This is a genomic window from Kribbella endophytica, from assembly GCF_054781295.1.
Window position 1 is genome coordinate 1,571,013 of the sequence record NZ_BAAGUR010000001.1, and the last position, 115,343, is coordinate 1,686,355.

Annotated in this window: 97 protein-coding genes and 2 tRNA genes (1 of these 99 only partly in view); 42 read left to right on the top strand and 57 right to left on the bottom strand. The window is 69.1% G+C overall.

The annotated features are described in order from the left end of the window. Nucleotides 1–9: 9 nt before the first annotated feature. A complete protein-coding gene (locus tag ACYVIO_RS07600; protein ID WP_460649937.1) occupies nt 10–651 on the top strand; it encodes a hypothetical protein in 642 nt (213 codons plus the stop codon). 1,023 nt (nt 652–1,674) lie between these two features. Here ACYVIO_RS07600 and ACYVIO_RS07605 read toward each other — a convergent pair. The 4 genes from ACYVIO_RS07605 to ilvA form a co-directional block, all read right to left on the bottom strand. Then, nucleotides 1,675–2,343, bottom strand: a complete 669-nt coding sequence (locus ACYVIO_RS07605; RefSeq protein WP_460649938.1) for a response regulator transcription factor — start codon at nt 2,341–2,343, stop codon at nt 1,675–1,677. Continuing rightward, a complete protein-coding gene (locus tag ACYVIO_RS07610; protein WP_460649939.1) occupies nt 2,340–3,989 on the bottom strand; it encodes a sensor histidine kinase in 1,650 nt (549 codons plus the stop codon). The genes ACYVIO_RS07605 and ACYVIO_RS07610 overlap by 4 nt, the downstream gene beginning before the upstream one ends. A gap of 90 nt (nt 3,990–4,079) precedes the next feature. Next, nucleotides 4,080–4,367, bottom strand: coding sequence for a hypothetical protein (locus ACYVIO_RS07615; protein ID WP_460649940.1), 288 nt, complete (start codon nt 4,365–4,367; stop codon nt 4,080–4,082). A gap of 71 nt (nt 4,368–4,438) precedes the next feature. Next, on the bottom strand, nt 4,439–5,713 hold the full coding sequence (ilvA, locus tag ACYVIO_RS07620; protein ID WP_460649941.1) for a threonine ammonia-lyase IlvA: 1,275 nt from the start codon (nt 5,711–5,713) through the stop codon (nt 4,439–4,441). 231 nt (nt 5,714–5,944) lie between these two features. On the opposite strand from ilvA, the gene ACYVIO_RS07625 reads away from it, so the two are divergent. Continuing rightward, a complete protein-coding gene (locus tag ACYVIO_RS07625; protein ID WP_460649942.1) occupies nt 5,945–6,811 on the top strand; it encodes an HIRAN domain-containing protein in 867 nt (288 codons plus the stop codon). 64 nt (nt 6,812–6,875) lie between these two features. Here ACYVIO_RS07625 and ACYVIO_RS07630 read toward each other — a convergent pair whose 3' ends face one another. The 4 genes from ACYVIO_RS07630 to ACYVIO_RS07645 all read right to left on the bottom strand — a co-directional run bounded on the left by ACYVIO_RS07630 (nt 6,876) and on the right by ACYVIO_RS07645 (nt 10,742). After that, nucleotides 6,876–7,622, bottom strand: a complete 747-nt coding sequence (locus ACYVIO_RS07630) for an MBL fold metallo-hydrolase (RefSeq protein ID WP_460649943.1) — start codon at nt 7,620–7,622, stop codon at nt 6,876–6,878. Nucleotides 7,623–7,683: 61 nt separating this feature from the next. Next, a complete protein-coding gene (locus ACYVIO_RS07635; protein ID WP_460649944.1) occupies nt 7,684–8,643 on the bottom strand; it encodes an acetylxylan esterase in 960 nt (319 codons plus the stop codon). Between the two features lie 42 nt (nt 8,644–8,685). Continuing rightward, entirely contained in the window at nt 8,686–9,144 is a 459-nt protein-coding gene (locus tag ACYVIO_RS07640; protein ID WP_460649945.1) for a hypothetical protein, read from the bottom strand. Nucleotides 9,145–9,191: 47 nt separating this feature from the next. Beyond that, nucleotides 9,192–10,742 (bottom strand): LCP family protein, encoded by a 1,551-nt coding sequence (locus ACYVIO_RS07645; RefSeq protein ID WP_460649946.1) that lies wholly within the window; start codon nt 10,740–10,742, stop codon nt 9,192–9,194. Nucleotides 10,743–11,029: 287 nt separating this feature from the next. Between ACYVIO_RS07645 and ACYVIO_RS07650 the strand changes: the two genes are divergently transcribed. Continuing rightward, nucleotides 11,030–11,119 (top strand) — tRNA-Ser (locus ACYVIO_RS07650). 74 nt (nt 11,120–11,193) lie between these two features. Here the strand turns inward: ACYVIO_RS07650 and ACYVIO_RS07655 are convergent. Next, a complete protein-coding gene (locus ACYVIO_RS07655; RefSeq protein ID WP_460649947.1) occupies nt 11,194–12,081 on the bottom strand; it encodes an LLM class flavin-dependent oxidoreductase in 888 nt (295 codons plus the stop codon). Between the two features lie 147 nt (nt 12,082–12,228). On the opposite strand from ACYVIO_RS07655, the gene ACYVIO_RS07660 reads away from it, so the two are divergent. Continuing rightward, nucleotides 12,229–12,462, top strand: a complete 234-nt coding sequence (locus tag ACYVIO_RS07660) for a hypothetical protein (protein WP_460649948.1) — start codon at nt 12,229–12,231, stop codon at nt 12,460–12,462. A gap of 141 nt (nt 12,463–12,603) precedes the next feature. Here the strand turns inward: ACYVIO_RS07660 and ACYVIO_RS07665 are convergent, their stop codons facing one another. From ACYVIO_RS07665 to ACYVIO_RS07675, 3 genes are all read right to left on the bottom strand, one after another. Further along, on the bottom strand, nt 12,604–14,481 hold the full coding sequence (locus ACYVIO_RS07665) for a phosphoenolpyruvate carboxykinase (GTP) (RefSeq protein ID WP_460649949.1): 1,878 nt from the start codon (nt 14,479–14,481) through the stop codon (nt 12,604–12,606). A gap of 254 nt (nt 14,482–14,735) precedes the next feature. Next, nucleotides 14,736–15,296, bottom strand: coding sequence for a YciI family protein (locus ACYVIO_RS07670; RefSeq protein WP_460649950.1), 561 nt, complete (start codon nt 15,294–15,296; stop codon nt 14,736–14,738). 101 nt (nt 15,297–15,397) lie between these two features. Continuing rightward, nucleotides 15,398–15,473, bottom strand: a tRNA-Arg gene (locus tag ACYVIO_RS07675). Between the two features lie 105 nt (nt 15,474–15,578). Here ACYVIO_RS07675 and ACYVIO_RS07680 point away from each other — a divergent pair. The 6 genes from ACYVIO_RS07680 (at nt 15,579) to ACYVIO_RS07705 (ending at nt 20,681) form a co-directional block, all read left to right on the top strand. Then, complete coding sequence (locus ACYVIO_RS07680) at nt 15,579–16,133, top strand: hypothetical protein (RefSeq protein WP_460649951.1); 555 nt, start codon at nt 15,579–15,581, stop codon at nt 16,131–16,133. Nucleotides 16,134–16,267: 134 nt separating this feature from the next. After that, nucleotides 16,268–16,846 carry a hypothetical protein gene (locus ACYVIO_RS07685; RefSeq protein WP_460649952.1) on the top strand — a complete coding sequence of 193 codons (579 nt, stop codon included), beginning with the start codon at nt 16,268–16,270 and terminating at the stop codon, nt 16,844–16,846. After that, nucleotides 16,843–18,000: a hypothetical protein gene (locus ACYVIO_RS07690; protein WP_460649953.1), complete on the top strand. Its 1,158-nt coding sequence runs from the start codon at nt 16,843–16,845 to the stop codon at nt 17,998–18,000. Before ACYVIO_RS07685 ends, ACYVIO_RS07690 begins: the two co-directional genes overlap by 4 nt. A 117-nt stretch (nt 18,001–18,117) precedes the next feature. Further along, nucleotides 18,118–19,122 carry a glucose-6-phosphate dehydrogenase (coenzyme-F420) gene (gene fgd, locus ACYVIO_RS07695; protein ID WP_460649954.1) on the top strand — a complete coding sequence of 335 codons (1,005 nt, stop codon included), beginning with the start codon at nt 18,118–18,120 and terminating at the stop codon, nt 19,120–19,122. Between the two features lie 13 nt (nt 19,123–19,135). Continuing rightward, nucleotides 19,136–20,023: a DUF72 domain-containing protein gene (locus ACYVIO_RS07700; protein ID WP_460649955.1), complete on the top strand. Its 888-nt coding sequence runs from the start codon at nt 19,136–19,138 to the stop codon at nt 20,021–20,023. Between the two features lie 70 nt (nt 20,024–20,093). Continuing rightward, nucleotides 20,094–20,681: a GNAT family protein gene (locus ACYVIO_RS07705; protein ID WP_460649956.1), complete on the top strand. Its 588-nt coding sequence runs from the start codon at nt 20,094–20,096 to the stop codon at nt 20,679–20,681. 1 nt (nt 20,682) lies between these two features. Here the strand turns inward: ACYVIO_RS07705 and ACYVIO_RS07710 are convergent, their stop codons facing one another. Both ACYVIO_RS07710 and ACYVIO_RS07715 read right to left on the bottom strand, forming a co-directional pair. Then, entirely contained in the window at nt 20,683–21,090 is a 408-nt protein-coding gene (locus tag ACYVIO_RS07710; RefSeq protein WP_460649957.1) for a hypothetical protein, read from the bottom strand. 25 nt (nt 21,091–21,115) lie between these two features. Next, nucleotides 21,116–21,490: a hypothetical protein gene (locus tag ACYVIO_RS07715; protein ID WP_184801330.1), complete on the bottom strand. Its 375-nt coding sequence runs from the start codon at nt 21,488–21,490 to the stop codon at nt 21,116–21,118. 88 nt (nt 21,491–21,578) lie between these two features. Here ACYVIO_RS07715 and ACYVIO_RS07720 point away from each other — a divergent pair, with 88 nt between their 5' ends. Beyond that, the gene (locus tag ACYVIO_RS07720) at nt 21,579–21,965 is read left to right on the top strand and encodes a hypothetical protein (RefSeq protein ID WP_460649958.1); all 387 of its coding nucleotides are present in this window, start codon (nt 21,579–21,581) and stop codon (nt 21,963–21,965) included. Nucleotides 21,966–21,989: 24 nt separating this feature from the next. Here ACYVIO_RS07720 and ACYVIO_RS07725 read toward each other — a convergent pair whose 3' ends face one another. Further along, nucleotides 21,990–22,529, bottom strand: a complete 540-nt coding sequence (locus ACYVIO_RS07725) for a GNAT family N-acetyltransferase (protein WP_460649959.1) — start codon at nt 22,527–22,529, stop codon at nt 21,990–21,992. Nucleotides 22,530–22,769: 240 nt separating this feature from the next. Here ACYVIO_RS07725 and ACYVIO_RS07730 point away from each other — a divergent pair, with 240 nt between their 5' ends. Continuing rightward, nucleotides 22,770–23,537, top strand: a complete 768-nt coding sequence (locus ACYVIO_RS07730) for an SDR family NAD(P)-dependent oxidoreductase (RefSeq protein ID WP_460649960.1) — start codon at nt 22,770–22,772, stop codon at nt 23,535–23,537. 47 nt (nt 23,538–23,584) lie between these two features. Here ACYVIO_RS07730 and ACYVIO_RS07735 read toward each other — a convergent pair whose 3' ends face one another. From ACYVIO_RS07735 to ACYVIO_RS07755, 5 genes are read right to left on the bottom strand one after another with little or no spacing between them, the layout of a single operon-like run. After that, the gene (locus ACYVIO_RS07735) at nt 23,585–24,946 is read right to left on the bottom strand and encodes a hypothetical protein (RefSeq protein WP_460649961.1); all 1,362 of its coding nucleotides are present in this window, start codon (nt 24,944–24,946) and stop codon (nt 23,585–23,587) included. Next, nucleotides 24,943–25,746, bottom strand: coding sequence for an amidohydrolase family protein (locus ACYVIO_RS07740; RefSeq protein WP_460649962.1), 804 nt, complete (start codon nt 25,744–25,746; stop codon nt 24,943–24,945). Before ACYVIO_RS07740 ends, ACYVIO_RS07735 begins: the two co-directional genes overlap by 4 nt. Continuing rightward, on the bottom strand, nt 25,743–26,516 hold the full coding sequence (locus ACYVIO_RS07745; protein WP_460649963.1) for an amidohydrolase family protein: 774 nt from the start codon (nt 26,514–26,516) through the stop codon (nt 25,743–25,745). Before ACYVIO_RS07745 ends, ACYVIO_RS07740 begins: the two co-directional genes overlap by 4 nt. Beyond that, on the bottom strand, nt 26,509–28,752 hold the full coding sequence (locus tag ACYVIO_RS07750; RefSeq protein ID WP_460649964.1) for a heparinase II/III family protein: 2,244 nt from the start codon (nt 28,750–28,752) through the stop codon (nt 26,509–26,511). The genes ACYVIO_RS07745 and ACYVIO_RS07750 overlap by 8 nt, the downstream gene beginning before the upstream one ends. Beyond that, entirely contained in the window at nt 28,749–29,810 is a 1,062-nt protein-coding gene (locus ACYVIO_RS07755) for a Gfo/Idh/MocA family protein (RefSeq protein ID WP_460652070.1), read from the bottom strand. Before ACYVIO_RS07755 ends, ACYVIO_RS07750 begins: the two co-directional genes overlap by 4 nt. Before the next feature lie 209 nt (nt 29,811–30,019). On the opposite strand from ACYVIO_RS07755, the gene ACYVIO_RS07760 reads away from it, so the two are divergent. Continuing rightward, nucleotides 30,020–31,579 carry a hypothetical protein gene (locus ACYVIO_RS07760; RefSeq protein ID WP_460649965.1) on the top strand — a complete coding sequence of 520 codons (1,560 nt, stop codon included), beginning with the start codon at nt 30,020–30,022 and terminating at the stop codon, nt 31,577–31,579. 37 nt (nt 31,580–31,616) lie between these two features. Here the strand turns inward: ACYVIO_RS07760 and ACYVIO_RS07765 are convergent, their stop codons facing one another. The 3 genes from ACYVIO_RS07765 to ACYVIO_RS07775 all read right to left on the bottom strand — a co-directional run bounded on the left by ACYVIO_RS07765 (nt 31,617) and on the right by ACYVIO_RS07775 (nt 33,826). Further along, nucleotides 31,617–31,991: a YciI family protein gene (locus ACYVIO_RS07765; protein ID WP_460649966.1), complete on the bottom strand. Its 375-nt coding sequence runs from the start codon at nt 31,989–31,991 to the stop codon at nt 31,617–31,619. 78 nt (nt 31,992–32,069) lie between these two features. Next, nucleotides 32,070–32,696: an FMN reductase gene (locus ACYVIO_RS07770; protein ID WP_460649967.1), complete on the bottom strand. Its 627-nt coding sequence runs from the start codon at nt 32,694–32,696 to the stop codon at nt 32,070–32,072. Continuing rightward, nucleotides 32,693–33,826, bottom strand: coding sequence for an LLM class flavin-dependent oxidoreductase (locus ACYVIO_RS07775; RefSeq protein WP_460649968.1), 1,134 nt, complete (start codon nt 33,824–33,826; stop codon nt 32,693–32,695). The genes ACYVIO_RS07770 and ACYVIO_RS07775 overlap by 4 nt, the downstream gene beginning before the upstream one ends. Nucleotides 33,827–33,944: 118 nt before the next feature. Here ACYVIO_RS07775 and ACYVIO_RS07780 point away from each other — a divergent pair, with 118 nt between their 5' ends. Beyond that, the gene (locus ACYVIO_RS07780) at nt 33,945–35,588 is read left to right on the top strand and encodes a glycosyl hydrolase family 28-related protein (RefSeq protein ID WP_460649969.1); all 1,644 of its coding nucleotides are present in this window, start codon (nt 33,945–33,947) and stop codon (nt 35,586–35,588) included. Here the strand turns inward: ACYVIO_RS07780 and ACYVIO_RS07785 are convergent. Together ACYVIO_RS07785 and ACYVIO_RS07790 are read right to left on the bottom strand one after the other, a co-directional pair. Further along, a complete protein-coding gene (locus ACYVIO_RS07785; RefSeq protein ID WP_460649970.1) occupies nt 35,581–35,925 on the bottom strand; it encodes a tetratricopeptide repeat protein in 345 nt (114 codons plus the stop codon). The two genes, ACYVIO_RS07780 and ACYVIO_RS07785, sit on opposite strands and share 8 nt — an antisense overlap. A gap of 57 nt (nt 35,926–35,982) precedes the next feature. Next, on the bottom strand, nt 35,983–36,855 hold the full coding sequence (locus ACYVIO_RS07790) for an aldo/keto reductase (RefSeq protein WP_460649971.1): 873 nt from the start codon (nt 36,853–36,855) through the stop codon (nt 35,983–35,985). Between the two features lie 150 nt (nt 36,856–37,005). Between ACYVIO_RS07790 and ACYVIO_RS07795 the strand changes: the two genes are divergently transcribed. Continuing rightward, nucleotides 37,006–38,553: an alkaline phosphatase D family protein gene (locus ACYVIO_RS07795; RefSeq protein WP_460649972.1), complete on the top strand. Its 1,548-nt coding sequence runs from the start codon at nt 37,006–37,008 to the stop codon at nt 38,551–38,553. Next, entirely contained in the window at nt 38,553–39,374 is an 822-nt protein-coding gene (locus ACYVIO_RS07800; protein WP_460649973.1) for a polysaccharide lyase family protein, read from the top strand. The genes ACYVIO_RS07795 and ACYVIO_RS07800 overlap by 1 nt, the downstream gene beginning before the upstream one ends. 6 nt (nt 39,375–39,380) lie before the next feature. Here ACYVIO_RS07800 and ACYVIO_RS07805 read toward each other — a convergent pair whose 3' ends face one another. Continuing rightward, complete coding sequence (locus tag ACYVIO_RS07805) at nt 39,381–40,961, bottom strand: alkaline phosphatase D family protein (protein WP_460649974.1); 1,581 nt, start codon at nt 40,959–40,961, stop codon at nt 39,381–39,383. 143 nt (nt 40,962–41,104) lie between these two features. Here ACYVIO_RS07805 and ACYVIO_RS07810 point away from each other — a divergent pair, with 143 nt between their 5' ends. From ACYVIO_RS07810 to ACYVIO_RS07825, 4 genes are read left to right on the top strand one after another with little or no spacing between them, the layout of a single operon-like run. Further along, nucleotides 41,105–41,350 (top strand): antitoxin VbhA family protein, encoded by a 246-nt coding sequence (locus ACYVIO_RS07810; protein ID WP_460649975.1) that lies wholly within the window; start codon nt 41,105–41,107, stop codon nt 41,348–41,350. Further along, complete coding sequence (locus ACYVIO_RS07815; protein WP_460649976.1) at nt 41,347–42,162, top strand: Fic/DOC family protein; 816 nt, start codon at nt 41,347–41,349, stop codon at nt 42,160–42,162. The genes ACYVIO_RS07810 and ACYVIO_RS07815 overlap by 4 nt, the downstream gene beginning before the upstream one ends. A gap of 21 nt (nt 42,163–42,183) precedes the next feature. Next, nucleotides 42,184–42,666: a GNAT family N-acetyltransferase gene (locus tag ACYVIO_RS07820; protein WP_460649977.1), complete on the top strand. Its 483-nt coding sequence runs from the start codon at nt 42,184–42,186 to the stop codon at nt 42,664–42,666. A gap of 22 nt (nt 42,667–42,688) precedes the next feature. After that, nucleotides 42,689–43,156, top strand: coding sequence for a hypothetical protein (locus ACYVIO_RS07825; RefSeq protein WP_460649978.1), 468 nt, complete (start codon nt 42,689–42,691; stop codon nt 43,154–43,156). 21 nt (nt 43,157–43,177) lie between these two features. On the opposite strand, the gene ACYVIO_RS07830 is transcribed toward ACYVIO_RS07825, so the two are convergent. From ACYVIO_RS07830 to ACYVIO_RS07850, 5 genes are all read right to left on the bottom strand, one after another. Then, the gene (locus ACYVIO_RS07830) at nt 43,178–44,632 is read right to left on the bottom strand and encodes a diguanylate cyclase domain-containing protein (RefSeq protein ID WP_460649979.1); all 1,455 of its coding nucleotides are present in this window, start codon (nt 44,630–44,632) and stop codon (nt 43,178–43,180) included. A gap of 184 nt (nt 44,633–44,816) precedes the next feature. After that, nucleotides 44,817–45,575, bottom strand: coding sequence for a sugar phosphate isomerase/epimerase family protein (locus ACYVIO_RS07835; RefSeq protein WP_460649980.1), 759 nt, complete (start codon nt 45,573–45,575; stop codon nt 44,817–44,819). A gap of 27 nt (nt 45,576–45,602) precedes the next feature. Next, nucleotides 45,603–46,418: a sugar phosphate isomerase/epimerase family protein gene (locus ACYVIO_RS07840; RefSeq protein ID WP_460649981.1), complete on the bottom strand. Its 816-nt coding sequence runs from the start codon at nt 46,416–46,418 to the stop codon at nt 45,603–45,605. After that, a complete protein-coding gene (locus tag ACYVIO_RS07845; RefSeq protein WP_460649982.1) occupies nt 46,415–47,557 on the bottom strand; it encodes a dihydrodipicolinate synthase family protein in 1,143 nt (380 codons plus the stop codon). Before ACYVIO_RS07845 ends, ACYVIO_RS07840 begins: the two co-directional genes overlap by 4 nt. Beyond that, a complete protein-coding gene (locus ACYVIO_RS07850; protein WP_460649983.1) occupies nt 47,554–48,711 on the bottom strand; it encodes a Gfo/Idh/MocA family protein in 1,158 nt (385 codons plus the stop codon). Before ACYVIO_RS07850 ends, ACYVIO_RS07845 begins: the two co-directional genes overlap by 4 nt. Before the next feature lie 610 nt (nt 48,712–49,321). On the opposite strand from ACYVIO_RS07850, the gene ACYVIO_RS07855 reads away from it, so the two are divergent. Then, nucleotides 49,322–50,923 carry a threonine/serine exporter family protein gene (locus tag ACYVIO_RS07855; protein WP_460649984.1) on the top strand — a complete coding sequence of 534 codons (1,602 nt, stop codon included), beginning with the start codon at nt 49,322–49,324 and terminating at the stop codon, nt 50,921–50,923. A gap of 205 nt (nt 50,924–51,128) precedes the next feature. On the opposite strand, the gene ACYVIO_RS07860 is transcribed toward ACYVIO_RS07855, so the two are convergent. From ACYVIO_RS07860 to ACYVIO_RS07870, 3 genes are all read right to left on the bottom strand, one after another. After that, the gene (locus tag ACYVIO_RS07860; protein ID WP_460649985.1) at nt 51,129–52,742 is read right to left on the bottom strand and encodes an RICIN domain-containing protein; all 1,614 of its coding nucleotides are present in this window, start codon (nt 52,740–52,742) and stop codon (nt 51,129–51,131) included. Further along, on the bottom strand, nt 52,739–54,265 hold the full coding sequence (locus ACYVIO_RS07865) for a DUF4185 domain-containing protein (protein ID WP_460649986.1): 1,527 nt from the start codon (nt 54,263–54,265) through the stop codon (nt 52,739–52,741). Before ACYVIO_RS07865 ends, ACYVIO_RS07860 begins: the two co-directional genes overlap by 4 nt. 153 nt (nt 54,266–54,418) lie before the next feature. Further along, nucleotides 54,419–55,678: a glycosyltransferase gene (locus ACYVIO_RS07870; RefSeq protein ID WP_460649987.1), complete on the bottom strand. Its 1,260-nt coding sequence runs from the start codon at nt 55,676–55,678 to the stop codon at nt 54,419–54,421. 223 nt (nt 55,679–55,901) lie between these two features. Here ACYVIO_RS07870 and ACYVIO_RS07875 point away from each other — a divergent pair, with 223 nt between their 5' ends. The 3 genes from ACYVIO_RS07875 to ACYVIO_RS07885 all read left to right on the top strand — a co-directional run bounded on the left by ACYVIO_RS07875 (nt 55,902) and on the right by ACYVIO_RS07885 (nt 58,783). Next, nucleotides 55,902–56,309 (top strand): cyclic nucleotide-binding domain-containing protein, encoded by a 408-nt coding sequence (locus ACYVIO_RS07875; RefSeq protein WP_460649988.1) that lies wholly within the window; start codon nt 55,902–55,904, stop codon nt 56,307–56,309. A gap of 16 nt (nt 56,310–56,325) precedes the next feature. Further along, the gene (locus ACYVIO_RS07880) at nt 56,326–57,513 is read left to right on the top strand and encodes an adenylate/guanylate cyclase domain-containing protein (protein ID WP_460649989.1); all 1,188 of its coding nucleotides are present in this window, start codon (nt 56,326–56,328) and stop codon (nt 57,511–57,513) included. 454 nt (nt 57,514–57,967) lie between these two features. After that, complete coding sequence (locus tag ACYVIO_RS07885) at nt 57,968–58,783, top strand: GNAT family N-acetyltransferase (protein WP_460649990.1); 816 nt, start codon at nt 57,968–57,970, stop codon at nt 58,781–58,783. 12 nt (nt 58,784–58,795) lie between these two features. Here the strand turns inward: ACYVIO_RS07885 and ACYVIO_RS07890 are convergent, their stop codons facing one another. Next, nucleotides 58,796–60,079 carry a DUF1700 domain-containing protein gene (locus ACYVIO_RS07890; protein WP_460649991.1) on the bottom strand — a complete coding sequence of 428 codons (1,284 nt, stop codon included), beginning with the start codon at nt 60,077–60,079 and terminating at the stop codon, nt 58,796–58,798. Further along, nucleotides 60,076–60,408: a PadR family transcriptional regulator gene (locus ACYVIO_RS07895; RefSeq protein WP_460649992.1), complete on the bottom strand. Its 333-nt coding sequence runs from the start codon at nt 60,406–60,408 to the stop codon at nt 60,076–60,078. The genes ACYVIO_RS07890 and ACYVIO_RS07895 overlap by 4 nt, the downstream gene beginning before the upstream one ends. 173 nt (nt 60,409–60,581) lie before the next feature. Here ACYVIO_RS07895 and ACYVIO_RS07900 point away from each other — a divergent pair, with 173 nt between their 5' ends. Further along, nucleotides 60,582–61,502: a helix-turn-helix domain-containing protein gene (locus tag ACYVIO_RS07900; RefSeq protein WP_460649993.1), complete on the top strand. Its 921-nt coding sequence runs from the start codon at nt 60,582–60,584 to the stop codon at nt 61,500–61,502. Here ACYVIO_RS07900 and ACYVIO_RS07905 read toward each other — a convergent pair. The 3 genes from ACYVIO_RS07905 to ACYVIO_RS07915 form a co-directional block, all read right to left on the bottom strand. Next, a complete protein-coding gene (locus ACYVIO_RS07905; RefSeq protein ID WP_460649994.1) occupies nt 61,499–62,035 on the bottom strand; it encodes a hypothetical protein in 537 nt (178 codons plus the stop codon). The two genes, ACYVIO_RS07900 and ACYVIO_RS07905, sit on opposite strands and share 4 nt — an antisense overlap. 17 nt (nt 62,036–62,052) lie before the next feature. Continuing rightward, the gene (locus tag ACYVIO_RS07910; RefSeq protein ID WP_460649995.1) at nt 62,053–64,362 is read right to left on the bottom strand and encodes a glycoside hydrolase family 95 protein; all 2,310 of its coding nucleotides are present in this window, start codon (nt 64,360–64,362) and stop codon (nt 62,053–62,055) included. 70 nt (nt 64,363–64,432) lie between these two features. Then, the gene (locus ACYVIO_RS07915; protein ID WP_460649996.1) at nt 64,433–64,999 is read right to left on the bottom strand and encodes a dihydrofolate reductase family protein; all 567 of its coding nucleotides are present in this window, start codon (nt 64,997–64,999) and stop codon (nt 64,433–64,435) included. Nucleotides 65,000–65,113: 114 nt separating this feature from the next. On the opposite strand from ACYVIO_RS07915, the gene ACYVIO_RS07920 reads away from it, so the two are divergent. Next, nucleotides 65,114–65,872 (top strand): SAM-dependent methyltransferase, encoded by a 759-nt coding sequence (locus tag ACYVIO_RS07920; protein WP_460649997.1) that lies wholly within the window; start codon nt 65,114–65,116, stop codon nt 65,870–65,872. Here the strand turns inward: ACYVIO_RS07920 and ACYVIO_RS07925 are convergent. Next, on the bottom strand, nt 65,864–67,153 hold the full coding sequence (locus tag ACYVIO_RS07925; RefSeq protein WP_460649998.1) for an MFS transporter: 1,290 nt from the start codon (nt 67,151–67,153) through the stop codon (nt 65,864–65,866). The genes ACYVIO_RS07920 and ACYVIO_RS07925 overlap by 9 nt on opposite strands. After that, complete coding sequence (locus tag ACYVIO_RS07930) at nt 67,141–68,589, bottom strand: FAD-dependent oxidoreductase (RefSeq protein ID WP_460649999.1); 1,449 nt, start codon at nt 68,587–68,589, stop codon at nt 67,141–67,143. The genes ACYVIO_RS07925 and ACYVIO_RS07930 overlap by 13 nt, the downstream gene beginning before the upstream one ends. A gap of 81 nt (nt 68,590–68,670) precedes the next feature. Between ACYVIO_RS07930 and ACYVIO_RS07935 the strand changes: the two genes are divergently transcribed. Together ACYVIO_RS07935 and ACYVIO_RS07940 are read left to right on the top strand one after the other, a co-directional pair. Continuing rightward, nucleotides 68,671–69,036: an ArsR/SmtB family transcription factor gene (locus ACYVIO_RS07935; RefSeq protein ID WP_460650000.1), complete on the top strand. Its 366-nt coding sequence runs from the start codon at nt 68,671–68,673 to the stop codon at nt 69,034–69,036. After that, complete coding sequence (locus ACYVIO_RS07940) at nt 69,033–69,434, top strand: arsenate reductase ArsC (protein ID WP_460650001.1); 402 nt, start codon at nt 69,033–69,035, stop codon at nt 69,432–69,434. Before ACYVIO_RS07935 ends, ACYVIO_RS07940 begins: the two co-directional genes overlap by 4 nt. 2 nt (nt 69,435–69,436) lie before the next feature. Here ACYVIO_RS07940 and ACYVIO_RS07945 read toward each other — a convergent pair whose 3' ends face one another. From ACYVIO_RS07945 to ACYVIO_RS07975, 7 genes are all read right to left on the bottom strand, one after another. Continuing rightward, the gene (locus ACYVIO_RS07945) at nt 69,437–69,772 is read right to left on the bottom strand and encodes a YnfA family protein (protein WP_460650002.1); all 336 of its coding nucleotides are present in this window, start codon (nt 69,770–69,772) and stop codon (nt 69,437–69,439) included. Nucleotides 69,773–69,809: 37 nt separating this feature from the next. Then, on the bottom strand, nt 69,810–70,109 hold the full coding sequence (locus tag ACYVIO_RS07950) for a hypothetical protein (protein WP_460650003.1): 300 nt from the start codon (nt 70,107–70,109) through the stop codon (nt 69,810–69,812). Then, nucleotides 70,096–70,572: a MerR family transcriptional regulator gene (locus tag ACYVIO_RS07955; protein ID WP_460650004.1), complete on the bottom strand. Its 477-nt coding sequence runs from the start codon at nt 70,570–70,572 to the stop codon at nt 70,096–70,098. Before ACYVIO_RS07955 ends, ACYVIO_RS07950 begins: the two co-directional genes overlap by 14 nt. A gap of 406 nt (nt 70,573–70,978) precedes the next feature. Further along, a complete protein-coding gene (locus tag ACYVIO_RS07960; RefSeq protein ID WP_460650005.1) occupies nt 70,979–71,419 on the bottom strand; it encodes a hypothetical protein in 441 nt (146 codons plus the stop codon). 62 nt (nt 71,420–71,481) lie between these two features. Next, the gene (locus ACYVIO_RS07965) at nt 71,482–72,330 is read right to left on the bottom strand and encodes a helix-turn-helix domain-containing protein (protein WP_460650006.1); all 849 of its coding nucleotides are present in this window, start codon (nt 72,328–72,330) and stop codon (nt 71,482–71,484) included. Nucleotides 72,331–72,340: 10 nt separating this feature from the next. Then, nucleotides 72,341–72,910 (bottom strand): DUF6879 family protein, encoded by a 570-nt coding sequence (locus ACYVIO_RS07970; RefSeq protein WP_460650007.1) that lies wholly within the window; start codon nt 72,908–72,910, stop codon nt 72,341–72,343. Beyond that, a complete protein-coding gene (locus ACYVIO_RS07975; protein ID WP_460650008.1) occupies nt 72,907–73,140 on the bottom strand; it encodes a hypothetical protein in 234 nt (77 codons plus the stop codon). The genes ACYVIO_RS07970 and ACYVIO_RS07975 overlap by 4 nt, the downstream gene beginning before the upstream one ends. A 406-nt stretch (nt 73,141–73,546) precedes the next feature. Between ACYVIO_RS07975 and ACYVIO_RS07980 the strand changes: the two genes are divergently transcribed. Continuing rightward, on the top strand, nt 73,547–73,771 hold the full coding sequence (locus ACYVIO_RS07980; RefSeq protein WP_460650009.1) for a hypothetical protein: 225 nt from the start codon (nt 73,547–73,549) through the stop codon (nt 73,769–73,771). Between the two features lies 1 nt (nt 73,772). Here ACYVIO_RS07980 and ACYVIO_RS07985 read toward each other — a convergent pair whose 3' ends face one another. The 4 genes from ACYVIO_RS07985 to ACYVIO_RS08000 all read right to left on the bottom strand — a co-directional run bounded on the left by ACYVIO_RS07985 (nt 73,773) and on the right by ACYVIO_RS08000 (nt 79,091). Then, complete coding sequence (locus ACYVIO_RS07985; protein WP_460650010.1) at nt 73,773–74,291, bottom strand: hypothetical protein; 519 nt, start codon at nt 74,289–74,291, stop codon at nt 73,773–73,775. An 86-nt stretch (nt 74,292–74,377) separates the two neighbouring features. Continuing rightward, the gene (locus tag ACYVIO_RS07990; protein ID WP_460650011.1) at nt 74,378–75,421 is read right to left on the bottom strand and encodes a ParA family protein; all 1,044 of its coding nucleotides are present in this window, start codon (nt 75,419–75,421) and stop codon (nt 74,378–74,380) included. Between the two features lie 295 nt (nt 75,422–75,716). Continuing rightward, on the bottom strand, nt 75,717–76,523 hold the full coding sequence (locus ACYVIO_RS07995) for an AbiTii domain-containing protein (protein WP_460650012.1): 807 nt from the start codon (nt 76,521–76,523) through the stop codon (nt 75,717–75,719). A gap of 606 nt (nt 76,524–77,129) precedes the next feature. Beyond that, the gene (locus tag ACYVIO_RS08000) at nt 77,130–79,091 is read right to left on the bottom strand and encodes a Xaa-Pro dipeptidyl-peptidase (protein WP_460650013.1); all 1,962 of its coding nucleotides are present in this window, start codon (nt 79,089–79,091) and stop codon (nt 77,130–77,132) included. A gap of 145 nt (nt 79,092–79,236) precedes the next feature. Between ACYVIO_RS08000 and ACYVIO_RS08005 the strand changes: the two genes are divergently transcribed. Both ACYVIO_RS08005 and ACYVIO_RS08010 read left to right on the top strand, forming a co-directional pair. Beyond that, entirely contained in the window at nt 79,237–80,250 is a 1,014-nt protein-coding gene (locus tag ACYVIO_RS08005) for a LacI family DNA-binding transcriptional regulator (protein WP_460650014.1), read from the top strand. A 56-nt stretch (nt 80,251–80,306) separates the two neighbouring features. Next, a complete protein-coding gene (locus tag ACYVIO_RS08010; RefSeq protein WP_460650015.1) occupies nt 80,307–81,221 on the top strand; it encodes a 1,4-dihydroxy-2-naphthoyl-CoA synthase in 915 nt (304 codons plus the stop codon). Nucleotides 81,222–81,243: 22 nt separating this feature from the next. Here ACYVIO_RS08010 and ACYVIO_RS08015 read toward each other — a convergent pair whose 3' ends face one another. After that, a complete protein-coding gene (locus ACYVIO_RS08015; RefSeq protein WP_460650016.1) occupies nt 81,244–82,218 on the bottom strand; it encodes a ricin-type beta-trefoil lectin domain protein in 975 nt (324 codons plus the stop codon). Nucleotides 82,219–82,450: 232 nt separating this feature from the next. Between ACYVIO_RS08015 and ACYVIO_RS08020 the strand changes: the two genes are divergently transcribed. The 3 genes from ACYVIO_RS08020 to ACYVIO_RS08030 are packed head-to-tail and all read left to right on the top strand — an operon-like array spanning nt 82,451 to nt 88,562. Next, a complete protein-coding gene (locus ACYVIO_RS08020; protein WP_460650017.1) occupies nt 82,451–82,996 on the top strand; it encodes a sigma-70 family RNA polymerase sigma factor in 546 nt (181 codons plus the stop codon). Beyond that, a complete protein-coding gene (locus ACYVIO_RS08025) occupies nt 82,993–84,078 on the top strand; it encodes a hypothetical protein (protein ID WP_460650018.1) in 1,086 nt (361 codons plus the stop codon). The genes ACYVIO_RS08020 and ACYVIO_RS08025 overlap by 4 nt, the downstream gene beginning before the upstream one ends. Continuing rightward, the gene (locus ACYVIO_RS08030) at nt 84,069–88,562 is read left to right on the top strand and encodes an FtsK/SpoIIIE domain-containing protein (RefSeq protein WP_460650019.1); all 4,494 of its coding nucleotides are present in this window, start codon (nt 84,069–84,071) and stop codon (nt 88,560–88,562) included. The genes ACYVIO_RS08025 and ACYVIO_RS08030 overlap by 10 nt, the downstream gene beginning before the upstream one ends. 85 nt (nt 88,563–88,647) lie before the next feature. On the opposite strand, the gene ACYVIO_RS08035 is transcribed toward ACYVIO_RS08030, so the two are convergent. The 3 genes from ACYVIO_RS08035 to ACYVIO_RS08045 are packed head-to-tail and all read right to left on the bottom strand — an operon-like array spanning nt 88,648 to nt 90,254. Next, nucleotides 88,648–88,956, bottom strand: a complete 309-nt coding sequence (locus tag ACYVIO_RS08035) for a hypothetical protein (protein ID WP_145805289.1) — start codon at nt 88,954–88,956, stop codon at nt 88,648–88,650. Nucleotides 88,957–89,001: 45 nt separating this feature from the next. Then, a complete protein-coding gene (locus tag ACYVIO_RS08040) occupies nt 89,002–89,304 on the bottom strand; it encodes a hypothetical protein (protein WP_344177025.1) in 303 nt (100 codons plus the stop codon). A 29-nt stretch (nt 89,305–89,333) separates the two neighbouring features. Then, nucleotides 89,334–90,254, bottom strand: a complete 921-nt coding sequence (locus tag ACYVIO_RS08045) for a hypothetical protein (RefSeq protein WP_460650020.1) — start codon at nt 90,252–90,254, stop codon at nt 89,334–89,336. 148 nt (nt 90,255–90,402) lie between these two features. Here ACYVIO_RS08045 and ACYVIO_RS08050 point away from each other — a divergent pair, with 148 nt between their 5' ends. The 3 genes from ACYVIO_RS08050 to ACYVIO_RS08060 all read left to right on the top strand — a co-directional run bounded on the left by ACYVIO_RS08050 (nt 90,403) and on the right by ACYVIO_RS08060 (nt 109,830). Further along, nucleotides 90,403–106,254, top strand: a complete 15,852-nt coding sequence (locus ACYVIO_RS08050) for an actin cross-linking domain-containing toxin (RefSeq protein ID WP_460650021.1) — start codon at nt 90,403–90,405, stop codon at nt 106,252–106,254. Then, nucleotides 106,251–108,773 carry a right-handed parallel beta-helix repeat-containing protein gene (locus ACYVIO_RS08055; RefSeq protein ID WP_460650022.1) on the top strand — a complete coding sequence of 841 codons (2,523 nt, stop codon included), beginning with the start codon at nt 106,251–106,253 and terminating at the stop codon, nt 108,771–108,773. Before ACYVIO_RS08050 ends, ACYVIO_RS08055 begins: the two co-directional genes overlap by 4 nt. A 79-nt stretch (nt 108,774–108,852) precedes the next feature. Continuing rightward, nucleotides 108,853–109,830, top strand: a complete 978-nt coding sequence (locus ACYVIO_RS08060) for a phage baseplate protein (protein ID WP_460650023.1) — start codon at nt 108,853–108,855, stop codon at nt 109,828–109,830. A 15-nt stretch (nt 109,831–109,845) separates the two neighbouring features. Here ACYVIO_RS08060 and upp read toward each other — a convergent pair whose 3' ends face one another. Further along, nucleotides 109,846–110,487: a uracil phosphoribosyltransferase gene (upp, locus tag ACYVIO_RS08065; protein ID WP_460650024.1), complete on the bottom strand. Its 642-nt coding sequence runs from the start codon at nt 110,485–110,487 to the stop codon at nt 109,846–109,848. 131 nt (nt 110,488–110,618) lie between these two features. On the opposite strand from upp, the gene ACYVIO_RS08070 reads away from it, so the two are divergent. The 5 genes in view from ACYVIO_RS08070 to ACYVIO_RS08090 are tightly spaced (at most 60 nt apart) and all read left to right on the top strand, a layout consistent with a single transcriptional unit that may run on beyond the window. Continuing rightward, nucleotides 110,619–110,789, top strand: a complete 171-nt coding sequence (locus tag ACYVIO_RS08070; RefSeq protein WP_344177013.1) for a hypothetical protein — start codon at nt 110,619–110,621, stop codon at nt 110,787–110,789. A 56-nt stretch (nt 110,790–110,845) separates the two neighbouring features. After that, entirely contained in the window at nt 110,846–111,832 is a 987-nt protein-coding gene (locus ACYVIO_RS08075; protein WP_460650025.1) for a hypothetical protein, read from the top strand. A 60-nt stretch (nt 111,833–111,892) separates the two neighbouring features. Continuing rightward, a complete protein-coding gene (locus ACYVIO_RS08080) occupies nt 111,893–112,888 on the top strand; it encodes a carboxypeptidase-like regulatory domain-containing protein (protein ID WP_460650026.1) in 996 nt (331 codons plus the stop codon). Continuing rightward, nucleotides 112,885–114,225 carry a hypothetical protein gene (locus ACYVIO_RS08085; RefSeq protein WP_460650027.1) on the top strand — a complete coding sequence of 447 codons (1,341 nt, stop codon included), beginning with the start codon at nt 112,885–112,887 and terminating at the stop codon, nt 114,223–114,225. The genes ACYVIO_RS08080 and ACYVIO_RS08085 overlap by 4 nt, the downstream gene beginning before the upstream one ends. A gap of 10 nt (nt 114,226–114,235) precedes the next feature. Beyond that, nucleotides 114,236–115,343: the 5' portion of a hypothetical protein gene (locus ACYVIO_RS08090; protein ID WP_460650028.1), read on the top strand. The gene runs 227 nt beyond the window's last position; the window shows 1,108 of its 1,335 coding nt (coding positions 1–1,108); its start codon is at nt 114,236–114,238; its stop codon lies beyond the right edge, outside the window.

Below are 115,343 nucleotides of genomic sequence, written 5' to 3' on the forward strand. Positions count from 1 at the left end.
GGAGGACAGATGGACGGAATGACCGTCCTGTGGATCGTCGTGGGCGTGGTCGTGGTGCTGATCCTGCTCGCGGTGTTCACTGGCGCCGCCAAGAAGTCGAACCAACGCAGTACCGAACAGGTCGCCAAGGAACACGAACTACAAACCCGAGCCACCACAGCCCAGCCACCCGAGCCCCACCCCGGGACGGCCCCCACGGACGAGCAGCAGGCCCAGCCTGGAACGGCCGCCACGGACGAGCAGCCGGCCCAAGCCGGAGTGCTCCCCGCGGACGAGCGGCCGGTCCCTGCGGACGAGCAGCCAGTCCAAGCCGGAGTGGTCCCCACGGACGAGTTGTCGGTCCCTGCGGTCGAGCAGCAGGGCCAGCCTGTGAAGCCGGATGCTGTACCGAGCGCTGAGCCGGGCCCTGCGACGACTCCTCACACGGCGACCTGGGGTGCCGACACGTCCGGCGGTCCAGGTCCGTCGGGTACGCCGAGTACGCCGAGTGCGCCGGTTGCGCCGGGTACGCCGGATACGCCGGGTGCTCAGACTCCGGCGCCGTCCGGCGATGTCGCGGCGGTTGTTGTCGACGAGGAAGGCGACGGTTGTCCTTCCGACATGGACTCCGAGCACTTCGGCGGCGTGCTGGACGGCCAGCGACCGCAATGAGCCAGGCGGAGCTATGGCGGATGAGAGTCCGAGGCCACCAGCTCCGCAGCGTTGAACTGCCTTCTGGCGGCAACTGACCAGAAGCGTGCCAGACATCGGTCCCGCCGGAGCAGGTCCACACGGGGTATCGACCGGAAGCGAACCCCACCTCCCGCGGGACCGATGCACGCCCGCCACAGCAACCCCGACGGCTGGGTCGACCCGGCCAAGGTCACTAGCGGCAGCAACCCTGACGGCTGGGTCGCCCCGGCCAAGGTCACCAGCCGGAGCTCGGTCCCAGCGGCTCCCACCGCCTGCCCCGCCCCGCCCACCTTCACCTGCTGCTCCAGGTTCCCCGCGCTTGTTCGGTCCCAGCCGTTCCCACCGCGCTGGCCCGTCCCCGGCCCACCTTCACCCGCTTGCTCTGGGTTCTCCGCGCTAGCTCGGTTCCAGGGCTCCCACCGCGCTGGCCCGTCCCCGTCCCACGTTCGCCCGCTGCTCTGGGTTCTCCGCGCTAGCTCGGTCCCAGCGGTTCCCACCGCCCTGCCCCGTCCCCGTCCCACGTTCGCCCGCTGCTCTGGGTTCTCCGCGCTAGCTCGGTCGCAGCGGTTCCCGCCGTCCTGCCCCGCTCCGCCCACCTTCACACCGGCTCACCTCATCCGTCCGCCGCTTGCTCGGCCGCTGCTCCCGGCTCCCCACGTTCGCCCGTTGCTCCAGGCTCCCCCACGCTTGCTTGGTCCCGGCGGCTCCACCGCCCTGGCCCGACCCCGCCCACCCTCGCCCGCTGCTCCAGGCTCCCCACGTTTATCGCCGCCGGCAGCGGCGGGAAGTTTCGGCAACGTCACCCGGCGGGACCGCGGCGACCAGCCATAAGCCGTGTGAGCAGGAGCGCGTGGGTGCAAGGTCTGCAGCGGCGCGGGGCGTGCGGAGGGGGTGGACGGTCGGCTGGGGTGCTGGGGTGCTGGGGTGCTGGGGTGCTGGGGTGCTGGGGTGCTGCGGGCGGCGGGACGCCGTCGGGCGGCTCGGGGATTTTTGGCAGATGGCTCAGTTGGTGCGGAGGCGGTAGCCCATGCCTCGGATGGTTTGGATTCGGTCTGGGCCTAGCTTTTTGCGGAGGTAGCGGATGTAGACGTCGACGACGTTGGAGCCTGGGTCGAAGTCGAAGCCCCAGACCTGCGACAGGAGCTGTTCGCGGGAGAGGACCTGGTCGGGGTGGCGGCAGAAGACCTCGGCGAGGAGGAACTCTCGGGCGGTGAGGTCGACGGTGGTTCCCTCGATGGAGGCTCGGCGGGTGCGGAGGTCGAGGCTGAGGTCGCCGACCTGGAGGATGGTCGCGTCCGCCGTACCGGAGCCGTCGCTGCGGAGGCGCAGGCGTACGCGGGCCAGGAGTTCCTCGAAGGCGAACGGTTTGGCGATGTAGTCGTCGGCGCCGCTCTCCAATCCGGCGACGGTGTCGCGGACGCTGTCGCGGGCGGTGAGGATGACGACCGGCATGCTCACCCGCGCCTCGCGGAGCCGGCGGAGGACGGTGAAACCGTCGACCTTCGGCAGGCCGATGTCGAGCAGGAGCAGGTCGTACGCGCCACTGACGGCTTCCTGGTACGCCGATTCGCCGTCGGCGACGACGGTGGTGATGAACCCGTTGCTGCGCAGCCCGCGTTCGACGAAGGAGGCGATCCGGTCCTCGTCCTCGGCGATCAGGATCCGGTTCATCGTGAACTCCCTTCAGTCGGTGTCAACGGCAGCACCAGCTCGAACCGCGCACCCCGGCGTACGGAGCCGTCGGTGCCGGATGCGCGGGACGGGACGTCGTCGGTCGTGGGTGCCGCACGATTGTCTTTGTCAGCAAGAAGGACGTCGCCGCCGTGGGCCTGGGCTATTGATCGGACGATGGCCAGGCCTAGCCCGGCACCGTCGGTGCGGACCTGGTCGTTGCCTCGGGCAAATCTTTCGAAGATCCGCTCGCGGTCCCCAGGCGCCACGCCCTCGCCGGAGTCGGCGACCCACAGGTGAACGTGAGTACCCGCAGGGCAGTCGCTGCGGGAGGAGTCGTCCGGGGCGTGCCCCGAGCGGGATGCCGAGACGGGCCTAGAGCGGGAGGTGGGCCCGGGCTCCGAGCGGGAAGCGGAGCCGGGCTCCGAGCGGGAGGCCGAGCCGGACCCGGAGCGGGAGGTCGAGCCCGCCCCGGAGCGCGAGCTGGACCCAGGGTCAGACATGTGGGGGCGCGCCGGCTCATGCACCCGGGAGCCCAGCGCGATGCGGTCGTCGGTTGTCGTGTGGCGGACGGCGTTGGAGACCAGTTGCATCAGGGCCTGGGTCAGGCGTTGGGGGTCGGCGATGATGGTGGTGTCGGTGGTTTCGTCGACGCGCCAGGTGCGGTCGGCCAGGGGGCGGGCCTTGGCGACGACCTCGATGACGAGTTCGGTGAGGTTGACCTCCTCCAGCTTGAGGAAGTCGGGGCGGTCGCTCTTGGCGAGGACCAGGAGGTCGTCGACCATGCGGTTCATGCGGGCCAGTTCGTCGAGGACCAGGGCGCGGGTCTCCTCGCGGTCGACGGGGTCGTCGCTCATCAGTTCGAGGTGTCCGCGAATGACCGTGATGGGGGTGCGCAGTTCGTGGCCGGCGTTGTCGACGAACTCGCGTTGGGCGACGAACGCGACCTCGAGGCGGTCGAGCATCGTGTTGAACGTGCGGGCCAGGTGCGAGACGTCATCGTTGCCTACGACATCGATTCTGCGGCGGAGGTCGGACTCGCCGATCTGCTCGGCGGTTGTCCGTACGGCGCGGATGGGCGCGAGGACGCGGCCGGTGACGATCCAGCACGCGCCGGCCGCCATCGCGAGCGTGACGAGGCCGATCAGGGCGAGCGCCTTCGTCGCGTCCTCGAGGGGTTGGGCGATCAGGTCGCGGAACTCGAGCATCACCAGCTGGCCACGCACCGGCTGCGAGCCGAACTGGACCGGGATGACGCCGTACCGGACTTTGCCGGCGGTGCTGTCCACCCACCCGTACTGCGGGGTGGTGCTGGACGCGATCCGTTGGACGAACGCGAGGTCGGTGTCGAGCCGCGCGGGTGGGGTGCCGAGGCTGCGGCGGGACGCGCGGCCGTCGATGATCGTGAAGAAGGCTTCGGAGGTGTCGGGGAGGTTGGTCTGCAGCCAGTGGTTGAGCAGCTTCTCCGGGGTGTTGAACGGAGCGGCGGTCGGCGAGCCGGCGTACGCGTGGAACTTGGCCGACTCGTGGGTCAGCTCGGCGTCGGCGGACGCGTCGGAGCGCGCCGACAGCAGCTGCCAGGTCAGAAAGACCACCGCGGCGACGGCGAGTGCGAGCACCGCCAGCATCCACCCGATGATCCGCACCCGAGCACTGACCCCACCCCGCCGCTGACGACGCCCGCGAGCTCCACCGGTCACATCACCCTCGCGCCGCCTCAGGAAGACCACCAGAGCTCAGTCATCGCCGTCCACGTCGTCGTCCAGATCGTCGTCGATGCCGTCGTCGTCCTGGTCGTCGTCATCGCCGGCGGTGCGCGGACTGCCCGGCGTCACCGGATCCGCACCGGGCTTCGACGGCGCGACAGTAGGCGTCCCAGACGGCGGCACGGACGAACCCGCAGGAACGACCACCGTGTCCCCGAGCCCAGGCGACGAACGCCCGCCCAGGTACTGGGTCAGCGCGAACCCGGCCACTGCCAGCACCACGGCAACAGCCAGGTAGATCAGGCGTGGAGATCGCATGTTCACAGCCTGCGATCCCTCCCGAAGAACCGCATGAGCCGAACATTACAGAACTCTCATCCAGCAGAGCCTCAGATCAGGAACCGGAACTCCGGCGATCCCGGATCGATCCGCTCGATCGTCAGCGGCGCCGCCTCCATCCGCTCCAGCAGCCCGGCCAGATCACCCGGCCGCCCGATCTCGATCCCGACCAGCGCGACCCCGGTTTCCCGGTTGTTCCGCTTCACGTACTCGAACAGCGTGATGTCGTCGTCCACCCCGAGCACCTGGTCGAGGAACTGCCGCAGCGCACCAGGCTCCTGCGGGAACGTCACGAGGAAGTAGTGCTTGAGCCCCTCGTGCACCAGCGACCGCTCGAGGATCTCGCCGTACCGGCTGACGTCGTTGTTCCCACCCGACAGCAGGCAAACAACCGTCTCGCCAGGCTGCACGACCACACCACCACGGCCCAGAGCAGCGGCCGACAAAGCCCCAGCAGGCTCGGCAATCAGGCCATCGGTCTGATACAGCTCGAGCATCTCCGAGCAGACCAGCCCCTCCGGCACCGACGTCATCTCAACCTGGGCAGCAGCCACCAGCGGCAGAGTGACAGCACCAACCCGCCGTACGGCGGCGCCGTCGACGAAGCTGTCCAGCTGCGCCAACGTCACCGGCTCACCCGCCGCCAACGCAGCAGCCATGCTCGCCGCACCCGCCGGCTCGACACCAACAATCCGTACGCCGGGATGCCGCTCGGCCAGGTACGTCGCAACACCCGCGATCAAACCGCCGCCACCAACAGGAACCACCAGTACGTCGGGCGCCTGACCGAGCTGCTCGACCAACTCAACAGCCACAGTCCCTTGCCCAGCAACGGTTCGCGGGTCGTCGAACGCCGGCACCAAGGTCGCTCCCGTGTCCGACGCCGACGCCAGCGCCGCGGCGGCCGCGTCGTCGTACGAGTCGCCGGTGATGATCACCTCGATCTGCGACCCACCGAGCGCGGCGATGCGATCGCGCTTCTGGCGCGGCGTCGTCCGCGGCACGTAGACGCGGCCGTGGACGCCGAGCGTGTGGCACGAGTACGCGAGCCCCTGGCCGTGGTTTCCCGCGGAGGCGCAGACGACGCCGGCCTTCTTCTCCGCGTCGGACAACTGGGCGATCAGGTTGTAGGCACCGCGCAGCTTGTACGACCGGCCGATCTGCAGGTCCTCGCGCTTCAGCCAGACGTCGGCGCCGGTGCGTGCGGAGAGTCGCGGGTTGCGTTGCAGGGGAGTGCGAATCGCGACGCCGTCGAGCCGGCCGACGGCCTGCTCCACAGTGGTTGCGTCGACGATCGATCGAGCGACTGTTTCACTGCCCTGCATGACGTTCCTTCCCGTGCATCTGCACGTGATTCTCCATTTTTCCCGCAGCACAAGACGGCCTGAGTCCACACTACGGACGAGCGGACACCGTTGAGTTTCAGGTCCGTTTTTCATGCGTGAAAAGGGGTTCGGCTGGGCAGTCTAGTTCTCATACGCTCACTCGGTGTAACGGCCAGGGGTCTGGACGGGATGAGCCGAGTAAACCGGTCAACGGGGACTGGAGGGCAACGCATGGAACTGAATCCGTTCAGTCTGTGGGGAGACGCCCTGTGGTGTGGTCAGGAAGTCGTGCGGGAAGCCCCGCACGAGCAGGCGATTCGTGGCCTGTTTCCCGATCCCATCCCAGCGCGAGGAGCAGACCTGGACACCGCCGCGGATCTCGTCCCGGAACCGCACAACCGCTTCGACCCGCGCTCGATCGCTGTTCGGGTGCAGGGCAAGGTGGTCGGCTACCTGCCGAGGGACGATGCGCACCGGTACCACCCGGTGCTGTCAGAACTGGTGGCGCAGGGCCTGCAACCGCAGGTCCCTTGCCACCTGTGGGTCAGTGAGTGGGAACCGGCGGACTGGGAAGGCAAGGGCGACCAGGGCACCGAGTTCCACGCCAGTGTGGCGGTCGCACTGGGCCAGCCGCACATGCTGGTCCCGGTCAACCTGCCACCGCCCGGGAGCTACCACGTGCTGCCGCCCGGCAGCGGGATCGTGGTCCCGGGCAGCGAGGTGCATCCGGACGTGCTGGCACCGTTCTTCCGGCCGGAAGGCGAGTGCTGGGCGTACGGCACGATGCATGCCGTCGAGGAGGACGACGGCATCAACGACCGGCACCGGATGGTGGTCGAGGTCCGGCTGGACGACGAAGCGGTGGGCCGGCTCAGTCCGCGGCTCAGTGCGGAGTACCTGCCGGCCATCCACTACCTCGCCGACATGCGGGCGGAGACGGCCGCCCGGGTCGCCGTACGCGGCGACCGATTCGCCTCGGAGGTGATCCTCTACGCGGCCCGGAGTCACGACCTGCCGGCCACCTGGCCGGACGGTCTGACCCGATCCCCAGTCGCTTCCCCTACCTGGCACTACTGGGCCGGCAAGGAGGCGAACTGACCGACGACCAACGGCGGACGCGCAGTACTCACCAATCAGTCAGGTGGTGGCGGGTGCTGCGGGTCTACCAGGGGTCCAAGGTCTGACCGACCTCCGCACACACTGTGGGGCCGCCGAAAACCTCGGCGGCCCTCGCAGTGGCGTCTGCTGGGCGCAGCGACGGACCGACGTGCGTCACGACCAGCCGCCGTACGCCGGTACGCCGGGCAAGCGCTCCGGCCTGCTCGGGTGTGTGGTGCACAACGGTCTCCTCGCCGGAGTCCGCCTCACACAGCAGCAGGTCCACACCGGTGGCCAAATCGTCCAGAGCTGGGCAGGGCGCGCAGTCCCCGGAGTACGCCAACGACCTGCCCTCAGCAGAGGCCCGCAGCCCGTAGGCGTCGCAGCCGTGCTCCACTGCCCGGCTCAAGAGATCCAACGAGCCCAGCTCCACAGAGAGCCCGTCGCTGAGCTCCCGCAGCTCCAGTACGTCGCTGACGAACCCGGCGTCCTCCTGCTCGAAGAACCCGGCCAGCCGCTTCCCCAACGCAGCAGGCGCGTAGACCGGCAACGGCCGAGCCAGCGGCGGCAACAGTCCGTACGCCAAGGCGTAGTAGGCGTTCAGCAGGTCGCCCACGTGATCCAGGTGCAGGTGCGAGATCCACACCGCGTCCAGCTGGTCCAGCGTGGTGTGCCGGAGCAGCTCGGCCAACGAGCCTGGGCCTGCGTCGACCCACACCTGGGCACCGCCGCCCGCCAGCAGGTAGCCCGAGCAGGGCCGGTCCGGCAGGGGATAAGGCGCAGCGGTGCCGAGAACGGTCAGGGCGGTCATCGTCGGCCGGCCGCGTTGGCGGCGGCCGAGGGGATGGCGGCCCGTCGCCAGGCCTTGGTGCTCAGAGCTTGGCGCCGATCAGCTGGTAGATGTCGTCGTGCGCACCCGGCAGGTCGTCGTGGCCGAGGTCCGGATAGGTCCGGATCTCCTTCGCGCCGGCCAGCTTGTTGTAGATCGCGTACTGCGTGGAGGGCGGGCAGACCTGGTCCTCGAGGCCGGTGAACAGCGTGACCTCGGCCTGGATCCGCGGCGCCAGGTTCTGGACGTCGATGTAGCCGAGGGTCGTGAAGACCTCCTGCTCGCGCAGGTGCCGCGGGTCGCGCTTCTTGAACCAGGTGGTGATCTCGTCGTACGGGCCGCGCTCCAGGTTGAGCTCCCAGGCGCGCTGGTAGTCGGTGAGGAACGGGTACACGCTGGCGGCGTACTTGATCTCCGGGGTGAGCGCGGCGCAGACGAGCGTCAGGCCGCCGCCCTGGCTCCAGCCCGTGGCCGCGACGCGTGAGGCGTCGACGTCGGGCAGCGCGCGGATGAGGTCGGCCAGCCGGCGGGTGTCGAGGAACACGTGCTTGTAGAGCAGGCTGTCCGGCCCGCCGTCGAGCCCGTGGACCAGGTGGTTCTGCAGGCTGAAGCTGTTCGGCTCCTGGGACTGGGTGCGGAAGCCGACCTGCTCACGCACGTCCAGCGCCGCGACGGTGAACCCACGCGCGGCGTACGGCAGCAGGTCGACCCAGCGCGGCTGCTCGCCGCCGTACCCGTGGAACATCAGTACGGCGGGTCCGGTCGGCTGCTGCGGCCGGATCACCTTGGCGTGCACGCGGTACCCGCCGGTGCCGTTGAAGTACAGGTGCTGGGCGGTCGCGGTGGTCAGCGGGAAGTCGGTCGCGTCGACGAACGACTCCTCGGCGTCGATCCCGGCCAGCTCGGCCAGGGACTTCTCCCAGAACTGGTCGAAGTCGTCCGGGCGCGGATTGGTGCCCTGGTAGACGCTCAGTTCCTCCGCAGACAGCTCGAACGACAGCACGGGCGACTCCTTCGCTCAGATCCGGACAAAATCCACCACGGATCATTCTGCGCGATCGGCGTCCTCACCGGCAGTGCCGTCCCAGATGGTGTAGCCGTGCGCCGCGTTCAGCCGCTCCCGGAGGTCGGTCGCCAGCTGCTCGTCGCTGCCCGGCGGCAGCCAGCGCACCGGGATCAGGATCGAGCTGTCCTTGTGCTTCGTCCGCAGTACGACGGCCTCGCCGTGCGTCGTCTCGACCCGGCCGACCTCGGTGACGTCGGTCCAGTCGGTCTTCACGCCACGCACCTGGATCTGGTCCTTGCCGAGCTTCAGCAGCACCGGCGGCCGGAGCAGGATCCAGAGCCCGGCCAGCGCGACCAGCCCACCGAGGACGAGGAACACGCCCACCACCGCGCCCGGCAGACCGACGGCCCACACGATCGCGGCCAGGCCGAGCAGGATCAAGCCGGCGGCCAGGACTCCGAGGAACCGTCCTGCCCGCATCCGGTACGTCGTACGCATCGAGCCAGGATCTCACCCGGTACGGCGCGGTCGGCGAAGCGGGTCGGTCAGGGGTTGGCCGGGTGGTACGCGCAGGCGTCGCTGAGGTCCTCGGTGCCACCGGCCGGCGGCTTGACCGGGGTGTTCGACTTGCCGCCCGACGGCTTCCGGGTCGGCGTACCGGTGGTGGAGGCGACCGGCGTCTTGCCCGCGATCGCGTTCTGGACGATCTGCGCCATCGCCTCGTAGTCCGGGTTCTGGCCGCTGGGGAAGTTCTTCTTCTTGTCCAGGTCGACGTTGGTGACCTTGGCGCCCTTGACCTTGAGGCCGAGCTCGATGAAGGCCGGCAGGATCTCCTGCGGGATGTCGGTCTGCAGCAGCTTCTTGCTGGCCGACGCGATCTGCTGGTACTTCGTGACCAGGGTCTTCGGGTTGGCGCTGCTGACGATCGCGTGGATCGTGCAGCGCTGCCGCTCCTGCCGCGACGCGTCGTCCAGGCCGTACCGGCCGCGGGCGAACCAGAGCGCGTCGTGGCCGTTCAGCTTCTGGTTGGCGCCGGGCTGCAGGTAGTCCTTCGGCAGGATGTCGTCGTTCGGGCTCGGGCCCTTGTAGTCGCCGCCGATCGGGACCTTGTAGTTGATGTTGACCGAGATCCCGCCGAGCGCGTCGACGATCGACTCGAAGCCCTTGAGGTTGACCTGCATGTAGTAGTCGATGTCCAGGCCGAGCGCCGCGCCGGCCGAGACCTTCAGCACGTCGGCGCCCTCGTTGTCGGACGGGCCGAGCGCCTGCTTGTGCGCGAGCGGGAGGTTCCGGTACATCGCGTCGAGGTAGAACTCGGGCTGCTCGGCCGGGCCGTCCGGGTCGTAGAAGCCGTCCGGGTAGAACTTGTGGAGCGGCGAGTCCTCCGGGAACGGCATGCGCATCCAGTTCCGGCTGAGCGAGATCAGCTTGGTGTCGCCGGTCTTGGTGTCGATGCTGGCGACCATCACGGTGTCGGTGCGGGTGCCCTCGCGGCCGGCGCCGTCGTCCGCGCCGAGCAGCAGCAGGTTCAGCCGGGGGGTGTCCGCCCAGGGGTCCTTCTTGTCCTCGACCTTCGGCCGGGTCGCGCTCTTGGAATTGCCCTCGGAGGCGAACACGCTGCCGACCAGGTCGCGCTGGGCCATCACCGACTGCGCGGCGACGGTGGTCGGCACGGCGATGCCGAAGCAGAGCAGACCGACGAACGCCGAACCGGCCAGCCGGCCGACCGCGGTCAGGCTGACCGGGCGGAGCAGCTTGTGGGACGCGACCACGATCCAGATCCAGAGCAGGCCGAGCACGACCAGCGCGGCGGTCGCGATCAGCAGCTGGCTCGGGTCGACGGCCAGCGTGAGGACGGCGTCACGCTTGGTCAGGCCGATGAACGCCGCCAGGCCGAGCAGGCCGACGCTGAGCGTCATCACGAAGGCGCCGAGCTTGGTCCGGCCGCCCATCAGGAAGCCGGAACCGGGGACCAGGGCGCTGACCAGCGTGAGGCCGATCGCCTTCGACACGGTCCGGGCCCGGTGCGCCTTGTGGCGCGACCGGTTGGCCTTGGGTGCAGACCTCCGACCGGCTGCGCGAGTGCTCCGCGACATGGCTCCGTTCCCTGGATCGACGACGGGTGGCGGCGATGCGAACCCGCGCCTGGCGGGCCCTGAGGGCAGGCTGATGACCTGGTGGGATCAGCTCCCCGGTAGTACAGACGCCGTCACGGCCTCCTCGGTTGACTTCAACGCTCGACCCCCGTCGATTCGGCCAGATTACAGGGGGCCTGGTCGACACTCCCAAGGCGTCCGGTCCCTGCCGTCCGGGGCCACTTTGCTCCGACGGCATCCGGCCGGATAGTCTTGGTCGTCGTCGTGTCCCGTACGGGGCCGTCGGAGGAGGCGTCGCCTAGTCCGGTCGATGGCGCCCGCCTGCTAAGCGGGTTGAGGGTAATCCCCTCTCGCGAGTTCAAATCTCGCCGCCTCCGCAGTACGCGAGAGCCGCCAGCACAAGCTGGCGGCTCTTGTCGTTCCCGGCTAGTTGCCGGCCAGTTCCTGCCGCTCAGCCGAAGGCCAGCGCCTTCGCCTCCGCCAGCCGCTCCACCGAGCGCGGCGTCATCGGCTCGAGCCCGACGATCAGGTGCTCGACGCCCAGTTCGGCGTACGCCGTGAAGACCGCGGCCAGCTCCTCGACGCTGCCGGTGAAACCACCCGGGTCGTCGGACGGCTTCTGCTCGAGGTCCCGGACGGTCAGGCCGACCGTCTTGCTCACCTCGCCGGCCGGCCGGTTGTTCCTGGTCAGGGCCTCGTCGAAGTCCGCCAGCCGCCCGCGGACCTTGTCGTCGACCGCACCGAACCAGGCCGTGTTCCACTGGTCGGCCCACTGCGCGGTCAGGTCGAGCATCCGCGGTTGCCGGGACGCGATCAGGATCGGGATCCGCCGGTCCGGCTGCGGGACGAGGGTGGCCTCGTTGACCTCGTAGTACGTGCCCTTCCGCGTGACCGTCTCGCCCCGGATCAGCCGCGCGACGATCTCGACCCACTCCGCGAACCGCGAGGCCCGGTGGTCGGTCGGCAGCCCGAACGCCTCGTACTCCGGGTCGTGCCAGCCCGCGCCGACGCCGAGGATCACTCGTCCGCCGGAGACCTCGTCGAGCGTCGTCGCCATCTGCGCGACCAGCCCCGGGTCGCGGAACGACGAGCACAGCACCATCGTCCCGAGCTCGACCCGCTCGGTCACCGCCGCCACCGCGCTCAGCAGCGTCCACGCCTCGTGGATCCCGTACGTCGTACCGCTCGGGTCGCGGTAGAAGAAGTGGTCCGCCAGCCAGACCGAGTCCAGCCCGGCCTCCTCGGTCGCGAGCGCCATCCGGCGCGTGTCGGCCCACCGCGGCATCTGTCCGTCCGGCCCGTCGTCCCCGCCCACGGGCAACATCACACCAAGTTTCATCTGGCCAACATATGTGCGGCGACCGCGTGCCCGCAGGTGTGATCGGGTTTCGGGGTGGGTAACTGGGGAGGTGCCCGGCGGGTGAGGCCGCGGTGAGGAGCGGGCGTTCGGCGAAGCCTTTTGACCTCACGAAAGGGTGTGGTGGCGGTGACGGATTCAGCCGTCAGACCGCAGGTGTACGACCTCCGTTTGTTCCTCCAGCTGTCCCTCCCGGCGCACGTCGCCTGCTGGGTGGACAGAGCCTGGCGGCCGGCCTGGCTGATCAGCCGGCTGCACTGCGGAGACGGCTGGGTCGGCCTGGTCCAGTACGACGGCCCGAACGGGCAGGAGCTCACCGCACGGGTTCCGCTCGACCGCATCGCTCCACCACCCCGCGTCTGACCCCCGGGCTGCGTGGCCGGCGATGCACCCGCCGGCCGAACAGCTCCGGGTACGGCGAAGCGCCTCGCCCCTGGTGAGGGACGAGGCGCTTCGCTCGTTCCGGCGTACTGGCTTCCGGTCAGCCGCCGGCGTACTGGTGGATCAGGCGCCCAGGCGGGTGCGCAGCGTGTCCAGCTCGAGCCGCAGCTCGGCCGGGACGGTGTCACCGAGCTTGGCGAACCACTCCTCGATCAGCGGCAGCTCGGCCTTCCACTCGTCGGCGTCGACGTTCAGCGCGACCTGCAGCGCCTCCGGGGTCAGCTCCAGCCCGCTCACGTCGAGCGCGTCGGCCGCCGGCACCGCACCGATCGGGGTCTCGACCGCGGCGGCCTGGCCCTCGATCCGGTCGATCATCCACTTGAGCACCCGGCTGTTCTCCGAGAAGCCCGGCCAGACGAACTTGCCCGCCTCGTCCTTGCGGAACCAGTTCACGTAGAAGACCTTCGGCAGCTTCTCGGCGTCGTGCTCCTTGCCGACGGTCAGCCAGTGGTTCAGGTAGTCGCCCGCGTTGTAGCCGAGGAACGGCAGCATCGCCATCGGGTCGCGCCGGACCACGCCGACCTCACCGACCGCGGCCGCGGTGGTCTCCGACGACAGCGTCGCGCCCATGAACACGCCGTGCTGCCAGTTCCGCGCCTCGGTCACCAGCGGGACCGTGGTCGCGCGGCGGCCGCCGAAGATGATCGCCGAGATCGGGACGCCGTTCGGGTCGTCGTACTCGTCGGCGATGATCGGGCACTGCAGGATCGGCGTGCAGAAGCGGCTGTTCGGGTGGCTCGACAGTTCGCCGTTGCCCGGCGTCCAGTCGCGGCCCTTCCAGTCGGTCAGGTGGTTCGGCGGGGTCTCGGAGTAGCCCTCCCACCAGACGTCGCCGTCGTCGGTCAGCGCGACGTTGGTGAAGACCGAGTTGCCCTTCTCGATCGTGCGCATCGCGTTCGGGTTGGTCTTCCAGCCGGTGCCCGGCGCGACGCCGAACAGGCCGAACTCCGGGTTCACCGCGTACAGGCGACCGTCCTCGCCGAACCGCATCCAGGCGATGTCGTCGCCGAGCGTCTCGACCTCCCAGCCGTCCAGCGTCGGGTCGAGCATCGCCAGGTTGGTCTTGCCGCAGGCGCTCGGGAACGCGGCCGCGACGTAGTGCACCTTCTTCTCCGGCGAGATCAGCTTCAGGATCAGCATGTGCTCGGCCAGCCAGCCCTCGTCGCGGGCCATCGCGCTCGCGATCCGCAGCGAGTAGCACTTCTTGCCGAGCAGCGAGTTGCCGCCGTACCCGGAGCCGTAGGACCAGATCGTCCGCTCCTCGGGGAACTGGACGATGTACTTCTCGTCGTTGCACGGCCAGGTGACGTCCTTCTGACCCGGCGCGAGCGGCGCACCGACCGAGTGCAGGCAGGGGACGTACGGCGCGTCCGTACCCATCTTCGCGAGCACCTCGGCGCCGGTGCGGGCCATGATCCGCATCGAGGCGACGACGTACGCCGAGTCGGTGATCTCGACGCCGAACATCGGCTTCTCGGCGCTCAGCGGACCCATGCAGAACGGGACGACGTACATCGTCCGGCCCTTCATGCTGCCGCGGTACAGGCCCGTCATCAGGGCCTTCATCTCGGCCGGGTCCATCCAGTTGTTGGTCGGACCGGCGTCGGCCTCGTCGACCGAGCAGATGAACGTGCGCTGCTCGACGCGGGCGACGTCCGACGGGTCGGTGCGGGCCCAGAAGGAGTTCGGCTTCTTCTCGTCGTTCAGGCGGACCAGCGTGCCGGCCGCGATCAGCTCGTCGGTGAGCTGGTTGTACTCCGCGTCGCTGCCGTCGACCCAGTGGATCCGGTCCGGCTGGGTGAGTGCGGCGACCTCGGCGACCCAGGCCCGCAAGCCCTCGTGCGCAGTCGGGGCGTCGGTCAGGTCGATGGTGTGCGGTGCAACGGAGCTCTCGACACTGAGCGCTTCCTCGGTCTGGGCAGGGCTGGCGGTGGTCGTCATCGGCGGCTCATTCCCCTGTTCGGCGGTGTGATCTGTCGCATACCAGTCAACGCAGTGGGCGTATACCAGTGTGCAAGTGGTACTAACGGTACGCGACCGGGTGGGGTGTTGAGAACCGCCAGTACGTGAGCCCGATCACAAACTTTTGCCGACAACCGCTTTCCGCCGGACGTTTCGTGGGACGGACCGGTCCGGAACGTGCTGAAGCCCCGCGCCGGGTGGTTTTGGCGCGGGGCTTCGGGGGTCGAGTGGTCTTATCTGCGCGGGGTCTGAGGTTCGGCGGGCTGGTCCTCGGTGGGCCGGCCGCCGAAGCGCCAGACGTGCACGGCGGCTCCGGGTCGGAGCTCGGCCGCTGCTTCCGGGGTCGGGGCTTCGACCAACGCGGCCTGGCCGACGAGGGTCGGGCCGTCGAGCAGGTCGCCGTACAGGATCACGTGCGGCGAGTCCGGCGGATCGTGGTCGACGCCGTCCGTGGCGAGTAGCAGGTAGCGGCCGTAGCCGGGGACGGCGTTGGCGAAGTCCCACATCGTCGTGCCAACGCGTTTGCGGAAGCCGCGGACCAGGACGTCGGCGAAGACACCGGCGAGGAAGTACGGCTCGTCGTACGCGAACCTCTCGGCGGCTTCGTCATCCGGTACGTCGAGGATGTGCAGGCTGCCGGTGGTCTCGGCGTCCTCGTCGTCATGGGTCAGCGTCGGCCCGCGCGCGATCAGCTCCTCGGCGTACCGGTCCATGAAGGACCAGTGCTGCTCGCTGAGCTCGACCTTCAGCGGGAAGGCGCCTGCGCGATCGCGCCCGTACACGAAGTACTCCATCTCACCCTCTCGTCGCGATCAGTTGCCGCAGGCCCACGACGAACCGATCGTCCGGGAACGACAAAGCCCCAAGTCGTCCACCTGATGACTTGGGGCTTTGCTGGCGCGCTCGGAGGGATTCGAACCCCCAACCTTCTGATCCGTAGTCAGATGCTCTATCCGTTGAGCTACGAGCGCAGGCAACGACGAAAACGATACAACGAGACCGGCTCTGGGTGGTAATCGGGGGTGAGCGGGCGCGGGACGGGGGCGCGGCGGGCGCGCGGGGGCTACATTCCGGGCATGGACATCGGTGATCTGCTCGGTGGGCGGGATCTCAACGACGTGAAGAAAGCCGTCGGGTTCGTGCTCGAGAACTCCGACGACTTCGAGAAGGTCCTCAAGCTGGTCAAGGACCTGCCGGACGGCGCGCTCGGGTTCATCGGCAAGCTGCCGGAGCTGCTGAAGACGATCGGCGGCGGGTTGGCCGAGGCCGGCGAGCAGGCGGCGAAGGCGGCCGGTGCGCTGGTCGGGGACGACGGTGAGGGCGGCGCGCGGAAGGCGCTCAGCGGCAGCGCGACCACGATGAACGCGGCCCGCGACCGGCTGAAGGACGCCGCCGGGATGCTGGCCGGGCTGGCCGGCGAGCTGGACAAGATTCCCGGCATCGGCGACGCGGCGGCCGAGCGGCTGAACGACGGCAGCGGGCAGGTCAGCGGCGTCGCGACCGAGATCGAGACCCTGGCCGGCAACCTGCAGGACCTGTCCGGCATCCTCGCGTCGGTCGGCGAGGCGCTGTCCGGGCTGGGCAGCAAGCTGAGTGAGTCCGGCGGACAGGTCAAGACCCTGCTGGGGTGAGCCTTTCAGTACGTCGTACAGGCTTCTGAAACTCGGCGGAACCGGATCGTCACGCTTGTCGTCTAAGACGCGTTGTCGGGCGACGGGAAACGTGATCGGTAAGGGAGAACTTCCGCGTGGCTAGGGTCTGGGGCATGGCTGGTGGAGTGGTGCGGGGCACGCTGGTCGCCTCCGGGGTCGCGCTGATCGCGGGGCTGGGGATCGGGTTCGCGGCCGGTGAGCCGGTGCGCGAGGACGACGTGGCCGCCGCGCGCAAGCTGCCGGCCGACCTGTGCGAGCGGCTCGGTGACATCTCCGGATTGTTGCCCAAGGCATCTTCTCCGGTGTTCGCGCAGACCGGCACCGGTGAGGTGCGCTGCCGCGCGGTCGCCGAGGAGTCGAGCCAGCAGAGCTTCACCGCCGCGACGGTCAACGTCCGGATCACGCCGTACGCCGGAAAGCTCGGCGGCGAGGGCGAGCCGCCGTTCCGGCCGGACCAGATCGCGCGCAAGGCGTTCGACCGCGAGAAGGGCGTGCTCACGCCCGGACGGGCTTACCCGACGAGGATCGACCGGTCCGGGCGGACCGGTGGTGAGGACTGGAAGGTGTCGGTGGTCGTGCTGCGCGACGACCTGGTCGTCCAGGTGGACTACGAGGCGCACCCGGTCGCGCCCGACAAGGCCGAGCAGGCCGCGCTCGTCCTGGCCGACCGGGCGATCTGGGAGGCGAAGTGAACAGCGCACCGGAGATCTCCGGGTACGAGCTCGACCAGCGGCTGCTGGACCACCCGCTCGCCGAGATCTGGCGCGGGCGGTCGTTCACCGGGATGGAGGTCGTCGTCCTGGTCCTGAGCCAGGCCGGCGCCGACGACCCCACAGTCCGCGACCGCCTCAGCCAGGCGAGCCGCAGTGCCGCGCTCGACCCGCAGCGCGAGGAACTGCCGCTGTGGGCAGCCAACCTGACAGCCACCAGGCCGTACGCCGTCACGCAGCTCGTCCCCGGCCAGTCCGGCGCCGAGCGCCTGCTCGACCCGCTCGACGGCCTGCTCGGCAACGACGAGGAATCCCTGGCTGCAGTCCGCCAGCAACTCGCGCCGTACGGCGCTGCGCCGATCCCCGGTGGTGCTGGCCGAGCTGGTGCTGTCGCACCCGCCTCGCCTGCCGGGACGACCGGCGCCGGCGAGCCCGCGGACGCGGCCCCCAAGAAGAAGTGGCCGTACGTCGTGGCAGTGGTCGCCGTACTCGCCGTCTTCAGCGTCACCTACTCCGTCGGCGCTGCGATCAGGAGTGCGACCTCCGACGTCGACCCGGTCGTCCCGCCGCCGGCCGCGGTCAGTCCTGCGGCGATGCCGACCGGCGTGCTCAGCCCGGGAATCGACAAGGTGACCTCCGTGCCGTGGTCCCGGTCCGGGCCGTTCGCGCCGGTGGTCGGCGCGATCTACCCGCTGGGCGCGGACCTCCAGGTCGCGCGGGAGCTCGGCCTGCCGTTCGAGTTCGGCTTCCCGGAGCCGCCCGCGCTCGACGAGAAGCTCGCCGCGGAGTCGTCGACGATGATCTACCGCCGGGTGCTCACCGGGACGAACCCGGCGAAGAGCGGCCTCGACGTACGGATCGCACTGCGGCCGTGCGCCAGTCAGGCGGCGTGCCTGGCCGGTCGCGCGGCCTTCGACAAGGAGTGGAGCACGACGTACAAGACCTCCGCGCCGACCACTCCGCGGGACAGCACCACCTGGTACGCGGTCAGCAGCAAGCCGTACACGCTGGTGATGAGCCACGCCTTCAGCTCCCAGGGCCGCTGGTGGCTGGTCGGTGTGGCCGCCGTCGCCGCACCGGGCGAGGAGCCGGCCGCCCAGAAGGTCGTCAACGACATCTGGCGCCAGACCAGCTGACCGCAGTCCCTCCGCCTCGCGGACGCTCGGCGCAGTACGGTGGCACCGGCGGCGGCATAGATCGCGCGGTGCGCGGGTTGTCACCCGGTGGACGGACTACGACGGAGGAGCGAGACGGTGGGCATTCGGATCGGTTACAAGGCGTCGGCGGAGCAGTTCGGACCGCGGGACCTGGTCGAGTACGCGGTACGCGCGGAGGAGCTCGGGCTGGACAGCGTCACGGTCTCCGACCACTTCCTGCCCTGGCGGCACGAGGGTGGGCACGCGCCGTTCGCGCTGGCCTGGATGGCCGCCGTCGGCGAGCGGACGAACCGGGTGCTGATCGGTACGTCGGTGCTCACCCCGACGTTCCGCTACAACCCGGCCGTGATCGCGCAGGCGTTCGCGACGCTCGGCGTGCTGTACCCGGGCCGCATCATGCTCGGCGTCGGCAGCGGCGAGGCGCTGAACGAGATCGCCGTGTCGGGGCGCGAGTGGCCCGAGTTCAAGGAGCGGTTCGCGCGGCTGCGTGAGTCGGTCGACCTGATCCGCGCGCTGTGGACGCAGGAGACGGTCAGCTCCGACGGGCCGTTCTACAAGACCGTCGAGGCGTCGATCTACGACCGCCCGGAGACGCCGCTGAAGATCTACGTGGCCGCGGGCGGACCGCTGGTCGCGAAGTACGCCGGCCGCGCGGGGGACGGGTTCATCGCGACCAGCGGCAAGGGCATGGAGCTGTACAACGACAAGCTGATGCCCGCCGTTCGTGAGGGCGCCGAGAAGGCCGGCAAGAAGTTCGAGGACGTCGACCGGATGCTCGAGGTCAAGCTGTCCTACGACCGCGACCCGGAGCACGCGCTGGAGAACACCCGCTTCTGGGCACCGCTGTCGCTGACGCCTGAGCAGAAACACAGCGTCGACAGCGCGACCGAGATGGAGCGGCTGGCCGACGAACTGCCGATCGAGCAGGTCGCCAAGCGCTGGATCGTTGCCTCCGACCCCGAAGAGGCCGTCAAGCAGTTCCAGCCCTACTTGGATGCCGGGTTCAACCACTTCGTTGTCCACGGCCCCGGTCACGACCAGGAACGCTTCCTGACCCAGTTCACCGAGGACGTCGTACCGCTGCTGCGCAAGCTCGGCTGATCCACTCGCGGAGATGGAACGCTGGGAGGACAGTCCCTATCGGGTAGGCATCTCGGGGTGGCGGTACGCGCCCTGGCGGAAGGTGTTCTACCCGGACGGGCTGCCGCAGCGGGCGGAGCTGGAGTACGCGTCGCGGCGGCTGAACTCGATCGAGCTGAACGGGTCGTTCTACTCGCTGCAGCAGGTCTCGTCGTACCGGCGCTGGTACGACGAGACGCCGCCGGGGTTCGTGTTCTCGGTCAAGGGGCCGCGGTTCATCACGCAGATGAAGAAGCTCGAGGACGTCGAGACGCCGCTGGCGAACTTCTTCGCCTCCGGGGTGCTCGCGCTCGGGGAGAAGTTCGGCCCGGTGCTGTGGCAGTTGCCGGGGACTCTGGGGTACGACGAGGAGCGGCTGGCGCGGTTCTTCGAGTTGTTGCCTCGGACAACTGCTGAGGCGGCGGTGCTGGCGCGCAAGCATGACGAGCGGATGAAGGACCGGTCGTTGCTGGAGGCATCGGTTGATCAGCCGGTGCGGCATGCGCTGGAGGTGCGGCATCCGTCGTACGAGCACGGTCGGTTCGTCGAGTTGCTCCGGGAGCACGACATCGGGCTGGTGTGTGCGGACACGGCGGGGAAGTGGCCGATGCTCGACGACGTGACGGCGTCGGACTTCGTTTATGTGCGGTTGCACGGGGCTGACGAGTTGTACGTGAGCGGGTACGACGACGCGGCGCTGGATCGGTGGGCCGGGCGGATCAAGACCTGGCACGGCGGGCGGACGCCGACCAACGGGCAGCGGGTCGGAACGCCCGCGCCGCGACGGCAGCGCGAGGTGTTCGTGTACTTCGACAACGACGTGAAGGTCCGCGCGCCGTACGACGCGCAAGCGCTGGCAGCGCGGCTGGGAATCTCGGGTTGAGTCGACGGCGGTTGCGCGTCCGGGGATATCCGGTTGAGACGCCGAGCCCACTGCGCGGACAATCACCGGGATGACATTCGAGGTGGTCCGCGCTGACGACCCGCGCTGCGCCGTACTGGAGGCCGCCGGGTACACCGTCGTCGGCGAGTCCTGGGGCGCGCGGCTGCGCGTCCCGGATCCGGCGAAGCTGGAGCAGGCCGTACGCCGGGCGGCCGCGGTCGTCGTACGGGAGTTGGATGCGTCGTACGCGACGGCTCTGCACGAACTGGAAACGGCGAACCAGGCCGACTACCCGTACACCCCGGCGACGGAGCGAGTGGTCGGCACGCTGGACGACGTCCGCGAACTGTGGACGAAGGGCCGGGTCTTCGGCGCCCTAGACGGCGACCGGCTGGTCGCGGCGACCACCATCAGCCTGACCGGCGCGGGAGAGCAGCAGCTCGCGGAGACCGGCTTCACCTCGGTGCTCGCCGGCTACCGCGGCCGTGGCCTGGGGCAAGCAGTCAAGGCAGCCTCGATCCTCGCACTGCTCGCCGAAGGCATCACCGCCTTCGGCACCGGCGGCGCCGCACTCAACGACGCCAGCCTGGGCGCCAACCTCGCCCTGGGATACGTCGTCACCGAACGCTGGCGCTCCTACGCCCCACCCAAGCCCTGACTCAGGTCGGAATCCACTCCGGCCACCAGGTCGGGGCGTTGGAGGGGCAGTCCGGGATGGAGGGGCCCGTCGATACGCCCATCCAGGCGTAGAGGATCGCGGCGAGGAGGATCGCGGTGAGCAGACCGGCCAGGCCCGCTCCGACGATGCGGAACGTCGAGCGGCTGCTTCCCGCGAGGAGCGTGAAGACGGTCGCGAAGACCGCCGTGTGGATGAGGAACAACGGCCAGCTGACGACGACCAGGCTGAAGCGGGCCGCGGGATCGCCGCCGATGTCGCACTCGTTCCAGGCCACCGACAGCAGCATCAGCAGCGCGAACGTGACCGGCAGGCAGAGCACGCCACCGACCACGCACGTGATGACGATCCGTTTTGTCCCCAGCGCAGCGATCCGCTGCTTCAACCCCACGCGCTCAAGGTAAGCCCAGCCGGTGTCAGGTCGGAATCCACTCCGGCCACCAGGCGGGGACGTTGCCGGGGCAGATGGGGGCGGCCATGCCGGCCGGTGTGCCGGCCCAGGAGAAGAGGGCCAGGTCGGCGATGGCGATCGCGACGAGGGCGCCGATCAGTGGCATCAGGAACTTGCCGCCGCCGCCCTTCTTCATCACCCGCCAGACCACGCTGAACAGCACGATGTTGACGACCATCGCCACCGGCAGCCCGACGAACAGCAGGGTCGGCCCGTTGCCGACGCCGTTGACCTTCACGCCGCAGTCGTCCCAGGCGCGGCGCGTGATCCACAGCAACCCGAACCCCGCCGCCCCACCGATCACCAACGAGAAGAACGACAACCGGTTGCCTTTACCCATACCCCCAACCGTATGGGCTCCCGCCCCACGCCGCCTCTCGCAACGCCTGTCACTACCCGCTAGCCCCTCGAGGACCTAGCATCCGGGGATGACGCCCAAGGTGTACTTCTTCGGAGTGCTCGGTCTGCTCGGGCTGGCTCCGATGGTGGCGGCGGTGGTCGAGCGGGAGTGGACCTCGGTGGCCGTCCGGGCGTTGCTGCCGGCGATGGTTGTCGTGCTGGTGGTCAAGCAGCTGCGGTCGCCGCAGCCGCCGAAGGCGATGACGAAGCGGCAGCTCGTGATGACGCTGGCGATCCTCGTGCCGGGGATGCTGCTGATCTTCGGGATGTTCGGGTGGCTGGCGGTGGTCACCGACGACACCGCGATCCGGATCGCCTGTGCCGGCGGGATCCTGCTGTTCGTGGGGCTGGTGGCCGCGGGGAGCTGGATCCTCTACAAGGACCACCTGCAGGCGCTCGCGGCAGCCGAGGCCTAGCTCGTACGGCGTACCCGGCCGCTGTCAGGTGCTGATGGTGACCGGGCGTTCCGGTGTCGTCAGTGGGTCCGAGACCAGGCGGGCGTGGCGCTCGACGTCGTACCGGGCGCCGTCGTAGGCGAGGCGTTCGCGTTCCAGGCCCTCGTACAGGAACCCGGCACCGGCGGCGACTCCGCAGGACGCCGGGTTGTTGGTGCGGTGGCCGAGCTCGAGCCGGTAGAGACCGGCGTCGTGGTGGGCCCAGTCGGCGAGTGCGCGCAGGGCGTCGCGCGCGATGCCCTGGCCGCGGACCTCGGCGATGGTCCAGTACCAGGTCCAGCCGACCTGGTGGCGGTCGATGTTGGTGACCGCGACGCAGCCGACCGGGTGGTCCTCACCGTCCGCGACGGCGTACACGTGCCCGTTGTCGAGGTCGGCGACCCGGCCGATCCAGTCGACCGCACTCGCGGTGTCGCGGATACCGCCCTGGTTGGCCATGTCCGGGTCCGCGTGCGCGGCCGTCAGGCGCAACGCGTCAGCCACTCGCCACCGCCGGAGCTCGAGCGTCGCCAGGTCGTAACCCATTCGTTGAGGCTACCTCCGGCGTCGTCACCTCAACCGCGTCATCGGCCTGTCACTGTGCTTTTGGCGTCGACTTCGTCGCCGCGGGTTTTGGGGCTGGGTCTCCCGCTCTTCCCTCGTCGGTCGGTCGCTGCGCTCCCTCCCTCCTCAGTCCAGAGCGGGAGGCCCCAAAACCTTCGGGGGCCCCTCGACCGACAGGCGGTCGGGCGGCAGCGGGCCGGGGAGCCGTGCAGGATAGGCACCATGCGATTTCTCGACTTCTCGGATCAGGTTGTGCTTGTCACCGGCGCCAGCAGTGGGATTGGGGCGGCTGCGGCCGTCGGGTTCGCGGAGGCCGGCGCGACGGTCGCGCTGCACTTCCACGCCAACGAGTCCGGCGCGCAGCACACGCTGAACGCCGTGAACACCGCCGGCGGCAGCGGATCGATCCACCAGGCCGACCTCGCCGACTCGGCCCAGGCCGCCGCCCTGATCGACGCCGTACTGGCCAAGCACGGCCGCATCGACGTCCTGGTGAACAACGCCGGCGACCTGGTGAAGCGCTCGCCGGTCACCGACGTACCGGACGAGGAGTTCCACCGGATCCTCGACGTCAACCTGACCTCGGTGTTCGCGATGAGCCGCCAGATCGTCCCGGTGTTCCGCGGCCAGGGCGGCGGCGCGATCGTCAACGTCACGTCGATCGCCGGCCGGCACGGCGGTGGCGGCGGCTCGGTCGTCTACGCGACCAGCAAGGGCGCGGTCAGCACGTTCACCCGCGGGCTGGCCAAGGAGCTCGCCCCCGACGGCATCCGCGTCAACGCGATCTCGCCCGGCGTCATCAGCACCCCGTTCCACGACCGGCACACCGGCGAGGAGCAGATGAAGGCCATGCTCACCACGATCCCGATGGGCCGCACCGGCACCCCGCACGAGTGCGTCGGCACGATCCTGTACCTCGCCTCCGACCCGATGGCCTCCTACGTCACCGGCCAGATCGTCGAGGTCAACGGCGGCCAACTGATGCCGTAGTCAGCGCGAGGCCAGTACGGCGTCCGCAATCGGCAACGGAGCTCGGACTACTCGAGCTTCTCGGTGAGCAGCCGGAACTGCTGACGCGGTCGCCCGCCACCGCTCGACCGGGCGGGCGGCAGCGGCCAGGCGAGCCCGGCGTCGACCAGTTCCTTGAGCATCCGGCGCCCGGTCCGCTGGGTGACGCGCATGACCTCGGCGACGGTTTCCACGTCGGCGATCACCTGGGGACCGGTGCCGGTCGCGGCGGCGATCGAGGTGACGATCTCGATCGCCCGCGGGTCGATCGGCGGGGCACCGTCCTGCGGCGCGGACTCGGTGATCGCGCGGCCGGTGCCGGGCGGGAGGTCGGTCCGCGCGTTCGCGTCGTCGAGGTAGACCGCGACCCGGCCCGCGCGGCCGACCGAGTCCTCGACCGCGATCAGCGCGTTGGCCTCGGCCGCCCGTGCGGTCTGGCCGGTGCCGGCTCCGACAGCCACCGGTACGCCGAGCTGGGCCGTCAGCACGCCCAGGAAGGGTGCGGTCGTGAACTGTTCGGTCAGCTGGACCAGGGCGCCGTGGGTGGTGGTGACCAGGAAGAGCGTGTCCGAACGCCGCGTCACGGTGGCCCCGACCTGACGCGCCTCCGACAGCAGCCGCTGGTGGGTCGACAGGGCGAGCTCCTGCTGCCAGTAGTCCCCGGACTCGGTGCGGGAGGTACCGGTCGGGATCAGCTGTACGGCGATCATCGCGATCTGGTGCGCGCCCATCCGGGTGCCCTGGCCGAGCAGCACCGCCGTCTCCAGGGCGTCGCGCACGCTCGACCGGGTCGGGGCGATCCGGAGCACCGGTACGCCGTGGGACCGCAGTTCGCGCTCGACCGCGAGGATCGTGGTCAGGGCGAGGGTCGCGCCCTGCTCCCGCTTGGCCCGGTGGAAGGCCGCGAAGCCCGCCACGGACTCCGGGCCGTCGTACGGGATGTCGTGCACGTTCGTGGTGGCGAGCCCGATCTCGGCGTACGCCTCCTCGACGTCGGCCGCGGCCAGGGAGTCGATGCTCACCCGGCTCAGGTCGACGTCGTCGATGGTCAGCGAGGCGCGCAGCAGCGCGGCGTACAGGGCCGCGCCGGTCAGCGGGAGGTGTGTGGACGGGACCGACAGCCAGTGCCCGTCCGCGGCCAGGTCGAACTGCCAGGGGCCGGGGAACACGGCGGAGTCGATGCGGTCGCGCAGCCGCCGGTACCGGTCCTCGGCCTCGGCCTGGTCGTCGTACCCGCCGGTGACGAACTTGACGCGGTTCGGGGCGTGCCGCTCGGCGATCTGCTGGCCGGCCTCGGCCATCGTCTTGACCAGCCGGCGCGGGCCGAACAGCCCGACCACCACCGGCGGCAGGCGTTCGCCGGCCGAGGAACTGTCGGTGTCGTCGTTCATCGAGGCTCCCCCGGATCACCCGGCAGCGGGCGCCACCGGAACAGACGGCGGGCGTTCCCACCGAGGACATCTTCGCGCTCGTCCTCGGTCATCGATGCGTAGACCACGCGACCGAGCGACATCCGCTGGTCGATGAAGGGGAAATCGGAGCCGAACAGCACGCGCCGGCTCCCGACCTGCTCGACCATGCCCGTGATCAGTTGGCCGGTCATCTGCGATCCGCACACCTCAAGCCAAAGCGAGGGATGGTGGGTGGCGGCGGCGACTGCCTCGTCGACGCCGGCCGGACTGATGCCCGCGTGGCCGAGGATCACCGGAGCGTCGGGGTACTTGGTGGCGACCGTCTCGAACAGCGCCGGCGCGTCGTAGGCGGAGCCGTGCTGGGAGTGGCTGAGCACCGGGCAGCCGGTCTCCGCGGCGAACGCCCACACGGCGGCGTACCGCGCGCCGGTCACGGGGTACTGGTGCAGCGTCGGATGCACCTTGATCCCGACGAAGCGGTCGTCGGCCGCGAGCCGTTCGAGCTCGCGCTCCGGGTCCTGCCACGGATTGATCACCGCGTACGCCGCGATCCGGCCCGGGTGGGCGTCCACCGCGGCCAGTGTCTCCGAGTTGCCGAGGTGGGCGTCCTGCTGGATGGCGCGGTTCGCCGCGACCACGGCGACCTGGGTCCCGGTCCGGTCCATCACGTCGACCATCTGCTGGGCGCCGGGTTCCGGAATGTGGAACAGCGAGTACGGGCCGAGGTGCGCGTGTACGTCGATCACCAGCCGCTCGGCCGGCGGTCGGCGGCCGATCATGCGAGCCCCCCGACAGGCAGCGCGAACAGTCTGCCCGCGTTGCCGGAGCCGATCTGGCGGACCGTGGCGTCGTCCACGCCCGACCAGGCGAGCCGGACGACGCTCTCGGCAGGATCGCGCAGGCCGAGCCCGGTGGCGAACAGCAACCGGTCGGCCAGGCCGTTGGCGGCCAGCCACTCCACGGCCTGGTGGGCCGCGAAGTTGACCAGGTCGACGGACAGGTTGTCGTGGTCGCGCAGCGCCGCCGAGAGGTTGCGCAGCTCCCGGTACCCGACCTGGGAGACGACGATCCGCAGGGTGGGGAAGCGGGCGGCGATCACCGCGAGCTGGGACCAGTCGAGCTCAGCGGCGTCCGCGCAAAGCGGCAGCCCGACGGCCGCGAGGGCGGAGTAGAACTCGTCCATCGCGGCGGACACCGGCGCGTACCCGTGCGATCGGGGATAGAGGCGGAACGCTCCGACGCCCTCGTCCGCGGCCCGGCTGACCAACCCGCCGAGGGTGTGCGACTCGCCGTGGACCGGTGGCACCGCTGTCCAGCAGGCCAGGACGCCCTGGTCGGCCAGGTCGGTCGCGACGGCGCTCGCCTCGGCGTTGCCGGTCAGGGGATCGTGCAGCCACGAGGCCATCGCGCCGACCAGAGCTCCGGACAGCGCGTACGTGTCGAGGTGGGCCGCGATCGCGTCCCGGTCGGTCGGCTGCAGCAGCGCCGCCGGGTGCGCGCCGGTCACGATGTGCGCGTCGAACCAGCCGCTGGTGACGTCGTCAGGCATGAGTCGCTCCCTCGATGGTCCAGCGCCCGGCGTACGGAAGAGTGAGATCCGCCCAGCCCGCCTCGTCGCTGACGGTCGTGACCGGTACGGCGTTCAGCCGGACCTCGCCGTCCTGGCCCACGCGGATCCAGATCCGGCAACGGCCGGACGCGGTCACCGCCAGGTGCAGCCGGCCGTCCCGCAGCGTCGCCTCGACATCGACGGGCGCGGCGCTCCGGAACAGCGGCCGGCCGCGGTCGGACAGCTCGCACACCTGCCAACCCGTTGCCCAGGACAACTGTTCGCCCGCGTCCCGCCGGGTGCGCACCCAGTGGTTGGCGCCGACCCGATCGACCGTGTGGCCGTGGTCGACGGTCAGCTTCGCCCAACTCCGTACGACGGTCACGCTGGGCGGCTCGGCTCCCGCGTGCGGGACGAGCACCGTGGTGAAGGCGCCGTGAGCGCGGTCGAGCGCCAACGTGTGCAGCGGCCCGTACGGCGCCTCAGGGCGGACCGGATCCGGCCGACGAGCCGTCCCTTCGAGCGTTTCGACCGCTGTGGTCTCCGGCTCGCCGGCCTCGAGCAAGAGGAGCCCCGAACCGTCGGAAGCCGTTGTGTCGAAGGCGAGCGGGCCGACTTGGCGCCAGGGGTCGAGCGCCTGCCAGCACGCGCGGAAGGCGTGCTGTTCGGCAAGTCCTGGTGTGCTGTCGGTGACGACCACGAATGCGGGCTCTTCCCGGACCATCGCGATCGTGCGGGCCTGCGGTACGCCGTTGCCCTGGTGGCGTCCGGTGAAGACGGCCAGGAGGTCGGTGTCGACCAGCGGATCGGTGCTCACCGCGCGATCGGTGCTCAGCTCCTGTCCGTCCACCAGCACAGTGTTGTGCCCCTGGCCGGAGCGGTACCAGGACAGGTACTCCGGGTCGTCGTAGCTGGGCGGACCACCGGCCTCCCAGAGCAGCGGCCGGCCCCACCCCTCGAGCACGAAGTCGAGGACGGCGCGGTGCGAGTGCGACTCCAGCTCGTGCTCGATGTGCGGCCCGCAGTTGATCACGGCGCGGAGGGCGTCCGCGCGCAGTACGACGTACCCGGAATCAGCCAGTACGCCGGTGCGCTGCTGCGCAGGAGCCGGGTCGCCAAGGGCCGAACCGAGCGTGTTCATCCACCGAGCCTGCCTGGCGGAGTCCGTCCAGGCCGGAAGCATGGCGGCCTCTTCGGCGAACTCCTCCGGCGTCAGCCACTGCGCGGCGACGCTCGCCAGCACCGGATTGTCGAGGACATAGCTTCCGCGCAGCAGGCTCCGAGCCGGCCACACGACGTGGCTGTCCTGCAGGTGGGGGATCCAGCCGCCGGGCGAGACGAGCTCGCACAGCCAGTCGTACATCGCGGTCAGCTTCGGGTGCCGGGCCAGTTGACCGGACCCGTACCGGGAGTCGACGACAGCGGCCAGCTGGAGCGAGGTCAGGCACATCGTGTGATAGCCCGGAGAGCGCTCGTAGTGTCCGCCGTCGGGATAGACGTCCAGCAGCAGGTGCTCGTCGATCCGCAGGCGCGCACGTTCGGCCCAGCTCGCGGACTCGACCAGATCGGGCAGTACGGCGCTGAGGTGCAGGAGCTCCGTGGCGGAGACGAGTTGCCAGTTGCCGTGCCGGAAGACGTCGTGCTCGTCGTACGCCCAGCGCGCCCCGCCGACGAGAGTGCTGACCAGTCCGCCCCAGGCCCGGTCGGACAACGGCGAAGTGGTGAGAACCTCGAGCGTGGGCAGGAGGCCGCGGCACCGGGCCCAGGTGCCGAGGGAGTACCAGATCACGTCGAGCCCCGGCCACTCGCCGACGGCGGAATCGCGCTGCTCGACCCAGTCCTCCAGGTGCCGCTCGAAGGCTTCGAGGTAGCGGTCCTCACCGGTCAGCAGCCAGGCGTGCACCCCCGGCACCAGCCAGTCCAGGTAGTGGAAGCCGTAGCGCCGGGAGCGGCCGTGCCCGCCGCCGGTCACGTCGACCTCACCGAGCAGCGCGGTCGCCTGGATCAGCACCGCGTCGGCCGTAGGACCGGAACGAATCGCTTCGGTCCACTCGCGCAACGGCCATGCGGGTCTGCGCATCCGGCCTGCCACGAAGGCGCGCAAGGTGGCGAGGTCGTCGACTCCGGACGGGGAGCCGAAGGCCTTGATCAGGTCGTCGGTGGCGATCCGGTTGATCCGGCCGTCGATGTGCCGCGCCTTCTCGGGACCGGCGGACAGGGTGGCGATCTCCGTCACCGCGCCCCGGGATCGGCGAGCATCGAGACGTCGACGGGCTGCCGAGTCGCGATCGAGGTGTGCGCGGCTTCCAGTACGGCGGTGACGTTGCGGCTGCTCTCGATCGTGATCAGCGGCTGCCTGCCCGTACGGCAGCAGGTGATCCAGTGCGCGATCGCGTCGGCGTACGCGCCGGCCGGGACGCCGTGCATCACCCGCTGCAGCATGTTCCGCGGGTAGCTGTAGCCGTCCTTGCGGGCGACCACGACGCTCTCCTTCTGCCGGTCCAGTTGGACCACGCCGTCCTCGGCGACGACCGAGACGTAGGAGTCGACCATGGTCGGGAAGGTGTTCGGGTAGATCCAGGCCGACTCGAACGTCGCCACGGCGCCGCGCGAGTACTCCGCCTGGATCTGGATCGCGTCGGGGGTGTCGATCCCGAGCGAGCGCAGCTTGCCCCAGCGCGCGGTGGCGTAGACGCGGGTGACCTGGTCGCGCAGCAGCCAGGAGACCAGGTCGATGTCGTGGCTGGACAGGAACCAGGCACAGGTCGTGCGGTCGGCCCACGACAGCATCTCGGTCGGCACGAAGATCGTGTCGTCCTTGCGGGCGTACGCGACCGCGGGCTCCCCGAGATCGGCGAGCAGGTCGTACGCCTGCGCGTACGCGGGAACCCAGCGATGGTTGAACAAACACATCGCCACCACGTTGTTGCGCCGTACGGCGGCCACTGCCGCGTCCGCCTCCGCGACGGAGGTGGTGAGCGGCTTCTCGACGAGGATGTGCTTGCCGGCGTCGGCCGCTCGCACCATCATCTCGCCGTGCAGGTGGTCCGGCGTGGTGAGGACCACGGCGTCGACCTCGTCGTCGCGCAGCAGCGCGTCCAGGTCCGGGTGGATCGCCGGCCTCGGGGCGCCCCGCTCCTGGACCTCGTCGGCGAGCCGGCCGGCGGCTTCGGTCGACCGGCTGGTGCACGCCGTGACCTCGACCTCGGCGACGGCCGACAGGGACAGCGCGTTGGCCCGGCCCATGATCCCGGCGCCGACGATGCCGATCCGGAGGTGGTCCCTGTTGCTGATGACGTCCTCCCGGAGGAATGAATGTCCTAAACGCTACTTCTAGACATCATAGTGTTCGGGGCTGGTCGATCGTTCGTCAACCATGTGGGTGGGATCTTCTCAGAAAAGATTGGGGTAGTTCACGCTGGTGAGTCCTGCCGTTGTGGGCTACGGTCGTCAAAATTTGGAATCCAGAAGCCGGGTTTCAGACACGAAGGGACGCACTTGAGATGACCCCACCGATCAGCAGGCGCAACCTCCTTCTCGGCTCCACCGCCGCCGGCGTCGTCGCTTGGACCGGCGTACCCGGCGTGGCCTCGGCGGCCGGCCCGGCCTCCGCGGCCGGGCAGCCCTTCACGGCCGCGCTCGACTACGAGTCGCCCGCGGCGTTCGCCGCGGCGCAGTCGGCGTACCTGGCCGCCAACCCGATGAGCAACGAGGCCGGCATGTACGCGTGGGGTGAGTCCTACTTCATGCTCGGACTGCTCCGGATGTACGAGGCCTACCAGGACGAGCAGTACCTGCGCACCTTCGAGGAGCGCGCGGCCCACGTCCTCGGCACGACGGACCAGGCCCGCGGCGTCAAGGACTACCGCGGCCGCTCGGGCAAGGTCTGGCGGACCGCCTTCAACTACACCGCCGGCCACGCCGTTCTCCCGGACGGCGCCGGGAAGCCCGCCGTGCAGCTGCGCTGGGCCGGGACGCGGAGCGCGGAGTCGACCGCCGAGGTGCTCAACGTCTCCGGCGACACCTTCGACCTGGTCCTGCGCAACCCCGCGACGACCACCGTCGTCACGCTGCGCGGCGTCTCGCTGGACCCCGGCGCGGCCACGTACGTCGTCCCCGCGGTGAACGCGGCGTACGGACCGGCGTTCCGCTGGACGGCCGTCGACCTCAGGACGTCAGCCCGCCGCCGAAGCGCTCCGCGCGCGGCCACCATCGCCTTCACCCCGCAGTACTACGTGTTCGCGGTGCACACCGGCATGGTGGCCTACCCGCTCGCCCGGTACGCACGGATGGTGCTGAAGACGCCGGGCCTGAACCGCGGGCCTCGTCGTCGTACGGCGCTCGACCTGCTCGGTGCGGCCAAGGACGCGGTCGCCTTCCACGACTGCGAGTACGCGACGCGCCCGGGCGGAGCGGGCGACTACGTGTGGCCGAAGGGGGCGCCGATTCCCTTCGACGGCCTGATCCAGCCGTACAACCAGAGCCAGGGGCTGGGGCTGGTCATGGTCGAGCTGTACCGGGCGACCGGCGAGCAGCGCTACCGCACGCGGGTGAACGAGCTGCTCACGTCGTACCGCGCCGGGCTCACCCTCGAGGCCGACGGAGCCTACGTCTGGCCTTACTGGCCGGTGTACGGCGAGCTGTACTCCGGCTACACGCGCGAGCAGGGCCTCTCGGAGTACACGCCGTTCTACTCGGCGAACCGGCAGGTCGAGGACATCAGCCACGCGGCGATCAGCACGGAGTTCGTGCACGCCGCGTTCGAGGCCGGCATCGACGACACCCTGGGCCAGGACATCGAGCGGTTCGCCGCGACCTTCCGGCAGAACGTGGTCCGGTCCGCCACCGAGGTCTGGTACCGCGTGAACGGCACCGCCGACGCCGTCCCGGGCAACGCGGTGCAGTGCGCCCGCTGGATGCCGTACGCCGAGCAGGACTCGATCGTCCACGAACAGACCCTGCGGGTGTACGACGCCGTGCAACTCGTCCCCGTCCAGGGCTCGCACGCGCTGGGGATCGCCTACCTCAACTGGGCGAAGCAGCAAGGCTGGCTGAACCAGTGAGACAGCCGGGCCGGTACGACGTACCGGCCCGGAGCTGTCAGAACACGTGCAGCGGCCGCAGCTCGATCGTCTCGCCCGGGCCGGCGAAGACCTGGGCGATCTCGTCGGCGCGTTCGGGGGTGTCGACGTCGATCAGGAAGAACCCGGCCAGGTGTTCCTTCGACTCGGAGTACGGGCCGTCGGTGACGACCGGGCGGCCGGTGTAGCGGTAGAGGCGGGACGTGGCCGGGTCGCCGAGGGCCTCGCCGCCGAGGAGCTCGCCGTTGGCCTGCAGCTCGGTCAGCAGCTTCTCGAAGTTCGAGTTCAGGCGCTCCCGCTCGGCCTTCGGGAGCGCCTGGTGCTCGGGCACCGTGTCGCCGGTCGGGTGGCCCCACGGCTGCGGGCTGGAGTGGATCAGGAGCACGTACTTCATCAGAGATCCCTAACGTCTGAGCGCCGCCGTTCGGCCCTCCTGACGCTACATCGAGGCCGACCGACGGCCCTCGACATTTCAGCTGTTCAGCAGATCCTCGAACGGTGTCGGGCTCTCGAAGGGGTCGACGGCCCGCCGCGCGGGCTGGTTGGTGAGCAGGTCGACCAGCTCGGTCGCCGCGCGCTCGACGCGGGCGCGCAGCGCCACCGCGTGCGGACCCCAGTCCGACGACGCCGCGTACACGCCAGTCGGTACGACGACCGCCTGCAGGTACGCGAACAGCGGCCGCAGCGCGAACTCCAGCACGAGCGAGTGCCGCTCGGTCCCACCGGTCGCGCCGATCAGCACCGGCTTGCCGACCAGCGCCTTGTCGTCGAGCACGTCGAAGAACAACTTGAACAGCCCGCTGTACGACGCACTGAAGGTCGGCGTCACCGCGATCAACGCGTCGGCGTTCACCACCGTCTCCAGCACCTCCCGCAACGACGCGGACGGGAAGCCGGTCAGCAGGTTGTTGGTCAGGTCGTGCGCGAGGTCGCGCAGCTCGAAGACCACCACGCGCCGTGGCACCCCGCGGCCGTCGAGGGTGTCCCCGACGGCGGCGGCGAGCTGGTCGGCGAGCAGCCGGGTCGACGAGGGGCTCGTCAGTCCGGCCGTCACCACGGCGATCGTGCGTTCGCCCTCGGGGCGAGGCAGTTCCTTCATCGCTCGGCTCCCTCGGTCACGGACTCCGGCGCCGACAGCGACTCCAGCGAGTGCGCCCGCTCGGCCGCGGTCTTCAGCGACGCGTGCGTCGGCGCGTCCGGCACGTGCGCCGGCTTCAGGGCCGCGAACTCCTTGCGCAGTACCGGCACGACCTCCTCGCCGAGGATGTCGAGCTGCTCGAGCACGGTCTTCAGCGGCAGCCCGGCGTGGTCCATCAGGAACAGCTGGCGCTGGTAGTCGCCGAACTGCTCGCGGAAGCCGAGCGTCCGCTCGATCACTTCCTGCGGGCTGCCGACGGTCAGCGGCGTCTCGCGGGTGAAGTCCTCCAGCGACGGCCCGTGCCCGTAGACCGGGGCGTTGTCGAAGTACGGACGGAACTCCCGGACGGCGTCCTGCGAGTTCTTCCGCATGAAGACCTGGCCGCCGAGCCCGACGATCGCCTGGTCTGCGGCGCCGTGCCCGTAGTGCTCGAAGCGGCGGCGGTACAGGTCGATCATCTGCGCGGTGTGCGAGGCCGGCCAGAAGATGTTGTTGTGGAAGAAGCCGTCGCCGTAGTACGCCGCCTGCTCCGCGATCTCCGGCGAACGGATCGAGCCGTGCCAGACGAACGGCGGTACGCCGTCGAGCGGCCGCGGCGTCGCGGTGAAGCCCTGCAGCGGGGTCCGGAAGTTGCCCTCCCAGTCGACCACGTCCTCGCGCCACAAGCGGCGCAGCAGGGCGTAGTTCTCGACGGCGAGCTGGATGCCGTTGCGGATGTCCTGCCCGAACCACGGGTAGACCGGGCCGGTGTTGCCACGGCCCATCATCAGGTCGACCCGGCCGTCGGCCAGGTGCTGCAGCATCGCGTAGTCCTCGGCGATCTTCACCGGGTCGTTGGTGGTGATCAACGTCGTCGAGGTGGACAGGATCAGCTTCGAGGTCTGCGCCGCGATGTACCCGAGCATGGTCGTCGGCGACGACGCCACGAACGGCGGGTTGTGGTGCTCGCCGGTGGCGAACACGTCCAGGCCGACCTCCTCGGCCTTCAGCGCGATCGCGACCATCGCCTTGATCCGCTCGGCCTCCGAGACGGTCGTGCCGGTGGTCGGATCCTGCGTCACGTCACTGACGCTGAAGACGCCGAACTGCATGAGCCCTCCTCGATTAGGTAGTTAATTATTGAACTATTTCTGGCTCTTGTCTATTCCGGTCCGCCCAGTGAAACTTGGTCCCACCCTGCGAAACCCTTCCGCCCCGAGGAGTTCGTCCATGATGCTCTCCCGCCGCCTGCTCCTGGGCAGCGCCGCAGCCATCCCCGCTGCAGGTCTCCTATCCACTGGTCCGGCCCAAGCCAGTTCGCGTGACACGTCGACCGAGCTGCTCGCCGAATGGTCCGAAGCGCCCGGCACGCACCCGCTGATCCCCGACATCTCGCACGCCGGCTACCGCGGCGGCGAGCGCCCTCGGGCTCCACGCACGATCGCCCGCGTCACCGACTTCGGCGCGCGTCCCGGCAGCACGGCCGATGCAGCACCCGCCTTCAACGCCGCCGTCCAGTACGCCGGTACGCACGGCGGCGGCACTGTCGTCGTACCGCCGGGCGTCTACCGCCTCGACTCGCCCATCTGGATCCACTGGTCGAACGTCGTCCTCAAAGGCTCCGGCCGGGACCGCACGATCCTGCACTTCACTCGCCCGCTCGAGGAGAGCTATCGGCCCAACCTCCAGCCGAGTCTGCAGAGCCGCTGGTCGTGGACCGGCGGGCAGATCTGGGTGATCGCGCCTGAGCGCAAGGCGAAGTCGGAGGCCGAGGACTTCGCCGCCTCCGAGGGCTGGCTGCTCGGCGACACCCTCGCCGAGGTCGGGTCCGCGTCCCGCGGCCAGCGCACGCTGCTGGTCTCGAGTACTGCGAACCTCAAGGCTGGCGACCTCGTCGTACTGGAGACCGACAATCCCGCCGACGCCGGCGTACTCAAGCATCTGGCCGGCGACATCCCCGGTACGACGGACTACGACTGGCCGGTCAAGGCTCCACAGCTCACCACGGGCTCCGCGGGGCAGTACATCCAGTACGCGACCCTCCAGTGGCCCGTCCGGATCGAGGCGATCCTCGGCGAGCGCTTGGTCCGGCTGGCGCAACCGCTCAGGTACGACCTCAGGCCGAGCTGGCCGTCACGCCTACGCGAGCTCGGCCCGACCGTGCACGACGTCGGCGTCCAGTCGCTGACGATCCGCAACGAGCTGAAGCCGATGACCATCCACAACCGGCACCCCGGCGCGAACGGCCTGTGTTTCCAGGCGGTTCACGACTGCTGGGCCGACGACGTCCGGGTCGAGAACTGCGACCTGGGCTTCGGGTTCACCACCACGAAGGCGGTCACGCTGACCGATGTCGTGGTCGGCGGCCGGTCCGCGCACCACAGCTTCGCGTGCCGGATGCAGGCGCACGACAACCTGGTCGACGGGTTCGAGATCGAGGCGTTCACCGTGCCGCTGCCGACGGGCGCGCTGCACCACGGGCTCAACCTCGAAGGGCTGTCGGCGGGCAACGTCTGGCGGCGTGGCCGGATGGCCGAGGGCACGTTCGACACGCACCGGGCGATGCCGTTCGAGAACGCGCGGACCGACATCACGCTGGTGAACAACGGCCGCGTCGGCGGATCGGCGGCGTCGGGCCCGCTGTTCGGGGCGCGGATCGCGCACTGGAACGTGCGGATCACCAGCGGTTCGCCGTACGCGATCCAGTTAGCCGACGTGGCACCCCGCAGCCTCACGGTCGGGCTGCAGGGGCTCACGTCGGATCCGAGCGGGTTGCCGCGCGACTTCCAGGGCGACCTGGAGAACGGCACGTTCCTGCTGGGCGCGCGGCCCGCCGTACGGGATCTGTACGACGCTCAGCGATCCCTTACATAGTGTGGTTCGCGAGATGACTGTCGTCGCCGGTCAGCGCCGCCACGATCCGGCGGTGCTTGACCGCTTCGTCCGCCCGCGACTGCCGCTCGAGCGTGCGCGCCATCATCAGGTGCGCGTAGTACTCGGTCGGCTCGCGGGTGATCACCTCGTGCAGGTGCTGCTCGGCCGGCTTGAGCAGCGCCGAGTGGTAGTAGGCCCGCGCCAGCAGCAGCCGCGTGCCCACGTCGTCCGGCGTCTCCTCGACGACCGGCTTCAGTGCCTTGATCGCCCCGCGGTAGTCCTTCTCCTCGAAGTACTGCCGGCCGAGGCCGTAGCTCAACGCACGCAGGTCTTCCATGGGACCTCCCATCGGGGCTGAATGATTCGACAGCCCTAACGTCAGGCCCGTACGGCGCTATTCCGCGTCGAGCGCGGCCACCTGCTCGGCCGTCAGCTCCAGGTCGACCGCGGCGTAGGAGTCACGGATCGTCTCCGGCCGGCTCGACCCCGGGATCGGGATCACGTGCGGCGACTTGGCCAGCATCCAGGCCAGCGTCAGCTGCTGCGGGCTGACCCCGAGCTCACCGGCGATCCGGTGGAACGCCGGGTGCTTCTCGCCCAGGTCCGACGCCTTCGAGATGCCGCCGAGCGGCGACCACGGCAGGAACGCGATGCCGAGCTCGTCGCACAGCTCCAGCTCCGGCTCGCTCGACCGGTACGCCGGGGAGAACTGGTTCTGCACCGAGACGAGACGGCCGCCAAGGATCTCGTTCGCCTGCTTGATCTGCTCGGGGTTCGCGTTGGAGATGCCGGCCTGGCGGATCTTGCCGGCGTCCAGCAGGTCGCGGATCGCGCCGACCGAGTCGGCGTACGGCGTCTTCGGGTCCGGCCGGTGGAACTGGTACAGCCCGATCGCCTCAACCCCGAGCCGCTTCAGCGACGCCTCGGCCGCCTGCTTCAGGTACTCCGGGGAGCCGTTCAGCGTCCAGGACCCGTCGCCCGGCCGCAGGTGCCCGCCCTTGGTCGCGACCACGACGTCCGACGTGTCACCGCCGTACGACGACAGCGCCTTCGCGATCAGCGACTCATTGTGCCCGACGTCGGTCGCGGTCAGGTGGTACGCGTCGGCGGTGTCGATCAGCGTGATCCCGGCGTCGAGCGCGGCGTGGATCGTCGCGATCGACCGGCTCTCGTCGTCCGGGCGTCCCTCGATCGACATCGGCATGCCGCCGAGCCCGATCGCACTGACCTCGACGTCCCCGATCCGGCGTTTCGTGTTGGTAGCCATGGGTCCCAAGTTCCCTCACCGGCGGATCGAAATCCAACAGGAGATTCCGCTCGCACTGATGACCAGCGGTACTGAATCCATGTCAAGGGGTTACATTCCGAACGGTTTTTACGTAAGAATGTGGCGAAATCGAGATCGGAGCCTCCGCCCATGGACTCACCTGATCCCGCCGGTCTGCGCCGGCGTTCCTTCCTCCAGCTCAGCGGCCTGAGCGCCGCCGCGGTCGCGCTCGGCGTCGCGGCGCCGGCCAGCGCCGACACGACACCCCGTCGAGCCGTCCCGTCCGGAGCGTTCGCGCTCGGGGTCGCGTCCGGCGATCCGACCGCCGAGGGGTTCGTCCTGTGGACCAAGCTCGCGCCGGAGCCGCTGGCCGTCGACGGGCACGGCGGGATGCCGCCGGACGACGTACCGGTCCAGTACGAGGTCGCCGAGGACCGGCAGTTCACCAAGGTCGTGCGCACCGGTACGGCGATCGCGTCGGCCGCGCTCGCGCACGCGGTCCATCCCGAGGTGCGCGGGCTGCAGCCGGGGCGCGAGTACTTCTACCGGTTCCGCGCCGGCCAGGAGATCAGCCCGGTCGGCCGGAGCAAGACGCTGCCGGTCGGCGCGGCCGCGCAGTTCTCCTTCGCGCTGGCGTCTTGTCAGGCCTGGTACCACGGGTACTTCTCGGCGTACAAGGATCTCGCGCGGCGCGAGGTGGACGCCGTGTTCTTCCTGGGCGACTACATCTACGAGTACGGAATCGTTGCCGGTGGCAACCTCTGGCGGAAGAACGTGACCGTCGCGCCGGAGCACACGGTCGAGATCGAGACCCTGGAGCAGTACCGGCTGCGCTACGCGCTGTTCAAGACCGATCCCGATCTCCAGGCCGCGCACGCCTCGGCGCCGTGGCTGCACACCTGGGACGACCATGAGGTGCAGAACAACTACGGCGCCGACACGTCGTACTACGGCATCCCGCCCGAGCTGTTCGTGTATCGCCGCGCGGTTGCCTACCGGGCCTTCTACGAGAACCTCCCGCTCTCGCTCGGCAGCCTGCCGCAGGGACCGGACAGTCAGGTCTACCGCCGCTTCGACGTCGGCACGCTGGCCCGGCTGAACCTGCTCGACACCCGCCAGTACCGCGATCCGATCCCGGTCAGCGAGGCGGACCGGCTGTCCGAGGCCCGCACGATCATGGGCCCGGCCCAGGAGCAGTGGCTGTACGACGGCCTGACGAACTCCCGGGCGACCTGGAACCTGGTCGCCAACGGCGTCGTCGTCACCGCCGTCACCAACGACCGGGTCGAGCAGTGGGACGGCTACCCGGCCAACCGTCGCAGGCTGATCTCCGCGTTCGGGCAGACCAGCAACCCCGTCGTACTGACCGGCGACATCCACCGCGCGGTCGCGTCGGAGCTCAAGGCCGACTTCGCCAACCCGTCGTCGCGCACGGTCGGCGTCGAACTGGTCTGCTCGTCGATCGGCTCGGACGGCGACGGCGCGGAGACCGACGACTACGCGCAGGACTGGCTCGGGCATCCGTACGTGAAGCTCTACAACGCGCGTCGCGGCTACGTGCACGCGACGCTGACGCCGACCGAGATGACGTCGGAGTTCGTCTCGGTGCCGTACGTCGAGGCCGACGCGAACGCCACGGCGCGCACGGTCGCGCGGTTCCGCACGCCCGCCGGCAGTCCCCGACTGGAGGCCCTGTGATGGCAGTTCCCGCACCGACCGGGCTGCGTGGCGCCGGTCAGATCAGCACGGTCACGCTCGACTGGACGGCGGTGCCGTGGTCCACGGTCGTCGACCACTACGCCGTGTACGCCGCCGTACCGGGTGGTGCTTGGGCCTTGGCGGGGAAGACCGTCTACCCGCGGTTCGTTCATCGAGGCCTCGGATTCAGCGGCGTCACCCGGAACTACCGCGTCGTCACCGTCGACGCGGCCGGAGCCTCCTCGGTGCCCTCGGCAACTGTTGCGGTCGCCAACAAGACCTCCGTGACGGTCTCCGGCCGCCCGATCGCCCGAGTCGGCCAGTACGACGGCAAGGGCTCCGAGCTCGCCCTGTCACCGAACCGCAGCGCCGACTACCCGGCGACCTTCCCGAACGACGTCGACTACACCTACGGCACGTCGCTCCCCAGCAAGCACTGGTGCTACCTGCTGCCCGGCCCGTCGGACAAGTGGGCCGGTTCGAAGAACCACCGGGTCCGCTTCCGCTTCAACCTGACCGCCTTGCCCACCAAGGATCTCGACCTCGCCCTCTGGCTGATCGACAGCCACGCCAGCCTGGCCGGCTCCGCCGTACTCCGGGTCAACGGCACCCAGGTCGAGCGGATCACCTTCGCCAACGGCGCCACCAAGGGTTCGACGATCGCGGACTCGACGTACCCCGGCTCACCGCTCAAGCCGTCGTACGTCGAGCGCCCGCTACCGCGATCCCTCTTCAAAACCGGTCAGAACATCGTCGAGGTCTCCAAGGACACCGGCTCCTGGGTCGCCTTCGACGCGTTCGGCGTCTACAGCAGACCCTGAGCCCGATCAGGCGAGGTGGACGTTCGCGCGCTTGTCCTCGACGACGTACGTCGCGCGGGTGGTGACGGGGGCGTCCGGCTTGCTGACGAACGGGACGACGCGGAAGTCGGAGCGCCACTGGCGCTCGTCGACGGTGACCCGGACGTACCCGCGCTGGGAGTTGAAGAACTTCAGGTGCGGGTTCGCCGCCAGGAACTGCTGACCCTGGTCGGTGGTGTCCGCGCCGTCGCCGCCGCTGGTGATCGACGTACCGACGAACTCCGTGCCGACCGTGCGTGAGTTCGGGTCGGCGAAGTCGCGCTTCAGCTCCAGGGCGTAGTTCTGGTGCCGGTCACCGGTGATGACGACCAGGTTGCGGACGCCGCTGTCCTGCGCCGCCGCCAGCACCTTGTTGCGCTCGGCAACGTAACCGTCCCACGGGTCGAGCCAGACGTGCGTCTCCGGACCGGGCGTCCAGTCGGTCTGGCCCATCGGGGTCTGGTTGCCCAGCACCTGCCAGCGGGCGCGCGACTGGCGGAAGCCGTCCAGCAGCCACTTGCGCTGCTTGCCGCCGAGCATCGTGTTGTCCGGGTCGAACCGGTCGTCGCAGGTCGACGAGTCGCCGTCGCCGCACGGCTGGTCCGAGCGGTACTGCCGGGTGTCCAGGATGGTGAAGTCCGCCAGCCGGCCGTACGGCAGCCGCCGGTGGTAGCGGATGTCCGGGCCGGACGGCATCTGCTCGTGCCGCAGCGGCAGGTTCTCGTACATCGCCTGGAAGGCCTGCGCGCGACGCTGCTTGAAGATCACCGGGTCCTGATCAGGCTCGGTGTCGGCCTGGGAGAGGTCGCCGGCCCAGTTGTTCTCCACCTCGTGGTCGTCGAACGTGTGGATCCACGGGTGCGCCGCGTGCGCGGCCTGCAGCGGCGCCTCGGACTTGTAGAGCGAGTACTGCAGCCGGTACCGGGCCAGGTCGAACGTCTCGGTGTGGAACCGCGGGTCGGTCTCGACGCCGCGCTTGTTGGTCTTCACGCCGGACTCGTACAGGTAGTCGCCGAGGTGCACGACCAGGTCGAGGTCCTCGTTCGCCATGTGCTCGTACGCCGTGAAGTACCCGTCCTGCCAGGCGTTGCACGAGGCGAAGGCGAACCGCAGGTTGCGCGGCGTCGTCAGCGGGTGCGGCGTCGTCCGGGTCCGGCCGGTCGCCGAGACCTCGTGGCCGGTGCGGAAGCGGTAGTAGTACTCGCGGTCCGGCAGCAGCCCGTGGATCTCGGGGTGCACCGAGTGGCCGAGCTCCGGCGTGGCGAGCACGCTCGACCGCCGTACGACGAACCGGAAGCGCTCGTCCAGGGCGACCTCGTACTCGACGCGCACCGGGCGGTTCGGCATCCCGCCCTTGCCGTCGACGGCGAAGGGATCGGTGGCCAGCCGGGTCCAGAGCACGACGCTGTCGTACTTCGGGTCGCCCGAGGCGACGCCGAGCGTGAACGGGTTGCCGGCCTTGGTCGGAACGGCGTACGTGGTCGAGGCGTCCCAGGCACCGGTGCCGAGCAGCACCGCGGCGGTGCCGGCACCGCCGTACCCGAGAAATCGACGACGGGAGACAGACATGCGGATCCTCCTGAGCGGGGAGTGGGGGTCCGGAACAGCCTTCAGTTGTCAGATGACTGTCCGCGAACCTCGATGCGACGCTGAAGTGAACGGAACTGCTCGATACGCTGGGATCCGCCCACCGACCACGCAGGAGTGCTGAGATGACGTACGAGCCGTGCCGCTACGCCCGTCAATGGCCGGAGCTGTTCGAGCCGCTGGACGACGCGCAGAAGCAGCGCGTCAGCGACGTCCTGGCCAGCGGGCGGCTGGACGGCTGGGAGCCCGACCGCGAGGACGTCTCCGACCTGGTCGACCGCGAGCTCGGCCGGATCGACGCCGCCGAGTACATCCGGCGCACGATCGCCAAGGTCACCGGCCGGAGCGGGGCGACCGAGGGCAGGGCGTGACCGAGCCCGGCTCCGAACAGCCCGCTGCCGAAGCTCCCGTCTCGGAGACCGAGCGCTGGAACCGGCTGTTCTGGGAGCCGGACGGCAAGGTCCTGCGCAACAAGCTCGGCTTGACCGACTACTTCCAGCTGCGCGACGCCGAGTACCGGATCCGCGCGATGCGGCAGGGCGAGATCGACCGGGGTGAGGTCGACATCCCGCGCACCTTCGACGCGGCCCACCTGCAGGCGATCCACCAGCACCTGTTCCAGGACGTGTACGACTGGGCAGGACAGCCGCGGGACGTGGGCATGCAGAAGGGCGGTCAGCCGTTCGTCGAGCCCGAGGCGACGGCCATGTGGGTCGAGCGCACCGGCACGGGGATCCGCGCCATCGACTGGCCGAACCTGCCCCGCGAGGAGTTCGTGTCCAAGCTGGCCACGGCGTACGCCGAACTGAACCTGGCGCACCCGTTCCGCGAGGGCAACGGCGCCAGCACGAAACTGTTCCTGCAGCACGTGACCGAGGCGACGCCGTACCGGCTCGACTACGACCGGGCCGACAAGTTCGCGTGGGACCTGGCGTCGATGAAATCGCGGACGGACTCGATCGAGACGCAAGTGGTGCAGTTCGACTCTCTGGTCCCGGTCTTCGACCAGCTCGTCGTCGATCGTGAGCCGGCGGCCACGCCGGAGCTCGACCCCGAGCTGGCCAAGTCGATCGCGCTGCAGAACTCGACGTACCCGGAGCTCCGGACCGACCAGCGCGCGCAGGACGTCGTACCGTCGCAGCAGGCCGCCGTCACCAAGGCGCCGCCCGAGCGCGAGGTCTGACGCGCCAGGCACACTGTGCCCATGCAGATCGATGAGCGGATCCGCCGGGCGCGACCGGACGACGTACCGGCGATCGTGGAGCTGGTCTACGCCCTGGCCGAGTACGAGCGCGAGCCCACGGCCTGCCGGCTGACCGCGACCCAGCTCGAGACCGCTCTGTTCGGACCGACTCCCGCGGTCTTCTGCCACGTGGCCGAGGCCGGCGACGAGATCGTCGGCTGCGCGCTGTGGTTCCTCAACTTCTCCACCTGGCGTGGGGTCCACGGCATCTACCTGGAAGACCTCTTCGTCCGCCCCGAGCAGCGCGGCTCCGGCCTCGGCAAGGCCCTGCTCACCGCCCTGGCCCAGGAATCCGTGGAGCACGGTTACGAGCGGCTCGAATGGTCCGTCCTGGACTGGAACACTCCGGCGATCGACTTCTACGTCGCACTGGGCGCCAGGCCGCAGACCGAGTGGACGACCTTCCGCCTCACCGACCAGGCACTCACGGCTCTGGGGTCCTAGGTCCATCAGGGAAGATGCAGTAGTGGACCTGAAACCGCTGTTGATCACCCGGATCGCGCAGACCGTGCTCTGGCTCGCGTTGGCCGGAATCCTGGTGGGATCTCTGATCAGCGCCCAGGGGGCCGGGCCGCTGACGCTGGGGATCTCCCTCGTGATCGTCGCCGTGGCACTGTTCCTGATCGTCCGAACGCACCGGATGGGTGTCCGGTACGGCCCGGAGGGGCTCGAGGTCCGAGGGATCCTGCGGAGCCGGTGGATCCCGGCGGAGCAGGTCGTCCGGGTGACCGGATTTCCGGCGGTGCGCTGGGCGACGGCCGCGGGGAGCAGCAGGTGGACGCCGATCTCCGCGTTCTACGGCATCGGCCAGCTGGGCTCGGTCGAGCGGTACAACCAGTTCTGCATCCTGCAGTTGCGGACCTGGGACGAAGAGCGCCACCCGAAGCCACCCCCGGCCACTGGCAACCCGCGCCGCCCGCGTCGGGGGAAGTGACCTCGGGCGCCCACCGATCCGTCAGGTCGGGCGGGAGCGGTACTTGCGCTTGGCGTGGTACATGGCCTGGTCGGCCGTTCGGAGCAGTTCGTCGAGGTCGGCGGTGTAGGGGCTGACGACCGCCGTACCGATGCTGGTCGTGACGGGGACGTCGATGCCCGCCAGCGGGCGGTTGATGGAGTCCTCGATGCGGCGCATCAGCGTGACCAGGTCGGCGCCGTCGATGTCCTCGGCCAGGACGGCGAACTCGTCGCCGCCGAGCCGCGCGACCGTGTCTCCGTGCCGTACGGCGGACAGCAGCCGCCCGGCGATCTCGCGCAGCGCCTGGTCGCCGGCCTCGTGGCCGTACTTGTCGTTGACCTGCTTGAAGTGGTTCAGGTCGCAGAACAGCAGCACCCCGCGCCGCCCGCTCTGCCGTGAACGCTGCAGCGCCGTCGTGAATCGGTGCTGCAGGAGCCGCCGGTTCGGCAGGCCGGTCAGCGCGTCGTGGGCTGCGTGGTGCTGCAGCTCGCGCTCGCTCTCCTTGCGGGCCGTCACGTCGTCGATCTGGATCAGTACGATCCGCGGCTGCTCTTTGTTGCCCTGGTCAACGATCGCTGCCGTCCCGCCGAGCCAGATGTCGTTCCCGTCGGCCCGCCGGAAGGTCCGCTCGAACCGGTACGGACCGCCGCCGGACACCAGCGCCGCGACCTCGCGATCGGTCTGCCCGGCGTTCTCGTCCTGCAGGTAGTCCATCAGCGGCGACCCGACCAGCTGGGCCGGCGTGTAGCCGGTGATCCGGCAGAACGCGTCGTTGACCCGCGCCACCCGGCCGCGGTCCGGCCCGTCGAGCGCGATCGTGGCCATCCCGTTCCCGGCGCCCTCGAACACCAGCCGGAACGTCGTCTCGCTCGCCTCCAGCCGGGCCTTCTCGGCCAGCAACTGGTCGGTCAGCCTGGCCTTGTCGATCGCCAGCCCGGCCTGGGTCGCGAAGATCTCCAGCAGCTCGCGGTGCACCGGACCCGGCCGCCGCTGGTCCTCCGGCAGGTCGACCGACAGCATCCCGACCAGCTCGCCGTCCGACGAGTGCAGCGGCGCGAACAACGCGTCCAGCGGGTGCCACGCGTCCGGCTCGCTGGAGATCGGTACGTCGGGCACCCAGCCGACGACCTCACCCTCGGGTAGCCGCTCGTGCGGCACGAACCGCAGCCCGCCCCAGACGTCCGCGATCTCGAACTCGGCGTCGAAGATGTCCGCCGCGCTGATCGTGCCGAGCAGCGCCTCGCGGGCCTCCGGCGAGCCCGACACCGCGATCACCTCGAACTTGCCGTCCGGCTGCCGCAGGTTGAGCACGGCGATGCCGAACCCGAGGCCGTCGACGACTCCCTCGACGACGGCCTGCAGGGTTTCGGCCAGGCTCCGCCCGGCGCCCATCCGGGCGCTCACCTCGTACAGACGGCGGACTGCCGTCAGCCGTACGGTCGGCTCGTTCTGCACTGCGCTGCTCCGGCGTCACGGCGTCGGCGGCCTCACGGGAACCCCGCCGTGGTGAGGGCCCCCTCACAGAGTGACAGATCGCGCCCGGAGAGCAACCGCTCCGGCCCGGCGGTACCCGATCGTGCTGACTCCGGACGGTGATCGATCAGGTGCTGCCAGTGACGACTGTACGCCGTACTCGCGCTCAGTACCGCATTTGCGCCAGGGTCGCGTAGCTCGTCCGCGCCGAGACCCACGGATCGGTCGGGGCGTCGTGCTCGACCAGCCACTGCTCGACACCGCCGCTCTCGGCGTGCGCGAACATCGCCGGGAAGTCCAGCGTGCCGGCGCCGACGTCCTCCCACGCACCGTCCGCGGCCATGTCCTTGACGTGCAGCGCGGGGAACCGGCCGGGGTGCTGCTGGAAGTAGGCCGCCGGGTCCTGGCCGCCGTTGACCACCCAGTACAGGTCCAGCTCGAAGCCGAGCAGGTCCGGCTCGACCTCGTTCAGCAGGATGTCGAACTTCACCTGCCCGTCGACGACCTCGAAGTCGTGGCCGTGGTTGTGGAACAGCAGCTTCAGCCCGGCCTGCTTGGCGGTCTCACCGGCCTTGCTGAACGCGGCGGCCGCCTCGCGGAACCCGTCCAGCGTCCGCAGGTTGTCGGGCAGCGACGGTACGACGACCCACTCGCCACCCAGCGTCCGGACGTCGTCCAGCGCGCCTTCCCAGTCCTCGGTCAGCCGCGGGTAGCCGACGTGCTCGAGCACGATCTTCAGCCCGGCGTCGTCGGCGAAGCGCCGGATGTCCGCGGCCGAGTGGCCGAACCGGCCGCTGACTCCGACGGTCTTGTAGCCGATCTCCGCGAGCTTCTGCAGGGTGCCGGGGTAGTCCTCCTTGAGGACGTCGCGCATCGTGTAGAGGTGCATGCCGATACCGTCGGCGGGAATGGTCCGGTCGGTCACGAGACAGTGCTCCTTGTATCGGGGGCTTCAGGCAACGTGTTCCTCGTAGCGAGACAGTGCCAGGTCGAACACTTCCTGACCTGGCGCGTCCCACAGCTCTTGGTTGAAGATCTCCACCTCGACCGGCCCGGTGTACCCGGCCGCGTCGCAGGCCTCGCGCAGGCGGCGCAGCTCGATCGCGCCGTCGCCCATCATGCCGCGCCCGAGCAGGGTGTCGGCCGGGAGCGGTACGGTCCAGTCGCTCACCTGGTACGAGCAGATCCGGGCGCCGGCCCGCTCGATCTGGCGGTACACGTCGGCGTCCCACCACAGGTGGTACGCGTCGACGATCACGCCGACCTGCTCAACCGGGAACTGCTCGGCCAGGTCGAGCGCGCCGCCGAGCGAAGAGACCACGCAGCGGTCGGAGCAGAACATCGGGTGCAACGGCTCGATCGCGAGCCGGACCCCACGCTCTTCGGCGTACGGCGCGAGCTCGGCCAGGCCGTCGACGATCATCTGCCGGGCGCCGTCGAGGTCCCGTGAGCCTTGGGGGAGTCCGCCGCTGACGAGCACGAGCGTGTCGGTGCCGATCGTCGCGGCTTCGTCGATCGCGCGGCGGTTGTCCTCGACCTTCGCCTTGCGCTCGGCGGGCTCGGTCGCGGTGAAGAAGCCGCCGCGGCACAGCGACGACACCTTCAGGCCGGCGTCCTTGACCAGCCGCGCGGCCTTGTCGACGCCGTACTCCTGAATCGGCTCGCGCCACAGGCCGATCCAGCTCAGCTCGGCCTTGGCGCTGGCCGCGACGACGTCCTCGAGCGGCCAGTACTTCGTGGTCGCCTGGTTGAGGCTGTAGCGGCTCATGCGTCGATCCCGTGAGTCGCGAGCAACTGCCGGAACCGCTGCGTCGCGAGATCAGGGTCGGTCAGTACGCCGGCTTGGTCCGCTAGCCGGAAGGTCTCGGCCAGGTGCGGGACCGAGCGGCCGGTCTGCAGTCCGCCGACCATGCCGAAGCCGGGCTGGTAGCCGTTCAGCCAGGCCAGGAAGGCGATTCCGGTCTTGTAGTACGGCGTCGGCGCGGAGAAGATGTGCCGCGCGAGCGGGACGGTCGGCGCGAAGACCTCGTCGTACCGGGTGAGGTCGCCGTCGTCGAGCGCCTTCAGCGCGGCCGCGGCGGCCGGGGCGATGGCCGCGAAGATGCCGAGCAGGGCGTCGCTGTGGTGCTGGTCGTCGCCGCGGATCAGCTCGGGGTAGTTGAAGTCGTCGCCGGTGTAGAGACGGACGCCCTCGGGCAGGCGGTTGCGCAGGGCAACTTCCTTGGCGGCGTCGAGCAGGGAGACCTTGATGCCGTCGACCTTGGCGGTGTGGTCGGCGATCAGGTCGACCACGACGTCGGCCGCGGCGTCGAGGTCGTCGGTGCCCCAGTAGCCGTCGAGAGCGGGGTCGAACATGCTGCCGAGCCAGTGCAGGACGACGGGCCTGGTCGACTGGGTGAGGAGGTGGTCGTAGACCTTGCGGTAGTCGTCGGGGTTCTGCGCGGCGGCGCAGAGGGCCCGGCTGGCCATCAGGATCGGCTGGGCGCCGACGTCCTCGGCGACCGCCAGTTGCTCCTCGTACGCTGCCGTTACTGCCTCGAGCGAGTGCTCGCCTGCTGCCAGTTGATCGGTGCCGACGCCGACCGCGATCCGCCCGTCCGGCGCCTCTGCTGCTGAGCGCCGGATCAGCTCCTGCGTGGCGGGCCAGTCCAGGCCCATCCCGCGTTGCGCTGTGTCCATCGCCTCGGCGACAGACAGTCCGAGTGACCACAGGTGCCGGCGGAAGCCGAGGGTGTGCTCCCAGTCGATTGCCGCCGGTGCTCCGGGCGCGTTGTCGCCCAGCGGATCGGCCACCACATGAGCGGCCGCGAACGCCAACCGGCTGGTCGACGGTGCATAGTTGCCGTGAGCAACCGGCGTACCGACTACTTGGTAGTCGACCAACTGGCCATTCAGTGGCAGCCTCATGACTCGATCGCCAGTGCCGGGACCTCCAGCTTGCGGCCTTCCTTCCAGGACTGCAGGCCGAGCTCCGCCAGCTGCACGCCCTTGGCGCCCTCGACGAAGTCCCAGGTGAACGGCGCGTCGTCGACGATGTGCCGCAGGAACATCTCCCACTGCACCTTGAACCCGTTGTCGAACACCTCGTTGTCCGGCACCTCGGACCACTGGTCGCGGAACGAGTACTCGGCCGGGAGGTCCGGGTTCCAGACCGGCTTCGGCGTCGCCGACCGGTGCTGGGCGTGGCAGTTCCGCAGCCCGGCGACCGCCGAGCCCTCGGTCCCGTCGACGTGGAACTCGACCAGCTCGTCGCGGAACACCCGGGTCGCCCAGGACGAGTTGAGCTGCGCGACGATCCCGCCCTCGAGCTCGAACACGCCGTACGCCGCGTCCTCTGCGGTGGCGACGTACTCGTTGCCCTGCTCGTCCCAGCGCTGCGGGATGTGCACCGCGCCCTGGCAGTAGACCGTCTTGACCGGCGCGAAGATCTGGTCGAGCACGTACCGCCAGTGGCAGAACATGTCGACGACGATGCCGCCGCCCTCTTCCGACTTGTAGTTCCAGGCCGGGCGCTGCGCCTCCTGCCAGTCGCCCTCGAACACCCAGTACCCGAACTCGCCGCGGACCGACAGGATCTTGCCGAAGAACCCGCCGTCGACCAGACGCTTCAGCTTGCGCAGACCCGGCAGCGACAGCTTGTCCTGGACGACGCCGTTCTTCAGTCCGGAGTCGCGGACCAGCTTGGCCAGGTCGACCGCCGCCTCGAGGCCCTCGGCGATCGGCTTCTCGCAGTAGATCGCCTTGCCGGCCTCGACCGCGGCCCGGACGCCCTTCTCGCGCAGCTGGGTGAGCTGGGAGTCGAAGTAGATCTCGACGTCCGGCTCGGCCAGCGCCTCGGACAGGTCGGTGGTCCAGCGGCTCAGCCCGTACTGCTCGGCGATCCGGCGCAGCTTGAGCTCGTTGCGGCCGACCAGGATCGGGTCGGGAATGATCATCGACCCGTCGGCGGCGGGGATCCCGCCCTGCTCACGGATCGCCACGATGGAACGCTCCAGGTGCTGGCGCAGGCCCATCCGGCCGGTGACGCCGTTCATCACGATGCCGACGCGTCGTTCGCTCACTGTTGCTGCCTTTCCTCGGCGCGCTGGTTCTTGCTGCGCTTGGTTCGGTGCGGGGCGGGTGGTCGCCGGGAGGTTCAACCGCGCAGCACCTCCCGACTCACGCCTTGGAAAGCCCTTTCCAAGGCGTGTGATCGCAACCTTAGGTCGACCATCACACCGAGTCAACCGCTTGCCGATTCCGGCCGGAAAGCGATTGCTGTTCTCTCGGGTTCGCTCACCAGCTACCCCGTGACTCACCCCACACCCGCCCCGCCCGCTCCCAGCACACCCGACCCCCCGCTCCCAGCCCGCACGCCCGCCCCCTCGCACTCAAGTACCGACCACCGACACCGAACCGCCTCCGACTACTTGCCCCACCCCACGCGCCCCACCCGCTCCCGACCCCGCACGGACACCCCTCGCCCCCACGCGCCGACCCGCTCCCGCCCTGGCACCGGCCCCCTCGCCTTCAAGTACCGACCCCCGACACCGGACCGCCTCCGATCACCCGCCCCACCCATACCTCGGCCCCCGGATGCGCCGGACCCGGTCGATCCGGCTGGGTGGAGCCCGTCCGGTTGGGTACGGCACCCAAATGGGCGTTAGCGTCACAGCAGACGAGAGGAGTGCGGTGTCCAAGGGTGAGCGGACCGGCAGTACCGGCCCGGAGGTCGGCCAGACCCACGAGGTCGGGCAGGACATCCACGACGTACCGCTGCCCACACCGGACGGGAGCGGCCCGACTGGCGCCGGCGGCCGGTCCGGCGTACAGGATCGCGTCGGAGCCCAGACCGACTCCGTACCGAACGCAGAGCCGGCCGAGCGGCGAGTAGGTGGCCGACGAGCCGAGGACCGCCGAGCCGTGGAGGAGCAGCAAGCGCGCGACGAGCAGCGTGAGCTCTACAGCACCCTCGACCTGGCCCTGCGGATCGGCGAGGTCCTGCTCTCGAGTGGCGCCGGTACGGCGGACGCGACCGCGACCATCCTCGGCGTGACCGCAGCCGGCGGGCTGCGCGGCTGCGAGGTGGACATCACGTTCACCTCGATCGCCATCTCGTACCAGGCCGCGCCCGACGTCGCACCCGAGACGCACATGCGCGTCGTCCGGTACCGCAGCCAGGACTTCTCCCGCCTGACCGACGTCGACCGCCTCGTCCGCCACTTCGCGCGCGGCGAACTGAGCCGCGAGGAGACCAGCCGCGAACTCGCCCGCCTCGTCTCCGCGGGCCCGCCGTTCCCGCGCTGGAGCTCGGTGCTCGCATGGGGCGTGATGGCCGGCGGCGCGACGCTGCTGCTCGGTGGTGGCTGGCTGATCACCGCGATCGCCGTCGTCACCGCGGTCGTGATCGAGATGAGCAACCGGTGGTTCAACCGCCAGCGGCTGCCCGCGTTCTACCAGCAGGTCGCCGGGGCGTTCGTCGCGACGGCCGTCGCGCTGATCCTGTACGCCGTACACGCGCCGGTCAAACCGTCGCTGGTCGTTGCCGCCGGCATCATCATGCTGCTGGCCGGGATCGCACTCACCGGTGCCGTCCAGGACGCGATCACCGGGTACTACGTGACCGCCGCGGCCCGCCTCCTGGAAGCGATGTTGCTCACCGGCGGCATCATCGCCGGCGTCAGCCTGGGCCTCACCCTCGGCATCAAGCTCGGCCTGCCGGTCGCCATCGAGGCCCAGACGATCCAACTGGCCAACCTCCCGGTCATGGTCACCTCCGGCGCCCTCATGGCCGTCGCGTTCTGCTACGCGTCGTACGCGCCTCTTCGTTCTCTCCTCCCCGTAGCCATCGTCGGTGCCCTCGGCTCGCTCGCGTACACGCTGATGGCAAGAGCGGACTTCGGCCCCGCCTGGTCCACCGCCGCAGCCGCCTTCGTCGTGGGCCTGGCCGGCTACTCCCTAGGCCGCCGCACCGGCGTACCCCCACTCGTAGTCGTAGTCTCCGGCACCATCCCGCTACTCCCAGGCCTGACCATCTACAAAGGCCTCCTAGAACTAATGGCCCAAGGCAACCTGATCGGCATAGTCAGCCTCGCCACAGCAGTAGCCATCGGAGTAGCGCTGGCCTCCGGCATCATCCTCGGCGAGTACGTGGCCCAACCCATCCGCCGAGAGGCCCGCCGCCTGGAGGACCGCCTAGCCGGCCCCCGCCTGGTAGGCCCCCGCCGCCCCATCCGCCCCCGCACCCCCCGCCCCCGCCGAACCACCAGCCGCCGCTCCCGCCGCCACAAGTAGTAGTTGCCCGCCCTCCCTCCCCCAATGTGGTGGGGGAGGGGACCGGGACAGGTGGAAGGAGAGGGGAGGGGAGCGCTGCCGCCCCGGGGCCCTTCGCTGCGCTCGGCTACACGCCCGTCGTGCACCCGCACTGCTCACCCCTGCGTTCGCGCCCCGCGCACACGCGCCCGCACCCCCGCCCTACCAGCGCCGGTCCCCCCTCACCTCAGCGCTGTTCCAGGCGCCAAGTCTGCGGTTGGAGGTTGTTGCAGGTCCAGGTGGCTACGTTGGCTCCTGGGGCGCCTGAGCCGCCAGCCACGTCCAGGCAGAGGTTGCTGTTTTGGCCGATCAGCTTGTAGTACGAGCGGCCTACGTTGACCAACCGCCAGCGTTGCCAGCCGCCGTCTTGGCAGGTCCATTGCTGGACGTTGGCTCCGGGGGTGGAGGAGTTGCTGGCGACTTCCACGCAGAGCTGGGAGTTCTGGCCTCGGAGGCGGAAGAGCCCGTTGCCCTCTGAGGTGAACTGGAAGTTCTGCGGGCCCAGGTTGTTGCACGTCCATTGCTGGATGTTCCCGCCGGGGACACGTGAGTCAGCGGCGACGTCCAGGCAGTGTCCCGATTGAGCGCTCACCAGGCGGTACGTCGCGTTGCCCACACCAGCGGCATCCTGCGTGCCGATCGCCGAGCCTGAGGCGTAGTACGTCTTGCACACCGAGCCATCCCAGTCGCTGGCCAGCTGGAGGACCCGCGACCCATCGGCGGACGGCACCAGAGGCGAGCTGTAGTTGGGGCAGAAGTTGTTCACCGGGTTGTTCACCGCGACCGGCGCCGGGATCTCGTACCAGAGCCCGTTCGACCCCTCGGAGTTGACGAAGACCGTCCGGCCGTTGTCAGCGGCAACCGAACCGTTGGCGTTCTGCAGGATCTGCCCGACCAGCAACAACTTCCCGTTCGGCGCCCCGGCCGAAGCAGACCACGCGATCGTCGGCGCGTGCGTGAAGTACTTCCCGTCCGGCGTCTGTGCCCGTACGCCGAGCGCCGACGGCGAACCCCAGTTCCACCCGTCACCAGACGTCCGCGTGTGCACCACACAGTCGTACTGCCCACCCAGCCCACAGATCTCGTAGACCATCACGTAGGAACCACTCGGCTGCTTCCGTACGACGGGCATCCCCGGCCGATGCCCGAACGTCGGCGACGACACCGTCGGACTCCGATCCGTCCACGTGATCCCGTCGGAGCTCCGCGTCTCCATCAGCTTCTGGCTGTGCGCCGCGTCGGTCTCGTCCGCGTAGTGGCAGACCAGCCGCCCGTCCGCCGCGACCGAGAACTCGGGCTCCCACAGCCCCTTGGTGTTCGGCGCCGTAGCGCAGTTCGACAGGTACGACCACGTCCGTCCGAGGTCGTTGCTCTTCCAGATCTTCAGCGCCATCGGCCGCGCGTCGGCGCCGACCGACGCGGCCCACAGCATCGTCCCGGCCGGCATCGCACCGACCTGCTGCGGCAGCTCGTACAAGGTCGCGCAGCACAGACCCTTCCCGCCGGCGGACCCCGGATCAGCAACCGCCCCGACCTGCGCGAAGGCCCCGCCGCCGTCGGTGCTCTCGTAGATCGCCCCGAGACCGTTGTTCCCGGCAAAGGTCACCACGCTCGCGAGGATCCGCCCGTTCGCGGCGCCGTTGTGCTCGAGCCGTACGGCGCGCGGGTACAGCCCGGTGTCGTTCCGCAGCACCTGCCCGGTCGCGGCCGGTTCATTGCCAGAAGCCGCGGCGACGGCGTTCGGCGTACCGACCACAACACTCGCCAGCAGCGCAACAACCACACCCACTCGGCGCATCATCGGACCTCCTCCAGCACCACGTCGTCGACCTGGAACCAAACGTCCTGCCCATGCCCGGTAAACCCGGCATACACCTGCACCAACGACTCCCGCCCGGAGTCGAACTCCACACTCACCTGCGAGTACGCCGAATGCGCACCACCAGGCTTCGACTTCAAAGCCTTACCCGCGAGAGTCCGTACGCCGACCACCGTGTCCCGGTTGTTCTCCGCCGTCCGCACCCACGCCGACAATCGGTACCGATGCCCCGGCCGCACAGCCACGTTCTGCTGCACCGAGTGCGCCCCGATCGAGTCGCGCAGATAGGCGTTCCGAGCCCCGCTGTGCCCAAGGTCGGCCGAGTCGATCCCACCCCGCCCGTTCAACTGCCACGGCGCCGACGGCGTCGTACCAGCCTGCTCCTCGAACCCCGGATCCGTCACCAGGTTCGTCGCCAACCCGTCATCGGTGAGCTTGGTGTGCATCAGGAACACGTTGTACGGATCCCACTGGGACATCGTGAAGTACATATCCGAACCCGACGACCAAGGATGCATGAACGTCCCGTACAGCCCCGGGAAGTCGGTGCCCTTGACAACGACTTTCTCACCGCTCCACGGCCCGGTCAGCGAGGCCGACGACCGCAGTACGACGGACGCCCGCTGCTCGTCGAGGTACATCATCAGCCACTTGCCGAGATGCGCGTTCCACTGCACGGACACCTCGCTGACCGGCCCGATCGCGATCGGTACGGCGGCGCTCTCCCGCCCCGACCAGCCCGAACCGTCCCAGTACCGCCACGCGTTCTTCGCCAGCACCTGCTTCTCCGGAACACGTGCCAGGTAAGCGTTCCCGAACCTGCCGTTCGGCGTACCGATCATGTAGACGTACCCGTGGTCGCGCACGAGCGCGGTCATCTGGAAGTTGTTGTCCCAGGTCTTCGTGTTCTGCCAGCGCGCCTTCGGATCCTTGGTCCAGGTCTCACCGTTGTCGTCGGAGTACGCGAAGCCGGAGTAGTTGGTGAACCAACTCCCGGCCGGACCCCAGTAGTTGACCGACATGTACTGCACGTACTGGCGTTTCCCGACCGCGATCCCGGCCGTCGGGATCACCGTGTGCTCGTCGCGGTCGATCTTCTTGCAGCCCAGGAACTCCTTGGCGTGCCCGGGCCGGTCCTCGGCCGCGCTGTCGAGCGTCATCCCGTCGGCCAGGTTGCGGTCCTTGCTGCGGAACAGCAGGTTGCACCGCCAGTCGATGGTCGCCGGATCGCCGGCGCCACCTCCCGGACCGGTCCAGCCGCTGCCGTAGCTGTCGCCGAAAGCGGTCAGGATCTCGCCGGAACCGTTGTCCCAGAGGATCCCGAGGTCGGTCGCCTTCAGCGCGAACCGGGCCTCGGTGTCGTTGATCGAGCCCGGCCCGGTGAGCTTGGCGACCTGCTCGGCAGGACTCGGTACGGCGGTCGCGCGGGCCGGTGGAGGGGAGGTGCCGGGCAGCAGGGCGGCACCGAGCACGAGCGGCAGGAGGAGGGCGAAACGCTTCTGCATGCGTGTCTCCTAGCGGGGGCGGAACGGAGGCATACGGTCCCGATCTCGAAGGATGGGGAAATCGATTTCTGAGCCAACGTAACCGCGGATCCGCAGGAGGTCAACGCCTGAACTGCTGGTGGAAATGCTTCGGTAGAAGCGCCGAGTGAAGGGTCAGCTGGTCGCTCGCTCGATGGCAACCGCCGCTTGCTCGGCGCTCGACTCCGACAGCAGTTGCTCGGCGAGTTCGCGGGCGCGCCGGCGATAGTCCTCGGTGAGCACCGGCTCGAGCGCATCGAGCAGCGTGAGCTCGGTCAGGTCGGTGAACTTCAGCGTCGTCCCCACTCCCAATCGCCCCAACTGCGCACCCCAGAACGGCTGGTCGGCAAAGATCGAGCACACCACCGTCGGCAAGCCGGCCCGCAACGAGCTGGCCGTCGTACCGGCTCCGCCGTGATGAACAGCCGCCCGGCACAACGGCAGCACTGCCTCGTGATCGAGCTCGGCGACCACCCGGACCTGACCGTCCTCCGACGCACCGGCCCCGACCTCGCTCCATCCGGCGCCAACCAGCGCACGCACACCGAGCGAGTTGCTCACCTTGCTGATCAGCGTCAACGCAGCCTGCGCGTCCAGCACCGGCATGCTCCCGAACCCGAAGTACACCGGCGCTTCCCCCGCCGCGATCCACTCCAGCAGCCCGTCGTGCGACGACTGATGCAGAGCGGCCCGCTGCTCCGGATTCGGCGTCAGGAAGCCGGTCAGCGGCCGCCGTACGTCCCAATCCGCCAGCTCCGGTACGACGTACCGGCTGAACGCCTGCAACTCCAGCGATCCCTCTCGCGCCAACCGTTGCGACGACGTCTCCGTCGTACTCGCAAGCCCGAGCTTCTCCCGCAGATCGTTCACGAACGGCGCGAACAGCGGCCAGCTGTTCTTCTCGACCTTGTCGTACGTCGCCAGGTTCTCCGCCGGCGAGAACACGTCGGTCGACACCAACAGGTGCGGGAACGCCTCGTTCCGCCGCATCGGCGCATGATGCACCGCGACGTACTGCAGCCCCCGGCTCTCCGCGATCACCACACCCTCGAGCTCGGTCGCGGTCCCCGACACCAGCACGTCCACATCAGCCACGAGCTCGAGCAACGCCGCGTGCAGCTGATCGGCGATCTGGTGCTTGTGGTCGATCAGCCAACGCACGTACGACGCAACGTCGCCCGCTGCCAGCCAACGCCGCCCCTGCTCCGACTCGAGGAACTCCCGCGCACTCATCTGCATGTCCACAGTCGGTACACCGAACGCCGGCCCCATCCACGCCAGATCCGACGAGGTCGCCAGTACGACGTCGTGCCCGCGCGCCATCAACTCGGCCGCCAGCACGGCCATCGGCTGGGCGTCACCGCGACTCCCCATCCCCACCAGAGCCATCCGCATGAGCCCACCCCTGAGCCAGGTGCGCCGCACGCCCGGCCCACGAACCCCAGATGCTAGCCGTCTAGACCGGTTCAGCTCAGCCCGTTGTCCACAGCCCAAGGCGTACGGCGACGTACTGGATGGTGGGCGGCGGTGACCTCAGGGCAGTTCAAGCGTTAGAGTTACCGACGGGAAACATCGACTGTGGCGCCGGGCGCTGGTCCGGCGGGCTCGGAGGATCGACGTGGCGTTTGGTAAGACGTCCCCCAGGGACCTGCCGTTGTTCGCGGACCTGTCCGGCCGCGAGATCAAGGACATCTTCCGGGCCGGCGAAGAGGTTTCGGTGCCGGCCGGGTGGTCGCTGATCTTGGAACAGACACCGCCGGACGCGGCGTACCTGATCCTCGCCGGTACGGCCTCGGTCCGCGTCAAGGGCGAGGAGATCGCCGAGCTCGGCCCGGGCGACATCGCCGGCGAGGTCGCGGTCCGGCAGAACCGGTTGCGCACGGCAACTGTCACCGCGAAGTCGCGGCTGCAGCTGCTGCACTTCACGCGCGAGAAGTTCGACGACCTCACCACCCGCCTCCCCAACTTCCGCGACGCCATCGACGCCACCATCGCCGAACGCCGTGGCCCGCAACCCAACGCCTGACCCCACAGCAGATCCAGTGGAGCAAGACAGACAATCCGCCGAGGACTCGGTGGACGGGGACGGGCTAGCCGATTCCGGCACCGGCGCGGTCGACGAGGGCGTGCGACGCACACCTCGCACCCCGGACCCGGCGGAAGAGCGCCGCCGTGCCGCCGCCGCCACCCCGGATCTCGGCGCCCCGCCGGATGAGGGCGGGGCAGGTGCTCTCTCCGCTCCCACCGCTGATGCCGGGACGGCTTCTCCTGATCTAGGGGCGTTGGCGAAGGAGTTCGAGACGACGCTGCTGGGTGGGGAGCGGACGTTCACCCGGTTGCAGGTGTCCGAGCGGGCCGGCATTTCGTACGAGCGGGCCGAGCGGATGTGGCGGGCGCTCGGGTTCGCGACGGTGCCGGACGACGAGGTCGCGTTCACCGCGGACGACGTGGAGGCGCTCCGCCTGGTCGCGGCGCTGGAGGACGACGGGTTCATCGACCCGTCGGTCGAGTCGTCGCTGGCGCGCAAGCTCGGGCAGACGCAGTCGCGGCTGGCGTCGTGGCAGTCGGCGATGTTCCTCGACTTCCTCGCGCACGCGAAGCTGCCGGCCGACGAGGCGATCGAGGTCGCCGGGATGCTGCTGCCCGCGATGGAGAAACTGCAGACGTACGTCTGGCGCCGGCACCTCGCGGCCGCCGCCGGGCGCTCGGTCGCCGCCTCGGACGAACTGGCGCGCGGCATCCGCGCGGTCGGGTTCGCCGACATCGTCAGCTACACCCGCCTGACCCGCCGCCTGACCGAGGCCGAGCTCGGCGAACTCATCGAGCGCTTCGAGGGCATGGCCGCCGACGTCGTCGCCCAGAACGGCGGCCGCGTCATCAAGTCCATCGGCGACGAGGTCCTGTTCGTGACCGACACCGCCGCGCAGGGCGCTGCAGTCGCGCTCGCCCTCCAGGACCACGTCGCAGCCACCGACGACCTCCCCGAACTGCGCATCGGACTCGCGTACGGCGGCATCCTGATCCGCCTCGGCGACGTGTACGGCGAAACCGTCAACCTCGCCGCCCGCCTCACCTCGGAGTGCAAACCCGGCCGAGTCCTCACCGACCGAGAACTGGCCGCGGCCCTGGACGGCCACCCGTCGTACCACCTCCGCCGCCTCCGCCGAGTCTCCGTCCGCGGCTACCACCACCTCACCCCGTACGCACTACAACGCAACACGAACAGCTGACGGCCTTCGCCGCCGAGTCCGTCTGCAGCTAGCACCACCGCTCCCCGTTCCCGCACTCGGCACCCGGCACCCCGCACCCCCCGGCGCCCGGCACCCCGCGCCTGGCACCCCGCGCCTGGCACCCCGCGCCTGGCACCCCCCCGCGCCTGGCACCCCCCCGCGCCCGGCACCCCCGCGCCCGGCACCCCCGCGCCCGGCCCCCGCCCGTTGCCGCCGCCCGCGCCGGAGGCGAGCACAGCGTCGCCGACATCGTGCGGCAAAACCGTCGTGCACCACTGACTAACCCGGCGCGGGTCGACCTTGAGCCTGCTTGTTGAGCGTGGGTGGCGTCGGCGGTCGGTGGTTGATCAGTGGTGGGTGTCGGCCAACGCGGCGCCGACGGCTCCGGGGCTGCTGGTTGGCGGAGCGCCGACCACCCCGCTCGGGGTGAACTGGCTGCGGGGACAATGGTTGAGTGCGTGAGATCTTGAGCCCGGCGGAGCTGGTGGCGGCGGCTGACGGGGATGCGAAGGTGTTGTGGGCGGGGCAAGGGCTCGAGGGCGGTAACCGGGCGTGGTACTCCGGGGATGCGGTGGCCGTGCTCGCGCCGGCGCTGTCTCGGCATGACCGGATCGTGGTGAGTGGGCCGATTGACGACGTCGCGCCGCTCGTGCGGGAGGTGCTGGAGGTCGTCGGGCCGGCGTACAGGCCGTTCGGGGACGAGGCCCTGATCCGCGGGCTGGTCGAGCGGATCCCGGAGTTGAACCTGCGGGCGACGTTCGGCTGGATGGAGATCGGCGAGGCGCCGGTAGAGACCGTGACGGCGCGTTGGTTCGCCGACGACACGGGCGTCGCCGAGTTGCTCGAAGAGGCCTCGCCGACGTCGTACGCCTGGCCGGGCGCCACCGGCGTCACACGCTGGGCCGGCATCGAGGACGCCGGCCCGGAGCTGAGCGCAGGGCCGGCTGCCGGTCTGGATCGTGCTCAGCCCGGGCCCGCCCGGCTGGACCGGGGCAAGTCGCAGTACGCCGAGCCTCAGCGGGCGCGGCTGTTGAGTGTTGCGGCTGATGCTTGGAGCTCGCCTGAGGTTGGGTTCGTTGCCGGGGTAGCGACGCTGCCGGAGGCGCGGGGCCGTGGGTTGTCGCGGCAGGTGTGTGCGTTCGTGACGGCTGAGCTGGTCAAGCGGCACGGACGAGTCGGGCTGATGGTTGATGGCCGCAACGAAACCGCGATCGGGTTGTACCGGAAGCTGGGCTACAGCTACCACCCGGTCGAGGCGGCGCAGCTGTAGCCCAGCGGGAACTCAGCGGGTCGGCGGGGGAACAGTCAGCGTGACGCCCGTCGAGGGCTTGCCCGACGGCGTCACCGAAGGCTTCGCGGTCGGCCCACCAGTCGGGCCAGGCGTCGTACCGGCGGAAGGCATCGGCGTCGGCCCACCAGTCGGACCGGGCGTAGGCGTAGTCCCAGCAGTCGGCGTCGCCGGCGCGGGCGGCGGCACGAACGGTGCCTTCATGCTCTCGCGGCACCCCACCGGCTCACCCGTCTCCGGGTCGTACGTCCCCATCGAGTCCGGATCGACCATCGTCAGCGGGAACTGGTTGGTGACCCGCTGGTCGGTGCCGTAGTTCGCCGAGCAGTCCCGGACGGGCAGGTTCACCGCCTCACCGGTCTCCGTGTAGAGCCGGACGCTGACCTGCTGGCCCTTCTCGTCGAACGGGTACAGGTTCTCGACCGGCGAACCGTCCAGCACCAGCCCGTTCTGGTACGACGGGCTGCTGCTGCCGTTGTCGTAGTTCCGCATCGAGAACGCCCCGGACCCACCGAGGAAGCCCACCACGAGCACGGCGGGCAGCGCCAGGATCGCGATCACGTTCAGCGGTACGACGTACCAGAGCCAGCGGCGGTCCTGCTGGCTGCGGCGGCCGATCCAGATCGACACCGCGGCGCCCGCGATCGCGCCGACGACGGCGACCGCGCCGGCCCCGAACAGCGCGAAGAACCCGCCGCCGCCGAGCGCCCCGCGGGCGACCCACCAGACCGGCTGGCCGATGCTGACCAGCTCGGCCCGGACGTTCGGCGGGATCTGCGCGATCAGGCCGCGGACGAACTCGCTGCCCTGCACTCCGCGTGGGGTGTCCAGCACGGCCCGCGGACTGTTGTTGCCGAGGGCCCGCACTCCCAGGTACGCCGCGGCGAACAGCACCGCCAGGCCGATCAACCCGAGGAACCCGATCGGCGCGGGGGACCCGGTGAGCAGCCCGATCAGCACGAAGAACGGCCCGACCACAGCAGCGATGATTGCCCAGCGCAACGCCTTCTCGGCGGCGCTCTCGTTCTGCTCCGGCGGCCGCGTCGACGCCGGGTACCCGGCCGCGGTGCGCAGCTCGTCGGCGTACTGGCGCGGAGTGCCCAGCCGCTCCCACAGTTGGCCCTCGGTCGGTTCCTGCTCGAACTCGCCCGCGACCTCGGTGAGGTGGCTCGCGACGTCGTCGAGCACGTCCTCCAGCTCGCCGGGCGGCAGGTCGGCCAGCTCCGCCTTGACCTGCGCCAGATAGGTCGCGATCGTTCCGGTCAGGGTGCTGTTCACGCCGCCTCCTCCTTGGTGGTCAGCAGGCCCGCCATGGTGCCGGCGAAGTGGTTCCAGGTCTTGGTGGACTCGGTCAGCAGGTCGAGGCCGATCTGGTTGAGCCCGTAGTACTTGCGGTGCGGCCCTTCCTCGCTGGGCTGCACGTACGACGTCAGTGCGCCGGCCGCGAACAGCCGCCGCAGCGTCCCGTACACCGAGGCGTCGGCGACCTCCTCGAGCCCGGCGGCGCGCAGCCGGCGCAGCACGTCGTACCCGTACCCGTCGGCGTCGCGCAGCACGGCGAGCACGGCCAGGTCCAGCACGCCCTTGAGCAACTGGCTCGGATCCATCGACAACTCCTCGGCAAGTCGACGCACCGCCGCCCCGGACCCCTCAGACCGGGATCGGCGGTGCTCTGCCGTTCACACTACTACACATCCCGCAGTAGTCCGCATCATCAACACCGCCGAGCCCCGCAAGATCGATCAAGTCGCGCCGGCCGCTCAGGCGTCACAGTGGACGCATGACAGACGTGTACGCCGAGTTCGTGGCGGCTGTGGCGGAGAGCCTGGACGGACCTGGAGAGGTCGCGACCGGCGACGCTCTCGCGCGCCGGGCCTACCTGTCCCGGTTCCACTTCGACCGTGTGATCAGCGCGGCGGCCGGCGAGCCGCCCGGTGCGTTCCGGCGCCGGCTCCTGCTGGAGCGGGCGGCGTACCGGCTGCTCGCCGAGGACGTCGGCGTACTCGAGATCGCGGTCGACGCCGGGTACGGCTCGCACGAGGCGTTCACTCGCGCCTTCGCGCGGGCGTACGGGATGGCGCCGCGCGACTGGCGGGGCGAGTCGTCCCGCGTGTTCTTCCTGGCCGCTCCGAGCGGCGTGCACTTCCAGCCACCGGCAGGCCTGCGCCTGCCCGCGAGGAAAAAGGTGAGAGGGATGGATGTACTGGTCCGGATGGTCGAGCACCACGTGTGGCTCACCAGCGAACTGATCGAACGCGGCGCCCGGCTCGACGCCGAGGCGCTGGACCGGCCGATCGTGTCGTCGGTCGAGGGGATCGACGACGACACGTCGATCCGGTACCTGCTGGACCGGCTGGTCTGGCAGGAGGAGATGTGGCTGGCGTCGGTCGAGGACCGGCCGTTCCAGGTGCCGGAGTGCGGGCGTGACGTGACCACGCCGATCCCGGACCTGCGGTCCCGGCACGCCGACGCGGGCTCGCGGTTCGTTGCCCTGGTCAACCGGTTGAACGACGAGGGCCGGTTCGACGAGAGCTTTGTCGACACGACCTGCGAACCACCACGGGTCTTCACGTACGGCGGGATGGTCGCGCACGTGCTCACGTTCGCGGCGCATCGGCGATGCGTGCTGGTCGGCGCGTTCCACAGCGCCGGGGTCACCGACCTCGGCTTCGGCGACCCGATGGAGTTCGTCGCCGGCTAGTCGCAGCTGGGCGGAGAGAACTCGTCGAGCGGCGCGACGTGGTACTCGTCCTTGTAGACCCCGGACGCGGTCTTCACCTGCACGCCGTACCGGACTTCCCCCGGCTCGAGCGTCTTCAGGTCGTTCGGCGAAAAGATCGTTTGCCCGCCGAACGACTTGTGTCCCTCGCCCCAGCTGCGCACCTTGTACGCCGTACTGGGTCGCAGCTCCGGGACGACGGTCACCGGCTCCCAGTCCCCACCACCGGTGGCCACCGGGATCTGCTGCACCGTCTTCGAACCCTCCGAGATCGTGTAGACGGCGATCGGCAGAGTGGTGGTGCCGCCCGTGGAGTTCGGCTGGGTGAGCGACTCGTCGATGAGCTGCAGCTCGACCATGTCGCCTTCCTTGCAGTCCTCCAGCACGATCACCGGGTTGCCGGCACCGTCGACGGTCATGCCGACCTTGGCCGCGGCCGGGCTCGGCCCACAGCCGGTCAGGACCGCAGTCGCGCAAAGCACGACTGCGGCCAGACCGGTCGAAGCTAGGCGCATTCGTTCAGGGTAAAGGCCTAGGAGGTCGTGATCCGGGCCGTCTCGCCGGGCTTCAGGTCGAGCTCGATCAGCTCGTCGCCGAGCCGGATCTGTTGCGGCGTCGACCTCTCCGCAGCGGTGATCTGGGCGGCGGCGAGCTTGCCTTCGGCCCATTCGAGATCGACCGTGTAACCGCCGCGAGCCCGCAGGCCCGTGATGGATCCGGTCGGCCAAGCGGACGGCAGCGCGGGCAGCAGCTCGATCTCGGTGCCGGTGGACTGCACGAACAGCTCGGCCATCGCGCCGGTCCCACCGGAGTTCCCGTCGAAGGCGTAGATGTTCTCGTCCACGCCCGCGATGCCGGCGACGGAGTACGACAGCAGGTTGTCCTCGCTCGCGTCCGCGATCAGCGATCGCAGGTGCTTCAGAGCGAGGTCTCCCTTCTGCAGCCGCGCGTAGAACGCGGTGAGGTTGGCCTCGACCCACTCGGTCTGCTCCCAGCCGTCCGCGGTCTGCCGCCGATCGATGACGACCTCGGCCGCCCGCGCCAGCTCCGGCGTCTCGCGGGGCGTGATCTGCCGTTCCGGGTAGACCGAGATCAGGTGCGAGGTGTGCCGGTGGTTCGGCTCAGCCTCGTCGAAGTCGTGCAGCCATTCCTGCAGCTGGCCGTGCTTGCCGACCTGGAACGGCGGGAGCTTCTCCCTCGCCTTGGTGATCTCGGCGCGGAGGTCGTCGTCGATGCCGAGCAGCTCCGACGCCTCGCCGCAGATCCGGAACAGCGCCTCGATCAGCACCCGGTCCGTCGTGTTGCCCAGCGAGATCGAGCACTTCTCGCCGTCCGGCGTCAGGTACCAGTTCTCCGGCGAGTCCGACGGACCGCTGAGCAGGTAGCCGGTGTCGGGGTCCTCGGTCATGTACGCCAGGAAGAACTGCGCCGCATCCTTCAGCACCGGATAGGCCCTGCCGGCCAGGAACTCCAGGTCCCGGTGGTACTCGAAGTGCTCCCACAGCTGCAGCGAGATCCAGATCCCGCTCGTCACGTGCAGTCCCCACCCGAGGCCCCAGCCGGGCGCGGTGTAGCTCCAGGTGTTCGACACGGTGTGCGAAACCCAGCCCGGCGCGCCGTACATCTCCGCCGCCGTCACGCTCCCGCTCGCCCGCAGCCCGTCGATCAGCCCGAACAGCGGCCGGTGACACTCGCCGAGGTTGGTGATCTCGACGGCCCAGTAGTTCTGCTGGGTGTTGATGTCGAGATGGAAGTCGTTGGTCCAGGGCCCGCCCGACGCACGCCCGTCGTTCCACAATCCCTGCAGTGCAAGGGGAAGCGGCGAGTCGGCTCGCGATCCGGCGATCGTCAGGTACCGGCCGTACTGGAAGTACAAAGCAACCAGTTCGGGATCTTCGGCGCCCTCGGCAAACAACCGCCGCCGCTCGTCGGTCGGCAAGTTGATGCTGCTCCCGAGATCCAGCCCCACCCGGCCCATCAACGCCGCGTGATCCTCGACATGCGCCTGCCGCAGTACGTCGTACGCCGGTACGTCGCTCAACCGCTCGCTCGCCTGATGTGCCGGATCGGCGCCGAGCCAATCGGTGCCAACAGCAACAATCACCGTGACGCTCGTCGCGTCGCTTACCGTCAGCGCGTCCTCGGCCTCGCTCGACTCGACCGTCCCGTCGGTCAGCACCTGCGCCTGGATCTCGACGGTAGCGCCCACCTTGCCGTTGCTGTGCAGGTTCTCGTACGCCTGCCCGCGCAGGATCAGCGTCTCGCCGTCCGCTGTGACCTCCGCCGGAATCCCGTCCCCGCTGAAGCTCACTCTGTGTTGGATCGGCGCAGTGCTGGTCGCCCGCAGTACGAGCACTCCGGCGACGTTGCTCGCGAACACCTCGCGCTCAACGGTCACGCCTTGTTTGGTGAACCGCGACCGGACGATCGCATCGCCCAGCTCCAGCGACCGTTCGTACCCGCTGACCTCGCCGTCCACGCCGTGCTCGACGAGGAGCTCCGGCAACGACACGTTGGTCCCGAACGACGACGGCGTCCCCGGCAGGTGCTGGTCCGCCAGCGCCTGCGCTTCGGCGTACTCGCCCGCCAGCAGCAGCCGCCGGATCTGCGGCAGGTACTTCAACGCGGTCGAGCTGACGTCGCTGCTCCCCGGAGCGCCGGACCAGGCCGTGGAAGCCGACAGGCGGATCCGCTCGGCGTCCGTGCCGGAGTAGACCATCCCCCCGACGAACCCGTTGCCCACGGGCAACGCCTCGAACCACCGCTCGGCGGGCCCGGCGTACCAGAGCCGCCCTGCCGGTACGCCGTTGACGGCCCGCTCAACCACCTCACGCTTAAGCACCGGATCACCCTAATTCCCGCCTCCGGCCCGCACCCTCACCGGACCTCCCGCTGAGACGAGCCCACGGGCCTCAGCCGTGCAGCGTCGGCCGGTAGGTCAGCTCCTGCGTGTTGCCGTCGAGCGTGCGGGCCTCGATCAGCTCGAGATCGAAGTCGGCGCCGCCCGCGAAGATCGGGGCCTCCCCGGTCTGCCCGGTGATCACCGGAAAGATCGTCAGCTGGACCCGGTCGACGAGTCCCGCGGCCATCAGCGAACGGTTCAGCGACAGACTCCCGTGCGACCGCAGCGGCACGTCGGACTCCTCCTTCAGCCGCCTCACGACCTCGACGGCGTCCTCGCTCTCCAGCGTCGCGTCGGGCCAATCGAGCGGTCCCTGAAGCGTGCTCGACACGACCGTCGCCGGCAGGTCCCGCATCCGGGTGATCCACCCGTCCATCCCCTCGGCCGAGCCCAGGATCGCCACGTTGGTCCGGTACGTTCCCGCGCCGAACACCATCCGCTGCTCCTCGCCGTACTGCGCGAACCGCCGCGCGAGGAACTCTGGGCCCTGCTTGCCCCAGTAGCCACCCCAGTCCCCGCTGTGCGACCCGAACCCGTCGAGCCCGGAAAAGACGTCGAAGGTGTAGCTGACACTCATGATGTTCTCCTCGGTTCTGGATGTCCGTTCACCCCTTCGACGAACACCGCACGCCCGATCCGACACCCGATATTCGTTTGCCTGGTCGTCGGCCCTTCTCCACACTTCGATCCAATGGATGATGCCGAGCTCGCCCAGTTGCTGAAGAACGACCGGTACCCGCGCTCCGCCGGGTACTCGGCCCGCTGGATGGTCGACGCCTCGATGGGCCCGAACCCGCTCTGGCAGGCCGAGGCCCTGATCGAGCGGATGCCGCTCCAGCCCGGTCTGCGCGTCCTCGACCTGGGCTGCGGTACGGCGCTGAGCTCGATCTTCCTGGCCAAGGAGTACGGCGTGGAGGTGTGGGCGACGGACCTGTGGATCCAGCCCGACGAGAACCTGCGCCGCATCACCGAAGCTGGGGTGGATGACCAGGTGCACCCGATCCACGCCGAGGCCCACGCCCTGCCGTACGCCGAGAACTTCTTCGACGCCGTCATCAGCATCGGCGCCTACCACTACTTCGGCACCGACGACCTCTACCTCGGCTACCTCACCCGTTTCCTGAAGCCCGGCGCCCACTTGGGCATCGGGCTCCCCGGCTCGATCGACGAACCCGAGACGCTGCCGCCGCCGCACCTCACGCCGTACTGGAAATGGGACTTCTGCGCCTGGCACAGCCCCGCCTGGTGGCGCCGCCACTGGGAGAAGACCGGCCTGGTCACCGTCGAGGTCGCCGACCGCCTCCCCAACGGCTGGAGCGACTGGCTCCAGTGGAACGACGCCTGCGACCTCGCCGCCGGCACGCCGAACCGTGAGGAGGCCCAAATGCTCCGCGCCGACAACGGCCGAACGCTGGGCCTCACGCAAGTCATCGCGCGAAACCTAGCCTGACGCCGTGAAGTTGGTACTGGTCCCCGACCGCAGGCAAAGCGGCTGGCTCTTCGACCATCGAGTGCGAGCCAGCAAGAGGCCCGCGAGCACACACGCTCCAGCGACGGCGAGGATGAGCGGGCGATAGCCCGTCGTCGCGGCGAGGAGGGCGCCACCCAGTGGGGCCGAGGCTCTGGCGACGAGGACCGGCGTCGCGAGCGTCCCCGCGATGGTGGCGTACCCGCTCGCGCCGTACCGGTCGAGCAGGATCGCGGGAGTAGCGATCGAGGCGACGCCGAAGCCGAGGCCGAACAGGACCAGGCACACCACCGCACCGATGACGTGGCGGCCGACGACGGGCAGCAGCGAGATCGCGAAGCCCTGCAGGACGAAGACCCCGGCGCAGATCGTCGCCATGGGCAACCATCGGAGGGACAGCGTGGCGACGATGCGTCCGGTGACGGACAGCAGGCCGAGCAGGCCTGCGAGAGTTGCGGCGAGGGCGGGCGAGTGGCCGAGGGTGGTCAGGTAGAGCACGAGGTGGATCGCGATCACCGCGAGTGCGGCGCTGTGCAGGACGAAGGCGGCGGCCAGCAGCCAGAAGCCGCCGTCGCGGAGCGTCCGGTGTGGTGTCTGCGCGCGCTTGTGTGGCAGGTGAGTGCGCGGTGCAGAACGGCGCAAGGCGATCGCATGGAGGGGAACAGTGATCGCCGCCAGAGCGGCGGCGAGGATCAGTAGCGTCCGGCGCCAGTCCAGAGCGTCCACCAGCTGCCCGGTGAGCGGGATGAAGATCGAACTGGCGAAGCCGGCGACGAGGGTGATGCCCAGCAGCGCTCGGGTACGGCCGGCCGGTTCGGTGACTGCGACGACCACCGCGAACGCCGGTTCGTAGAGGACCATCGCCGAGGCGACGCCGATCACCACGAACACGCCGTACAGCTGGACGACCGTCTGGACCTGCGACCAGCCGACGACTGCCAAGGCGCCGATGAGCGAGCCGGTGGTCATGAGTGCGTGGCCGCCGCGAGCGTCGAGCCAGCGACCCACCGGAATCGACATCAGGCCGGTCGCCAGTACGGCGGTGGTGAGCGCGCCTGCCGCCGTCGCGGTCGAGATGCCGAGGTCCTGGCTCATCGGTCCGAGCAGGGCGCTGAAGGCGTAGTAGAGGACGCCGTACCCGACTGTCTGGGTGACGGCCAGTGCCGCGACCAGGCGGCGCGGGACGCCGCTCCCGCTGGTGTCGGGAGCGGCGACCGTCGCGTAGCCGAGGTTGCCGTCCAATGGAGTGCTCAGCCGCAGCAACCCGACTGGGTGGAGGTCGGATTGTCGTCGATGACCGTCAGCAGGCCGCCGCTGATTCCGGTGGCGAGGCCTCGGTTCGTCGGTGCGGAGGTGGTGTCGGCCGCTGGCGCCGAGTGATTCGGCTGGGAGATCTCGACAGCCTGCGGGGCGGGGCCGCAGCAGCCGCCGGCGGCTTCACCGCTCGAGTCGCCGTACGCAAGGTTCGACGAGCAGACACCGGTCTCGGGAAGATCGAGCTGTACGTCGCGAGCCGCCTCCCAATCACCCGCGAGCGCAGCGACAACCGAGCGCGCCTGCTCGTATCCCGTCGCCAGCAGGAACGTCGGCGCACGGCCGTAGGACTTCGCGCCGATCGCGTAGTAGCCCGGCTCGGGGTGGGCGAGCTCGTCGACACCGTGCGGCGGGACCGTGCCGCAGGAGTGCTGGTTCGGGTCGATCAGCGGCGCGAGGGCGCGGGTCGACCCCATGATCGAATCCAGGTCGAGGCGCAGTTCCCCGACCATGTCGTGATCCGGCCGGAAGCCGGTGGAGTTGACCACGGTGTCGGCCACGACGCGCTGCTCACCGGCCGCCAGTTCGATCCGTCCGTCCGGCGTGCGGGCGGCGGCGTCGGTGCGGAAGCTGCTGACGAGTTCGACCTGGCCGGACTGGACGAGCTTCTTCAACCGACTCCCGAGGGCGCCACGGGCGGGGAGCTCGTCGGCGTCACCACCGCCGTACGTGCGCGCTTGATCGGTTCCGCGGACGACCCAGACGATCTCGGTGCCAGGGACCTCGTTGGCCAGCGTGCCCAGATCCAGCAGCGTCGTGGCGGCGGAGTGTCCGGCGCCGACTACCGCCGTACGACGTCCGGCGTACCGGTCGCGATCACGTCCGAGTACGTCGGGCAGTGCGTGCGCGATGCCGTCGGCAACCTCCGCCTCGCCGCGCGCCGGGATGCCGGAGCCGCCGAGCACGTTCGGTCGGCGCCACGTCCCGGCCGCGTCGACCACGGCAGAAGCCAGGATCTCGGCGCCGTCAGCCAGGCGGATCAGGAACGGCGCTGTCTCCCGACCTTGGGTGCGAACGCGGTCGAAGCCGACCCTGGTGACGGCGACAACCTGCGCGTCGTACCGGATCCGGTCGTTCAGCTCAGGAGTCTTGGCCAGCGGTTCGAGGTAGGAGTCGATCAGGTCGCCGCCGGTCGGCAGCTTGCCCAGATCGGGCTCTACCCAGTCGGCCTGTTCCAGCAGTCGGCGGGCCGCGCTGTCGATGTCGTACCGCCACGGGCTGAACAGCTTCACGTGCCGCCATTCCTCGATCGCGGCCGCCACACCCGGCCCGGATTCCAGGACCAGGAACTCCACGCCACGTTCGGCCAGGTGGGCTGCTGCCGCCAGTCCGGCTGGCCCCGCCCCGACAACGACAACCGGCTCAGCACCGCTCTGCTCGCTCACGATCGGTCTCCCTGTATCGACGTTCATCTAATCAGTGACCGCCACCTTGCCTCTTGATTAGACAAGAGTCAAGATAGATCCATGTCGAAACAAGGGCTCACCCTGCTGACGGCCGGTACGTGCTGTACGCCGATCTCCGAGGCGGCTCTGGATGCGGCGCAGGCGGTCGAGGGTGCAGCGCTCTTCAAGGCCCTCTCCGACCCGATCCGCCTCCGCCTGATGTCGCTCATCGCGTCGAACGCCGGCGAAACCTGCGTCTGCGACCTCACCGACAAGTTCGACGTGAGCGGCCCGACCATCTCCCACCACCTGAAGGTCCTCCGCGAGGCCAACCTCGTCGACTGCGAACGCCGCGGCACCTGGGTCTACTACTGGCCCCTCCCCGAAACCCTGCAGCGAATCTCCTCCCTGCTAGCGGTCCCGGCCGCCGCCGGAGCCCCGAAGTGAGCAAGCCCGTCGTCCTCTTCGTCTGCGTTCACAACGCCGGCCGCTCCCAAATGGCCGCCGGCTGGCTCCGCCACCTGGCCGGCAACACCATCGAAGTCCGCTCCGCCGGCTCCGAGCCCCGCGACCAGCTCAACCCCGTCGCCGTCGAAGCCATGCGCGAAGTAGGCATCGACATCACCGACGCCGTCCCGCAACTCCTGGAAACCGAGACAGTCCGCGGAAGCGACGTCGTCATCACCATGGGCTGCGGCGACGCCTGCCCCATCTACCCCGGCAAACGCTACGAGGACTGGTCCCTCACCGACCCGGCCGGTCAGCCCCTCGAGGTCGTCCGCCAGGTCCGCGACGAAATCCGCACCCACATCGAGAAGCTGATCGGCGACCTGCACACCGCCTGACCTCAACTACTCCGCGGCGCGTACATGATCACCGCAACCCCCACCAGACAAACCACCGCGCCGATCACGTCCCACCGATCCGGCCGGAACCCGTCGACGATCATCCCCCAGGCCAGCGACCCAGCCACAAAGATCCCGCCGTACGCCGCCAGAATCCGCCCGAAGTTCGGATCCGGCTGGAACGTGGCCACAAACCCATAGGCGCCCAAGGCAACAATCCCGCCGGCGATCCACAACACCCCGCGATGCTCCCGCCACCCCTGCCAGATCAACCAAGCCCCACCGATCTCAGCAACAGCAGCCAGCACGAACAGCCCGATGGACTTCGCGAACGTCATGAGTGCGAAGGTACCGAACGCTGGGTGGACAGTCCCGTCACCCGTCCTGCTCGGGCCCGCGCACCGGCAACCCAAGATCAACAGTCTGCGCCGGCACAGCGCAGGATGCCCGCCGGCGACGGCGCAGTACGACGACGATCACTCCACCAGCGACGACCGCGACAACAGCAAGCGCGGGAACCCACACAGAGGCGGCCAGTGACGCGATCGACAGCCCGCCGAGCACCGCCAGCAAAGGCCCGGCGCAACACACCGCACACGCACCCAGTGCGGCAGCAACCGCGCCGACAAGTCCCCAGCCACGCCGTGTGCGTACGGCGTCCTCAGCAGCAGCCACGATCAGCCCCCGACCCATCGACCAGCGTCAAGACCCCTGACCCGGCCAGATCCGCGAACGGCAGCGGGCAGGACGGGTTGTGCGCGCAGTCGATCAGGTCGTCACACCCCGCGTCGAGCGCGGTCCGCAGGCTGGCCGCGATGACCGTGAGGTCAGCGATCTTCGCCTCGACATCCACGAGCTTCTCCCGAGCCCGCGTCTGCAGGCCGGCATCGGGCCTCCGGCCATGGTGATGCCGGCCGGCTTCCAGCAGTTCGGAGATTTCCTCCAGAGTGAACCCAAGCCGCTGCGCCGCCTTGATCACCCGCAACACAGTCACGGTCTCCGGCGAGTACAGCCGATGCCCACCAGGACTACGATCCGGCTCACTCAACAGCCCCCGCCGCTCGTAGTACCGCAAAGTCTGCTGATGAACCCCCGCAGCCTCAGCAACCTGCCCAGTACGCAACCAACCCCCAGTCACGCCGACAACCCCGCAGCCGCCGCAGCCCGCGCCGCCAGACCGTCCAGTACGCCGACCTGCGCGGCCGGCACGCTCACCTGCAGCAGCAGTACGCCGTCACCCGCAGGGCCGAACATGAATCCAAAGAACGAACAACAACCGCTCTCCCGAGCCACCAACTCCCGAGCAACCGCCTCACTAGAAGCATCCAGCACCAGCCGTAACTCCGTCGGCCCCTGCCGCGCCAGCCCCCGCAACCCGTCGGCAAACAACGCATCAAACTCCGCAACCCGAAGCGGCCGCTCAACTGTCGGCAACGTACAAGCCCGCGGAACCCAGTCCTCGCCCAGAGCCTCACTCGTCATACCTCGACGATAAACCTGTACCTAAGTACCAAGTGCAAGCCGCGGCTCCGATCAGCCGACCATCACGCAGTCACCAAATCCCGCGCAGGCACAAAGATGTTGACCCGCGCCAAGTACTCCGGAGTCTCCGCGATGATCTCGTCCCGCTCCAGAAACGGATGCTCAGGAATCCAAGGCTCCGAGAGCCCCTCGACCCCGCTCCACCCGGGCGGCTCCAGACCCGCAGCCACAAACTCGTACGCCGTCAGAACGGCAAGCAACACATCAAACTCCGCCCGCCCAGTCGACCCCGGCACCGCCACCCAAGCAGCCTCGGACCCATCACGACGCCCCAGCAACAACCGCAGATGATCCCGCCCCTGAATCAACATCCGCCAAGCCCAGTCCTCATCACCCGCCTCACGAACGGCCGCCGCGGTATCCGGAGCACTCATAATCCGAAACTCCCGCACCGCCCGAAGAGCACGATCGATCGCCTCGCCTGTCTGACTGTCCTTGTCCACCTCGGCACTCCTCGATCCGTGGTCACGACAGACCTGGGTCGCCTGCACAGGTCGCCCCTGAGCTAGCTCTGGTCGAGCATCCGCGTCAGTAGGGCCCTGGCATCCGCGCCGTAGACGGCAGCTTCGGCCATATGGCCGAAGACTCGCTCGTACGCCCCGATCTCGTCTGCTTGGCTGATGTTGAGAACCGCTGTGAAGAGCTCCACCAGTACGAGCGTGTTGTCGTACAGGTAGAACCCATGAATCGGGCCCACAGACAGCGGGGAATCGAACGGAATGATGCCGACCCGGATAGTCGGCAGCGTGGTCATCGAGATGAGATGGCCGAGTTGGCCGGCCATCACGTCGGCCGGGCAGACCTGATAGTTGAGGACAGCCTCGGTCATCACGAAGTGGAACTTCTTGTCACCACGGTGCAGGGCCTGCTGACGTTCCATCCGGGCAGCGATCGCCTCGTCCACCTCGGTGTCGCTCTTGGGTACTCCTCGCTCGGTGTCACCGGGATCGCCCTCGGTGAACCGATATCGCGCGTACTGCGCGGTCTGCAGGAGGCCCGGGACGAAGCAGGGTTCGAAGTTGCGGGTGAGCTTCGTCTTGGTCTCGATGTCGCCGATCGAACGTTGGCGGGACGGCAGCCCCGCACGGAACATCCGGCGGAACTCGACGTATTGCTGTTCGAGCGAACGCAGCGAGGCGACGAGTTCGTCGAGGAGATCCTCGCGATCGCAGATCCGCGTCCAGCCCTGCAGATCGGCATCGGACGGTGTCTGGCGTCCGGCTTCGATCTTGGACACCTTCGAGGGCGCCCAGCCCACCGACTCCGCCAGGCCACGCCCGGTGAGATGGGCGTCCAGCCTCATCTCCCGAAGGCGGTTGCCGAGCGCCTCACGCGCTCGCTGGAAACTGGACACCCACACTCGCTTACTTGTTGATGTTCTGCTTGCTCAGGAACTCCCGATCGTAATTGCCGAGGTACTCGGCCCGCGGGAGGGCGTAGTGCCAGGCGACGTCGCGGTAGTGCGCGTGCTCGACCACGACCGCCGGATCCTGGATCACGTCGGCACCGAGCAGGACATCACGATCGTCGTGGCGAAGGATGCACATCTTGTGCGAGTCGAGCAGCCAGTAGTCGTACTCCGGCAACCCCAGATCCCGCGCTCGGTCCCGAGTCAGGTACCGGATGTCTTCACCTGCTGCGACGTTGAGGCGAGAAAGGTTCAGGCCGAATCGCGTGTAGTCCAACCATGGTTCGGACACGACCCGTACACGCTCGATGTGCTGTCCCTCCAGCGTGCGCCGGAGGATGAGCCCCATCCAGTCCTCCATCCACGAGTCGTCAGCCGGCTCACCTGCGAGGAACCCGCGGACGTGCTCGGCCTCGCCCGGGTCGGCGTAGTTGTCCCGCACCTCGAGCCGGTACGCCGTGTGCTGGTAGCTGCGAGCGAACTGAACGAACTCGGGGCCTGCCTCGACGAAGGTCGCCGCGGTCACGCCGTCGTACCGTTGTGGTGAGCAACGATCAGGTCAGCGAGGCCCTTGGTGATGATCACCGCGTCCTCACCGTCCGGAAAGTTGACGAGCTGCGCCCGGGCGTCGTCACTCGTCAGCTTGTAGCCCTGGACGATGTAGCGGCCGTCGTCGGTCGCGTAGAACGACGGGCAACCGTCCTTGCCGGTGTTGGGATCGGTAGCGAGGTGCTGAAGCTGCTTCGGCTGGTCCATGCGAATCTCCCCGGTGACGACTGAGCTGGAGGCATTGCTCACTCAGGGTCATAGTTCCCTGCGCAAGAGTCAATGGTTCCGGAGAAACTTCGAGAAATTTTCTTCCACGCTGCGTCACGGACTTCTAGCGTTCTGCTCATCTCGGCAGATGTCCCGGCGTACGCCGGCACACGGCCGCTTCACCCACCAACGGGGAGACGATGAGCGACACAGAGGTGTTGGCACGAGTCCAGTGCATCCTCGACGAGCGCCGCCCGGCCGAGGAAATGATCAGAGCCATCCGCCGCCTACTGGAACCAGCACCCGAGCCACAACCCATCGAACGAAACCACCGCGGCTGGCCGGTCCTACGCGCAAGCAGCATGCCCGCCGCACCGTGGAGCCGCTATGACGATCCCGAGATGCCATGAGCACCACGCACCTTTCAGCCAACAACGCCCAGGAGCCAGCCGCCCTGTTGTGTTGGACCGACCTCTCAAAGGGCGACCGAATCCACCACTTCGACTACGGCAACGGCACCATCGACGCTGCAGGTCCGCTGTACCTCTTCATCACCTGGGACGACCCAAACATAGCTTTCAACCACCACGCTGCCGCCATAGTCTCCTACCTGACCAAGCTTGAGGGTTGATCTAGCAGTGAGGATCGATCGCCGTTACGGTCAATTTGATTGTTGAGATTGCCGTCAGAGCATCTACATCCGTCAATGGAGTGATCGCACCTGGAGTCAGCGGGTCTGCGTCGCATTGATGCACGATCTGGTTGCGGCGACGTACTACTACGCCAAGTGCTGTTCGAGCAGCGCCTGCATCGCTAAGGAATGCTTTGCTCCAGACCTTTGGGACCCCGACCATGGACAGTGCCGTTCCGATGTCATCCGGCTGTTGGAAGGTCTCTTTCGCTAACCGCTGAGCGATGTGAGTTCGAGCTGCGATCTCCATGTCGACAGGGGACGCGGCCAGAAGAATTTGCTGGACTGCATTGAAATGCAGGCCAACTTTTAAGTTGGCTGCACCTTGAGGTAGCTGACCTAAGAGGATGCCAACGGCGCGATCTAGAACGATGCCATGCATGTAAGAGTCAAGTGCGGCCACTCCTTGAACAAGTGCGGCGCGATACATGTCCGAGCTGTCAACGTGGCCATTCGTCATCGATCCTATGCTCTGCCCTAGGCCTACAAGATCATTAGCGCGAGAGATATTGTTTGAGAATTGACTGAATCGACGAGTTGCCATGACTATAGGCCTGAGAGCCTCTCCACGCTTGCTGCCAGTTGACCGAAGATGGCGTGGTAGCTATCGATGTTGGCCTTCTGTGTATCCCAGACGAAGCCGCGACGTTTAACGTCTGCCTGCGTTAGTGCAAAAACGGGTTTCCGGGCCAGTTGCGAGCTAGCGATGAGAGTGTTGAAGTCTGGAACGCTCGCAAGCCTCAGCACGCTCTCTAACCCTGCATCGTCATACTCTTCTGTGGAGAGCAGGAGGCCAGCCTTGTCGAGAGCGGGTACCAAGATATCTTCGATCGCGCTATCTAGTTCATCAAAATAGGTGCGGAATCCTTCTGTTGGTACACCACCCTTGAGTCTGTAGCGCTGGACGATCATTCCGAGGAACTTCAGATCAGGAGTGGGGAATGGGTAGTCCGCCTCCGCTAGAGCTTCCAATTGCGCAGCGTTGCGCGCCCACGAGATCCATCTTGGCAGGACTCGCGCGAGTGATTCGATGGCCATAACGGAAAAAACATCCGGACTCGCGGGCATCGCGAAGAAATCGGCAGTCGTAACAAGGTTCTGATTAATAGATCCGAGCCCTGGACTGAGGTCAAGAAGCACGAAGTCGGCGTCGTATTTCTGCGCCGTGAGATCGAAGAGATACCTGAAGCTGCCGGGCAGGTTTCGAAGAGTCTGGACGGACTCCGAAAGCTGCTGAGCGATGCCTAGGGAGACCTCATCCTCCGCCAAGCCCACATGCCCGGGAATGAGGTAGAGGCCTTCTCTTCCCTCGACCTCGACGCAGTCTACCGCTACTAGTGGCTTGGGGCGGGAGGCAAAGGCTGGCTCTAGTGCTTCCTTGAGGTTCCGTTTTGGATTATCGCGATAGAATTGACCTAAGGCATCGTTTTCGCTCAGGTCTAAAACCATTCCGGTCAAATTGCACTGTGGGTCGGCGTCAACCATTACGACTGAATGCCCACGTTCCGCGAGCATCCATCCCAAATTGAAACAAGTGGTTGTCTTGCTTACTCCGCCTTTGTTATTAAACAATGCGATGGTTTTTGTCATAGTCGATCGTCCTCTCGCAGTGCGTTATCGGTTCAACCTATACGGCTACATGCGTGCTGCATACCCGAACCGGTCTGACGAGGCGGACCGGTGTCCGGCGGGATCTGCTCTCTCGTGCCTGTGCGGTCAGCGAAGTCGTCGACCATCAGCAGGATCCCGGACGTATACCCGGTTGACAGCAACCACAGCACTGCCCGAGTCGGGCCGGCAGGCAGACTCTTGATCCACGGCGACCGGCCTTGGGCAGGCAGGTACCTGCGGGACAGGTACGGATGTGGCAGCTTTCAGACTTCGCTCAGAAGGGGTTCCAGTTCTGCCACTCGCCGACGCCAGCGACAGCTCCGATGATGGCTACCGCCCCCGCGCCGACCTTGCGCCATTTTGTCCAGAACCCGCTGCGCTCCTCAGTGGAAGGGGTTGGTGGAGTGGCGGATGCCTCGCCTCCCGAGCTGCCCTGCGCGGTGTGCACATTAACGACGCTTCGCTTGTTGCCGCGGACCACCACATTGACTGCCTGGTCGGCGGTCTTCGCACTGGGGAGATCTTCGTCAGGACCGGTCATTGCTCGCATCTCTGCCACTAAGGAGGTCAGTATGGTTCGGATCTTGTCGAGGACACCCACTATCGGCGATGCAGATAGGTGCCAGTAGAGATGTGTGATCTGTTGGAAGGGTTGGTCGTTCTCCTGGTTCATCAGGTTCACAACATCCATGCCTTGGGCTGGAGTTAGCTTGAGGCCACGTTCCTTGGCCTGCTGAGCCATGGCCTCCAGTTCTCCAACTCCTCCGGACAAGTGGACCAATTCATCGATCTGGCCTACGACCACCTCTGGTAGGTCGTTCGGACTGATGGGCTGGCCTTTGATCTGGTTGGTGCCTACGATCGCGTCGAGTTGAAGTGGTGCCCGTACGATTCTGTATCCCGGCACCTCGTCGCCGGGTCCGACGTACCCTTCCAACTCCTGCCTTGCCCAGTCGCGCAATTCCGTGGAGCCAGTTTCGCCACCGAGTGCTATGCACTTTCGTAGAGTGTCGGCGAGTGACTTGGCGCTATCAAGCGCGTCGGCCTGGATCTGAGCCAGCAAGCTCGGATTGTTAGTCATAGTTCCCCCCGTACGTGTCGTCTCTGGGGCGATGATCGCCCGATGCGATGACACAAGCAACTGCTCACGGTAGGTGTCGCCGACGTGTTTTGGCTGATGGGCGGTCGCGAGCTTATAGCTAGCGAGCTAGCGCGCCGCTAGGGATGGCCGGGGACGGTCGGCCAGGGCGAAATCAGTCGAATGGAGTGGGGTGGAATGAGCGAGGGCGGAGAAGCTCAGCACGGTTCCCGACGTCATGTTCTGTGTACTTCGAGCGGTGCCTGAAAGCGGCGCTTGCACCCGGCGCTGCTACGGATTCGGCGACGCAGGCGTTAAGCAAGTTCTAGGGATGCTAGGGACTTGGCGGTGCAGGCTCCTAGGGACTATGAGTCGGGACTGCTAAACCGCGTACCTCCGTCGCGCGTGAACGCCACGCGGCAGCGGGGAGCTGGCGGCGTCAGACCGCAAGTGCGCATTGGATTCGCGCTGGGCACGCGGCCACCTTTAGTCGCTTGAGGGCGCAAGCCCGCACTTCAGGGCGCAAGCCCGCACCCAGGGTGGGTGGGAGCGGACTGCGTAGGTCGCGACGAAGGAGCGACCGGAGCCGGCCGCGTGGGAGAGGCGGTGCTAGCCGAGGGGATCGTGGAGGTTGGGGCGTTGGGTGGGGGTGGTGATGTCCACGTCCAGGGGCTCGACCTTGACAGGGGCCACGACCTTGCCGGCGGTGACAGGCAGGTTGAGTTTGCTGTGGGCGAGGTCGATGTCGACCGTGGCGCCGGTGTCGTTGGGGGTGGTCCACTCGGTGTCCGACAAGGTGACGGCCAAGCCCAACGTGCGGCCCTTGGGGATGACCTCGTCCTGGGCTCGGAGCGGCACGGTGACCGTCGTCCACTTGCCGGGGATCAACGGTTTGGGGTGGGCGAGCGACGAGCTGTGGGCGGCGTCGATCCAGCCTCGGCTGACGATGCCGTGGTCGCTCGCCGTGGTGAGCTTTTCGACGGTGTAGTAGCAGCTGTCGTCGTAGTCGGTGCTGGCGCCTTCGCAGGTCGAGGTGTTCGTACGACGGACGCCGGCGTAGCGCGAAGCCTCGCCGTACTCGATCAGGCGGGCGGTGACCGGTGTGGTGACCGAGTCCGACTTGATCCGGAGCGTGACGGTGGGCGTGCCGCTGAGGCGGATGGTCGCGGGCAGCGGTGCGGACAGGAACATCTGGCGGCCGGCGATCACCTCCGACGGCGTGGCGACGATGGTGTCCTCGGTCAGTGACGGGTCGTCGGTGACGGTGACCGTTCCCTTGCCGTAGGCACCTAGTTTGCCGGCGGCCAGAGGAACGGGGACGGTGTGGGAGACAGCAGGCCAGGTGGAGTAGTCGCGCCAGACGTCCGGAGCGACCTCGACGGACGCCTGCGCCGAACGCATCACGCCGTTCTGCAATCCCTGCAGCCAGTAGTCGAACCACGAGTGCAGCTCGTCCACCCAAGCATCACGCCGGAACTCGAACGGATCGACGTGGTCCTCGAGGCCGAGCCAGATCTTGCGGGGCACGCGGTTCTTGGCCAGGGCGTCCCACCACTGCGCGAAGTGGTTGGTCTGGACGTTGTAGTCGCTGAGCCCGTGCGTCACGAAGACCGATGCCTTGATGTTGCGGGCGTCCTTCACGTAGTCGCGCTCGGCCCAGAAGCGGGTGTAGTCGCCGGTCTCGTCGTCGTCGGACTCGCCGAGGTCGGCCCGTACGGCGTCGCACGCGGGCGTGTCGTGGCCGACGTACGCACCGAGCCAGGGCATGTAGTCGATCGAGTACGGCACGCCGCCGGAGCGCGAGTAGTCGTACCAGGACGAGATGGCCGAGATCGGCACGATCGTCTTCAGACCCCGTACGCCGGTGGCGGCGACCGCGTTGGCCAGCGTGCCGTCGTACGACTTGCCGATCATCCCGACCGCCCCGGTCGTCCACGACGCACGCACCGGCGTGCCGTCGGCGGAAGAAGCGGTGTTGCGCCCGTTCAGCCAGTCGATCACCGCGACGACCGAGTCGACCTCGTCCTCGCCGCCGACGTCGCCGCAGCCGGTGGAGCGGTTGGTGCCGACGATGTCGACGCCGACCACCGCGTACCCGCGCGGGACGAAGTAGTTGTCGTAGTACAGCGGCATCTTCTGGATGACGCCGTCCGCGTCGTAGGTCTTCTTCTCGCTCTCGTTGCCGCGCCCGCAGCAGGAGTAGTACGGCGAGGCGTCCATGATTACCGGGATCCGTACGCCGTTGGCGTCGGTCTCGCGGGGCCGGACGATGTCGACCGCGATCTTGTCGTCGACGCCGTCGTCGTCGGTGTCCATCCGGGTGTCGACGTAGACCGACTCGCGGATCGCGCCGGCGTAGTCGTAGACCGGCTTCGTGCTCTTCGTCCGCGCGTCCACGTGCGCGGGAACACCGCCGGCCAGGCTCGCCTCGAGCGCAGGCGCGGCCGCCGGGGAGCCCGGGGAAGGCGCTCCGTCGGGGGTTGGAGCAGCCGTGGCGGTGCCGACGAGGGTGGTCAGGCAGAGCACGGTGGACGAGGCCAGGACGGTCACCCTGGCGCGGACGGTCGTCATGGCTCGGAAGGCTAGTCATTCCCACGCTCAGAAGCCAGGCTCTGACGACTTTCCCGGGTACTTCCCGGCCACGCAGGGTGATCGACACCACTGGTCCGATAGGGTGACCGCCACCCGGGGGGAGCCAAAGGAAGGTGGGTGGCCAGTGAATCTGCGAGCACCGGTGACATTGCTGGACGTCGCGCAGCGGGCAGGTGTGTCGGTTGCGACCGCATCTCGCGTGCTGAACGGCGGCGACCGGGTGCCACGCCCGGAGCTGCAGGAACGGGTCCGGGAGGCGGCCGCGGAGCTCGGCTACACGCCGAACGCGCAGGCCCAGGCGCTGGCCAAGTCGTCGACGAACGTGGTCGGCATCCTGGTCCACGACATCGAGGACCCGTACTTCGCGGCGATCGCGAACGGCGTGATGCGCGCCGCGGACGAGCGCAACCTGCTGGTGATGATGGCCAGCACGTTCCGCGACGCCGAGCGCGAGATTGCTTACTTGTCGTCGCTGCGTGCTCAGCGCGCCCGGGCCGCCGTGATGATCGGCTCCCGCCGTACGGACGCTGACCAACTGGCGCGTACGGCGAACGAGATCGACGCGTTCCTCGGATCGGGGGCCGGGCTCGCGCTCGTCAGCCAGTCCGGGATGCCGGCGCACACGATCGAGCCGGACAATCGCGCGGGCGCGGCGCAGCTGGCGCGTGAGCTGGTCGGTCAGGGCTGGCGGAAGTTCGGCGTACTGGCTGGGCCGGAGCAGTTGGCGACGGCGCGGGACCGCAAGGACGGGTTCGTCGCCGGGCTGGCCGAGGCCGGGCTGGAGCCGGTGGCGGTGTTGGCCGGGGACTTCACCCGGGACGGCGGTCACGCGGCGGCGATCGAGCTGCTGGACCGCAACATCGAGCTGGACTGCTTGTTCGCGGTGAACGACGTGATGGCGGTCGGTGCGATGTCGGCGCTGCGGGCGCGCGGGGTCGACGTACCGGGACAGCTCGGGGTCGCCGGGTTCGACGACATCGCGACGCTGCGGGACGTGTGGCCGGGGCTGACGACCGTCCGGCTGCCGCTGGAGCAGATGGGACGGCGCGCGCTGGAGCTCGCGATCGAGGGCGGCGACCCGCGGACCGAGACCTACGCCCCCGAGGTCGTCCTCCGCGAAAGCACCACCAAGCACTGAGCACCAGCAGCACCTGCGGCGACAGCCCCGCCGAGCACTGAAATATGCTCGGCCGGGTGACCGACTCCGCGCACGTCAGTGAGATCTTCGACCCGTCGGCCTGGAAGGCGGTCGACGGCTTCGACCTGACCGACATCACCTACCACCGCGCGGTCGACGCCGGCGTGGTGCGGATCGCCTTCAACCGCCCCGAGGTGCGCAACGCGTTCCGCCCGCAGACCGTCGACGAGCTGTACCGGGTGCTCGATCACGCGCGGATGTCGAGCGACGTCGGCTGCGTCCTGCTGACCGGCAACGGCCCGTCGGCCAAGGACGGCGGCTGGGCGTTCTGCTCCGGCGGCGACCAGCGGATCCGTGGCAAGGACGGTTACAAGTACGCCGAGGGTACGACGGCCGAGTCGATCGACCCGGCCAGGGCGGGCCGGCTGCACATCCTCGAGGTGCAGCGGCTGATCCGCTTCATGCCGAAGGTCGTCATCTGCGTCGTACCGGGCTGGGCCGCCGGTGGCGGGCACAGCCTGCACGTGGTCGCGGACCTGACGCTGGCCTCGGCCGAGCACGCGCGGTTCAAGCAGACCGACGCGGACGTGGCCTCGTTCGACGGCGGGTTCGGTTCGGCGTACCTGGCCCGGCAGGTGGGGCAGAAGTTCGCCCGGGAGATCTTCTTCCTCGGTGACGAGTACTCCGCCGAGGACGCGTTCCGGATGGGCATGGTGAACAAGGTCGTCCCGCACGCCGAGCTGGAGCAGGTGGCACTCGACTGGGGCCGGAAGGTCTGCGCGAAGTCGCCGACCGCTCAGCGGATGCTGAAGTACGCGTTCAACGCGATCGACGACGGGCTGGTCGGGCAGCAGCTGTTCGCCGGTGAGGCGACCCGGCTGGCCTACGGCACCGACGAAGCCGCCGAGGGCCGCGACTCCTTCCTGGAGAAGCGGCCCGCCGACTGGTCGCCGTACCCGTACGCGTTCTAGAAGCCCTTGTAGACAAGGACTCTCAGGACTGGGTCCACTTCTGGTTGCCGTCGCCGCTGCAGCCGCGCAGGAACAGCAGTCCGCCGTTGTCGGTCTTGTCGACCGTGACGCACTTGCCCTCGGCGGCCGGGTTGATCAGCTGGCCCTTCTGGGTGACGCGGAACTGCTGGGCGGCGCTGCCGTTGCAGGCGACCAGCTGGACCGCGGTGTTCTCCGCGATCGAGCCCCAGGCCAGGTCCATGCACTGGCCCAGTGCGCGGACCGTGCCGTCGGAGTTGAACGTCCAGGCCTGGGCCGGGCCGTCGTGGCAGTCCCAGACCTGCAGCGGGGTGCCGTCGGTGCCGGCGCCGGCCCGGCCGTCCTTGACGTCGATGCAGCGCCTGGCACCGTCGCTGCGCATGGTCGCCGGGGTGCTCTTCATCGCGCGCAACTGGCTCGAGTCCTGCTTGACCGAGTCGCCGCCGGTCTGCTCCTGGCCCTTCTCGGTGACCTTCGTCGTGACGGTGGTCGTGGCCTTGGGCAACGTCACCGTCGTACCGGGCTTCACGACCGTGACCTGGCCGCCCGGCGCGGTCACGGTGGTGGTGGCCCCAGGCAACGTCACCGTCGCGCCGGGCTTGAGCACGGTCACCTGACCACCCGGCGCGGTCACCGTGACGGTCGCGGTCGCCACCGAGACCCGCGGCTTGCCGGTCACGGTGGTGGTCGTCGTCGCGGTCGGTACGGCGCTCGGCGTGGTCGTCGCCCGGGACGTGATCGGGGCGTCGACGGCGACGATCGTGTCCTTTGGCGAGTTTCCGCCAAGGTGCGTCAGCAGGGGTACCGCGACCGCCGCGCCGGCCACGAAGGTGGCGACGAAGGCGGTCGTCATCCAGGCCCGGCGATCGGGCAGGTTCGCCACCCGCGGCGTCAGCGGACGGCGGGCGAACGTCCCGGCGAACCGGGTCGAACCGGGCCCGTCGGAGCGGCGCGGACGGGAGAATCGGGAGGGCGGCACGTCAACTCCATGGCTTCTAGGGCGATCAGCCGGCTGCCTCCGGCAGGGGCAGCCTCCCCGAGGATCACCCGGGTCCGTGGCCGGAGTCAAACATCTCCGGGAGATCACCTGTTGGTTACCAGATGAGCGGCAGTCGTTACTCATCGTTCACCGGAAGCGATTGCGCAGCTTGTCTTCAAGAGTTAAATTGAGGCCCGAATTCGGGTCTCTGCCTCTTGTACCGCCCCAATCTGTGAGGTCCGTCATCAACGACATCAGCCCTGGCCGGATGCACGCCATCGAGCTCTGTCTGGCCGAACGTGACAGCCTGCGCCGCTACGTGAAGAGTCTGGTCGGCTGGGACGCGTTCGCTGTCGAGGACGTCGTCCAGGAGACGCTGTTGCGTGCCTGGCAGCAGGCGGAGACGCTGGACTGGGAGAGCCGGCCGATCCGGATGTGGCTGTTCCGGGTCGCCCGCAACCTGGTCGTCGACCTGCACCGCCGGGAGCGCCGCGCGGTCCCGAGCGGGCTGTGCCAGGCGGACTTCGAGACGACCATCAGCGCGCCGGACCCGGCCGAGGAGGTTGCCGGGCGGCACGTGCTGGTGGACGCCCTGAGACGTTTGTCACCCGCGCACCGCGAGGTGGTGATCCGGGTGCATCTGTGCGGTCAGCCCGGCGAAGATGTGGCCATGGCTCTCGACGTTCCCCTCGGCACCGTGAAGTCGCGGACCCACACGGCGGTCCGCGCGCTGCGGGCCGACCTGCTGCGTCGCGGGTGGGGCGAGGCCGCTGCATGAGCTCGTTGGGAGGCGGCAGCAGCACTCACCAGGTGCTCGGGTACATCGGCCTGGCGCTGCTGTTCCTCGTCCTGCTCAACCTGCTGGTCCGCAAACTCGGTGGCTGGAAACGCCTCGGTCGCTGGATCAAGCGGGAGTCCAGCAACACGTTCCACGCGTTCTACGACCCGATCGCGGACCGCGTCCGGTACCGCCGTCGCGTGCGCTTCCTGACCGGCGTACTGCGGAGCCAGAACGCGTGGGCCCAAGCCGAGCAGGCGATGAACTACGCGGCGGCGATCGACGCGGCGATGGCGCCGTACGCGCTGGCGCTGACCAAGCGGCGGATCGGCGTACTGGTCGCGGGTCCCGCGGCTGAGAAGCTGCTGCCCGAGCCCTGGGAGAAGGACGAGCACGACCCGCGGCTGTGGTGGATCGAGCGCGCGGAGCTCACCGACTACGCGCTGCCGATCGGCTACGCGCCGCCGCAGACTCCGTTGCTGATCTGCCTCGGGACCGGCAGCGACGGCCAGAGCGCGATCATGATCGACCTGCTGGCCGGACCGTCGTCCCTTTCCGTGTACGGCGTGCAGCGCACCGCCCAAGCGGTGGTCCAGGCGCTGGCGGCGCAGCTCGATGTCCGGCTGCCGGCCGGCGCGGTGGAAGTTGCCGCAGGCATCCATGACCGGCACGACGGGATGGGCCTGGACGAGGCGATCCGGCGCATCGGCGCCTGGTTCGTCGTCGGCGCCGAACGACTCGACCAACCGGTGCCGTCCGGGGTGCGCCTGATCAGCCTCGGCGTGGCGCGGGGGAGTTCGCGACTGGTCGAGGCGACCGAGGAGCACGGGCTGCGGCTGCACGGCGGCGCGCCCTGGCTGGAGATCGACCCGTTGCCGCTGGCCAAGGCCGTCGCACGTTCCGTACGCCGGATGCCGCCGCACGACTTCGAGACCCGTGGCCCGGCCCGTCCGGCGACCACCACGACCGACGACCTGGACGACCTCGAGCTGCCGGTCGGTGTCGCCGGTGTCTCGGTGCTGCATCCCGCCGGAGCCGGGGCGAACGACGGACCGACCGGGAAGGCGACATCGTGGAGCTGAACCTCACCACGGTCGAACAGCAGGGCAAACGGCGGACCGACCGGGTGGTGAAGCTCCCGAAGGGGCTGTCCGTCGGAGCGCTGGCCGAAGGCCTCGGCCAGCCGGGCCAGACGTTGTTCGTCGGCGGCAGGAAGCTCAACCCGGCCGCGCCGCTGGCCGGATCCGGCGTACGCGACGGCGGTGTGCTCGGCATCGGCGCCCCGGCCGAGATGCCGAACCTACTGCAGCGACCGGCCGGTCCTGCGCCGGTCACCGTCGAGCTGCACGCGGTCTCCGGCCCTGAGGCGGGCCGGATCTGGCGGATCGGGCCCGGCAGCCACGAGATCGGCTCCGACCCGCTGTGCTCCATCCAGCTGAACGGTTCCGGCGTCCCTCCCCGCGGCCTGTGGGTCACGGTCGGGCCGGGTGGTGAGACGTACTGGCACCAGACCGAACCGATGAACGGCAAGGTCATGAGCCGGCGGATCGGCCCGCCCGACGACGACGCCGCGACCAGCGCGATCCGGATCAAGGACCTGGAGAACCCGGTCGCCGACGAGTCGTCGCCCGCGATCGATCCGGGCGAGAGCCCGGTCGGCCAGATCAACGAGTGGCTGCCCGAGGAGGACCTCTCGGTCGGCTCGGTGCTGCTTCGTCGTAGCGGTGCACTGGAGCCGGTGGCCGCGGTCCGGTTCTCCGACGACGGCTTCGGCCTCGACTACAACCGTCCGCCGCGGATCGCGCCGCACCTGGACGACGAGAAGCTTCGGTTGCCCACGGCACCGACCCCGCCGGCGAAGCGGCCGTTCCCCTGGCCGGTCGTGATGGCGCCGGTGGTGCTGGGCATGGTGATGGTCTGGTTGCTCAACTCGTACTACTTCCTGATCTTCACGATGCTCAGCCCGATGATGATGGGGATGAACTACTTCAACGGCCGGAAGACCAACCGGGCCGAGCACATCGAGGCGATCCGCCGGTACAACGCGCGGAAGGCGGCGCTCGAGGAGGAGATCAGCGTCGCGGTCGCCCGGGAGCGGGTGATCCGCAACGTCACCGCGCCGGACCCGGTCCGGATCGCGCAGCTCGCCACGATGCCGGGCAGCCGGTTGTGGGAGCGTCGCCGCTCCGATCCCGACTACCTGCTGCTCAGACTCGGTACGGCGGACCAGCCGTCGCTGAAGGAGCTCGACGACCAGAGCCGCGAGGAGAACCACCGCACGATCCGGTGGACCATCCCGGACGCGCCGATCGCCGTACCGCTACGCGGCCACGGCGTCGTCGGGATCGCCGGCCGGGACGCGGAGTCCCGTGCGCTCAGCCGCTGGATGGTGATCCAGGCCGCGGTGATGCACTCGCCGCGGATGCTGCGGATCGTCGTACTGGCGGAGCCGGACCGGGCCGAGGACTGGAACTGGGTCCGCTGGCTGCCGCACCTGCGGCCGGAAGGCGCGCCGGCGGCGGTCCTGATCGCGAACGACGACGCGACCACCGCGGCCCGCGTCACCGAACTGATCTCGCAGGTCCAGGGCCGGCAGCGCCGGATCGAGGCGTCCGGCCGGAACGCGCAGCTGAACGATCCCGAGGTTGTCGTGATCGCGGACGGCGCCCGCCGGCTGCGCGACGTACCGGGGTTCATCCAGGTCCTGACCGACGGCCCGGCCGTCGGCGTCTACAGCATCTGCCTCGATCGCGACGAGCGGCTGCTGCCCGAGGAGTGCGGCGCCGTCCTGGCGACCGGGCTGCAGAGCCTGACCGTGAAGCGCCCTGGCCTGCCGGATCTGAAGAACGTCCGCATCGACCTCGTCTCGGCGCAGTGGTGCGAACAGATCGCCCGTGCCCTCGCGCCGGTCCGCGACGTCAGCCCGGACCACGACGCAGGTCTGCCGAAGCGGGTCAAGCTGCTCGACGAGCTGGACCTGGAGCCGCCGACGGCGGAGACGCTGGTGGGTCGCTGGCAGCGCCGACCAGGCAGTACGTCGTTCGTCCTCGGCGCCGACTTCGACGGCCGGTTCACCGTGGATCTTGTTGCCGACGGCCCCCATGGCCTGATCGCGGGAACGACCGGTTCGGGTAAGTCGGAGCTGCTGCAGACGATGGTCGCGTCGCTGGCGGCCGTGAACCGGCCGGACGAGCTGACCTTCGTCCTGGTCGACTACAAGGGCGGTAGCGCCTTCAAGGAGTGCGCGGGACTGCCGCACACGCTCGGCATGGTCACCGACCTCGACTCGCACCTGGTCGAGCGGGTGCTGGAGTCGCTCGAGGCCGAGCTGCGTCGCCGGGAGCGCATCCTCGCAGCGGCCGACGCCAAGGACCTGCCCGACTACCAGGCCAAGCGACTGGTGAACCCGGAGCTCGGCCGCCTGCCGCGCCTCGTGCTGATCATCGACGAGTTCGCGGCGATGGTGCGCGAGATCCCCGAGTTCGTTCCCGGGCTGATCGGCATCGCCCAGCGCGGCCGGTCGCTCGGGATCCACCTGATCCTGGCCACCCAGCGCCCCGGCGGTGTCGTCACCGGCGACATCCGGGCGAACACCAACCTGCGGATCGCGCTGCGCGTCACCGACCAGGCCGAGAGCCAGGACATCGTCGACGTCAACGAAGCGGCCTCGATCAACCCGGCGATCCCTGGTCGCGCCGTGATCCGGCGCGGGCCGCGGCTCGCCGACCTGTTCCAGACCGCCTGGGTCGGCGCCGAGCGCGACGCGGGCGACGATCTGATCGAGCAGGGGCCGGTCGAGGCGGCGAACGTGCACGTCACCGATCTCGACTGGGAGTCCCTCGGCAAGGCGGTCGCCCAGGACGACGCTCCCGTCGTACAGGACGAGACCCCGGCCAAGCTCGCGGTCACCGACCTGATGGCGCTGGTCGAGGCGATTCGCCAGGCGGCCGACCAGTTGGACGACTTCACGCCACAGCCGCAGCCGTGGAGGCCGGCGCTGAAGGAGCAGATGCTGCTGTCGGAGCTGCCGGACACGAGTCACCAGAAGATGTTCGCGCCGTACGCGCTGGAGGATCTGCCCGCGCTTCAGCAGCAGCGGGTGGCCGGCGTCGACTTCGAGACCTTCGGCCATCTGTACGTGATCGGGGCGCCGCGCACGGGCCGGACCCAGATGCTGCGGACGCTGGCCGGATCAGCGGCGAAGAACCTCAGCGTCGCGGACCTGCACATCTACGGCATCGACGCGGCCGGTGGCGGTCTGGCGGTGCTCGAAGCGCTGCCGCACTGCGGTGCCGTCGCGTCCCGGCACGACATGGAGCGGATGGCCCGGGTCCTGCGCCGCCTGAACCTGGAGATCACCCAGCGCCAGGAGCTGGCGGGCAAGCACAACGCCACCGGCCTGACCGAGCTGCGCAAGGTGCTGCCCAAGGCGGAACGGCCCGCGCACATCCTGGTCCTGATCGACGGCTGGGACGCTCTCTCCGCGACGCTGGACGACCACGATCAAGGCCAGATGCTGCAGGACGTGATCCGGCTGCTGCGCGAAGGCGCGGGCGTCGGCGTCCACGTCGTGGTGACCTCGGAGCGGTCCCTGCTGGGCGGCCGGCTGGCGTCCCACAACGACCACAAGCTGCTGCTGCGCCAGGCTGAACGGACCGACTACCAGGCGGCTGGGCTCCGGCTCACCAAGGTGCCGGCCAACGTGAACGCCGGTCGCGGTTGGCACGTGCTGACCGGCAGCGAGACGCAGATCGCCGTACTGGCCGAAGGCGGCGGTGCCGAGCAGGTCGAGGCGATCCGGGAGATCGCGGTCGAGGCGCGGAAGCGGGACGCGAAGGTTCCGGCCGTACGCCGTCCGTTCCCGGTCGCCGAGCTGCCGACGGCGGTGGAGTTCAACGCGGCGTACGAGCGGGTGCCCGCGGAGAACCGGCGGCCGCTGTGGGGTCTGATCGGCCTCGGTGGCGACGACGCCGGTCCGCTCGGTGTCGACCTGGCCGGCTCGGCCTCGTCGTTCGCCGTACTCGGGCCTCCTGGATCGGGACGCACCAACACGCTGTCCTGCTTGGCGGTTTCGCTGCTGGCGGGCGGTACGTCGCTGGTCGTGATCACGCCACGGGAGAGTCAGCTGCGAACGCTCACCAGCCACCCCCAGGTCGTGCTGATGAGCAGCGGCGATCCGAGCGAGGACCAGCTGCGCTCGACCCTCGACCAGATCGCCGGTCCCAAGGTTGTGATGATCGACGACGCCGACCTGATCATGTCGGCCGCGGCGGACAAGGTCCTCAAGGAGATCATCGTCTCCGGCCGCGACCATGGCGTCGGCCTGGTCTTCAGTGCCTCCACCGACGGCTTCCAGTCCGGGATGGGCGGCTGGCCGACGGCGGCTCGCCGGGCGCGTCGCGGGGTGGTGACCGAGCCGCACTCCTTCGGCGACGGCGACTTGATCGGCGTACGGCTCAACCACACGATCACGCGCGCGGCGCCCAAGCTCGGCCGGGCCTGGACCACCGGTCACGGTTCGACGCCGCTCGCCGTCCAGTTGCCGATCACGACGTTGCGGGTCTGAGAGGCACCAGGCGCAAGCGAAGAGCCCCGGAGGAACGCGTCTCCGGGGCTCTTCGGCGTACGGCGAGGTTCTGCGTGAGGTCGCCCTACTTCGTCTGGTTCAGGCTGTCGGTGATGCCCTGGTCGAACTCCTCGGCGTTCTTCTTGATGCCGTTGAACATGTCGGAGAAGTCGTTGATGCCCTTGACCGCGGCCTGCAGGCTGGAGTCGAAGTTGTTGTAGGTGCTGCGGATGACCTCGCTCGACTGCTTGAAGACCATGCCGTCCTCGACCAGCGTGTTCACCCGGTCCCGCAGGGTGCCGATCAGCGGCACGATCTGCTCGTGGGCGTTCTTCATCAGGTTCGTGACGTCGACGATCTTGCCGTAGTCGAGATTGATGCCGTCTTGCGCCATGGCGGGTTGCTCACTTCCTTGGTTGGCTGGAAAACGTGGGGACAGTCAGGAGGGCAGCGCGTCCTTGATGCCCTGGTCGAAGTCCTTCGCGTTCTGCTCGATGCTGTCGAACATCAAGGAGAACTCCTTGATGCCCTGGACCGCGTCCTGCAGCGAGGAGTCGAAGGTGTTGTAGAGGTTGCGGATGGTGTCGCTGGAGGTCTTGAAGACCATGCCGTCCTCGACCAGCGTGTTCACCCGGGTCCGCAGGTTGTTGATCTGCGGCACGATCTGGGCGTTCGCGTTGCTCAGCAGGCCGGAGACCTCCTCGATCTTCCCGTACTCGAGGTTGATGCCGTCTTGCGCCATGTTTCGGTTCCGCTCGCTTCTCGGGTCGGTCAGACCTTGCTCCCGGTCCAGGCCGGGTAGTCGGTGTCGTCGTTGTCCTCGGTGTTGTTGTCGTCAACGCTCTCCGGCGTCTCGACCCACTCCTGGCTGGTGCCGCGCCAGTCGTCCGGCCCGCGGGTGAACTTGTGCACCTCACCGTCGGAGTTGGTCACCGTCTGGGTCCCGCTGCCGTCCTTGGTGGTGCTCGTCTCGGTGACGTCCTTCTTGCCGTCGGTGTCGGTGCTCGTCGACACGCTGTGCGACGTCTGGTCCTTCGGGTCGCCCGACACGGTGGTCTCGTTGTGGACCGTGCTGCCGTCGGGGTAGGTGCTGTCCGAGACGATCTTGTTGCCGCCGTCGCTGTAGTTGGTCACCGACGTGTACGTCTTGCCGTCGTACGTGACCGTGGTCTCTTCCTTGACCACGTTGCCCTGGTCGTCCAGCGTCAGGTGCGTGTTGACGTTGCCCCGGTCGGTGACGATCGTCTGGTCCAGCGGCGGCGCGTCGCCGGGGTTCGTGGCGCTGCAGAAGTCGGGCTGGTCGTCGCCGACGCACTGGTCCTTGTGCTCCTGGTAGTAGTCCCAGGTGGACTTCTCGCGCTGGTAGTTCGACAGGGCCAGGTTGCTGTTGGTGGCGTGCATGCCCTGGGCGATCTCGGCGTCGAACTGCAGGAACGCCTCGCCGACCGAGCCGAACGAGTCGCCGAGCTTGGTCAGGCCGTCCTTGGCCTTGCCCATCGTGTACTCGGCGTTGGAGTGCAGGGAGTAGACGGCCGAGGAGATCTCGCTGCTGCCCAGGACGTCGTCGCCGGTGCCGTCGCCGAGCGACTGGAAGACCTCGTCGTCCATCGACGGGATCAGCCCCTCGGCGAGGTCGTGCAGGTCCTTCTTCGCGTCGTTGAGCAGGTTGTAGTCGATCTTGATGTCGGCCATCGCGCCTCCCGCTGTCCAGCCGGTTCCACCCAGACCACGCCGCGGGGGCGTTTCAGGTTCAGAGAAGTTTTCCTGCCGCCGCACTGAACCGTGGAGCGCTCTCACGCGTGGACTGTCGGAGGGCCACTTCAGCTGGAGGAGGGTTGCGATGCCAAGGCCGGGTGACTGGGACGCGATCGGTCTCGGCGGTGACCCCACGCCCGGGGACCCCGAGAAGATCAAGGGCCTGGCCGACGGCCTGCAGAAGATGGGCGGCAAGGCGCGGGAGATCATCACCGCGATCGAGGCCGTGATGAACAAGAACTCCGACAGCGTCTTCGTCGGCAAGACCGCCGACGCGCTGCGCGGCAAGGTGGACGGCCGGTTGCGCGGGCACGTCGAGGACGTGGCCTCCGCGTTCGAGACCTCGGCCCAGGCGCTGCGGGACTGGCGTGAGGTCGTGATCAGCCAGCAGAGCAAGGCCGACGCCGCGCTGGCGGCCGGGCGTGGCCTGGCCGAGGACGACCCGAACCGCGACACCCACAAGGAAGCCGCCAAGTCGGCCGGTGACTACCAGTCCGACCAGGCCTCGGGGTTCGCCGGGAAGATCAACGGCGTCTCCGACATCCAGCTGCCGATCTCGGAGTGCGAGGCGTTCTGGGAGGCCTTCAAGTGGCTGGCGATCATCCTGATCATCCCGGCGCTGATCTTCGGCGGCCCGATCGCGCTGATCGCGCTCGGCGTGAACCTGGCGCTGTTCATCAAGACCATCGTCGACGTCGCCAAGGGTGACGCGAACTTCCTCGACCTGTTCCTGGCCGGCCTCGGCCTGATCGCGCCGACCACCAAGGCGCTGCCGATCTTCAGCATCATCAAGGCGGTCGGCAAGGGCATCGGCGCCGGGGTGAAGGGCATCACCCAGGGCATCAAGAACATCTTCAGCGGGACCTTCTCGTTCAAGGGCCTGCTCGGCGGGCTCAAGGGCCTGACCGCGATCGGCACGCTGGCGATCACCGAGACCGGCCTGCACGTGATCAAGAACATCCGCAACTTCCCGATCGCCGCGGCGAACTTCACCAACAACTTCGGCAAGATCGCGCTGAACGGGATCAGCAAGCTGACCACCGCGATCGCCGCGATCCCGCCGGCGCTGGGCCGCGGCTTCTCGGCGATCGGCAACGGCCTGAAGACCGGCCTGAGCGGGACCTGGAACTTCACCAAGGCGCACTTCGGCAACCTGCAGTGGACCCGGATCTTCCTGCCGGTCGCCGCCGACGAGATCCGCGCCTTCAAGGCGCTCGGGCTGACCAACTTCCAGGCCTTCACCCAGGCGCTCAAGGTCGGCGTGATCGGCCGCGGCGTACTGGGCAAGGACGTCTTCGGTCTGCCGATGAAGATCGCCCCGTTGCGCGGGATCAGCGGCGCCCCGATCGAGACCGGTGGCAACAACGGCTTCTGGAAGAGCTTCCAGCAGCACCTGGTCGATCCGATCCGGATGGAACCGCTGCACATCAAGATGCCGGACATCGCGATCGGCGCCGGCTTCCGCGGCGGCAACATCACCTCGCAACTGCCCGACCTGGTCCCGCTCAAGACCGGCGACTTCGGCAAGACGGTGGCGCCGACCATCACCACCCCGGGCGGCCTGGAGATCCCGGGCAATGCCGGGGTGCACATCCCGAACGTCCCGCCGGCCACAGTCATCGGTACGGCGGGCGTCAACACCCCCTCGCTCCCGTCGGTCGCGCTCGGCAACGTGTCGCCGCCGCTGCCCAACGTGGCGGTCAAGCCGATCGACATCGCGACCGGAGCGACGCCACCCGCCGTACAGGTCAACAACGTGGCCATCGGCAACATCGGCGTCGGCAACATCCCGTCGCCGCACGTGAACAACGTGTCGATCGGCACCACCGGGGTGAACGGCATCCCCACCCCGCACATCGGTACGCCGGAGGTCGGGTCGGTCCACCTCAGCGGCACCAACGTGAACCCACCCGCGATCAACGTCAGCTCGCTGCACGTGTCGAACCCGCAGGGCTCGACCACCCTGAACGACCTGGCCGGCTCCTCGATCCGGAACAACCCGCCGGCCGTCTCGCCGCACCTCGGCAACCAGATCTTCGACGGCGCCGCGAACGGCTTCCAGGCCGGCCAGATCCGGTCGATCGCCCACGAGCTCTTCAACGCGCCCGGCGGCCCGACCTTCAACGCGACCCACACGGTGTCGGCGCAGGGCCTCGACCGCGTGCACGCCGCGCTCGACCTGGTGCACAACCCGAACGTGACGACCCAGGGCGTCACGCCGCCCGCGGTCAACACCGGCAAGGCTGCCGGGGACGTGCACGTCAACCCGAACCTGGCCGGCGCCGACCTCAAGACGCCGCCCCCGGCGACGATGAAGGTCGACAACCCGGGCCTGGCCGGCTCGCAGAACGCGCCGGTCGTCCCCACGGTGAACGTGCAGCCGGTCGCCGTACCGCAGCGGGCCGTCGACCTGAACATTCAGCCGACCACCGTGCACACCGCCGGCCAGAACGGCGTCACGCCGCCGGCCGCCCTGAAGCAGGACCTGCCGGCGAACGCCGGGTCGAACCAGCACACTCCGACGATCCTGGTCGGCGACAAGCCGCTCCCGACCAGCACGACGCCGATCCAGAACATCGGCCAGGCCGGTGTCCCGGGCCACGCGCCGGTCCAGGCGCTCGACACCCACCTGGTCCCGGTCACGCCGCGGCCCGTTCACGACCCGGGCTACTCGCTGGCCAAGGGCGGCGACATCGCCACCTCGGGCGTCGGCACCAACACGATCGCCAGCCGGGCCGAGACCACCCTCAACGGCATCCCGGACCGTCCGGACGTCCTCGTCAAGGTCACCCGCACCGAAGGTGGCGTCAGCAACTACCACCTGTACGGCGGCGGCCCGAACGGCCGGATGGACGTGCTGCCCGGCGGCAACATCCGGTTCACCGACACCGCGACCGGCAACACCATCCGGTTCGACACCGACGGCCTCAAGCTCGACGAGGGCCTGCGGCTGACCAAGGCCGACGGCATGCTGCGGCCGGACGACCACATCGTGATCCCGGCCGGCGCGGGTCACGACATCCGGGTCACCACGGTCGCCGGCGACGCCGTACCGGACGGTGTGACGATCCGGCAGCTCGACACCGGTCAGCTCCAGGTGATCGACAGCAAGGGCATCCGCACGGTCTACACCGCGCAGGGCAAGTTCGAGAGCCAGTCGCTCGGCGGGACCTGGGAGAACGACCTCGCGGCCAAGGCCGGGGTGTTCCGCAAGCCGGGCGACACCGACGCGGTCGTCAACACCAGGATGGACGACTTCGGGCAGGTACTGCGGGCGCAGGCCAAGTACGACGCAGCCGCCGACAACGTCGCGATCAACGGCCTTCGGATCGACGGCCCCTCGACAGGCCCGTCGGTCGGCGACAAGGCGCACGTCAATCTGCAGGCCGCCGAGGCCGACCTGAACGTGGCGAAGGCCGAGTTCGCGGGCAAGCACGGAATGGATGCCGACGGCCTCAAGCAGCAGCTGGACCACCTGACGCTGGAGTCGCTGAAGGAACGGCCGCGGCTGCTCGGTGGCATGGACGGACGGTCCACCGACGCGCCGATGCCGGCCGGCACGCACGTCGCACCCCCACCGCCTCCGCCCCCCGCGCAGCACCTCGCGCCGCCTCCGCCCCCGCCCCCGCCGGCCGCGCACCTCGCGCCGCCGCCTCCGCCGCCCGCGACTGCGAGTCGCGGGCAAGGGCCGAGCGTCTCCGCGGCCGGGCGGCCGATCGACGTCCCGGCGCCGAAGTTCGGCAAGGAGTTCGACAGCGCGTCGTTCGGGCACGAGAGCGAGCTGCGCGGGTTCGTCGTGGCGATGCCGGAGGGCACCGGCCGGGTGTTCGCGTTCGTCAAGCGGGTGGACACCGGTGACCCGCTGATCATGGTCACCAAGGACATGAGCAACGGGGCCTACCGCGCTCCCGAGGGGATGCCGCAGGTCGCCGGCAAGTGGAACACCCACACGGTGGAACTGGTCAGCTACCCGGGCAGGATCGGGGACGACGCGGGCGCCAAGCTCGGCGACGACGCCGCGAACTTCCTGCTCGACACGTTCAAGAAGCAGCTCAACGACGCGAACCACCAGCCGATGAAGGTGGTGACGAGTCCCGACGGGCGGTTCGAGCTGCACATCACGAACCACAAGCACGTCATTGCCGGAGGCAACGGACTCGGCCTCGACGACGTCGGCTCGGTGCACATGCCGCCGACCGGGCAGCAGATCACCGTCGGCGTGAAGGCGGCGGATTTCGGCAGCGGCGCGAGCAACGAGCTGCGGCTGCTGGCCGACAACCCCTGGTACAAGGCCGAGTTCCGCAACGACAGCGCGCTGGCCGCGATCAAGGGCGGCCTCGACGACCCCGCGGCCGTCGAGGGCTCGTACGCGTACCTGAAGTCGATCATGACGTTCACCGGCAAGCAGGTGGAGAAGCACGGCATCGCGATCGGCGAGTACCCGGGCGGTGTTCCGCACCGCGGCCTGACCGACCCGGCCGTGAAGAACGACTGGGGCGTGCTGCCGCGGACCCAGCCGAAGGTCGTGCTCGAGACCCTGACCAACGCCGACCGGCTCGCGACGCTGAAGCTGCTGCGCGACCTCCCGACACCCGCGGGCGGCAACGACTTCGCGTGGACACAGGTCAAGGCGTACATCCTGGGTGGCGGCGAGGTCGCCGGGCACGGCATCAACGACGCCGTCATCGCCGGTGAGAAGGCGCTGCTGTTCGAGTTCCGCGAGGTTCCGGACGGGCTGAAGAGCCTGGTACCGCACCAGAAGGCTCCGGCGGTCTCGGTCACCGGCAGCCTGAACGACCTCGGTGCGGGACGTCCGCAGGCGGTCCGCGACATCAACACGTTCGTCCGCGACCCCGACCGGGCCGACGCGTTCGGGGATTGGTACCGCGGCAGCTTCCCGGACAAGGCGGACTGGAGCACCACCAAGATCCTGAACGTCTCCACGGCGCAGCAGAAGGCCGACTGGGTGGTCGCGAGCCACCCGGAGAAGTGGGCGGACATCACCGGTACGCCGGCACCGCGGCCGCCGGACGACCTCGGCGGCTCCGTGCACGTCGACGTCAAGGGCAAGGGCCGGGCGGTCGACACCGGGTCCACGCACGTGGACGTCCGGACCAACGCGGCCGACGACCTGCTGCTCGACCCGCTGAAGGAGCTGCCGCGTCCGGTCCGGCCGAACACCCAGTCCTTCAGCGACGCGTGGGAGACCGACCTCGCGATCAAGACCAGTGTGTTCCGGAAGGCCGGCGACACCGACGCGGCGTTCAACGGCCGGATCAACGACTTCCGCGAGGTCCAGGTCGCGCAGACCAACGTCAAGGTCGCCCTGGACGACGTGGCCGCGGGCGGGCACCGGATCGACGGTTCGTCGACCGGCCCGGCGGCGGGCGCCGACATCGGGGCCGGGCTGCAGCGGGCGCAGAACGAGTTGCACACGGCAACGGTGACCTTCGAGGCCAAGCACGGGCTGAAGGTCGACGCGCTCCAGCAGAAGCTGGACAACCTGGTGATGGACTCACTCAAGGACCGGCCGCGCGCACTCGGTGCCGGAGGCAAGGAAGTTGTCGTGCCCGGCGGCGGTGTCACGTTCAGCTTCGACGGGACGCGAGCCAACTTCATGGGTTCGCGGGCGGGCGAGTACGACAGCGTCCTGACCGGCAACACGCTCAAGGTCACCAGCGACGACGGGCTGCGGACGCTGACGTTCCAGCTCAACCGCCGTACGGGTGATCCGATGCTGATGGCAGACGAGCTGGTGCTCGGGCCTGGCGGCGGCGCGGGCGGGCAGCGGTTGACGACCGACATCAGCCTGGGAATCCCCGAGAACGCGATCATCCCCGACGCCCACGGCGGACGGGTGCCGGTCAGCTTCTCCAGCTCGACCGGCGAGTTCCGGGTGCCGGGCTCGCAGGGCCCGGAGTTCTACGACCGGGCCGGGAACTTCCTGCGGGTCGAGCCCGGTGTTGCCGGTCCGCGGCCGGACCTGCAGCTGCCGAGCCGCCTGGACGGGGACGAGCTGGGCAAGGCGCAGTGGAAGGCGCAGGTCGACCTCTCGCGCACCCACATGGCGGCGATGGACGAGGTCGACGGCGTCCGCGGCATGATGCTCAAGATCCGCGAAGGCACGTTCACCAACCAGCGGTTCTTCGGCGGATTCGTCGATCCCGACGTACTGCGGGCCGGCGGCGCCGAGCGGCTGACCGAGGCCGTCGACGACTTCAACCGGATCGCTGACGACCTGCTCGGCCAGGGCCCGGTCGGCCCGACGAAGGTCTACCGCGGTGTGAAGCTCGACGCCGAGTTCGCCAAGGGCGACGAGTTCGTCGAGCGGCTGCCGATCTCCACGTCGAGCGCCTGGGACTTCCAGCCGAAGGAGTGGTCCAAGAGCGCGACCGCTCCGGAGAGCCGGGTCGTCTTCGAGATCGAGGTCCCGCCGACGCACGGCAAGCTGGCGATGTCGTACCCCGACGGCTACCGGCCGGGCGTCGGCGAGGTGCGGGCGCTGAACCAGGAGCAGTTCGAGGTGACGCTGTCGCCGACCATCCTGAAGCGGACCGGGGACTCCTTCCAGAAGGACGGCCTGACCGTCATCCCGGTCCGCGCCGAGCAGATCAAGCCGTACGACGTGGAGGAGCTGATCCTCGAGCGCTGGGACGGGCTCTCCTCGAAGCAGGCTTTCGACCAGTTCGCGTCGTCGTTCGACCAGGCGCCGCTGCGCAAGTTCTCGAACATGGCCGACGTCACCGCGACCTCCAAGGTCAGCGACAACGGCCTGGTGAACACGATCACCGTCAGCAAGCCGGGCTTCGCCGGGAACGACCTGACCATCACGGTCACCCGGTCCGGCGACTCGGTGACGGTGACCACGACCGCGGACGGCATCACCAGCGTCAAGGGGACCTGGGCCGGCGACGAGTTCGGCCACCTGGCGACCGACCTGCGGGCCGGGACCTTGTACGACAACGACCTGTTCGTCGGGATGTCGAAGCCGGCCGCCTGGAACCAGCAGCCGGCCTTCCACCCGCAGTGGGAGCAGGACCTGGCGGCGAAGCTGCAGGTCGTCCGGCAGCCGGGCGACTCCGACGCGATGGTCGACGTACGGATGGAGGACGTCGCGCGGCTGCAGCAGACGCAGACCAACCTGCAGCGCGCGGAGCACAACTTCGACCTGCACGGTGGCCGCAACGACGGTCCCGCGTCCGACCTGCCGATCGGCCAGCAGGTCCGCCTCGACCTGGAGGCGGCCCAAGCGGACCTGGACGCCGCGAAGATCGGCTTCAAGCGCAAGCACGACGTGGAGTTCGACGACGTCGCGAGCACGATCGACAAGCTGCCGAAGCGAGCCAAGCTGGACGGCGCCGGACGGTCCTTCGAGGTCCCCGGCGGTGGAGTCTCGTACGAGGTCAGCGGTACGACGGTGACGTTCCAGGGCAGCCGCGCGGACTCGTTCACCGGCTCGGTCAACGGTCGCGAGGTGACCGTCAGCGAGCTCGGCACGGGCGGCGACGCGATCCGGAGCTGGACCTTCCGGCTCGGCTTCGGCCGGCCGAACCTGATCGGCCAGAGCTTCCACCTCGCCGACGGCCCGCTGGCCGGGCGCCTCGGCTCGGCGACCGGGATGGCAGGCAAGCTCGACGGCCTACTGGATGGTGGTCTGCCGCTGAAGGTGACCGGCGACGACATCGTGGTCGCGGCGCCGGGCGGCGTCTTCAAGTACGACCGGAGCGGCAACTTCCAGGGCCAGGTCGCGCACACCGGTGACAGCCTCGGCCGGCCGGTGCCGCCGCCGGACGTGACCGATGCGACGCGCTGGACCGCGCAGGCCGACCAGTCCCGCGTCCACCTCGGCGAGGCCGCGGTGAACAAGCCGGTCGAGAACCTGATGAAGGACGTGATGGGCGGCTCCTTCACGTCCAAGCGCGGGTACGACGGGTTCGTGAACCCGGGCGCCCTGGCCGACGGGACGCTGGTCAACAAGGTCCGCACGTTCCACTCGGTCACGCAGGACCTGCTGACCAAGGGCCCGGCCGACAACATCACCGTGTACCGCGGGGTGTCGATGGACCCGGCCGCGGCGAAGGCGGCGACCTTCACCGAGCGGCTGCCGATCTCGACGTCGAGCACGCTGAAGTTCCAGGACGAGTGGGCCAAGAACGGTGTCCTGAGCAACCGGGTCGTCTTCGAGATCGACGTACCGCCGGCCCACGGCAAGCTCGCGATGTCCTACCCGGACGGCTACCAGCGCGGCGCCGGTGATGCGCGGGCCTGGAACCAGGACCAGTTCGAGATCACGCTCGCCCCGACCACGCTGGTCCGCAACGGCGACGTCCGGATCGAGAACGGGATGACGATCATCCCGGTCAAGGCCGAGCAGATCCCGCCGTCGCTGTACGACGAGGTGATCACCGCCAAGTGGTCCGGACTGTCGTCCGAGGTCGCCTTCGACGACTTCGCCCGGGCCTTCTCCGTCGACGCGCTGCGGAAGTTCGACGGGATGGCCGACGTGACGGCCCACTCGACGCTCAGCTCCGACGGCCTGGTCCGCACGATCACGGTCAGCAAGCCGGGTGTGGCCGAGCAGATGGTGATCACCGTGACCCGCGAGGGCGACTCGGTCCGCGTTACCAGCGGCCAGTTGCACGGTGACATGGTCTTCGACCAGGCGTGGAGCAAGGCCGAGTTCTCACACATCGCCACGGATCTGCGCGGCGGCGTACTGCACAACAGCGAGCAGTTCGCCGGGCGGATCGAGCCGGCCGCCTGGAAGAACGCGGCGGAGCCGCAGCCGATCGGCCAGGTCTGGGACGCCGAGAACGCGGCCCGGGTGGACCTGTTCCGCCGGGCCGGGGACACCGACGCGGACCTGACCACCCGGATCGACGACTTCTCGAAGGTCCAGAAGGCGTACGACGACTACCGCGCGGCCGGCGCGAACTACGACAAGTTCGGCGGTCGCGCCGACGGCTCGTCCCGCGGCCCGTCGGTCGGCGACAGTGCGCTGCAGGACCTGCGGGCGACGTACGACCAGTTCACCGCGGCGAAGCAGCTGTTCGAGTCGAACCATCCGGGGACGCAGTTCGACGTACTGCGGGGACAGTTGGACGACCTGCTCGCGACGTCGCTCAAGGAGCGGCCGCGACTCGTCGGTGCCGGACCCGATCGGCCGGTGGGCGGCCCCTCGGTGCGGATGAACCCGATCGCCGACACGACCCTGAAGACGCACGACCTGCCCAGCGACGTACGGATCACCGTGCAGGGCAGCACGGTCACGGCGGTCGAGCCTCCGCGCGGTGGCCTGATCGAGGTCCAGAACTCCGGTACCTCGGTGTCGGTCACCAAGCTGACGCGCGAGGGCAACGTCGAGCACACGTGGGAGTACCAGCCGATGCGCCGCGGCGGCCTGCGGCTGACCGGTGAGTCGCTGCAGCTGGACGGCAACGCGTTCCACGGGCAGTGGCTGCGGATGACCGACGAGGGCTTCACCGGCAACCTGTACGCCGGAACGATCGACGACCTCGGCGGCGCCCGCTGGCCGGTCAAGGCGAACGGCGACACGATCTCGATCGCTTCGCCGGGCGGCGCGCTGAAGTACGACCGCACGACCGGCGCGTTCAAGAGCCTGGACGAAGGCCTCACCGCGAACGCGCCGACGCCGGTGGCGACGCATCTCACCGACCCGATCGCGGCGCAGCGCTGGGCCGACTCGGTCCAGCTGTCCCGGACCCACCTGACCGCGGCGGCGAGCGACGACTCGATCCGCAGGCTGATGGACGACGTCGCGAACGGGTCCTTCACCTCGCACCGCGGCTACGGCGGGTACGTCGACCTGTCGATGACGGACGCCGACGACCTGATCAGCAAGGTCGACGACTTCGTCACGACCGCGGGCCAGACGGCGTTCCACGGCCCGAACCCCCGCGTCACTCTGTACCGCGGCATGTCGCTCGACCCGATCGCGGCGAAGGCCGACGAGTTCGTCGAGCGACTCCCGTCGTCCACCTCGAACGGGATGGACTTCCAGCGCACCTGGGCCGACAACGGCGTCAAGGGCAGCCGGGTCGTGTTCGAGATCGACGTACCGCCGCAGCACACCAAGCTCGCGATGGCCTACCCGGAGCGCTACACGCCGGGCGCCGGCGACGCGCGGGCGGTGAACCAGGCCCAGTACGAGGTGACGCTCGCGCCGACCACGCTGATCCGGACCGGCGAGAACCGGGTCGTCGACGACCTGACGATCATCCCGGTCCGCGCCGAGCAGCTGCCGCCGTCCAAGTACGACGAACTGATCCGCCAGGAGTGGACCGGTCTGCCGTCGGGGACCGCCTTCGACGACTTCGCCAACGCTCTGTCGACGGACGGGCTGCGCAGGTTCCAGGGCATGACCGACGTGAACGCCACGTCGACGATCAGCGTCGACCGGCTGACCAACGTGATCAAGGTGACGAAGCCGGGGACCGCCGACGAGCTGGTGATCACGGTGACCCGGAACGTTGACGCGGACTCGGTCTCCGTCGTGGCCCGGTTCAACGGGGAGCGCTTCTTCGGCGGGTCGTGGAGCGGGACGGACTTCGCCCGGATCGCGACCGACCTGCGGGCCGGCGTACTGAACAACAGCGACGTGTTCGCGGGCAAGCTGCAGCCGCTGGCCTGGCGGCGGATGCCGGAGCCGGCGGGTCAGTCGTTCGCCGACGACGCGGCGGCGCACACGAACCTGTTCCGGCGTACGGGGGACTCGGAGCTGACGGTCGCGCAGCGGATGCACGACTTCAAGGCCGTCCAGAAGGCGTACGACGAGTACGTCGCGGCCGGCAAGACCGGTGACAACTTCGCCGGCCGGACCGACGGGCCGTCGTCCGGACTGTCGATGGGCCAGCGCGCGAACCTCGGGCTGGAGCTCGCGCAGCAGCGGTTCGACGCGGTCAAGGGCGCCTTCCTGACCAGGCACCAGATGTCGGCCGACGACCTCCTGCGCCAGCTGGACGACCTGCGGATCGACTCGCTGAAGGAGCGCCCGCGGATCGTCGCGAAGGGGCGGCCCAAGACCGTCGACATACCGGGCTTCGGCCTGAAGGTGACGCTCGACGACGGTGCCGTCTCGTTGAGCGGCGCGACGAACGGGTTCCGGACCGGCATGACGCCGGAAGGCCTGGTCGCGGTGCATCGCCTGACCGGCGACGGCTACGGGCACGCGCAGACGTGGCTGTTCAAGCCGTTCCTGGGTAAGCTCGTCCACGTCGGCGACGGGTTCCCGCTGGTCAACGGCGCCTTCGAGGGCCGCTCGGTAATGATCACGCTGAACCGGAGCGGCGTGGCGGAGTCCGGCCAGGTGGTCGACTCGCTCGGCCACTCGTGGCCGGTCAAGCTGACCGACGACAGCATGGTGATCGCGACGCCGGACGGTCCGCAGGTCTACACCCGCGAGGGGATGTTCGAGGCGCCGCACCCGACCACGACCCAGCTGACCCCGGCGGCGCTGCCGGACGGGTTCACCGGCGACGCCGCGCGGTGGAACAACGCCGTCGACACGTCCCGCCTGCACCTGACCGAGGCGCTCGACAAGAACAGCGGCGTGCACGCGCTGATCCGCAAGGTCCAGACCGGGGCGTTCACCGGCAAGCGCGGATACGGCGGGTTCGTGAAGACCGCGTCGGACGACCTGATCAACGACACGCTGCGCTTCGACCAGGTCACCCGCGAGCTGCTCTTCAAGGGCCCGGACCGCCCGATGACGCTGTACCGCAGCGTTGACATGGACCGGGCGACCGCGCAGGCGACCGAGTTCGTCGAGCGGGTGCCGAGCTCGACGTCGCAGGACCTCGCGTTCCAGGTCGAGTGGACCCGCAAGGGCCTGCCGGAGAACACCTACGTGTTCGAAATCGACGTACCGGCCGGGCACGGCAAGCTCGCGATGTCGTACCCGCCGGGCTACACCAAGCTCGACGCCGACGCGCCCGCGCTGAACCAGGCGCAGTCCGAGGTCACGCTGGCGCCGACCACGCTGGTCCGGACCGGCCCGGACAAGGAGGTCGTGGTCGACGGGGTGACGCTCAAGGTCATCCCGGTCGAGGCGGTGCAGATCCCGGCCGACAAGCTGCGCGGGTTCATCCGCGAGCCGTGGCAGGGGATGCCGACGGCCACGGCGTACGACGATCTGGTGCGGGCCTTCGACGAGCGGTCGATCGCCAACTGGCACGGGTACAAGTACGCCGACGTGCAGACGACGAAGAGTGCCGACGGCAACCTCACGACGCTCACGATGAGCCGGCCGGGTTCGACCGATCAGCTCACTGTCACGATCACCCGCAACGTCACCGACGACACCGTGTCGGTGACGTTCACCGGCGGCGGCCGCGAGATCACCAAGGGCCCGTGGCAGCCGACCGACCTCGGCGACATCGCCGCCAAGCTGCGCAGCACGATCCTGCACGACAGCGACGAGTTCGCCCCGATGCCGCGGCCGGCGTCGTGGCCGCAGGACACGATCGAGGTCCGGATTCAGCAGCTGCCCGGCGACGTCACGGTCAAGGTCGAGAACACCGGCCTGACGACCGCCCACGAGCTGCTGACCCAGAACCCGGGCACCAAGCTGGATTCCCTTCCTGGCGGTCACTTCCAGGTCAGTGAGGGCAGCAAGGCCTACCGGTACGACGCGACCGGCGAGCTGGTCGACGAGATCACCGACCTCGATCCGCTCGGCGCCGGGCAGCTCGGGTCGCGGATCACGCGTGGTCAGGACGGCACGATCACCTGGACCGATCTGCACGGCACCGCGGTCCCGACGCCGCACCGCGCGACGATCGATGCCCAGGGCAACATCAAGGTCGAGCTCACGCTCAACGGCAGCCCGCGCAACGGCGAGTACCACCAGTACTCGCCGACCGGACAGCTCACCGAGCAGGGCTTCAAGGTCGTCGACAACGGGCGGTCGACGATCTACACGTACGTCGTCGACCGGGTCAACAACACCTGGAGCCGGAGCGGTGGTGTGATGGACAACGTCACCACCGGCGGCTTCCTGCACGGCAAGGTCGAGGTGACCGGTGTCGGCAACGGCAATATCAAGCTCCTCAGCTCGACCGCCAAGGAGGTCCAGGTCTTCGAACGGCGCTTCCTGCCGGGCGGCACGATCCTGGACAGCTTCCGCAAGACCGACACCCTCGGCTTCGGCACGTTCGAGCGGCGGACCACCTGGGCGACGTACGACGCAACCGGCGGCATCTCGAACTGGGGCAAGCGTGAGTTCGACACCGGCGGCTTCTCCTGGCGCGACGTCGACCACAACGGCCGGGCCGTGCACCACTACCAGCAGGGCCTGCAGAAGTACGACAACCCGATCGCCGAGCAGATCACCCCGATGGGCAAGGCCGAGAAGGAGATCCCCGGCCACGTCCTGGCCACCCGCGGCGCCGACGGCAACTGGACCTGGAACCGGTACGACGCCGACGGCGGCCTGGTCGCGTCCGGCTCGCGGACCTGGGAGAAGGTCGGCGACGGCTTCACCGACCGGGTCCGGATCGGGACGCAGGACGAGATCGCGCAGCAGAAGTGGGGTACCTGGAACGGCGTCGACACCGCCCGCCGGTACCAGGAGTTCAAGCTCGAGGCCGACGCCGGCGTCGTCACCCGCTCCGGGGAGTTCGACGTCCGGGGGACCGGTGACAAGTCGATCGGCAGCGGGAAGAAGCTGGACAACGGCGGCATCGTGTCGGCCAGCCGGGTCGGTGAGCAGCGGCCGCCGGTCTGGTTCCGCGAACTCGTGCAGGACAACAACCGGACCTTCGACGGGTTCACCTCGCACATCGCGAAGGACCCGCAGTACCAGATCCACCGCTGGGAGACCTCCGGTGCCGGGGGCAACAACCGTGGCGTCCGGTACCAGGCCGGCGACGAGTCGATCACCGACGTCGACATGGCCGGCAACCTGGTCCGGTTCGAGGGCAAGCTGCACGACGGCAGCAAGCTCAAGGTCGGTGACCAGGTCAAGCCACCGGAGACCGCGCTGCCGAACCTCAACGGCCGGACGGCGAAGGCGTGGGACAACGAGACCTCGCGCGGCTGGCGGGTGTTCGACAGCAACAACAACACCTGGGAGGACTTCGTCCAGCTGCCCGGTCCGAGCCGTCCCGGCCAGGGCCCGGACTGGGTGATCGTGCGCAAGAGCGAGCCGGGCGGTCAGGTCCGCGAGTTCCCGGAGGCGGGTAACACCAAGGTCTGGTTCCAGCGGGACCCGCACGGCAACCTGGTCGGTGAGCAGCATCTGGCGCCCGGCGTACGGCCGAACCAGCCGCAGCGCTACATCGAGTCGAACGGACCGGCGGACTCGTCGTCGTGGACCTGGCGCGAGCTGGACGTCAACGGCGCCCCGACCGGAAACCACGGCGACCGGTTCCACTTCAAGGGCTCCCGCGAGGAGTCGATCAGCTGGGACAACTCGTTCCGCGACTTCGATGCCGGCGGCAACCTGATCCGCGACCGGCACATGCTGGACGAGGGCCGGTACGTCGACTCGTGGAAGTCGGCGAACAACAACTGGCACAGCGCCGAGTTCGACAAGTTCGGGCAGCGGGTCGACGGCGCGATGACGTTCGACCGGCGCTGGGGCACAGGCGACGGGACCTGGTCGCCGCGCTGGAGCCAGAATGCCAAGTACCACGTGGACTTCCAGCCTGGTACGCCGCAGCTGATGCGGCAGGTGCGCTTCGAGACCCCGCAGCACGTCGGTGACGGGCGGCCCGTCCGCGTCCGCGAGTACGAGGTGGACGCGGCGACCAAGGTGAGCGACCGGGCGCAGTGGAAGGAGTTCGACTTCGACAAGATCGTTCGCGAGCGGGTCAAGTCCGGCGACAACTTCCTGGAGACCGACAAGATCCACGGCCAGTGGAAGCTGTGGGACGACACCGGCGGTGTGGTCGGCGAGCGGTCGCAGAACGGCCTGGTCTTCGAGTTGCGCGACGGCCGGCTCCGGCTGACCGGCAACGAGTACGACTTCCGCGGCGCGATGACCGAGTTCCGCGGCTGGAACTCGCGGATCGGTGACGCTCAGCGGCAGCCGTGGCTGATGCATTCGGACTGGACGATCGACCCAAAGGCGCTGCGGCCGGGCGGCACCACGGGCCGGATCGAGGCCAACTACGCGTCGTACAGCCGGGCCTTGGTCCAGAAGATGCTGCTCACCGCGTCGACCGAGTTCGTGCTCGACTACGCGGCCAGCGTGATCATCCTGGCGATCATCGCCGAGGCGCAGAACAAGCCGTTCAGCGGCAACGACGCGCTCAAGGCGCTGATGAACGCCGCGGTCGGTACGACGCTGCGCACGGTGGCCGGCACCGCGCTGACCGAGACCCGGCTCGGCGGGTCGCTGCGCGACCTGAAGTCGACGATGGGCAACCTGGACAGCGGCAAGCTCGTCACCAACCGGCCGACCAACAACAACGCCAGCTGGGGCGTGGAGTGGGCAGGTCACACCGGCGTCGCCAAGTGGCGCGGCGGCACGTTCGACTACAGCTTCGGGATGCTGATGCTGCCGCTGACCGGGTTCGTGAACGGCACGATGAACGCCGCGATCTTCGGCGTCACCGGGCCGGACGGGAAGCCGGTGAAGCTGACCGGCTGGCAGGCCATGGCCGAGGGCGGCATGTCGGTCGCGACCGGGTACGCGGTGGCCAACAGCCTCGGCATGCTGCGCTCGATCGGGCTGGGCTTCGGCGCCGGGCGGTACTTCCAGAAGGGCGGGATCGCCGACATCGCGGCCGGGTTCGGGCTCAAGTTCTTCGAGAAGGGGCTGGCGATGGCCTTCCTCGGACCCGCGATCCGCGCCTCGATGGACCCCGCGTGGTCGCGCCCGCTGGTCCTTCCGCCCAGTGTTACCGTGCCTCCGATGGAGACCACGAACTCGGGTCTCGTGCTGCCGCCCGGTACGCAACAAGGAGCTCAGTGACTACGAGGTATGTGGCCCCTAAAGGCGGGCGCGGGACCTTTCGGCGCATCGCCGACGCGGTCAAGGCCGCGAGCCCGGGCGACGTTGTCCTGATCGCCGCCGGCCGGTACGACGAGCAGATCGTGCTGGACCGGTCGCTGGCGCTGGTCTCCGAGCAGGGACGCGGCAGCGTCGAGGTGCTCGGCGTGGCCGGCAGCGGTGAACCGGCGATCGTCGCCGACGGACTCGAGTGCGCCCTGCGCGGCCTGGTGGTCGGGGCCGCCGACGACAGCGGGACCCCGGCGATCGGCATCGCGCCGGGTGCCGGGCTGCTGGTCGAGGACTGCCTGGTCACCGGCAGCCGGATCCATGCCCGCGGCAACGAAGGCGGCCCGAGTCAGGACCTGACCGGGTACGGCGTGACGACGGTCCTGGTCCGCCGGTCGGCGCTGAGCGACGGCCGGCTGGCCGCGATGCACCTGTCCGGCCGGGTCCGCGCCCGGATCGAGGACTCCAGCATCGAGAAGATCGACGGCATCGGCATCGTGCTGTCCGGCGGTGCGCAGATCGAGGCCGAGCGGCTCCGGATGACGTCCACCGCGGGCTACGGCTTCCGCTCGCGCGGTGGCGGCCGGGTGACGATCACCGACTCCGTGCTGCGACAGACCGGCATGGCCGGCGTACTGCTGGAGGACAGCTCGACCGGCGTACTGACCGAGGTGTCGATCGACTCGTCCGGGGCCGCCGGGGTGCACGCGACCGGGTCCGCGCAGGTCGAGTTGACCGACTGCCGGGTCCGTACGGCGAAGGCCAGCGCGCTGATCGTTCAGGACCAGGCCGAGCTGACGGCGAAGGGCTGCACAGTCTCCGACTCCGGGGCGAACGGGCTGCTGATCTCCGACGCGGCCGAGGCGACGCTGAACGACACGCGGTTCGACCGTTCGGCGTACAGCGCTCTGCATCTCACCGGTACGACGACCGTCCGGCTCGCCGACTGCCTGATTCGCGGGGGCAACGAGCACGGCGTGCACGCGACGAGCGCGTCGCGGGTCGAGCTGGAGGCGTGCGGGATCACCGACGTCGGCCTGACCGCGCTGTCGGTGGTCGACGACGCCGTACTGCGCGCCGAGGACTGCCGGATCACCGGCGGGTCGGTCGGCGTCCACCTGGAGTCGAACTCGGTGGCCAGCCTGGACGCGTGCTCGGTAACCGGGACGAGCGGGACCGGGATCGAGTTGTCCGGCGCCGGGATGGTGCGGATGGACGCGGTCCGGGTCAGCCGGACGAAGGCGGCCGGCATCGTCGTCGGCTCGGGCGCGAGCGCCGAGATCGCGGGAAGCACGATCGAGAAGTGCGACGGCTCCGGCCTGGTGGTGTGGTCCGGCGTCGCGCCGACCGTGACCGGCCTGCGCGTGACCGGCGTGGCCAAGAACGGGATCTTCCTGGCGGAGAAGGCGGCCGGGACGTACACCGACTGCGACGTGGTCGGCACGCAGTACCCCGCGCTGCACCTCAGCGCGGGCTGCTCGCCGGTACTGCGCCACGTGCGGATCCGCGACTGCGCCGGAGCGGCCGGGCAGGACGACGGCGCGAATCCGGTGTTCGAGGACTGCACGATCGACGGTGCACCGATGGCGCCTGCGACGCCGGCCGTGAGCGCTGCGGCCGCGGCGAACGATCCGGCCGCCGTACCGGTGTCTGCTCTCGCGGAGAGCACGCCGCCGGAGGACGAGTTGCTGGAGGACGTGCTCGCTGAGCTCGAGGAGCAGGTCGGTCTCGACCGGGTGAAGCGGGACGTTCAGTCGATGGTGAAGCTGATGCAGACCGTCCGGATGCGGCAGGAGGCCGGGCTGCCGGCGCCGCCGCTGAGCCGGCACCTGGTGTTCGCGGGCAATCCTGGTACGGGTAAGACGACGGTCGCGCGGCTGTACGGGCGGGTGCTGAAGGCGCTCGGCCTGCTCCGCAAGGGGCATCTGATCGAGGTCGACCGGACCGCCCTGGTGGGCGAGTACGTCGGTCACACGGGTCCGAAGACGACGGCCGCGATCAACCAGGCCCTCGGTGGGGTGCTGTTCATCGACGAGGCTTACTCGCTGGCGCCGGTCGGGATCGGCAACGACTTCGGCACCGAGGCGATCGCGACGCTCGTCAAGATGATGGAGGACCACCGCGAGGACCTGGTCGTGATCGTGGCCGGCTACGTCAACGACATGGGCCGGTTCATCGGGTCGAACCCGGGGCTGTCGTCGCGGTTCACCCGGACGATGCTGTTCGACGACTACACCTCCGACGAGCTGGTGCGGATCTTCGAGTACCACGCGGGCGAGCACCAGTACCAGCTCAGCGGCGATGCTCGGGCCGCGCTGACGCACCTGTTCGAGGTGATGCCGCGCGACGAGGGCTTCGGCAACGGGCGGACCGCGCGGCAGATGTTCCAGCAGATGACCGAACGGCAGGCCCACCGGCTGGCCGAGCTCACGGCACCGACCGCCGAGCAGCTCAGCTCGCTGGAAGCCGCTGACATCCCCCAGGGGTTTTAACGTTCGTTCCTGAGTAGTTCACAGAAAAGTTTGCACGAACTACTGACAGTGCGCGGTAAATCTCTTACCGTCGCTGGCTATGGACAACCTCTCCCGCCGTGGACTGCTGACCGGAGCCGGGGCGATCCTCGCTGCCGGCGCCGTCGGAGTACCCACCGCCTCCGCCCGCCCTGTCCGTGCCGACGCGCTGCCCGCCACCAAGCGGTTCAAGATGAGCGCGACGACCAACGAGTTCTTCCGCCACAAACCGCTCTGGGGCCCGACCGTCATGCAGTCGATGGCCTTCGACACCCCGAACAACCGGATCTTCACCGCCCAGCTGAGGTCCGGGACCGCCACCAACAGCGGCACGCTGACGCTCAGCCAGCTGAACTTCTCCGGGACCGTGCTCGGCCACATGTACCTGACCGGCTTCGGCCACGGCGTCTCGATCGGTGCCCAGGGCGTCGGCAGTACGTCGTACATCTGGACCGAGACCGACGTCGACACCGCGAACGGCCGCGGTCGGCAGATCTGCCGCTTCCCGTGGCAGAACGGCGCGACGCTGACCAAGGACTCGGCCTCGCTGACCAAGTGGAAGCCGGTGTCGAACGGGTCGGTGTTCACTCCGGCCGTCGACCAGCGGTACGGGCGGCTCGGCGTACGGCACTCGCTGTCGGACGGGATGCACATCAACATCTACTCGCTGGCCGCCGCGCAGACCGGTGACTTCAGCACCGTCCTGGCCAGCTTCAAGCAGCCGGCGCTGACGTCCGGGATCGACTTCCAGGGCTGGGCGCTCTACGGCTCGTTCGTGTACTTCTGGGAGGGCGAGGCCTACCCGGGTGAGCCGGACGAGACCAAGGCCAACTCGAAGCTGTGGTGCTACGACATCAACAAGGGCGAGCTCGTCGACTCGTTCCTCACCCTGGCCGGCAAGAGCCTGACGTACCGCGAGGCCGAGGGGATGGCCGTGTACGGCGCCACCGACGCGACCGCGCGGCTCTACTTCGGCTTCGCCTCCGGCGTCACCGGGGACCGCCGGGCGAACTTCTTCTACCGCAACGACCTGGTCTGAGGCCGGATCTCGGGCTTACTGGGCGACGCCGTACAGGCGGTCACCGGCGTCGCCCAGGCCCGGGACGATGTAGCCCTTCTCGTTCAGGTGCGAGTCCATGCCGGCGATCACGAGGGTGCACGGGACGTCCAGGTCGGCCAGCTCGCGCTCGATCCGCTCGACGCCCTCCGGTGCGGCCAGCAGGCAGATCGCGGTGATGTGGTCGGCGCCGCGGTCGACCAGGAACTGGATCGCCACCGCCAGCGTGCCGCCGGTCGCCAGCATCGGGTCGAGCACGTAGCACTGCCGGCCGTGCAGGTCCTCGGGCAGCCGTTCGGCGTACGTCGAAGCGGTCAAGGTCTCCTCGTTGCGGATCATCCCGAGGAACCCGACCTCGGCCGTCGGCAGCAGCCGGGACATGCCCTCGAGCATGCCCAGACCGGCCCGCAGGATCGGTACGACGAGCGGCTTCGGCGAGGTCAGCTTGATCCCCTCCGCCTCCGCGACCGGCGTCTGGACGGTGATCGGACCGGTCCGGACGTCGCGGGTCGCCTCGTAGGCGAGCAGCGTGACCAGTTCCTCGGTCAGCCGCCGGAACGTCGGCGAGTCGGTGGTCTGGTCCCGCAGCGTGGTGAGCTTGTGGGCGACGAGCGGGTGGTCCACGACGAGGATCTGCATGGCCGGAACGCTACCGTCGGCGATTCGTCTCGGGAAACCGCCGCCGCCGATACGATTTTCCTGCAGTCGATTCTGGTTTGTCCCGCCCGCCCCAGGGCACCGACCTCAACCGACCGGACGGACGTGCGCCCGTGACGGAAAACACCGGTAAGTCGCCCGAGCAGCTCGACCGTCTGCGCCGCCGTGCCGCCTTCCTGCGGGAGCTCGAAGAGGCCAAGGCGCTGCGTGACCGAATAGCCCCGCGCCGAGCCCGCGTCCGTCAGATCCGCGCCGCGATGCGGCGGGCGACGTACCACCACTAACTTTTCGGCTCCTCGATGCATCTGGCTGAGCAACCCGAGCTCAGGAGTGTGCGGCCATGCGTCGACGTTTGGCAGTTCTCACCGCGCTGGCGCTGGTCGCCCTCGCGATGCCCCAGGCCGCCGTCGCCGCCGTCGCGGACGACTGCCTCGGCGCCCAGCCCGAGATCAGCCAGGACACCATGCCGGTCGAGACGATCGTGCTCGACTCGTTGCGGTTCCTACCGATCGAGATGCACGCGTTCTACCCGCAGGACTGCTCCGGGATGGTCGCGCACGTCCGGAAGAAGGACGGCTCCCAGCAGCGGACCGTCGCGCTGACGCACGAGGGCGGGCGCGGCATGCCGCCGAGCTGGACCTGGTACGGGTTCCTCCCGCTGACCGCGGGCACCGGTGAAGGTGACTGGGTGATCACCAAGGTCACGCACGGCGCGAACGTGCTGGAGACCAACGTGGCCTTCCACGTCTACCGCGGCAGCGTGCTCACCCTCGACCAGCCGGCCCGAACCAGCGGAACAGCCCGTACGACGCTGTCCGGCCAGCTGCGCCGCTACTCGACCAGAGGCGCGCTCGTCCCGGCCGTGAACGCGACCGTGCAGCTGCGGCACCTGACCCAGGACAAGGTGATCGCCACGGTGAAGACCGACGCGACAGGGCGGTTCCGGACGACGGTCGCGTTCACGCAGAACACGTTCCTGCGCGCGTACACCCCGGCCAGCGGGAACTACGTCCAGCAGTTCACCGACTACGTGAACGCGCACAAGCTGATCGCGATGAGCTACCTGAGCGCGCTGCCGACCGCGAAGGTGAACGGCTGGTGGAAGGTTTCCGGGTCGGCGTACCCGGGGCGGTTGAGCGCGGATCTGCAGGTGTTCAACGGCACGGCGTGGACCACCACCCCGTCGTACGGGCCGATTCCGGCCAACGGGGTGTACTCGCGCTACTGGAAGCCGACGAAGGCCGGCACCTACCGGCTGCGGGTGCGGGTGTGGGGCGACCGGCTCGACAACGCGCCGTCGCGGGAAGTCGTCGTCAAGGTGTCCTGAAACTTTCGCGCGCCGGTGCGCATCGTGCTGGATGAGGGAACCGGACGAAAGGGAACGGCCATGCGTCGATCAGTTGTGCTGCTGGTGTTGCTGCTGGTCGGGGCGGCCGGTCTGGCTGGTCCGGCTGAGGCGGCCGGGGACGAGTGCGTCAAGGCGCCGGTCGTCGGGTTGCCACGGGGGGACATCGCGGAGGTGAGCACCGGTGAGCTCGCTCATCCGATCGGGGTCCGGGTAGCCGGCGACTGGCTGGACTGCAGCGGGTTGCAGATCTCGGTGCAGAAGACGGACGGGTCGATGGCCCGCACGCTGCTGCTGGACAAGAACGGCGAGACCGGCGCGCCCGAGCCGCCGGTGTTCTGGAAGTACGGCGATCTGAAGCTCCCGCTGGCCAACGGGCCCGGGGAGTGGGTGGTCACCAAGGTCAGCCGCGCCTCGACCGTGCTGCTCACCAACGTGCGGTTCCGGGTGTACCGCGCCGATGTCTTCACGCTGGAGCCGCCGGTCCGGACCAGTGGGCTGGCCCGGACTCCGATCACTGGGGTCGCGAAGGGGTACACCGCCACCGGAGCTCTGGTGCCGCGGGCAGGTCTTCGCGTGACGATCACCAACGACGCGGGCACGCAGCAGCTCGGCACGGCGACGACGGACTCGACCGGGCGGTTCCGGCTGAGCGCGCTGTTCACGCAGAACGGTGCTGTCCGCGCGCAGTTCGCGGCCGTCGGCGACTACCGTGAGCACCTGTTGGACAGCTGGCAGCCGGTCCACAAGCTGCTGGCGATGAGCTACCTGACGTACGCGCCCACCGCTCGCGTGAACGCCGGCTGGACGGTCTCCGGCACGGTCGTGCCCGGTCGCCTCTGGTCGTCGCTGCAGATCTGGGACGGCAAGGTGTGGCAGGGCTCCGGCTCGGCCAACTACGTCGCGGCCAACGGCACGTACCAGCGCTACTGGAAGCCCACCAAGATCGGCACCTACCGTCTCCGGGTAGTTGCCACCGGCCCCCTTCTGGACAACAGTCCGTGGAGCCGCGAGCTGACTCTGAAGGTCGTCCGATGAACCGCCGCCTCCTGACCGCAGCGCTCACGGCAGCCGCTCTGGTCGCAGTCACCGGTACGTCGTACGCCGGAAGCGTCGCTGACGACCCGTGCCTGTCCGCGCAGCCGATGCAGAGCTACGGCGGCGACCCGGAGCCGGGGACGCTCACCACCGCGGCCCTGCGCGTGCCGGTCGAGATCCAGGCCGACCCCTCCTGCGAGGGCATGGCCATCACCGTGCAGCGGCCGGACGGATCGCAGCGCGCGGTCGTGCCGCTGACCGAGAAGGTCCACAACGAGTGGCCGACGATCGACACCCGGACCGGCTACCTCCCCGTGCCGCTCGCCACCGGCGCCGGCCAGTGGGTGATGACCAAGGTGACGCACGGCGCCAACGAGATCGTCACCAGCGTGTCCTTCCAGGTGACGCGCGGCGCCACGCTCACACTCGAGCAGCCGGCGCGGACCAGCGGCAGTGCGAAGACGGTGGTCACCGGGGTGGTCCGGCGCTACAGCACGGCCGGCGCGCTGCTCCCGACGTCCGGAGTGAGCCTGCGGATCATGAACTCGTCGACCGTCCTGGCCACCGTCCGATCCGGGACGAACGGGCGCTACACGGTCCAGCTCGCACTGAATCAGGCCACCCAACTGACCGCGAGGATGCCGGCCGTCGGTGACTACATCGACGTCGCCACCACGCCGGTCGTCGCCCACAAGCTGCTGTCGATGAGCTACCTGACCGCCTCGAAGACCGCGACGGTGAACAACTACTGGAAGGTGAGCGGTACGGCCTTCCCGGCGCCGCTGCTCACCGCGCTCGGCGTCTGGAACGGCTCGGCCTGGCAGACGACCAACTCCTTCGGTAACACTGCCGCCAACGGTTCGTACACGCGGTACTGGAAGCCCGACCGCCCCGGCACGTTCCGGCTGCGGGTCAGTGTCGGGGGCTTCGGCATCGACAACTCGCCGTGGAGCCGGGAGACCACGGTCACCGTCACACAGTTGCCGCAGGCACCGACGTACTTCGTCGGCACGGTGGTCGCACCGACCGCCGGGCTGCCGATCTGGCGCGACGCGACGATGTCCACCTTCGGCACCCTCAAGTACCGGCGGGCCGACGGGACGCTCGGGCCGGTGGGCAATCAGGTCGTGGAGATCTTCGCCCGACCGGTCGGGGAGACCTCGTGGACGCTGTTCAGCTCGGCCAGGACCGCGGTCTCCGGCTACTTCTACAGTCGGTGGAACTTCCAGTACGACGTCGGCCAGAGCTTCCAGGTGATGGCCCGCTACAAGACGGCGCTGCCCCAGGCCGCCAGCAGTGCCACGGGCGTTTTCGGGCCCTTCACCGTGCAGTCCTAGGAGTTGTGCCATGCGCAGGATGATCGGTTTCGCGGTGACCGTGTTCGTCACCGCCGCGTCCATGACGTACGCCGAGGCAGCCACGGACCCGTGCCTGGGGGCGCCGCCGGCCATCTACTTCGGTGGCTACCCGGCCGAGCCGGTGCTGACCGACGTGAGCCGGATCCCGATCGAACTGCCGCTCTACGGTCTCGAGGAGAAGTGCGACGGGATGGTCGTGACCGTGCAACGGCCGGACGGGTCAGGCGTGACGACCGTGCCGCTGACGATCGAGAGCGGCCGGTTCAACGTGCCGGCGTGGCTCGGGTACTTCAGTCCCGCGCTGGCCACCGGGACCGGCGACTGGGTGATCACGAAGGCGACCCACGCGGGCAACGAGGTCACCACGAACGTGCAGTTCCGCGCGGTCCGCGGGACGACGCTGACGCTCGAGCAGCCCGCCCGGACGAGCGGCACGGCCAAGTCCACGTTCACCGGCCTGGTCAAGACCTACACGGCTACCGGCGCGCTCGTACCAGCGCCCGGCCGGAGCGTGCGGCTGATTCGCTCAGGTGACCAGGGGGTCGTGGCAACTGCCAGTCCCAATGCCAGCGGCCGGTACGCCGTACAGCTGGGCCTGACTCAGGCGCTCTCCGTGGAGGCCAGGACCGATGCGACCAGCACCTACTCCGCGGCGTACGCGGGTCCGGTGACCGCGCACAAGCTGCTCTCGATGAGCTACCTGACCGCGGCGACGACCGGGACCGTCAACAACTACTGGAAGGTGAGAGGTACGGCGTTGCCCGGGAAGCTGTGGACGACGCTGGACCTGTGGACCGGCTCGGCCTGGCAGTCGACGCAGTCGTTCGGTTACACGGCGGCCAACGGTTCGTACGCGCGCTACTGGAAGCCCGACCGGCCGGGCACGTTCCGGTTGCGCGTCACGGTGTCGGGTCCCGGGCTGGACAACTCGCCGTGGAGCCGGGAGGCGACGGTCACGGTCAAGCAGTTGCCGCAGGCCCCGACGTACTTCGTGGGGACCGTGGTCGCGCCGACGGCGGGGCTGCCGATCCACCGGGACTCGATGATGTCGACGTACGGAACGTTGAAGTACCGGCGGGCCAACGGAACCCTCGGGC

Excerpts from the sequence above, each read along its gene's own strand:
- ACYVIO_RS07600 (WP_460649937.1), top strand. The coding sequence starts at position 10 with ATGGACGGAATGACCGTCCTGTGGATCGTCGTGGGCGTGGTCGTGGTG.
- ACYVIO_RS07605 (WP_460649938.1), bottom strand. The coding sequence starts at position 2,343 with ATGAACCGGATCCTGATCGCCGAGGACGAGGACCGGATCGCCTCCTTC.
- ACYVIO_RS07615 (WP_460649940.1), bottom strand. The coding sequence starts at position 4,367 with ATGCGATCTCCACGCCTGATCTACCTGGCTGTTGCCGTGGTGCTGGCA.
- ilvA (WP_460649941.1), bottom strand. The coding sequence starts at position 5,713 with ATGCAGGGCAGTGAAACAGTCGCTCGATCGATCGTCGACGCAACCACT.
- ACYVIO_RS07625 (WP_460649942.1), top strand. The coding sequence starts at position 5,945 with ATGGAACTGAATCCGTTCAGTCTGTGGGGAGACGCCCTGTGGTGTGGT.
- ACYVIO_RS07630 (WP_460649943.1), bottom strand. The coding sequence starts at position 7,622 with ATGACCGCCCTGACCGTTCTCGGCACCGCTGCGCCTTATCCCCTGCCG.
- ACYVIO_RS07640 (WP_460649945.1), bottom strand. The coding sequence starts at position 9,144 with ATGCGTACGACGTACCGGATGCGGGCAGGACGGTTCCTCGGAGTCCTG.
- ACYVIO_RS07645 (WP_460649946.1), bottom strand. The coding sequence starts at position 10,742 with ATGTCGCGGAGCACTCGCGCAGCCGGTCGGAGGTCTGCACCCAAGGCC.
- ACYVIO_RS07655 (WP_460649947.1), bottom strand. The coding sequence starts at position 12,081 with ATGAAACTTGGTGTGATGTTGCCCGTGGGCGGGGACGACGGGCCGGAC.
- ACYVIO_RS07665 (WP_460649949.1), bottom strand. The coding sequence starts at position 14,481 with ATGACGACCACCGCCAGCCCTGCCCAGACCGAGGAAGCGCTCAGTGTC.
- ACYVIO_RS07670 (WP_460649950.1), bottom strand. The coding sequence starts at position 15,296 with ATGGAGTACTTCGTGTACGGGCGCGATCGCGCAGGCGCCTTCCCGCTG.
- ACYVIO_RS07680 (WP_460649951.1), top strand. The coding sequence starts at position 15,579 with ATGGACATCGGTGATCTGCTCGGTGGGCGGGATCTCAACGACGTGAAG.
- ACYVIO_RS07685 (WP_460649952.1), top strand. The coding sequence starts at position 16,268 with ATGGCTGGTGGAGTGGTGCGGGGCACGCTGGTCGCCTCCGGGGTCGCG.
- ACYVIO_RS07700 (WP_460649955.1), top strand. The coding sequence starts at position 19,136 with ATGGAACGCTGGGAGGACAGTCCCTATCGGGTAGGCATCTCGGGGTGG.
- ACYVIO_RS07705 (WP_460649956.1), top strand. The coding sequence starts at position 20,094 with ATGACATTCGAGGTGGTCCGCGCTGACGACCCGCGCTGCGCCGTACTG.
- ACYVIO_RS07715 (WP_184801330.1), bottom strand. The coding sequence starts at position 21,490 with ATGGGTAAAGGCAACCGGTTGTCGTTCTTCTCGTTGGTGATCGGTGGG.
- ACYVIO_RS07720 (WP_460649958.1), top strand. The coding sequence starts at position 21,579 with ATGACGCCCAAGGTGTACTTCTTCGGAGTGCTCGGTCTGCTCGGGCTG.
- ACYVIO_RS07725 (WP_460649959.1), bottom strand. The coding sequence starts at position 22,529 with ATGGGTTACGACCTGGCGACGCTCGAGCTCCGGCGGTGGCGAGTGGCT.
- ACYVIO_RS07730 (WP_460649960.1), top strand. The coding sequence starts at position 22,770 with ATGCGATTTCTCGACTTCTCGGATCAGGTTGTGCTTGTCACCGGCGCC.
- ACYVIO_RS07735 (WP_460649961.1), bottom strand. The coding sequence starts at position 24,946 with ATGAACGACGACACCGACAGTTCCTCGGCCGGCGAACGCCTGCCGCCG.
- ACYVIO_RS07740 (WP_460649962.1), bottom strand. The coding sequence starts at position 25,746 with ATGATCGGCCGCCGACCGCCGGCCGAGCGGCTGGTGATCGACGTACAC.
- ACYVIO_RS07745 (WP_460649963.1), bottom strand. The coding sequence starts at position 26,516 with ATGCCTGACGACGTCACCAGCGGCTGGTTCGACGCGCACATCGTGACC.
- ACYVIO_RS07760 (WP_460649965.1), top strand. The coding sequence starts at position 30,020 with ATGACCCCACCGATCAGCAGGCGCAACCTCCTTCTCGGCTCCACCGCC.
- ACYVIO_RS07765 (WP_460649966.1), bottom strand. The coding sequence starts at position 31,991 with ATGAAGTACGTGCTCCTGATCCACTCCAGCCCGCAGCCGTGGGGCCAC.
- ACYVIO_RS07770 (WP_460649967.1), bottom strand. The coding sequence starts at position 32,696 with ATGAAGGAACTGCCTCGCCCCGAGGGCGAACGCACGATCGCCGTGGTG.
- ACYVIO_RS07775 (WP_460649968.1), bottom strand. The coding sequence starts at position 33,826 with ATGCAGTTCGGCGTCTTCAGCGTCAGTGACGTGACGCAGGATCCGACC.
- ACYVIO_RS07780 (WP_460649969.1), top strand. The coding sequence starts at position 33,945 with ATGATGCTCTCCCGCCGCCTGCTCCTGGGCAGCGCCGCAGCCATCCCC.
- ACYVIO_RS07785 (WP_460649970.1), bottom strand. The coding sequence starts at position 35,925 with ATGGAAGACCTGCGTGCGTTGAGCTACGGCCTCGGCCGGCAGTACTTC.
- ACYVIO_RS07790 (WP_460649971.1), bottom strand. The coding sequence starts at position 36,855 with ATGGCTACCAACACGAAACGCCGGATCGGGGACGTCGAGGTCAGTGCG.
- ACYVIO_RS07795 (WP_460649972.1), top strand. The coding sequence starts at position 37,006 with ATGGACTCACCTGATCCCGCCGGTCTGCGCCGGCGTTCCTTCCTCCAG.
- ACYVIO_RS07800 (WP_460649973.1), top strand. The coding sequence starts at position 38,553 with ATGGCAGTTCCCGCACCGACCGGGCTGCGTGGCGCCGGTCAGATCAGC.
- ACYVIO_RS07805 (WP_460649974.1), bottom strand. The coding sequence starts at position 40,961 with ATGTCTGTCTCCCGTCGTCGATTTCTCGGGTACGGCGGTGCCGGCACC.
- ACYVIO_RS07810 (WP_460649975.1), top strand. The coding sequence starts at position 41,105 with ATGACGTACGAGCCGTGCCGCTACGCCCGTCAATGGCCGGAGCTGTTC.
- ACYVIO_RS07820 (WP_460649977.1), top strand. The coding sequence starts at position 42,184 with ATGCAGATCGATGAGCGGATCCGCCGGGCGCGACCGGACGACGTACCG.
- ACYVIO_RS07840 (WP_460649981.1), bottom strand. The coding sequence starts at position 46,418 with ATGAGCCGCTACAGCCTCAACCAGGCGACCACGAAGTACTGGCCGCTC.
- ACYVIO_RS07845 (WP_460649982.1), bottom strand. The coding sequence starts at position 47,557 with ATGAGGCTGCCACTGAATGGCCAGTTGGTCGACTACCAAGTAGTCGGT.
- ACYVIO_RS07860 (WP_460649985.1), bottom strand. The coding sequence starts at position 52,742 with ATGATGCGCCGAGTGGGTGTGGTTGTTGCGCTGCTGGCGAGTGTTGTG.
- ACYVIO_RS07865 (WP_460649986.1), bottom strand. The coding sequence starts at position 54,265 with ATGCAGAAGCGTTTCGCCCTCCTCCTGCCGCTCGTGCTCGGTGCCGCC.
- ACYVIO_RS07870 (WP_460649987.1), bottom strand. The coding sequence starts at position 55,678 with ATGCGGATGGCTCTGGTGGGGATGGGGAGTCGCGGTGACGCCCAGCCG.
- ACYVIO_RS07895 (WP_460649992.1), bottom strand. The coding sequence starts at position 60,408 with ATGGATCCGAGCCAGTTGCTCAAGGGCGTGCTGGACCTGGCCGTGCTC.
- ACYVIO_RS07900 (WP_460649993.1), top strand. The coding sequence starts at position 60,582 with ATGACAGACGTGTACGCCGAGTTCGTGGCGGCTGTGGCGGAGAGCCTG.
- ACYVIO_RS07905 (WP_460649994.1), bottom strand. The coding sequence starts at position 62,035 with ATGCGCCTAGCTTCGACCGGTCTGGCCGCAGTCGTGCTTTGCGCGACT.
- ACYVIO_RS07915 (WP_460649996.1), bottom strand. The coding sequence starts at position 64,999 with ATGAGTGTCAGCTACACCTTCGACGTCTTTTCCGGGCTCGACGGGTTC.
- ACYVIO_RS07920 (WP_460649997.1), top strand. The coding sequence starts at position 65,114 with ATGGATGATGCCGAGCTCGCCCAGTTGCTGAAGAACGACCGGTACCCG.
- ACYVIO_RS07935 (WP_460650000.1), top strand. The coding sequence starts at position 68,671 with ATGTCGAAACAAGGGCTCACCCTGCTGACGGCCGGTACGTGCTGTACG.
- ACYVIO_RS07945 (WP_460650002.1), bottom strand. The coding sequence starts at position 69,772 with ATGACGTTCGCGAAGTCCATCGGGCTGTTCGTGCTGGCTGCTGTTGCT.
- ACYVIO_RS07975 (WP_460650008.1), bottom strand. The coding sequence starts at position 73,140 with ATGGACCAGCCGAAGCAGCTTCAGCACCTCGCTACCGATCCCAACACC.
- ACYVIO_RS07980 (WP_460650009.1), top strand. The coding sequence starts at position 73,547 with ATGAGCACCACGCACCTTTCAGCCAACAACGCCCAGGAGCCAGCCGCC.
- ACYVIO_RS07985 (WP_460650010.1), bottom strand. The coding sequence starts at position 74,291 with ATGACGAATGGCCACGTTGACAGCTCGGACATGTATCGCGCCGCACTT.
- ACYVIO_RS07990 (WP_460650011.1), bottom strand. The coding sequence starts at position 75,421 with ATGACAAAAACCATCGCATTGTTTAATAACAAAGGCGGAGTAAGCAAG.
- ACYVIO_RS07995 (WP_460650012.1), bottom strand. The coding sequence starts at position 76,523 with ATGACTAACAATCCGAGCTTGCTGGCTCAGATCCAGGCCGACGCGCTT.
- ACYVIO_RS08000 (WP_460650013.1), bottom strand. The coding sequence starts at position 79,091 with ATGACGACCGTCCGCGCCAGGGTGACCGTCCTGGCCTCGTCCACCGTG.
- ACYVIO_RS08025 (WP_460650018.1), top strand. The coding sequence starts at position 82,993 with ATGAGCTCGTTGGGAGGCGGCAGCAGCACTCACCAGGTGCTCGGGTAC.
- ACYVIO_RS08035 (WP_145805289.1), bottom strand. The coding sequence starts at position 88,956 with ATGGCGCAAGACGGCATCAATCTCGACTACGGCAAGATCGTCGACGTC.
- ACYVIO_RS08040 (WP_344177025.1), bottom strand. The coding sequence starts at position 89,304 with ATGGCGCAAGACGGCATCAACCTCGAGTACGGGAAGATCGAGGAGGTC.
- ACYVIO_RS08045 (WP_460650020.1), bottom strand. The coding sequence starts at position 90,254 with ATGGCCGACATCAAGATCGACTACAACCTGCTCAACGACGCGAAGAAG.
- ACYVIO_RS08050 (WP_460650021.1), top strand. The coding sequence starts at position 90,403 with ATGCCAAGGCCGGGTGACTGGGACGCGATCGGTCTCGGCGGTGACCCC.
- ACYVIO_RS08060 (WP_460650023.1), top strand. The coding sequence starts at position 108,853 with ATGGACAACCTCTCCCGCCGTGGACTGCTGACCGGAGCCGGGGCGATC.
- upp (WP_460650024.1), bottom strand. The coding sequence starts at position 110,487 with ATGCAGATCCTCGTCGTGGACCACCCGCTCGTCGCCCACAAGCTCACC.
- ACYVIO_RS08075 (WP_460650025.1), top strand. The coding sequence starts at position 110,846 with ATGCGTCGACGTTTGGCAGTTCTCACCGCGCTGGCGCTGGTCGCCCTC.
- ACYVIO_RS08080 (WP_460650026.1), top strand. The coding sequence starts at position 111,893 with ATGCGTCGATCAGTTGTGCTGCTGGTGTTGCTGCTGGTCGGGGCGGCC.
- ACYVIO_RS08085 (WP_460650027.1), top strand. The coding sequence starts at position 112,885 with ATGAACCGCCGCCTCCTGACCGCAGCGCTCACGGCAGCCGCTCTGGTC.